This window comes from Janthinobacterium sp. FW305-128 (assembly GCF_020858135.1).
Classification (GTDB): Bacteria; Pseudomonadota; Gammaproteobacteria; order Burkholderiales; family Burkholderiaceae_D; genus Janthinobacterium.
In genome coordinates this window covers 1-111990 of record NZ_JACYMK010000007.1, presented here as the reverse complement: position 1 = coordinate 111990, position 111990 = coordinate 1, and the positions used below count along the sequence as shown (strand labels likewise).

Below are 111990 nucleotides of genomic sequence, written 5' to 3'. Positions count from 1 at the left end.
CAACATGGAATACGACTGCATCGTGGTGCCCTCGCCCGTGGGCGAGCTGACCCTGGTGGCGCGCGGGGAAGCCCTGGCCGCCATCCTGTGGGAAAACGACAAGCCGAACCGTGTGCGCCTGGGCGACATGCGCGTCGATGACGGTTGCGCCGTGCTGCAGGAAACGGCGCGCCAGCTGGATGAATATTTTGCCGGCACGCGCCAGCATTTTGAGGTGCCGCTCGATTTTGCCGGCACGCCATTTCAGCAGGAAGTCTGGCGTGCGCTGCTGACGATACCGTATGGCCAGACGCGCAGCTATGGCGAGATCGCGCGCCAGATCGGCCGCCCCGCCGCCGTGCGCGCCGTGGGCGCCGCCAACGGCAAGAATCCCATTTCCATCATCGCCCCCTGCCACCGCGTCATCGGTGCCACGGGCGAGCTGACGGGCTTTGCGGGCGGTCTGCATGCCAAGGAAACCCTGTTGGCGCTGGAAGGCATTTCCCTGTCCAGCGACCGCGAAGCGCTGAAAACGGGCCACGCCCGCCGCCGCGCCGTGCACATCGATACGGCGCAAGGCTGTTTATTTTAGGCGGCGCCATCGCTCCCCATGTGGGATACTCACGCCCTCCGTTCAAGCCAAAACATCCTATGCCTTACCTTGTCATCGCGTTCTTTGTCGTACTGTACTTACTCGCCACCTTCTTTTTCCACATCCCCGCCCTGGTTGCCCTCGTGTATGGCGTGCTGAGCCTGGGATGCTTCGTTGCCTATGCGATCGACAAGTCGGCCGCCAAGGAGGGCCGCTGGCGCACCCCGGAGCGCACCTTGCTGCTGCTGGGACTGCTGTGCGGCTGGCCGGGCGCCGTGCTGGCCCAGCAATGGCTGCGCCACAAGTCCAGCAAGCGCTCGTTCCGCATCGTGTTCTGGATCACGATCGCCCTCAATATCGGCGCTTTCGTGTATTTCAGCATGCATTACGCGGCGCCCGATATCGGCACGGACGTCGCCCCCATCGAGTTATAAGGTCACTCGCCCAGCAGGCGCAGCGATTCCAGCCAGTCCGCCTTCCACTCGCGCAGCAACGGTTGCGTGGCAAACGCCTTCTTCAGGTGCGCCATCGGCACGCGGTGCACGTCATGCAAGCCGAACGCCAGGGTGACCGGATGCCACAAATGGCTGTTCTTGCCGCCGCGCGAATTCTTGCGCACGCGCGCGCCATCGTCGCCAAAGATGCCCACGCCGCTGGCCAGTCCCTGGTCCAGGTCGACCTTGCCCACGCCGGCAAAGACGGTCAAAATCTGTTCGCGGCCCAGGCCTTTCAAGGCGCTGGGCAAGACCACGGGCGCCTTGTCCGCTGCCGTGTCGGCCGGCTGCGGATGCTGCAACTCCTTGAGCAAACGCAACAGGTCGCGCTCCTGGAAGTGCAAGCCATCGAGCGGCACGCGCAAGCCCTGCCCCTTGAGTTCAATGGGGAGATTGCCCGAGTCGCGCGTAAAACGCAGCCAGACATCACCGGCGCCCGCAGCCAGGTGCTGCTTGTCCTCGATGAACACGACAGGCGCCGCATAGCGCGTCACGCCGTCATGGAACAGCTCGGCCCAGGCTGCGCTGTAGTCGAGCCAGATAAACGGCAAGCCGCCCTGCTCGAGCAGGCGCGCCAGGGTCCACGGGGTGCCCGTCTGTTGCGCCAGCCAGGCACAGGCTTCGGTTGCGGTGGCGCGGTACGGCAGGGATGGGGAAGTCATGGCAATTCCGTCGGTCAAAGTGGAGCGCAGTGTAGCAGACGCCGCCCTGCTCTATTGCGGCAAGCGCGGCGGGCGCGCTTTTTTCGCGCGATGTGCTAGGCTGGATGCATCAGTCCGCGCCAAGACCACCCCGGTCCCTGGCGCACCACCGCGAGGGGAATATCATGCATTCCAGCACCAACGCCGCCACCACGCCCGCCCCGCCACCGGAGCGCGATTCGCCCACGCCGGCGGGCGAAAGCCACGCCGAGGAAGCGCTCGATGAAGCGCTGAAGGAAAGTTTTCCGGCCAGCGATCCGATCGCCATTGCCACCCCAAAACCGGTCAGCAAGTCGCCGGCCTGAGTCCCGCCTTTCCTGGCCGGCCAGGCGCGGCCCCGGGTGCACAAGGCCGGTCACCAAGGTCACGCCAGCAATTTGAACACGCGCATGTCCTGCATCATGCTGTCCGCCTGCTCCTGCATGCTGGCCGCTGCCGCCGCCGACTGCTCGACCAGGGCGGCATTCTGCTGGGTCACCGCATCCATCTGACTGATGGCCTGATTCACCTGTTTGATGCCATCGTTTTGTTCCTGGCTGGCGACGGCGATTTCCCCCATGATGCCCGCGACTTGCTGGACAGAGGAGACGATTTGCTTCATCGTGCCGCCCGCTTCATCGGCCAGATTGCTGCCAAGCTCGACTTTTTCGACCGACTCGGCAATCAGCTGCTTGATCTCTTTGGCGGCCGTGGCGGAACGTTGCGCCAGGGCGCGCACCTCCGATGCGACGACAGCAAAACCGCGCCCCAACTCACCGGCGCGCGCCGCTTCGACAGCCGCGTTCAGGGCCAGAATATTCGTTTGAAACGCGATGCCGTCGATCACGGAAATAATCTCGACGATACGGTTCGAGCTGTCCTTGATGGATACCATGGTCGCGACGACACGTTCGACCACCTGCCCGCCCTGCACCGCTACCGCTGAAGCCGACAAGACCAGTTGATTGGCTTGCTGAGCGCTTTCGGCATTCTGCTGCACATTGCTGGTTAACTGCTGCATCGCCGACGATGTTTGCTCCAGTGCACCGGCCTGAGCCTCGGTTCTGGCCGAGAGGTCCAAATTGCCAGCAGCAATTTCCTGCGAGGCAGTCGAGATGGTTTCAGTACCGCCACGCACACGGCCCACCGTATGACGCAGGCTCTCCGTCATGCTTTTCAGAGCACGCATCAATTCGCCCGGCTCGTCGCGATAGTCGGTCGCGATATGGCTGCGCAGGTCACCGGAAGCGACAATGCGGGCAACGTGCACGGCGTCCTGCAGTGGCTTGGTAATACTCTTGCTAATGAGCACAGCCACCCCAATCGCCGTGCCCAGCGAGACCAGCAGTATCGCCAACAGCAAGCTGCCCGCCACCGTGATGCGCGCGCTCGAATCCGCCTCTATCGCCGACGCGCGTTGGCTGGTCATCTCGACCAGTTGCTTGATGGCCTGCAGATGCTGGGCGTAGCTGATCGTCATTTTTTTCATCGCAACGGTGGCGCCGGCCTTGTCCTGTGCCTCTATTGCGGGGATGAACTGTTGCAGTGCAACCGTGTAGAAGGCCAGCGCCGGCGCATGCGCCTTGTTCAGCAGCAGCCCGGCGATATCGGCATCCAGTGTCGCGCCCTTCCAGAATGCATGGCGCTCATCGTAATCACGTTTGAGCGTGTTAAATCGTGCGATTAACTGCGCCTGTTCGGCACGATCCTCGGTCGCCAGCAGCTGAAAACTGACCAGATAGGATTCCAGTATGTACTCCGGCGGTGGCAACACGTCCGCAATCAGATCCTTGCTTTGCACTATTTTCTGATAAACAGGGCCGTTCACTTTCCATTCTTGCAGAGTCTTGAACGACCACAGGCCATAGAGGATGAAACCGACCGAAAAGATCACAATCAGTACAGCCAGACGGTGCGTTAGCTTGAGTCCCCTTATCATGCTCATAATATTTTCCTTGAATTAACTATGCTTGCCACTGGTTCAGCTACCGAGATGACATTGCTCTCGCATGAGTGAGAGGCGATCATTCGAAGTCAAATTCATTGCCAAATAATCACTCTATATTTATAAGAAGCAACTTATTTTACAGCTAAATTTTGGCGATTTAAAGCAAATTTAATAAAAATAAATGAAAACAACAAAAACAAAACAAAAATCACAAATTTATTATCAAATGATGTGAAGTGTGCAAGGGCAAGTGTTAGCGAATTTCCGCCTGTGCAGACCGGCCCGATCCGCGGACGTACGTCGCGTCAATGACAATGCAGGGAGCGGGCAATGAAAAAGCCGTGCGTTCGGCAAGGCTCAGTGAAGTTCTGCCGGTACGGCGGCGAATACCGTGTTGGCCGTACAACAAATCTTTCCTCTTTCACGGCATGGCGGGATTTGCTTGACTGAAATCCGCGAAAACCATAAAAATGCCCCGCCGGGCGGCAATGGCAAAACCATTGCACCGGGCGGGGCAGATCAAATTCAGGCGCGACTAGTTCGGCGTGTCGCGGTACTGCTCGGGCGTCGTGTCGCCATCGGCGACTTCATACCACATCGCATTGAGCACGGCGAACGTCGCCGCCAGCGGAAGACCCAGTATCCAGGCGAAGTACCACATGATTATTTCCTTTCTTCAATTCCAGCTTGATCGTTTTTACTATCAAACTAACGACACCTAACAAAACCGTAGCGAGCGGCAGCGATTTGTGGTCGAGAAGCGCAACCGTACTCCAGTACGGTGAGCATCGCCGGCCGCAAAGGGCGACGCGCAGTAGGTTTAGTTAGGTATTCTCAATAAGCGTGACCGGTGTCGTCTTCGATGGCTTTGCCGTCAACCTTACCCCACAGCACTTTATACACCCACGTCGTGTACGCCACGATGAGGGGAATGAAGACGGCCGTGACGACCAGCATGATGAACAGGGTCATGTGGCTGGACGAAGAATCCCACACCGTCAGGCTGGCGCGCGGGTCGATCGACGATGGCAGGATGAACGGGAACATGGCCGCGCCCACGCTGAGGATGATGCCGGCGATGCTGGCCGCGCTGGCCAGCAAGGCGGGCACTTCGCGGCGCGCGCGCAGCAAAGCGAACGCCAGCAAGGGACCCAGCAAGCCGGCCGCAGGGGCGATCCAGGTCCACGGGTGGGCGGCAAAGTTGAGGAACCAGGCGCCCACGTGCACTTGCGCCGTTTTCAGCATCGGGTTCGACGGGCCATCGACGACGACGGCGCTAGTGACGCGGTAGCCATCGACCCACAGCCACAGGGCCGCGCCGGCTGCCGCATACAGCACGACCGTGGCGATTGCCGCCACGCTGCCGTAGCGGCGCGAACGTTCCGCCACGGCACCGTCCGTTTTCACTTGCAGCCAGGTGGCGCCATGCATCACCAGCATGGCGACCGAGACGAGGCCGCACAGCAAGGCGAACGGGTTGAGCAGCGCAAAGAAGCTGCCGTCATAGAAGATGTGCATGTCCGGCGAAAAACGGAACGGCACGCCCTGCAGCACGTTGCCGATGGCCACGCCGCAGATCAGGGCCGGCACGAAGCCGCCCACGAACAGGGCCGCGTCCCAGCGGGCGCGCCAGCGCGGGTCTTCGCGCTTGCTGCGGAACTTGAAGGCGACGGGACGCACGATCAGCGCCACGAGGATGACGAACATGGCCAGGTAAAAGCCCGAGAACGAGACGGCGTACAACTGCGGCCAGGCGGCAAAGATGGCGCCGCCGCCGAGGATCAGCCACACCTGGTTGCCTTCCCACACGGGTCCGATGCTGTTGATGATGACACGGCGCTCGAGGTCCGTCTTGCCGGCGAACGGCAGCAGGATACCCGTGCCCAGGTCGAAGCCGTCCGTGATGGCAAAGCCCACCAGCAATATGCCGATCAGCAGCCACCAGATCAGGCGCAGGGTTTCATACGAAATCATTTCATGCAAAATCATGGTCTGGCCCTCCTCAGGCGTGTTGAGTATGAATGGCTGCGGCCGCTGGCACGGGAGCCCGCGGCGTCTCTTCCGGCCCCTTGCGGATGGCCTTGAGCATGAGCTTCATTTCGATAATCAACAGCACGGTGTAGATGGCGGCAAAGCCGGCGATGGTAATCAGGAGCGTCGACGCTCCCAGGTTGGAGACGGCCACGGCCGTCGGCAGCACGCCTTCGATGACCCACGGCTGGCGGCCCACTTCGGCCACGATCCAGCCCGCCTCGATGGCCACCCACGGCAGCGGGATGGCGAACACGGCCACTTTCAGCAGCCAGCGGTGCTTGTCCAGGGTGCGGCGCGTCGACAGAATGAAGAAGGTGCCGGTCAACAAGATAAAGAACATGCCCAGGCCCACCATCACGCGGAAGGACCAGAACAAGGGCCCCACGGGCGGCACGGTGTCGAGCGCGGCCTGGCGGATCTGCTCGGGCGTGGCCTGGCGCGGATCGTCGACATAGCGTTTTAATAACAAGGCATAGCCCATGGACTGGCCTTTCGACTCGAACATGTCTTTCGCCTCTTGCGGCACAGGCGCACCTGGCGCCACGCTGCGGATGGTTTGCAGCGCGTCGTACGCCTTGATGCCATCCTGGATCAGCAGCTCGCCGCGGTCGACCAATTGCTCGATGCCGGGGATTTCCGTCGTCAGCGAACGCGTGCCGATCAAGCCCATCACCATCGGGATGTGCACGGCGTAATGCGTCTCGCGCGCTTTCGCGTCGGGAAAGCCGATGGCCGTGAAGGCGGCGGGCGCCGGCTCCGTGGTCCACATGGCTTCGATCGCGGCCAGCTTCATTTTTTGATGTTCGGACGACAGGTAGCCGCTTTCATCGCCGAGCACCACGACCGACAAGGTGGCGGCCAGGCCGAACGAGGCGGCCACCGTCATCGAGCGCTTGGCCAGCTGCACGTGGCGGCCCTTCAGCAGATACCAGGCGGAAATACCCAGCACGAAGATGGCCGCCGCCGTATAGCCGGCCGACACCGTGTGCACGAATTTCGCCTGTGCCACGGGGTTCGTCAGCACGGCGCCGAAATCCGTCACTTCCATGCGCATGGTCTGCGGATTGAAGGCCGCGCCGACGGGATTTTGCATCCAGCCGTTGGCGATCAAAATCCACAGGGCCGAGAAGTTCGAGCCGATGGCCACCAGCCAGGTGGTGACCAGGTGGCCCCGCTTCGACAGCTTGTCCCAGCCGAAGAAGAACAGGCCGACGAAGGTCGCTTCCAGGAAGAAAGCCATCAAGCCCTCGATGGCCAGCGGCGCGCCAAAAATGTCGCCCACATAATGGCTGTAATAGCTCCAGTTCATGCCGAACTGGAATTCCATGACGACGCCCGTCGCCACGCCCATGGCGAAGTTGATGCCGAACAAGACACCCCAGAACTTGGTCATGTCGCGCCAGATGGGGCGGTTCGTCATCACATAGACCGTCTCCATGATGGCGAGGATCACTGACAGCCCTATCGTCAGCGGAACGAATATAAAGTGGTACAGAGCTGTCAGCGCGAACTGCAGTCTGGATAAAGCGACAATATCGAAGTCCATATGATTTCCTTGGTATTTCCCTACTGTGTGTAAACTTGGTATCTATCTGATGCGATTCGATTGGTCCGCCGCCCTCACGCTGGCATACGGACCGCCTGTGTCTCCAGTCTTCCCTTCACTCCTTAATCTGCGCGCAGGCCCGCCAGCGCCGCCTCGAAGGCTGGCGTGCCACGGCGCGCGTCGCCGACGATACGGCCATCGCGCAGGCTGACCAGCCGGTCCGCCAGCGCTGCTTCGCGCCGCAAGTGGGTGGCGATCAGCAAGCTGCGCCCTTCGCAGCGCGCGCCCAGGCGCTGCAGGACATCAATCGCCGTCTGCGCATTGAGCGCTTCCGTCGCCTCGTCCAGCAGCCACAAGGTCGATGCGTGCAGGAACAGCCGCGCCAGCGCCAAGCGGCGCGCCTGGCCGCCGGACAAGCCCAGGCCGCCCTCGCCCAGCATGGTATCGAGGCCGTCCGCGAAGGCCCGCACCTCGTCGTCCAGGCCGGCCGCCTGCAGCGCCGCCCACAGCTGCGCATCGCTGGCGGACGGGTCGGCCAGGCGCAGGTTGTCGCGCAAGCTGTCCTGGAACAGTTCCGTCTTCTGGGTAAATAAACAGGCGCGGCCCGCGTGCACCGTGCCCGACAGCGGCGCCAGCTCGCGCGCGGCGATGGCCAGCAAGGTCGACTTGCCCGCGCCGCTGGGGCCGATCAAGGCCACGCGTTCGCCCTCGCCGATGTGCAGCGATACGTCGTGCAAGATGGCGACATCACTGCCCGCATGTGCGCCGCTGACATGTTCCAGGCGCAAGCCCGGTGCGCCGTCAGCCGGCGGCACTGCGATCTCCTGAGCATCGAGGCGCGGCGCCAGGCGGCGCATGGCCAGCAGCATGCGCCCCGCTTCCAGCGCGCCGCGGCGCAGTCCCGCAAACGGTTCCACGGCCGTCAGGGCGATCAGCAGGGCCAGGGCCGCCAGCGATACACTCAACGTTTGCTGTTCCACCAGCGCGGCCACGGCCAGCAGCACCCCTGCCAGGGTCGCGCTGCCGGCCACGCCATACGCGGCGCCGGCCGCCGTCTCCAGGCGCAGCAGGGCAACATCGGCTTGCGCCAGCGAGCGGTCGATCTGTCCCAGCGCGGCGCACTGGGCGTCGATGCGGCCCGCCATCACCAGGTCCGTCTGGCCCGCCACCAGGTCGATGGTGGCGGAACGCAGTTTTTCGATGGCGCGTGTACGCACGATGGCGGGACGGTGGGCGCCGCGCGCCAGAAGCCAGCTGATGCCGCCGCCGGCGGCCAGCAGCCACGCGGCCAGGCCCAGGCCCAGCTGCCACTGCATCACGCCCAACGCCACGCCGGCCAGCATGGCCACGCACAGTGCCGTGAAGGCGGGCACCAGCAGGCGCAGATACAGCGATTCGAGCGCGTCGATATCGGCCGTCAGGCGGAACAGCAGCCTGGCGGGCTGGCGCAGCAAGCGGCTGGCCGCTTCCGGGCGCGACCAGCCGCGAAACAGCTGCACGCGGATACTGGCCAGCGCGGCGAACGTGGCGTCGTGCGTGACGAGGCGCTCCGCATAGCGCGAGCCCGTGCGGCCGATGGCCAGCAGGCGGATGCCGGCCGACGGGCCGAACACGTCGAAGACGATGGCCGTCGAGGCATGCAAGCCGGCAATCGAGGTGGCCGTGATGAACCAGCCGGACAAGCCCAGCAAGGCCATGCCGGCCACGGCCGTCAGGGCCGCCAGCACGGCGCCCCCGATCAGCTTGCGGGGCTGGGCCAGCAGCAATTGCCGCAGCACGGGGTGCGATATCAGTGATGTTTTCATGCGCGCGCCTCTGCCTTCTGCGTCTGCGCATGCGCCTGGGCATCAACTTGCACCGTGCGCTGCAGCCGGCCAGCCAGCACGGGGTCGTGCGTGGCGACAAGCAAGGTCTTGCCTTTTGCCAGGGCCAGCAAGGCGTCCGTGACGCGCGCCGCCGTTTCGCTGTCCAGGTGGGCCGTCGGCTCATCGACCAGCAGCAAGTCCGCATGCGGATGCAGGGCCACGCGGGCCAGGGCCAGGCGCACGGCTTCGCCGCCGGACAAGCCCTGGCCGCCATCGCTGAGCATGACGGCCGGCTGCGCCTGCGCCACGCTGGCCAGGTCGGCCAGGTGCAGCGCCTGCGTCACGTGCGCGGCGTTCGCACCTGCCCGGCCCAGTGTCACGTTCTGGCTGACGGACGCGGCAAACACGTGCGGACGCTGGCCCATCCAGGCCATGCGCTGGCGCACGGTATTGACGGTACCGTCATTCAGGCGCACGCCGCCGATGCGGATGTCGCCGCCGCCGGCGGGCAGCAAGCCGGCCAGCAAGGACAGCAAGGTGGTCTTGCCCGCGCCGCTGGCGCCCAGCAGGGCCACGTGTTCGCCGGCGCGCACGCTCAAGTCCAAGCCGTCGAACACGGGCGCTTCGCCGGGATGGGCAAAGCGCAGTTGATGGATGTCAATGGCGGGCGGCGGCGCCACCGCCATGGCGGCGGCGGAGACGGCAGCCACTTCCGCACCAAAGCCAGGCAAAGGCACGCCCTCGGCGGCCAGGTCGTGCAATCCGGCCAGGCCCGCCTCGCCGGCCGCCTTGTCGTGCCAGACGGCGGCCAGCTCGCGCAGCGGCTCGAAGAACGCGGGCGCCAGCAGCAGGATGAACAAGCCCTGCCCCAACGTCAGTTCGCGGCCCCAGGTGCCGAAATCGAGGCTGCCCAGCAGCGAGAAGCCGATGAACGCTGCCACCATGGCCACGCCCAGCGCGGAAAACAGTTCCAGCACGGCGGACGACAAAAAGGCGATGCGCAGCACCACCATCGTGCGCCGGCGCACGGATTGCGACGAGGCGTCCAGCCGCGCGGCCGTGGCATCGACGGCATCGAGCGCGCGCAAGGTGGCCAGGCCGCGCAGGCGGTCCAGCAGAAAGGCGTTCATGCTGCCCATTTCCACCATCTGCGCGCGGCTGGCCGCCTGCGCACCCATGCCCACGAGGGCCATGAAGACGGGAATCAGAGGCGCGGCGATGAGCAGGATCAGCGCGGCGATCCACGACAGCGGCGTCACCACGGCGAGGATCACGAGCGGCACGAGCATGACTTTCCAGCACGCCGGCTTGTAGCGCACCAGATACGGCACGATGGCTTCGGCCTGCTCGGCAATGACGCTGGCCGCCTGGCCCGACTGCGCGCGCCGGCGGTCCAGCGGCGAACGGCGCGCCAGCGCCTGCGCCACTTGCCCGCGCAACGTGGACAGGTGCGCGCGCGCCGCCGCATACATGCGCCGCGCGCCCCACGCTTCGCAGCCGGCGCGCAGCACGCCCAGCAGCAGCACGCCGGCGGACGGCAACAGGGCCGCGCGCCACGGCGCGCCATCGAGCATGGCTTGCACGGCCCAGGCCAGCAAGGCCGCTTGCGGCAGCCACAGCAAGGCGGCGCCGCCTTGCGCCAGGCTGGCGGCACGGGGAAGAATAAAGCGGGGCAAGGACAGTGGCGAGGTCGTCATCTTATACTTTTTGAGTTTTCAGAATTTTCTGTAAATTCGATTTTTTGTATAATACTGCGAAACATGACATATATCAATTGACCCTGGCGGTTTGGCGTGAAAAAATTCAGATAATTATGAAAACTCAAAATATCCAAATGACGCCGCTGATCCTGACCTTCGTCAGCCATTTCGGCGAGATGGGCAGCCGCTGGGGCTTTAACCGCACGGTGGGGCAAGTGTACGCCTTGTTGTTTGTCGCGGAGCATCCTTTGCACGCGGATGAAATCGCGGAGCACCTGAGTTTTTCGCGCTCGAACGTGAGCATCGGCCTGAAGGAATTGCAGGGCTGGGGCTTGATCCGCCAGTCGCGCATCCCCGGCGACCGGCGCGAGTATTTTTCCTCGCTGGGCGACGTGTGGCAAATCTTCCGCGTGGTGGCCGCCGAACGCCGCCGCCGCGAGGTGGCCCCGACCCTGACGGTGCTGCGCGAAGCGCTGCTGGCCCCGGCCACGGAACCCGTGGATCAATATGCGCAGGAGCGCATGCGCGAAATGTATGAACTGGTCGACCTGGCCAACACCTGGTTCGACGACTTGCAGCGCCTGTCGCCCGAATCGATGGCGCAACTGATGAAAATGGGCGCCAAGGTACAAAAGCTGCTCAACGCCAAGGATCGCCTGTTTGGCGTCAGCAACAACAGCGACTGAAGCACCCGCCTCCCCTTTTTCCAAGCCCGAACGCCGCTAGCACAAGCTGGCGCGCCTTGTCACGCTATTTCCTCACGTCATGTTGGCCATCGCTAGCACATCCATACATAGCCGTATGCGATGTTGTCAAGCAAACCAATAGAATTATTAAAATTGTATTAATTTACATCAAGAGTAAGCTTGCATTTGCGTACTCAGTACGCGCAGGAAATAGCAGCTAAAAACGGGCAATGGGATGACTTCCCCGGCAGGCAGGGGCGTATCCCTACACGATGTAGCAACTGTCTCAAGCACAAGGGGATTTTCATGAAAAGCATAAAAAGCATTGCCGTCAAGGCATCCATGCTGGCCGCAATGACCGTACTGGCAAGTGCAGCGCAAGCGGCCACCTGGGTTGATGTGGGGCCGGCCAGCGGTTTCGTCATTGCCGGCAGCACCGTCACCTACTCGCCATCACCGGCATTGGAGGTGAAATATTATGACGATAATCTGGTGCCGCAGAGCCCCTCGGACATCCAGGGCTACATCAATGGCGTGTTCGGCAGCAGCCTGGGCGCCGCCGTTTCGTATTGCGACAGCGCCACTTCGGGCTGCACTGCCGGCACCACGGCAGGCCTGAGCGGCGGGGTCAATTCCTATACGAGCGCGGCCGCCTATGACTATCTGGCCATCCACTTCGGCCAAGGCGAACTGGTGTTCCACTGGGCCGCGCCAGTGGCTGCCGGCACCACGTTCACGGTGGCGGGCCTGCCCAAGGACCTGAGCAACTACAGGGCCTTCATTTCCGCCGTGCCGGAACCTGAAACCTATGCCATGCTGCTCGCCGGCCTGGGCCTGCTGGGCTTCCTGGCACGCCGCCGCCAGGGAAAGTAAGCATCACCAGCGGCAGCGGCGCAACATCGCCCGCTGCCGCCTCCATGCCAGCCGCATCTTTACACCGCGCTTGCGGCGCCAGGCACGCTTTTTACACCATTTTTAGATCCCCCTCGCTATGCTCGACGGCATCCACTGCTGATCGACGAGGGAGATCTCATGCACGAACAACCGTTTCAGCCACGCGCGCGCAGCGTGATCCGCCAGCACTTGCCCGCGCGGGAACGGCTGCGCCTGGCCTGGCTGGCCAGCAAGAAAATGGGGTCGCTACTATCCGCGCTGCTGTGCGCGGCGCCGCTGTTATATTTGCTGAGCGTGGTACTGTTTGCGCAGCCGTGACACGGCAGGCAGGCAAAAGATGAAGAGTGATGGCAATGCGACAGGCTGTCGCGTGCATGACCAGCATGAACTGGTCCGCCCAGAGGGAATCGAACCCCCATTCACGGTTTAGAAGACCGTTGTCCTATCCGTTGAACGATGGGCGGAAAGGTGCAGCATTTTAGTCTATGCGCGCCAGCAATGCCAAGGCGTCGCACAATAGAAAACGGGCTGTCATTTCTGACAGCCCGCTTATGACTTTGGTCGGAGTACAAGGATTCGAACCTTGGACCCCCTGGTCCCAAACCAGGTGCGCTACCGGGCTGCGCCACACTCCGAAGACAAGATAATAACGCCCCTGCCCAATTTCGTCAATTGCCCCAGGCGAATTAGATGGAAATAACTATCGCGCCTGCTTGAAGAGGCTTGCTGAAAACGTTCAGGGCAAGGCAGTGCAACGCCGCCTTGGGCGTTTTCAGCTGCCGACCTTGTCGGCGATGCGGCGCGCCATGCTCTCGGCCTTCTCCTTGTCCTTCGCCTCCACCATCACGCGGATCAGCGGTTCGGTGCCCGAAGCGCGGATCAGCACGCGGCCCGTGTCGCCCAGTTCGGCCTCGACCAGCTCTTTCTCGGCCACCATGGCGGCATTCTTCTGCCAGTCGAAACCGGGCGCCACGCGCAGATTGATCAGGGTTTGCGGGAACAGCACCAGTTCGGCCAGGCATTGCTGCAGGCTTTGGCCGCTGCGCTTGAGCGCGGACAATACTTGCAGCGCAGAGACGATGCCGTCGCCCGTCGTGTGGCGGTCCAGACACAGCAAATGGCCCGAGCCCTCGCCGCCCAGTATCCAGCCCTTTTCCTTCATGACTTCCAGCACGTAGCGGTCGCCCACCTTGGCGCGCGCAAAGCCGATGCCCTGCTGCTTGAACAGCACTTCCAGCGCCATATTCGTCATCAACGTGCCGACGGCGCCGGCCACGGGACCCGTCGCCAGACGGTCCTTGACCATGACGTACAACAATTCGTCGCCGTTGTACAAGCGGCCCGTGGCGTCGCACATGATCAGGCGGTCGGCGTCGCCGTCAAGGGCGATGCCCAGGTCCGCGCCGTGCTCGACGACGGCTTCGGCCATGGCCTTGGTTGCCGTGGCGCCAAAGCCCGCATTGATGTTGAAGCCATCGGGCTTGTTGCCGATGGCGATGACTTCCGCGCCCAGTTCATGGAAGACGTGCGGCGCGATATGGTAGGCGGCGCCATGCGCGCAATCGACGACGATCTTCAGGCCGCGCAAGTCCAGCTCGTTCGGGAAGGTGCTCTTGCAAAATTCGATGTAGCGGCCCTGGGCATCGTCGAGGCGCTTGGCGCGGCCCAGCTTGTCCGACGCCACGCAAGCCATGGGCTCGTCGAGCGCCGCTTCGATTTCCAGTTCCACGCTGTCGGGCAGCTTGGTGCCCTGGCCGGAAAAGAACTTGATGCCATTGTCGTGATACGGATTGTGCGAGGCGGAAATGACCACACCAGCCGACAGGCGCAGCGCCCGCGTCAGGTAAGCGATCGCCGGCGTCGGCATGGGGCCGGCCAGCATCACGTCCACGCCGGCGGCCGACAGGCCCGCTTCCAGCGCCGCTTCCAGCATGTAGCCGGAAATGCGCGTGTCCTTGCCGATCAGTACCGTCGGGCGCGCCTTGCCGCCCTGCGACTTGGCCAGCACCTTGCCGGCCGCATAGCCGAGGCGCATGACGAAGTCGGGGGTGATCGGAGCGGTGCCCACCAGGCCGCGAATGCCATCGGTGCCAAAATATTTACGCGTCATAAATTTCTCTTTTTGTTGTTTATAATGAATCTTACAGCTTCAATGCGCCATGCGCCAGACCTTCAGGGCATCGACGGTTTCTGCTACATCATGCACACGAATAATTTCCGCGCCTTGCGCTACCGCCGCAAGCGCACCGGCAACACTGCCGGCCAGGCGCTGCTCGACGGGACGTCCCGTCACGGCGCCGATCATCGACTTGCGCGACAGGCCCGCCAGCACAGGCAGGTCCAGCTCGCTGCGCAGCTGGCGCGTGGCGCGCAATAAAGCGTAGTTCTGCTCCACCGTTTTGCCAAAGCCGAAGCCGGGATCGACGCACAGGCGTTCGCGGGCGATGCCGGCGGCCGTCATGGTGTCGATGCGTTCGCGCAGGAAGTCGATGACTTCGCGCACCACGTCGTCGTACTGCGGCTGGGCTTGCATGGTTTCTGGCACGTTTTGCATGTGCATGATGCACAGCGCGCAATCGCTGTCCCGCACGGCCTCGATGGCGCCCGGCGCGCGAAAACCGTTGATGTCGTTGATCATGTCGGCGCCTGCCAGGATGGCTTCGCGCATGACTTCCGGCTTGTACGTGTCGACGGACAAGGGCTTGCCGCAGTCGCGCAAGGCGTACAGCACCGGCATGACGCGCTGCAACTCATCGTGCAGCGGCAGCGGCGGCGCGCCGGGGCGGCTCGATTCGCCGCCGATATCGATGATGTCGGCGCCATCAAGCATCATCTGCTCGGCGCGCGACAGGGCAAATTCCAGGTGCTGGTATTGGCCCGCATCGGAAAACGAGTCGGGCGTGATGTTCAGGATGCCCATCACCAGCGCCTGCGCGCCGGACAGGTTGAAGCCGAAACGGCCGAATTGCAAATAGTGTCGCATGTGAATCTTTGTAGTCGTCAGGAAAAAACTGCTGCGGCAACGAAAAAGGGCAAGGATTGCTCCTTACCCTCGTTCTTGCCATCCCCTTGCGTGCCGCCCGTCAGGGCGTCACTAATCAGGCTGGTGCCGTCACGTTTGGCGAGATGCCGCCCGTGCCGCTGTCGCCCGCATTGCGGCGTGGCGGAATGACTTTCGGTGGACGCGGCTCCAGGCCGGCCATGATGTCATTGATTTGCTCTGCATCAATGGTTTCCCATTCCAGCAACGCTTTCGTCATCATTTCGACCTTGTCGCGGTTACCTTCCAGCAAGGTGCGCGCCAAAGCATATTGCTTGTCGAGAATGTTGCGGATTTCAGCATCGACCTTTTGCTGGGTCGCTTCCGAGATCGTCTTGGTGGCGCCACCGAAGAAACCTTCGTTTTCGCTGTCTTCGTAGACCATCACGCCCATGCTGTCGGACATGCCGAAGCGGGTCACCATGGAACGGGCCAGCTTGGTGGCACGCGAGAAGTCGTTCGACGCGCCCGTGGACATCTGTCCGACGAAGATCTCTTCGGCGATACGGCCGCCGAACAGGATGGAAATTTCTTCCAGCATCTTGTCCTTGTAGGCCGACAAGTTGTCGTGTTCCGGCAACTGCCAGGTCAGGCCCAGGGCCCAGCCGCGCGGCATGATCGTCACTTTATGCACGGGATCGGCTTTCGGCAGCAACTTGGCGACGACGGCGTGACCGGACTCATGGTAAGCCGTATTGCGACGCTCTTCCTCGCGGATGATCATCGATTTACGCTCGGGACCCATGTAGATCTTGTCTTTCGCATCTTCGAAGTCAGCCATTTCCACCAGGCGCTTGCTGCGGCGGGCAGCGAACAAGGCTGCCTCGTTGACCAGATTGGCCAGGTCGGCACCGGAGAAACCAGGCGTACCGCGGGCCAGGATATCGGCTTTCACGTCGGTACCGATAGGTACCTTGCGCATGTGCACGTTCAAGATCTGTTCGCGGCCGCGGATATCGGGCAAGCCGACGGAAACCTGGCGGTCGAAGCGGCCCGGACGCAGCAAGGCTTTGTCAAGCACGTCGGCGCGGTTGGTGGCGGCCACGACGATGACGCCGGAGTTCGCTTCAAAACCGTCCATCTCGACCAGCAACTGGTTCAGGGTCTGTTCGCGCTCGTCATTGCCGCCGCCCATGCCGGCACCGCGGTGACGGCCGACAGCGTCGATCTCATCGATGAAGATGATGCACGGCGAATGCTTTTTCGCGTTTTCGAACATGTCGCGCACGCGGCTGGCACCCACGCCGACGAACATTTCCACGAAGTCGGAACCGGAAATCGAGAAGAACGGCACCTTGGCTTCGCCGGCGATGGCGCGCGCCAGCAGGGTTTTACCCGTGCCCGGAGGACCGACCATCAGCACGCCGCGGGGAATGCGGCCGCCCAGTTTCTGGAATTTGCTCGGATCCTTGAGGAAATCGACCACTTCGTTGACTTCTTCTTTCGCTTCGTCGCAACCGGCGACATCGGCGAAGGTGACGGTGTTGCTGGCTTCATCCATCATGCGTGCCTTCGACTTGCCGAACGAGAATGCCCCGCCCTTGCCGCCGCCTTGCATCTGACGCATGAAGAAGACCCAGACGCCGATCAACAGCAGCATGGGGAACCAGGAAACAAAAATAGTTTGCAGGAAAGACGCTTCCTCAGGCGGACGCACATCGAAATGCACGCCATTGTCGCGCAAGTCGCCGATCAGGCCCTTGTCGAGGCTGGTGGCAGTGGTACGCACCTTGGTGTCGTCCATCAGCTTGGCGGTGATCGACGAACCTTCGATCACGACATCCTTGACGCGCTTGGCTTTGACTTCATCCAGCAAATCGGAATAAGCGATGGCCTTGCTGCCGCCTGTGGCGCCATGACTGTCGAATTGCTTGAACAGCATGAACAACAGCAGCAATACGACTACCCAGATGGCAGATTTGGAAAACATGTTATTCACGAAGACTCCTTGGATGCAGTGCGCATCTCTTTACCTATAGCTAGAAACACGATTTTACTCGCAATAAGCGGGCCGTGCCAAAGCCCGCCGATCCGTGCGCGCGAAAAAACCGCGTTCACGCAAAAAAATGCAGTATAAACAATTTAGGCTTTTATGCCATCAGACGCTACTGCACTTCTCGTTCCCATGTGCGGATTCCCGCTTAAATATCAAGGGCGGGATCATCTTCTTCTACGGCATTTTTCAGCGGATTCTTGATTCCACGGCCCATCAGGAAGATTTCCGACGATTTATCGCGGCTGGCCTTCGGCTTTTTCTGTACCACGACCTTGAATTCAGCGCGGAATTTCTCCACGATCTGGCTGAAACCCATGTCTTTAAAGCATTTCACCAGCAATACGCCAGACGGCTTCAGGTGCAATTGCGAAAATTCGATAGCCAGGTCGATCAGATGTTCCATGCGCGCGGCATCCGCCGTGGCAATGCCCGACAGGTTGGGCGCCATGTCCGACAGCACCAGATCGACCTTGCGGCCTTGCAACACCACTTCCAGCTGGCGCAATACGCGCGCTTCTCGGAAGTCGCCCTGGATGAAGTGGAAATCGGCGATCGGCTCCATTTCCAGCATGTCCAGGCCAATCAGGGTACCATTGACCCCGCCGCCATCCTTGCCGGCCAGCTTGCGCCGCGTGTACTGGGCCCAGCTGCCGGGAGTACAACCAAGGTCGACAATCACCTGGCCAGGTTTGATCAGTTTCTCGTCTTCATCGATTTCTTTGAGCTTGTATGCTGCCCGGGCGCGGTAGCCCTCTTTTTGCGCCAACTTCACATAAGGATCATTTATGTGGTCGTGCAACCAGTTTTTGTTTAATTTCTTCTTTGCCATTCGCGTAGAATACTGCTTTTAAGGGAATTACTAAATATTATTATGCTAAAACTTACACCCGTAGAGCGCAGCGCACTGCGCGCCGAAGCACACGCGCTGAAGCCTATCGTCATCATTGGCGAAGCGGGCTTGACACCTGCTGTCCTCAAAGAGATCGACCTTGGCCTGGATTCGCACGGCCTGATTAAAGTCCGCGTGTTCGGCGACGACCGCGAAGCCCGCGTCGGAATGTACGATACGATTTGCGGCAATCTCGGCGCCGCCCCGGTACAACATATTGGCAAACTGCTGGTAATCTACCGTCCGAAAAAAGAAGTGGTTAAGGAGAAGGTCAGCGCCGGCAAAGGCATGCGCGAAGTGACCATCGTCAAGGCCAGCGCCAGCGGCACCAAGCGCCCCAGCGTGACGAAAGTCATGATCAAGGGCAATGAGCGCGTTACCGAAGGCGGTTCCATCAAGCGTGCCAAGCCACGTCAGAAAAGCGCCAAGAAAAGCGCACTGGGCAGCAAGTAAGCCTGTTCACCCGGCCACCGCAAGGCGGCCGGGCTTGAAACAAGAAGCGGAGCACGGGATATTCCCTGCTCCGCTTTTTTATTGCAATTGCGCTTGTCGGATTACACGGCGCCAAGGCGCCGCTAATCCGACCTACGATATCGACCATCAGTCATGTAGGTCGGATTAGCGCGCAGCGCGTAATCCGACAAACACCAGCAATTACTGCTGCTTCCAGATCAGCACGCCCGCCAGCAGGCTCTGCACGGCAAAGATCACGGTCGACACGCCATGCAGCATGCCGAAGCGGCTGCGCATGGCCTCGCCCATGATGCCCGACGGCGCTTGCGCCTTGAGTTCGGCCATCAGCGGCGAAATGCCGAAATGGCTGAGCAGCGCGCACACCAGCATGGACAGCACCAGCGCGCCCAGCAGGCGGCGGCGCTTGAGCTCCAGCGCACCGGGCGCCCATTGCAGCAAGGCCAGCAGTACCAGCGCACAGACGATGGACAGCCACGCCTCGGCGCGGAACATGCTGCCGGCGATGTTTCCTGCCAGCACGCGGTCGCTCAGGGTGCCGAACAGGGTGGGCGCCACGACGAAGCCGATGGTCCACAGGCTGCCGGCCCACAGGGTGGCAACGAGGAGGCGCACGCGGCCCAGCATCAGATGTACAGCACTTCCAGGATTTCGTATTCGCGCGGGCCCGACGGCGCCTGCACTTCCACCACGTCGCCGGCGTACTTGCCGATCAGCGCGCGGGCGATCGGGGACGTCACGGACACCTTGTTCATTTTCAGGTCGGCTTCATCGAGGCCCACGATCTGGTACGTGACTTTCTGGCCCGATTCCAGGTCTTCCAGGTTCACGGTCGAGGCAAACACCACGCGGCCTTCCGCGTCGAGCGCGGTCGGGTCGATGATTTGCGCTGCGCCCAGCTTGCCTTCGAGCTCGGCGATGCGGCCTTCGACGAAGGCCTGGCGTTCCTTGGCGGCATCGTACTCGGCGTTTTCCGACAAATCTCCGTGCGAACGCGCTTCGGCGATCGCATCGATGACGATGCGGCGTTCCTTGGTCTTCAAATGATGCAGCTCTTCCTTCAGAAGTTCTGCGCCGTATTTGGTCAATGGGACTGAGGTCATGTTATCTCTACTATCTGCTAGTTATCGGCGCCGTTGTCCGTGTTTTGCCACGGTTAACGGACTTACCAAGTGAAAACCACAGAGGCCGCGCGCTGCTCTGCACGGAACTCTGTGGTTGATAAGCATGCAGTGTACCGCCTAACGGCGGTCACTGCAAACGCACTTAGTTCAAGGTCTTGTGCAGACCTTGCAAATCATACACACGCAACTCATCCAGATGGCGGATGCCTTCGACGGCCGCTTCCGCGCCCGCGATGGTCGTGTAGGTCGTCACGCGCGAGGCCAGGGCCGACGTGCGGATGGCCCGCGAATCGACGATGGCGCTGCGCTTTTCTTCCACGGTGTTAATCACCAGCACGATTTCATGGTTCTTGATCATGTCGACCACGTGCGGACGGCCTTCGATCACCTTGTTCACTGGCGTGACGGCGATGCCGGCAGCAGCGATCACGGCGGCGGTGCCCTTGGTGGCGACCACGGTGAAACCGGACTCGACCAGGTCGCGCGCCACTTGCACGGCGCGCGGCTTGTCCGACGCTTTCACGCTGATGAAGACCTTGCCCGATTTTGGCAGGTTGACGCCGGCGCCCAGTTGCGATTTCACAAACGCTTCGCCGAACGTCAGGCCTACGCCCATGACTTCGCCCGTCGATTTCATTTCAGGGCCGAGGATGGTGTCCACGCCCGGGAACTTGACGAACGGGAACACAGCTTCCTTGACGCTGAAATATGGCGGCACGACTTCCTGCGTGATGCCCTGCGACGCCAGCGATTGGCCGACCATGCAGCGCGCGGCGATCTTCGCCAGTTGCAGACCCGTGGCTTTCGAGACGAAAGGCACGGTGCGCGACGCACGCGGATTGACTTCCAGCACGAAGACGACGTCTTTCATTGCGCCATCGATCTCCTGTTTCTGGATAGCAAATTGCACATTCATCAGGCCGACCACGTTCAAGCCCTTGGCCATCAGCGCCGTCTGGCGTTTCAGTTCCTCAATGGTTTCCGGTGCCAGCGAGTATGGCGGCAAGGAGCAAGCCGAGTCGCCCGAGTGGACGCCAGCCTGTTCGATGTGTTCCATTACGCCGCCAATGAACGTCGTTTCGCCGTCGGAGATGCAATCGACGTCGCACTCGATGGCGTCGTTCAGGAAGCGGTCCAGCAGCACCGGCGAATCGTGCGAGACCTTGACGGCTTCGCGCATGTAGCGCTCGAGGTCGCGTTGCTCGTGGACGATTTCCATGGCGCGCCCGCCCAGCACGTACGATGGACGCACGACCAGCGGGTAGCCGATTTCCTGCGCCAGCGCCAGGGCGTCGGCTTCCGTGCGCGCGGTGCGGTTAGGCGGCTGGCGCAGTTCCAGCTTGTGCAGCATCTGCTGGAAACGTTCGCGGTCTTCGGCCGCATCGATCATGTCGGGCGAGGTGCCGATGATAGGCACGCCATTCGCTTCCAGGTCCAGCGCCAGTTTCAATGGCGTCTGGCCGCCGTACTGCACGATCACGCCGACCGGTTTTTCGATGGCGACGATTTCCAGCACGTCTTCCAGCGTCAGCGATTCAAAGTACAGGCGGTCCGAAGTATCATAGTCGGTGGAAACCGTTTCCGGGTTGCAATTGACCATGATGGTTTCGTAGCCGTCTTCGCGCATGGCGAGGGCCGCGTGGACGCAGCAATAGTCAAACTCGATACCCTGGCCGATACGGTTCGGGCCACCGCCCAGCACCATGATCTTTTTCTTGTCGGTCGGATTCGATTCGCACTCTTCGTCGTACGTGGAATACATGTACGCCGTGTCGGTCGAGAACTCGGCCGCGCACGTGTCGACGCGCTTGTAGACGGGACGGATGTTCAGCGCATGGCGCTGCTGGCGCACGGCCGTGTCGGTCGTCTGTAGCAGGAAGCCCAGGCGGCGGTCCGAGAAGCCCTTCTGCTTCAACTTGTACAGGGTGTTCTTGTCCAGGTTTTCCAGCTTCTGCGTATCGAGCCACAGTTCCAGGTCGACGATTTCCTTGATCTGGATCAGGAACCATGGGTCGATCTTGGTCAGCTGGTGCACTTCTTCCAGGGTAAAACCTTGGGCAAACGCGTCGCCCACGTACCAGATGCGCTCAGGACCAGGCTCGCCCAGTTCTTCTTCGATCTTTTCGCGGTCCTTGGTCTTTTCGTTCATGCCGTCCACGCCCACTTCCAGGCCGCGCAAGGCTTTCTGGAACGATTCCTGGAAGGTACGGCCGATCGCCATCACTTCGCCGACGGATTTCATCTGCGTCGTCAGGTGGTGGTCGGCGGTCGGGAATTTCTCGAACGTGAAACGGGGAATCTTGGTGACGACGTAATCGATCGACGGTTCGAACGATGCCGGCGTGGCGCCGCCCGTGATTTCATTGCGCAGCTCGTCCAGGGTGAAACCGACGGCCAGCTTGGCGGCGATCTTGGCGATCGGAAAACCCGTCGCTTTCGATGCCAGGGCCGACGAACGCGATACGCGCGGGTTCATCTCGATGACGATCATGCGGCCATCGACAGGGTTGATCGAGAATTGCACGTTCGAGCCGCCCGTGTCGACGCCGATCTCGCGCAGCACTGCCAGACTGGCATTGCGCATGATCTGGTATTCCTTGTCCGTCAGCGTTTGCGCAGGAGCGACGGTAATCGAGTCGCCCGTGTGCACGCCCATCGGGTCGAGGTTTTCGATCGAGCAGATGATGATGCAGTTGTCCGCCTTGTCGCGCACCACTTCCATCTCGTACTCTTTCCAGCCCAGCAACGATTCTTCGATCAGCAGCTCTTTCGTCGGCGATGCTTCCAGGCCGCGCTTGCAGATGGTTTCGAATTCTTCTTCGTTGTAGGCGATGCCGCCGCCGGAACCGCCCATGGTGAACGATGGACGGATGATGGTCGGGAAGCCCAGGGTGCGCTGCACGGCCCACGATTCTTCCATCGAGTGCGCCACGCCGGAACGGGCCGAACCGAGGCCGATCTTGGTCATCGCATCCTTGAACTTGGAGCGGTCTTCGGCCTTGTCGATGGCTTCCGGCGATGCGCCGATCAGCTCGACGTTGTATTTCGCCAGCACGCCATTGTTGAACAGGTCCAGCGCGCAGTTCAGCGCCGTCTGGCCGCCCATCGTCGGCAGGATGGCGTCAGGACGCTCCTTGGCGATGATGCGCTCAACGACCGACCAGGTGATCGGTTCGATATAGGTCACGTCGGCCATTTCCGGATCTGTCATGATGGTCGCAGGATTGCTGTTGACCAGGATGACTTTGTAGCCCTCTTCGCGCAGGGCCTTGCACGCTTGCGCGCCGGAATAATCGAATTCGCAGGCCTGGCCGATCACGATCGGGCCAGCGCCAATAATCAGAATACTTTTGATATCTAAACGTTTAGGCATTTTTCTTTTTCTCCTCCGCAGCCATCAAGTTGATGAAGCGGTCAAACAGGTAAGCAACATCCATCGGGCCCGGCGACGCTTCAGGGTGGCCCTGGAAGCAGAAGGCCGGCTTGTCCGTGCGGGCAAAGCCTTGCAGGGAGCCGTCGAACAGCGATTCATGGGTCACGCGGCAATTCGCGGGCAAGGTTGCCGCGTCGACTGCGAAACCGTGGTTTTGCGAGGTAATCAAGACCTGCTTCGTTTCCAGGTCTTGCACCGGGTGGTTGGCGCCGTGGTGGCCGAACTTCATCTTCAAGGTTTTCGCGCCGGAAGCGAGCGCCATGATCTGGTGGCCAAGGCAGATGCCGAAGGTCGGGATACCCTTCTCGATCAACTCGCGGGTCGCCGCGATGGCGTAGTCGCACGGTTCCGGGTCGCCGGGGCCGTTCGACAGGAAGATGCCGTCCGGATTCAGCGCCAGGGCGTCGGCCGCCGTCGCTTGCGCGGGCAGCACGGTGACTTTGCAGCCGCGCGCCGTCAGCATGCGCAGGATGTTGCGCTTGACGCCGTAGTCGAAGGCGACCACGTGGTATTTCGCGTCCGCGTCAGCCAGCTGGCCGTAGCCTTCGCCCAGGGTCCATTCCGTTTCGCGGTATTCATAAGCAGCCGGGGCCGACACTACTTTGGCCAGGTCCATGCCGGCCAGGCCGGGGAAGGAGCGGGCCAGTTCCAGCGCTTGCGCGGCGGATGGCTCATTGCCTTGCGTACCGACGAGGATGGCGCCGCCCTGCGCACCTTTTTCACGCAGGATGCGCGTGAGCTTGCGTGTATCGATGCCGGCGATGGCGACGATATTTTCAGCTTTCAGGTAATCGGACAGGGAGAGCGTGGAACGGAAATTGGATGCCAGCAATGGCAGATCGCGGATGATGAGGCCAGCGGCGTGTACCTTGGAAGACTCGACGTCTTCGGGATTGACGCCCGTATTGCCGATATGCGGATAGGTCAGGGTGACCATCTGGCGGCAATAGCTTGGGTCGGTAAGGATTTCCTGATACCCGGTCATCGAGGTGTTGAAAACAACCTCGCCCGTGGTATGACCGGCGGCACCGATCGAAAAACCTTTAAAGATCGTTCCATCAGCAAGCGCTAATATGGCTGGAACGGCAGGGCCAGAAAAAAATGGCGGCAAGGGCAACTCCTGATAAAGTTACCGTAGCTGCGCCACGTCAGACCGACCGCCTAGATACCCGAGCCAGATGCACTCAGGGTGTTTCAACGGTCATTTTGAATGAGGGGATGGGTAGTCGCTACGGTATATGTGTGATTGGCTAAACCTTTGAATTATAACCAAAAGGAAGCTTTTCCACAAGGAAGAAAATTCAGAAAGCCCGGCATTTTTTTGCGCAGCAACATAAATCCTGCGCCCCATGAAAAAAGCCGCCCGGCTTGCGCGGAGCGGCTAGTTCTGCAGCTACGGGTAGTACTTAGGCCGTCAGAGCTGCAATACCCGCTTTGGCGATTTGCGCATCCTCGGCTGATTTCACGCCCGAGACGCCGACGGCGCCCACGTAGTGGCCGTCGTACACGATGGGCACGCCGCCTTCGAGCAAGCCGTCGATTTCCGGGGCGCTCAGGAACGACACGCGGCCGCCGTTGATCATCTCTTCATAGATGCGCGATTCGCGGCGGCCCAGCGCGGCCGTCTTGGCTTTCGATGGGGCGATGTGCGACGAGATCGGCGCCACGCCATCCATGCGCTGCAGCCATACCAGATGGCCGCCGTCGTCGACGATGGCGATCGTGACCGCCCAGTTATTCTTGACCGCTTCCGCTTCGGCGGCGGCAGCGATTTTCTTTACGTCGTCCAGGGTCAAAATCGGTTTCGATTGCATGAGACATCCTTGTTATGTTAAAGCAAAATTGTATACGAAATGCGCAGCGGCGCGATCGCGTCATGATCGCCTACTGCTCGCGTTTGGCTTTCAGCTTTTGCTTGAGCTGCGCCATGACGGCAAACGTCGCCTGCTCGCCCGCCAGGATGGCCTGGTTGCGGCTGTTGAAATCGTTGCCCTTCATGGTGCCCAGGCTGGGCTGGATCACCACGTCCGCATCTTTCAATTCAAACTGATTGATGCGCTGACCCATGATGGCGAAGGTTTGCATGATGACTTCCATCGAACTGATGGCCTTTTGCGTATCCGTTTGCGACGAAATATTCACGGCGATGATGAAGTCGGCGCCCATGTCGCGCGCAAAGCGCACGGGCACGGGAGCGACGAGGCCGCCATCGACATAGGTATGGCCGGCGATCGTCACGGGCTGGAACACGCCGGGCACGGCCGACGAGGCGCGCACGGCCATGCCGGTGTTACCGCGCTGGAACAGGATCGGCTGGCCATTTTTGAGGTCGGTCGCCACCACGCCAAACGGAATCTTCAGCTTTTCCAGCGACACGCCGCCGACCGCCTTGTTGACATAGCTTTGCAGCGCTTCGCCTTTCAGCACGCCGGACGACTTGCCGAACAGGGGCAAGGCCCAGTCGGAAATGGCCGCCTCGTCCATGTCGAAGGCCATCTTTTGCAAGGTGAAGCCCGAGTTGCCTGCCGCATACAGGGCGCCCACCACGCTGCCGGCGCTGGTGCCGGTGACGATGTCGGCATGGATGCCCTGCGATTCGAGCGCCTTGATCACGCCGATGTGCGCAAAACCGCGCGCCGCGCCGCCGCCCAGCGCCAGGCCGATCTTGATCTTGCGGGGAGCGACGACGGGTTCGGGCGGCGTCAATACTTGTACGGGTTTCGGGGCGGTGGTATCGCAACCGGCCAGCACGAAGGCGGCCAGGGCAAGCAGGGTCAGGCGTTTAGGGAACATGGTGGCAGAAGAGAACCGCGCGCGGCAGTGGCAATAAAGGAGAGCCGATTGTAGCGCAAGCGGAGCCGGCAGCACTGAAGGCGGTCTTAAATGTTTATAGTGACAAGATTGCGAACCGTGCGCGCCACGCCGGCTGCTAGACTGGCGCCTGGTTTCCCACCTCACCACCTCCTGGCTTATGAAAACAGACCTGTTCCGCTTCATCGCGCACCCATGCTTGCTCGTTGCCACCCTACTCGGTGCAGCCTGCGCCAACGCCACCCCCGCCGGGGCGCAGCGCTCAGATAGCATCGCGGAAAGGATGGCGGGCTTCACCTGCACGGGTAACATACAGATTCCCAATGATCAGGGGGAGCACACGATTGAACTCAGCTTCGACGCCCCCGACCGGCACGGCGCGCAAGGCACCCACATCATTGACGGGCGCGGCAAAGCGAGTAATTTCTACGATTGCCGGCAAAGCGGCGACAGCTTGTCTTGCACATATGACGCAGGGCCAAGCAGCGGCCCGCTGACCATGCGCTTTAGCGGCAACTTGACGCAAGTAAAGGGCGAATTCAATTCTCCGTTTGAAAACAGCACCGCCTTGCCATTTTCCGCTCGCTGCCAAAAATCGGAGCAATAGCAGCGTCCGGGCCATGGGCCAAGCGAAGAGCACCCGCCGGGTAGCTGGCTCGCATGCAGAATCGTCCCAACCGCCTATCACTCGCCGAATCAGTCAACATGTCCAACGAATATCAATTTTCCGACAGCCGCGTCCTGAGCGCCCCATTTGCACAACAGTTATCGCGGCAGCCGCCCGACGGCGCCCTCGCCTGGCTGAGCGCCATCCTCGCCACGCAGGCACCCATGCTGCGCTCGTCGAACGCCATCCTGCTGGCCTACACGGGCAATCCGGCCGCAATCGCCTGGATCGACGCCAATATCGACTCGCCCGTGGCGGGACAATGGGGCGTGGCGGCGGCCCTGCTGGACACGCCGTGGCCGCAAATCGTTGACTGGCTGCAACGGGGCGGCGCGCACCGGCTGATGGCGCTCGATGCCTTGCTCGCGTACCGCAAGCCCGCCGTCAACATGTCGCCGCTGGAACAGATCGCCGCCCCCGTGCTGCCGCAGGCGCCAGCGCGCGCCGAACTCGACGCCGCGCTGGCCGCCTGCCTGGCGGCATCTTCCACGCCGCGCATCCAGGCTGCCATCGACGCGATCAACAAGCATGTGGACGAGATCCTGCGCGGCGGCCCGCGCGGCGTGGCCGTGGCCGACTTGCCGCGCCTGTACCTGGACCCGGCACCATTCAAGGATGCGCCCGCCATCCTGGAGCAGCACGAGGCGGTGGTGGGCGGCATGCGGCAAAACCTGCAGAACTTGCTCAAGGGCATATTGTGAATCGACCGGCGCTGGTGACAATCGACTTGAGCGAAATCAACACCGCGCGCCAGTTGCACGCGGCGCTGGCGGCCGCACTGGATTTCCCTTCCTTCTACGGCATGAACTGGGATGCGTTATGGGATGCCATCACGGGCCTGGTGGACATGCCGCAACAGCTGGAGCTGCTGGGCTGGCAGGAGCTCGCGTCGCGGCTGCCCCGCGATGCGGCCCTGTTGCGGCGCTGCCTGGAACGCGCGCGGCAGGAAATGCCGAACGGGGCATCACACGTGCACTACATGTAAAACGGAAACGCTTGACAGCCCCGCCCGACATCCCTTACATTGAGTGCATGTCCTCCTTCAAACATTCCTCCCCTTCCCTGCTGTCGCTATCGCGACTACTACTAGCACGCGCATAAGTTTGCCGCATTGCTTCGCCTGGCCACACGCCGGCGTGTTTCAAAAACCCTGGAAGGTTTGATGATGTTTGCACCATCCCCATACGTACACGTAATCCCCGCTGCGACCGCCCCTGCCGGCATCGCGGCCGCACTGCTACCGCTACCGATCGCTTGCCTGGCCTAGTGTTGCGTGGCCGCCCGGCAAGCTTGCGCCACAACCATTGATTTCCCCCCCTATCTTCAGGAGTACCCGATCATGATGTTGCAAAACCCAGCTTCCAAATACCGCGCCTTTCCTCCAGTTAAATTGACCGACCGTCAATGGCCGAACCAGATCATCAGCAAACCGCCGATCTGGATGAGCACCGACTTGCGCGACGGCAATCAGTCCTTGATCGAGCCGATGAGCGCGGAAAAGAAGCTGCGGTTCTTCGAGATGCTGATCGCCATCGGCCTGAAGGAAATCGAAGTGGGTTTCCCATCGGCATCGCAGACGGATTTCGATTTCGTGCGCAAGCTTGTCGATGAAGGCCGCATTCCGGACGACGTCACCATCATCGTGCTGACCCAGTCGCGCGAAGAATTGATCCGCCGCACGGTGGAATCCGTCGTCGGCGCCAAACGCGCCATCGTCCACCTGTACAACTCCGTGGCGCCCGTGTTCCGCAAGGTCGTGTTCGGCATGTCGCGCGAAGAAATCACGACTATCGCCACCACCGGCACTACCCTGGTAAAACAGCTGGTGGCCCAGCATCCGGAAACGGAATGGGGCTTTGAATACACGCCGGAATCGTTCTCCACCACGGAACTCGATTTCTCCAAGCATATCTGCGACGCCGTCAGCGCCATCTGGAAGCCGACGCCGGCCAACAAGATGATCATCAACCTGCCATCAACCGTGGAATGCAGCACGCCCAACGTGTATGCGGACCAGATCGAATGGATGTCGCGCAAACTGGCGCGCCGCGATTCCATCATCATCAGCGTGCACCCGCATAACGACCGCGGCACGGCCGTCGCGTCGGCCGAGCTGGCCGTAATGGCGGGCGCCGACCGCGTGGAAGGCTGCTTGTTCGGCAATGGCGAGCGCACGGGCAACGTCGACCTGGTGACGTTGGCGATGAACTTGTACACGCAAGGCGTGCACCCTGGCCTCGATTTCTCCGATATCGATACCGTGCGCAAGTGCGTGGAAGAATGCAACCAGTTGCCCGTCCACCCGCGCCACCCGTATGCGGGCGACCTGGTGTTTACGGCCTTCTCCGGCTCGCACCAGGATGCGATCAAGAAAGGTTTCGCCAAGCAACAACCGGACAGCATCTGGGAAGTGCCGTACTTGCCGATCGACCCGGCCGACCTGGGCCGCAGCTACGACGCCGTGATCCGCGTCAACAGCCAGTCCGGCAAGGGCGGCATGGCGTACCTGCTGGAACAGGAATACGGCCTGGTCTTGCCGCGCCGCCTGCAGATCGAATTCTCGCGCGCCGTGCAAGCCGTGGCCGACGCCACGGGCCGCGAAATCGCCGCGCAGGATATCCATGAAATCTTCCAGAAGGAATACTTGGAGCAAACGGCGCCGTACGCCTACGCTTCGCACCGCATGGTGGAAGACACGAGCAGCGACGAGTCCGTGCAGATCGACATCAGCCTGTCGCACCGCCAGACGCCATTGGCCCTGCAAGGCGGTGGCAACGGCCCCATCGACGCCTTCGTCAATGCGCTCGGTCTCGACATCAAGCTGATGGATTACCACGAACACTCGATCGGCTCCGGCGCCAACGCGCAAGCGGCGTGCTACGTGGAATTGCGCCTCGATAACGGCCCGACCCTGTTCGGCGCCGCCATCGACAGCAACATCGTCACCGCCTCGTTCAAGGCCGTGCTGTCGGCCGTGAACCGCCGCATCGGGCAGACGGAAGCCGAAAAAACAACAACGGCCAACGTGGCGGCGAGCGCCGTCTAAGGACTGCATTCCCTCTCGCACAGGGAAAAAAAGCGGTACGGCTTGATCGCCGTGCCGCTTTTTCATTTCCGCAAGGCAATTGTTGCTGCAAAAGAAGTATCACGCGCCGTATAATCGACTCATAATAAGACCACCGGGGACAGATTTAAAAGTAACCCCCAATAAATTCTTGTCATTTCTAGCTTCCATAAACAGCGTGCTGCTTTGTTGCCCTCCGCTAGCAGTGCTTGCACTGCGTCGCAGAGCGCGCCTAGCATCACATCTGTTTCTGTTCGCTATAAATTGCCAATAATTTCTTGAGGATTACTTTCGCTACCGAGGGAATGAGTGAATGAGTATGAAATTGACGGATATGAAGATAGGCGCGCGCCTGGGTGCCGGCTTTGGCGTGGTGCTGCTGCTGATGGCAGTGCTGGTGGGAACGGGCCTGTTCCGGCTGGACAAGATCGGCGCGCTCAGCGAGTCCATCATCGAGAAAGACTGGGCCAAGGCGGACGCCATCGCCACCATCCGCAGCACGACGCGTTCGAACGCGGCATTGGTGCTGGAACTGTTCATCCATGAAGATCCAGCCCGCGCCAACGCCATCCATGGCGAAATCGATGCCAACAAGGCCACCATCACCGATGCGCTGGCCATCCTCGACCGCCTGATCGTGCTGCCGGAAGGCAAGGAACTGCTGGCCACCCTGAAGCAGCAGCGCAAGGCCTATGTCGTCTCGTTCAGCCAGGCAGACAAGCTGCTGGTGGCGGGGCAGCGCGCGGAAGCGGCCAAGCACGTGCGCGACGATACCCTGCCCGCCCTGAACCAACTGCAAAAGACGGTGAACCGCCTGAATGAAATTCAGCGCGGCGTGGTCGTGCATGGCGGCCAGCAAATCCAGCAGAATATTTCCGCGGCGAATGTGCTGATGGCCAGCCTGGGCACGGCCGCCCTGCTGCTGGGCGTGCTCTTTGCCTGGCGGGTCACGCGCTCGATCACCACGCCGATCGCGTATGCACTGCGCGTGGCGCAAGCCGTGGCTGGAGGCGACTTGAGCAGCAAGATCGCGGCCGACGGCAAGGATGAAGCGGGCCAGCTGCTGCAGGCCTTGCGCGACATGAACACCAACCTGGCCACCCTCGTGGGGCAAGTGCGCGGCGGCACGGGTACGATCGCCGTGGCGTCGAGCCAGATCGCCAGCGGCAATGCCGACCTGTCGGCCCGCACCGAGGCGCAGGCCAGCGCGCTGGAAGAGACGGCCTCGTCGATGATCGAACTGACGGGCACCGTGCGCAGCAACAGCGACAATGCGCGCCAGGCCGACAGTCTGGCCCGCTCGGCGTCGGCCATTGCGCAGCGCGGCGGCTCGGCCATGGCGGAAGTGATCGGCACCATGGACGCCATCAATGCCTCGTCGCGCAAGATCGTCGACATCATCGCCGTCATCGACGGCATCGCTTTCCAGACGAATATCCTGGCACTGAATGCGGCCGTGGAAGCGGCGCGTGCCGGCGAGCAAGGCCGCGGCTTTGCCGTCGTGGCATCCGAAGTGCGCAACCTGGCGCAACGCTCGGCGGCGGCGGCAAAAGAGATCAAGGAACTCATTGCCGACTCCGTCACGCGGGTCGGCCAGGGCGCGCAGCTGGTCAGCCAGGCGGGCGCCACGATGGATGAAGTAGTGGCCAGCGTGGGCCGGGTCAGCGCCATCGTCGGTGAAATCAGCGTCGCCAACCACGAGCAGAGCGAAGGCATCGAGCAGATCAATGCGGCCATCATGCAGATGGACCAGACGACGCAACAGAACGCGGCCCTGGTCGAGGAAGCGGCCGCGGCGGCGGCGGCCATGCATGAACAGGCGGGCGACTTGGAAACCCTCGTCAGCCAGTTCAAGCTCGAGCAGAACGCCAGCGCCAAGGCACCGCCCCGCCCTGACGCGCCCGCCGTCCCGCGCCTGCACTAAGTTATTCCACCTTTGCTTATTCCACCTGGCGCGCCAGGCGGATGCCCGTAAATTGCCAGCGCGCGCCGGCCGGGAAGAAATTGCGGTAGCTGGCGCGCGCATGGCCGGCAGGGGTCGCGCACGACGAGCCGCGCAGCACATACTGGTTCAGCATGAACTTGCCGTTGTATTCGCCCAGCGCCCCGGGCGCCGTGCGGTAGCCCGGGTAAGGCGCATAGCTGCTGCTGGTCCATTGCCAGCAATGACCGAACATCTGCCGCAGTCCCGTTCCCGGCGCGCCGGCCGCCGGATGCAGCTGGCCCACCTGCATGTCGACGCCCTGCGCCGCCACTTCCCACTCCGCTTCCGTCGGCAGGCGCGCACCGGCCCAGTGCGCATACGCATCGGCCTCGAACAGCGACAAGTGCGTGGCCGGCGCCTGCGGGTCCAGCGGGCGCAAGCCGGATAAAGTGAATTCCTGCCAGCGGCCCGCCTCGTCGCACTGCCAGTACAGCGGGCAGGACAGCTGTTGCGTGCGGACCCAGTCCCAGCCTTCAGCCAGCCACCAATGCGCCGTGCGGTAGCCGCCCGCCTCGATAAAGGCGAGAAATTCCCCATTCGTCACCAGCGCGCTGGCCAGTTCGAACGGCGCCACGTATTGCGGGTGGCGCGGCAATTCATTGTCAAAACAAAAGCCGTCGCCCGCATGGCCGATCTGCGCCAGGCCGCCGTCGAAGGCGAGCCAGGCCGTGGGCTGCGCGGCTTGCCGCGCCGGCGCCACCGCGCCGTCTAGATAGGCAGGAAACAGGGCGCTCTGCGCCAGCAGGTGTTTGACGTCCGTCAACAGCAATTCCTGGTGCTGCTGCTCGTGTTCCAGGCCCAGCGCCAGCAGCATGGTCAGCCGTTCGCGTTCGTCGCGCGCCAGTTCGCCCGCCAGCAGGCGCGCGATGCGCGCATCGACGTCGGCCCGGTAAGCGCGCACCTGCGCCATGCCGGGGCGCGTCAGCAAGCCCCGCTGGGCGCGCGGGTGCTTCTCGCCCACGCCGTTGTAATACGAGTTGAACAGCACGCGGAAAGCCGGGTGGAATGGCGCGAACGCCGCTTCCATGCTTTCCAGGATAAACGTTTCGAAAAACCAGGTGGTATGCGCGAGGTGCCATTTGACGGGACTGGCGTCCGGCATCGACTGGGCGCCGCAATCTTCGTCGGACAGGGGTTCGGCCAGCCGCAGCGAGTGCTGACGCACTGTATTGTAATGATCGATCAGCATCTTTTTCTTAGTCCCTGATGATGCGCGCATAAATGACGGCAAACCACTGCTGCGGGTCCGTCCAGACTTGCACGGTGGAAAACCCCGCCTGCTCCAGCAAGCCGACGAAGGCCGGGCGCGTATATTTATAGCTGTCCTCTGTATGGATGCGTTCGCCTTTCGCGAAACGGCGCTGGCCACCTTTCCAATGGACAACTTGTTCGCTGCGCGCTTCCAGGTGCATTTCGACGCGGTGCTCGTCGGCGTTGAAAAAGCCGTGGTGCCGCCACGCGCGCACGTCGAAGTCGGCGCCGATCAGGCCGTTCACGTGGCGCAGCATGTTCAGATTAAAAGCGGCCGTGACGCCCAGCGCATCGTCATAGGCGGCGTCGAGGATGGCGTCTTCTTTGATCAGGTCGACGCCGATCAGCAGGCCGCCATCGCCGTCCGCGTTCGCGCGCAGGCGGCGCAAAAAAGCGGTCGCTTGCTCAGGCGCAAAATTGCCGATGGACGAGCCGGGATAGAAGAACAGGCGCCGCGCGTCGCGCACGCTGTCGGGCAAGTCCAGGCGGCTGGAGAAATCCAGGCCCAGACCCGTCATCTCGATATGCGGAAAGCGCTGCTGCAGCCGGCTCAGCGATTCACTGAGAAAATCGTAGGAAATATCCACGGCCACATATTGCGCCGGATGCAGCAGCGGAAACAGACTGGCGGCCTTGGCGCAATTGCCAGCGCCCAGGTCGATCAAGGTGCTGCCCGGCCCCACGGCGTGCGCGATCTCGGCGCCGTGGCGCGCGAAGATGGCCGCCTCGGTGCGCGTCGGATAGTACTCGGGCAAGGCGCAGATGGCTTCGAACAGTTTCGAGCCGAGCGCGTCGTACAGGTACTTGGGCGACGTCCACGCATCGCGCGCCAACAGGCCTGCGCTGATCTCGGCTATCGTGACAGGAGTGGCGCTGGCCGCGCTGGCGTTGCTGGCGGGATACAAATCGGACTGCTGTTGCGCGAGTGGCATGGTCATGGGCTGGCGTCGTCAATATGAGGTTCACGAAGGGCTTGCACGGTCAGCCACCGGGCGCGCCGCCCCTGCCGCAGCGGTGTGCGGGCGCCTTGCCGATGACTTTTTTCCATCATAGCGGAATCCGCGCAAGCCAGCCGTGCGGCAGGTAACTTAAGGTCGAACAGCCGGCATGCACATAAAATTGGTATTACCCAGCAAAAATGATAAGGCTGTCGTATACTACACATTGCCGGCCAAACAATCCGCGCCCCTTGCAGTTCCCAGGCCCCCCTCTCCCCCGCGTGCCTCCCTTTACGATAGCCGTTATTAATCAAGATCACCATGCTCGAATTGCGCCATCTGTCGAAGTCCTATGCCAATGCCCGTCCCGTGCTGGCCAACCTTTCCTGCCGCTTCAAGGCGGGGGAATTCATCGCCATCATGGGCGATTCGGGCGTGGGCAAGTCGACCTTGCTGAACCTGATCGCCGGCCTCGATACGCCCGATGCGGGTGCCGAAGCGCACCCTATCCTGGTGGACGGCATTGCCATGTCCAGCCTCGATGACGCCGCCGCCACCCGGCTGCGTCGCGCCCGCATGGGCTTTATCTTCCAGGCTTTCCACGTCTTGCCGCACCTGACCCTGCTGCAAAACGTGGCCCTGCCGCTGCTGCTCAACGGACTGCCCCAGGAGCGTGCCGCCAGCATGCTCGAGGCCGTCGGCCTGGGCGGACGCGGCGGCGACTTTCCGCAGCAATTGTCGGGCGGCGAAATGCAGCGCGTGGCCATCGCCCGCGCACTCGTGCACAAGCCGGCGCTGGTGCTGGCAGATGAGCCCACCGGCAACCTCGACCCGGACACGGCGCACAACATCCTGCAATTGCTGCGCGCCGAAATCAAGGCCAACGGCAGTTGCGCGATCATGGTCACGCACTCGCTGGCCGCCGCCGAAATGGCGGACCGGACCATGATTCTGACGAAAAGCGGCTTACAAAATACAACAACCGTCAACCAAATTGATCAAACAATCAGTTAATTTAACTGACCATCTGTCACAAGTTTTGTTATCGTAGTATTATTGAAAACACTTGCCTGGTTATCAATGTTGTAACGCAAATGTTGTCACGTCACCCAGACAGCCGTACTGCGATGACGAACTATAGCCGGGACCATATAAAAAGTGGTCTCGTCCCTTGCATAACCTGAAGGAGGAGTAAATGAACGTTCGACAAAAGAAGCTGGAAATGATTGAAGCGATGAACCGGGCGCGTGCGCTCGAACCATCGAGTTTTGTGCCGAACAAGCTGCTCGATACCCTGATCGAGAAGCTGAACTTGAAAAATGATGCGGAACTGTGCCGCGTCCTGGAAGTTCAGCCTCCCATCATCAGCAAGATTCGGCACGGCAAACTGTCGGTCGGTGCAACGATTTTATTGCGCATGCATGAAAAATCGGACATCACCATCCGCGAACTGAAGGAACTGTCCGCCACACCAGTCCATTGAACCACCCGCTGTTGTAATGCCATGCCAGGCACCCAGGTCCCCGGCGCCATGAACTTTTGCCATACAATTCGCGTAGTTCGCTCACCGCACAACATCCGAGCACGATAGCGAAGAGACCCAGCCCAAACCATGCTGACCGTTTCTCTGCCCTGCCGCGCCAGCCCTCCCAGCTTCTCCCCCTGCATTTCCACACATACTTGATCTGAAACAACACGCATAGTCCGCGCAGGCATCAAGGTCAGCTTTTAACCAGTGATCCCAACCGCATGTCCAGCAATCCCCTTGCGCCGCCCGTGCTGCGCCTGACGCTCACGCGCGATCCCCTCGCCAGCGCCGGCGATTGCCCCGCCGCGCCCGGCTGGCACAGCGAAACCCACGTGCTGTCGAGCGCGCGCGGCATCGGCAGCTGCCGCATCGCCCTCGATATCGGCCCGGCCGACGTGGTGCAGCTGCTGCTGTGCGACGGCAGTTCGCTGCTGGCAGGCAGCCTGGACCTGCCACGCTACCTGGGGCCGGCCACGCTGGCGCGCGACGGCGCGCCCGCCAGCATCGAAGTGGGGCTGGCCCTGCGCCCGCAGGCGGCGCGCCCGCCGCCCGGCGCCAGCCGCGACGGCCTGGGCGCCTGGATGCTGCGGGCCGTGCGCGTGTACCGCTGCGGCGCCGCCGCCATGACGGCGCTGGCGGCGGCCGGCGCCTTCCAGGACCGCCAGCTGGAACAACGGCTGGGCCTGTACCGCTGCGGCATCGAGGCGGGCGGCATGACGGCCGTCGCCAGCCTGCCCGCCGGGCCGGAACCGGTGCTGCTGCTGTTGCACGGCACGGCCTCGTCGACCCAGCGCAGCTTTGCCGGCCTGTGGCGCAACGGCCTGGCGCCGCAACTGGCGGCGCAGTACGGCAACCGCATCTACGGCTATGAGCACCGCAGCCTCAGCGACAGTCCCATCGAGAACGCGCTGGCCCTCGTGCGCCAGTTGCAGCACGGCGCCGTGCTGCACCTGCTGACCCATTCGCGCGGCGGCCTGGTGGGCGAATTGCTGGCCCGGGCGCAGCGCATCGACAGCCGCGGCGCCGTCGACCTGGCCGGCGACGGCCTGGAGCGGTTGAGCGAAAACACGGTGGGCGGCGAAGCGTTCAACAGCCACGATATCGAGCATTTCACGGCGCAGGCGCGGCTGGGCGGACGCAGCGGCCACGACGCGGATGCGGTGCGCCTGCGCGAATTGAGCGTGGAACTGAAAACACGTGCCATCCGCATCGCCCGTTTCGTGCGCGTGGCTTGCCCGTCGCGTGGCACCACCCTGATGTCGGGCCGCCTCGACCGCTGGGCCAGCGTGATGTTCAACCTGCTGCTGCACGGCGGCGTTCCCGACGGCGCCATGGCTTTCCTGCTGGCCGTGGTGCAGCAGCGCTGCGACGCGCGCATCCTGCCGGGACTGGAAGCGATGATGCCCGACTCGCCCCTGGTGGCGCTGCTCAACGCGCCCGACGTGCGCGTGGCCAGTCCGCTGCACGTGCTGGCCGGCGCGTGCAGCGGCGACGGCCTGCTGGGCTGGCTGGGCGACTGCCTCGACGACCAGCTGTACGGCGGGCAGAACGACCTGGTGGTCAATTGCGCCTCGATGGCCGGCGGCGCCACGCGCAGCACACCCGTGCGGCAACTGCTGCTGCGCGGGCCGCACACGCACCACCTGAACTACTTCGAGCGCGCGCCATCGAGCCAGGCCGCCGTGCAGGCGCTCGCCGGCGACGAGACCGCCTACCAGCCGCTGCCGGGCATCGAGCACGGCCCGCTGGCGCGCGGCGGCGAAGTGCCGAAAAGGCGCGCGCACGCGCCCATCGTGCTGCTGCTGCCCGACATCATGGGCAGCCACCTGCAAGTGGGCAGCAACCGCATCTGGTTCGACCCCGTCAACCTGGTCGAAGGGCGCATCGAACGCCTGGCCGTGGGCCAGCCGCACATCGTCAGCGCCGGCTGGCTCGAGTCCTGCTATGAACCGTTCGCCCGCTTTCTCGCGCAAAGCCAGGAAGTGCGGCCCTTTACCTATGACTGGCGCTTGTCGCTGCAGGAGTCGTGCCGCGCCTTCCTGCCCGTGCTCGACGACGCCATGCGCGACGCCGAGCAGCGCGGCCAACCGTTGCGCATCGTCGCCCATGGCATGGGTGGACTGGTAGCGCGTCTGGCCCTGAAGGACCGCTGGCAGCGCTTCGGCGCCCTGCCCGGCAGCCGATTGCTGCAGGTGGGCACGGCCAACCGTGGCACGCAGGCGATGGTGCAAGTGCTGCTGGGGCGCGACCGGCTGGTGCAGATGCTGGCCTGCTGGATCGGCTGGAAGCACACTCGGCGCCAGTTTCTCGGCTTCGTGCGCGCCTTTCCCGGCGTGCTCGACATGCTGCCGTGGCCACAGGCGGGCGGCATCGATTATTTCGACGCCGGCGCCTGGGCGCAGCTGGCCGCCGGCGACGCGCAAGCGGGCCTGCCCGGCGGCTGGCAGGCGCCCGAGGCGCCGGCGCTGGCCGCGGCGCGCGCCACCGTGGCCCTGCTGGAAGCGGCCCCGCTCGACGCGCGCCATTGCAGCTACCTGGCCGGCTGCGCCGACACGCCGGTGGCGCTGCGCCTGCGCGACGGCGCCATCGAAACGGCCTGGTCGCCGGACGGCGATGGCCGCACGGCCTGGCAAGGCGCGGTGCCGGACGGCGTGGCGGCCTGCTACCTGCCGGTGGCGCATGGCGACCTGCTGCTGCAAAAAGAATACTACCCAGCCATCGCGCAGCTGCTCGACGGCGGCCAGGGCGCCGCCCTGCCCCGGCACCCGCCGCACTCGCCGGGCGGCGCCCCGCCCCGCTTCCATCCCTACGTGCCCGACGCCACGCCGCTGTACCCGCAGCCGCAGGAATTGCTCGATGCGGCCATCGGCGCCGCCGGGCCCGCCAGCGCGCCGGAAAGCCGCGCGCCGCAGCTGAGCTTATCCGTCATCCACGGCAGCATGGCCTCGGCCGATGCGCCCGTCATGAGCGGCTGCTACGCGTCCGAATCGCTGCGCGGCAGCATGAGCTTTCTCGACCGTCTGCTGGCCGGCAAGCTGCAGGAAATCCATGCGCTCGGGCGTTTTCCGCAGCGCCCCGACTCCGCCCTCGTGGTGCTGCAGCCCGATGCGGCGCGCCGGCCCGGCGGCGCCATCGTCATCGGCCTGGGCGCGCTGGGCGAGCTGACGCCGGGCGAACTGGCGCGCGCCTTTGCCGGCGGCCTGCTCGAATACGCGTGCGTCTGCCTGCAGGTGCGCGCCGCCGGCCATGTGGCCGCGCCGCCGATGGGCGAGCACGGCTTGCGCGTGGCCAGCCTGCTGTCCGGTTCCGGCTACGGCGGCTTGAGCATCGCCCTGTGCGCGCGGGCCCTGATCGACGGCGCGCGCAGCGCCAACCGGCGCCTCGAAGACGCGGGCATGACCTGCCGCATCGGCCATATCGCCATCTACGAACAGTCCGAGGCGCGCGCCATCGCCGCCGCCGTGGCCATCGAACAGATCATGGCCGAAGCGCGCTACCAGGGCAGCTTCACGTTCGAGCGGCGCATCCGCCACAGCCCGGGCGGCTACCGGCGCATCCTGCCCAGCCTGAGCGGCGACAACGGCTGGCGCCGCGTGCAGATCGTCGCCGCCGATCTGTCGGGCGCCCTGCGCTTCACCGTGCTGACGGACCGCGCCCACAACAGCGTCGACGAGGAGCCGAACCAGCGGCAAGCCGTCGATGGCCTGATCATGGACGCCACCGACAACACTACCGACCAGCCGGGCCTGTCGCGCGCGCTGTACGAACTGATGCTGCCCAATGGCCTGAAGGCGGCCATCCCCGAGATGCGCGGCCTGATCCTGGCCGTCGACCAGAGCGCCGCCATCTATCCGTGGGAACTCATGCGCGACGAGGCGGGCAGCGAGGAAAGCCCCCTGTCGACGCGCATCGGCATGGTGCGCCAGCTGGCCAGCCTGCGCGAGCAGCCGCCGGCCGTCAGCCCGCCCAGCAACAGCGTGCTGGTGATCGGCGACACCGATTCCGGCCTGCCCGAGCTGCCCGCCGCGCAGGCCGAAGCGCAGGACGTGGCGCGCATGTTCGGCGCGTACGGCTACCAGGTGCGCGAGCTGCTGCGCCCGCAGGCGCAGCGCGTGCTGGTGCACCTGTTCGACGAGCGCTATTTCGCCATCCACCTGGCCGGCCATGGCGAAGTGGCCGGCCCCGGCATCGCCCATACGGGCCTGGTGCTGGGACCGAAGACGCGGCTGACGGCGGCGCAGGTGGGGAAATTGAAGCGCGTGCCGCAATTCGTCTTCATCAATTGCTGCCACCTGGGCGACATGCGCCCGGACGCCATCGCGCCGTGGTCGAAACTGGCCGCCAGCCTGGCCACGGCCTTCATTGAAATGGGCTCGCAGGCGGTGATCGCGGCCGGCTGGCGCATCGACGACCAGGCGGCCAGCATCTTCGCGCACAGCTTTTATCACGCCATGCTGAGCGGCGAATACTTCGGCGACGCCGTGCGCCTGGCGCGCGAGGCGGCGTATCTGCAATTTCCCGCCTCGAACACCTGGGGCGCCTACCAGGCGTACGGCGACGACCGCTACCGCTTTCCGAACACGCAGAGCCGGCCCTGGCAAGCGCCCGATTACCACTACCACGGCCATTTGCTGGCCGACCTGGAAACCCTGCACGCGCGCCTGGCGGGCGCCGATCCTGCGCGCCGCGCGGCCATCGAGGAAAAGCTGGGCAGCATCGAGGAAGCCGTGCGCGCGCGCTTCTTCGGCTGCGCCGACATCCGCGAAAACATGGCCGCCACGCGCGCCGGTCTCGGTGGACTGGAGAACACCCTGCGCGCCATCGAACATTACCGGGCGGCGCACAGCGCGGCCGACGGCAAGGTGGGCTTGCGCGCGCTCGCGCACTGGGCGGAACTGGAGATACGCCAGGGCGCGGCCCTGTGCGGCCTCGATGCGGGTGCCGGCATCGAAGTGCCCGCCGTGCCCGACCCGGCCCCGGGACGCCAGCTGCTGCAGGATGGAAAACAGCATATCGACCTGCTGGTGGCGCTGGCGCCCACGGCGCAGCGCCTGGCCCTGCTGGGACGCTACTGGGCCTTGCAGGCGCGCCTGGCCTGCCGCGAAGGAAACTCCGGCGCATCGGCCCTGCGCGCCATGACGGACGCCTGCCTGGCCGCGCTGGAAGAAGCGCGGCGGCGCAGCGGCGCGGCCGACTGCGACCTGATTTTCCAGGCGCTGGCGGGCGCCCTGCTGCTGAAAGCCCATGGCGACGGCGGCGCCTGGCGCGCGCTCGATCCGCAGCTGGGCGACTTGCTGCACGACGCCATCGCCTATGCGCGCCAGCGCCACGCGGATGAACACCGCGCCATCGACGCCGGCGCCCCCGTGCGCGCCGCCCTGCTGGCGGCCCTGTGGCAGGCGCCGGACGGCCAGTCCTTCGACTCTTCCGCGCGCGCCGCCTTCCTGGCCCTGTACCACGACGCCGTGCGGCGCCACGGCAGCATCGGCGAACCCGAAACGATCACGGCGCCGCTGCGCTTCCTGCTCGAACTGCTGCCGCCCGACAGCCCGGACACCGGCTTGCGCAGCGCCGTGCAGGCGCTGGCCAGCCAGCTGCAGGCCTCACTGCCCGGCGCGAGCCCTGGCAGCCTTAGCCAGGCACCACCCCGTAATGACGCGCATAGCGCTCGTCCAGATTCGCCAGCGGCATCATCATGAACATGTCGGCGCTTTCGAAATCAGGATCCCAGGCCGGCTCGCCGCAAATCCAGGCGCCCGAACGCAGATAGCCCTTGATCAGCGGCGGCACTTGCGGCTTGTGCGCCGCTTCCACCTGGTGGATGGGGAAAGGCAGGTGCGGCGTGACGCGGTACTCGCTTGGGGCCATGTGCTTTTCCGCCAGCGCCTGGTACACGGCGACGGCGTTGTGGCCGCCATCGGCCAGGCTGATGCTGGCGCAGCCGACCAGGTAGTCGCAGCGCTCGCGGCGCATGTACTCGGCCAGGCCCGACCACAGCAGCATGATCACGCTGCCGCCCCGGTATTTCGGGTGGATGCAGGCGCGGCCCGCTTCGACCATGCGCCCGCGCAGGTTCTTCAGGCGGCTCAGGTCGAACTCGTTTTCCGCATACAGGCGGCCGATCTTGGCCGCCTTGGCCGCGCTCAGCACGCGGTAGGTGCCCACCACTTTCAGGGTGTCGGCGTCGCGTACGATCAGGTGATCGCAGTGCGCGTCGAATTCATCGCTGTCGAGGCCATCGGCGTTGGCCAGCGACGTCAATCCCATCGTCTCGATAAACACCTTGTAACGCAAACGCTGGACTTCGCGCAATTCCGCCGCCGTGGAGGCCTGGCTCAGCACCAGCTGGACCGGCCGGGCCTTGGCTTCGTTTGATGCGATTATGTTTTGCATGGTTTCATCCCCCTGTGATCAAGACGACTCCAGCGTACTTGCCTAATATGTCAGGAAAATGACAGCCGAATGTCATTTCCATGACGCAAGGCAATGCCATGCGGGGATCGTGCATAATTACCACACTCGCCCGGCCGAAAGAGCCCATGACAGACACCGACGCCGTCCACATCACGCCCTACACCAAGCCTGCCGCCGGCTGGGACGCCTTGAAACACGCGGCCATCAGCCTGCGCCAGGAGCGCGTCGCGCCCGGGAATCTGAAGGCGCTGCTGGCGCAAAACCAGCCGGACGGTTTCGATTGCCCCGGCTGCGCCTGGCCCGACCGCCACCACGCGTCCACGTTCGCCATTTGCGAAAACGGCGCCAAGGCCGTCGCCGCCAATGCGGCCGATATCGCCATGCTGGATTTTACGGATGGCGACATGGTCGATTTGATAGGCGGCTGGGACGATGGCGTGGCACGCCGGGCCGACGGTTTCCGGCTGGTCGCCTATGACATCCCGCGCGGCTGCCTGGGCGCCTACTACCCGGAGACGAATGCGCTGGTGCCGCCGGCCAGCACGGCCGACGGCGCCGGCACGCCGACGTCGAAGTCCGTGCCGGTGCTGCTGCAAGCTGCGAATGTTCAGATGCCGATATCCGGCGTGTAGTCCACGTACGCGTCCTGACGGCAGAAACCCACCAGCTTCATGCCGGCCTGCGTGGCGATGGAAATGGCCAGCGAACTGGGGGCGGAAATCGTCGCCAGCACGGGTATCTGCATGCGCGCCGCCTTGCGCGCCAGCTCGTAGCTGCCACGGCTGGACAGGAAGACGAAGCCGCGCCGCATGTCGATATCGTGCAGCGCCAGGTAGCCAATCAGCTTGTCGAGACCATTGTGCCGGCCGACATCCTCGAACACGTGCACGATGTCGCCGTCGGGCGTGCACCACGCGGCCGCGTGCACGCCGCCCGTTTCCCGCATCAGCGCCTGGTGCTCGCGCAAGCCGGCCGATGCGCGCGCCAGCGCGGCGGGCAAGTCGACGCGGATCAGGGACGGCGGCAGCGCCGCGGGCCGCAAATCGAGCATGTCGATGCTGTCGATGCCGCACACGCCGCAGCCCGTGCGGCCCGTCAGCTGGCGGCGCCGGTCCTTCAGGCGCACGAAATCCTCCTGCGCGATGCTCAAGGACACTTCGGCGGAATCGGGACGCAGCAACACTTCGCAATCGAAGATGGCGGCAGCCGATGCCACCACGCCTTCCGTCAGCGCAAAACCGTAGGCAAACGCTTCCAGGTCGCGCGGGGTGGCCATCATGACGACGTGGGAAATGCCATTGAAGACCAGCGCGACGGGGATTTCCTCGGCGACGTGGTCGATGGCATCGGTGGACTGGCCCGCGCGATGGCGGACGATGGCGCGCTCGACGAAGCCGGCGCGTTCGATCTCTGTTTCTTCTGACATGGCAACCATGGGGAACTATCACAGGCCCCATGGTAAACCAGAACGGCCAGGCAGGGGGCGGCCCCTGCCCGCGCCATCAATCCTTCTTCGGACGGCCCGTTTTCAGCTGCGGCAAACCGGCCAGCACGTTTTGCAGCGTGGCCAGGTCGATCTGACTGATCAGCGCCACGCCGATGCGCAGCAATTCGCTTTTCTTGATCTCGAATCCGGCCTTCAGGCAGGCTTTCTTGACCTGGCCCAGGACTTCGTATTCCGCTTCCGGCATGGTAAAGCTGTCGCGCACCAGTTTCGGCTTGCGGGCTTTTTCCTTGACGGCGGCGACCTTGGCGACCGGCGTTTTTTTCGCTGGCGCAGGCTTGGCGGCGGCCTTGGCAGCCGGTTTGACGGCGGTTTTCGCTGCCGGCTTGGCGGCGGGCTTTGCAGCAACCTTGGCCGCTGGCTTGGCAACGGTTTTTACTGCCGTCTTGGCGGCCGGCTTGGCAGCGGCCTTGGCGACAGGTTTGGCCACGACGGCCTTGGCCGCCGGCTTGGCGGCAGGCGCCTTGGCGGCGGCGGGCTTGGCGGCCACAGGTTTCGCAGCGGCCGGTTTGGCGGCCACTGGCTTGACGGCGGCCTTGGCCACCGGCTTGGCTGCCGGCTTCGCGGCGGGCTTCACTGCAGGCTTGGCGGCCGGTGCGGCCTTGGCCGCTGCCGCGTTGATCGATGCGCTGGTCGGGAACATCGATACGGGCGCGCTGTCGGCCTTTTTCGCTGGGGTGGTTTTGGTCATGAATTCTCCAATCTAGTAAATAATATAAACAATATATACTGTTTTTTGAAATCTTGCTTGCTGCACATCAAGTCATGCGCATGCCATGACCTTCTAGGCGCTGGCGCGGATGGTGAAATCGACCCCGACCTCATCCCAGAATTCCTGCTCCTTCTCGATCCAGAACGACACGGTGGGATGGTGCGCCACCCAGCCGCGCTTGATGTCGAGTTCGATGCGGCTCTTCATGCGCAGGCGCAGTTCGCTGAAATCGGCCTCGATGCGCGCATGCATGAGCAGAATCGACAGGCGCAGCGCCAGCACGGCCTTGGCAAAATCGGGGTCGGACAGCACCTCGCCGATCTTGCGCAAGTTGCCCTTCTGCGCCAGGATCAGCCGGCTCATGGTCTTCTGTTCGCGCGTGGTAAAACCGGGCAAGTCCGCATTTTCCACGATGTAGGATGCGTGCTTGTGATAGCCCGTCTGCGACACGGCCAGACCCACCTCGTGCAGCAGGCTGCTCCAGCGCAGGCATTTCACCAGGGCATCGGACGTGGGCTTGAGCTGCGCGTACATGGCCAGCGCCTGCTCGGCCACCCGGCCGGCGCGCTGCTGGTCGATATGGAATTTCTCCATGCAGCCCTGCACCGACTGTTCGCGGCGGTCGCGCTTGGTCGAACGCAGGTACAGGTCCCACATCACGCCCATGCGCAAACCCGCCTCGATCGGCGTCATGGCGGGAATGGCCAATTCGCGGAACAGGCCGATCAAGATGGCCAGGCCGCCGACGATGGTGCTGGCGCGGTCGGGGCGCAAGCCCGGCATGTCGATGCGGCTGGTGTGACCGAGTTCGATGAAGCGGCGCGCCAGCGCATCGAGGCTGACGCTGGTGAGCAAGCCGTCACCAAGCTTGTTGCGGGCGATGATGTCGGCGATCGTGCGGATGGTGCCGGAAGAGCCGTAGGCCGTCTTCCAGTGCTGCGGATGGTATGGCGGCGCGGCATCCTCGAAATGGCTGCGCGCCGACAGGATGGCCGCCTCGAACGACGGCGCGTCGATGCGTCCGCCGATGAAGAACGACAGGCTTTGCTTGACCGTGCCCAGGCTGAAGGATTCCACGCGTTCGATATCGTTGCCGCGCCCCAGTATCAGTTCGGTCGAACCGCCGCCGATATCCATCACCAGCCGGCGTTCGCCGGGAATGGCCAGCGCATTGGCCACGCCCATGTAGATCAAACGCCCCTCTTCCTCGCCCGAGATGATCTCGATCGGGTAGCCGATGGCTTGCTCGGCCAGCGGCAGGAAGACGGCGCCGTTGCGTGCCACGCGCATGGCCGACGTGGCCACCACGCGCACGGCATCGAGTTCGAAGCCGGCGAGAATGGCGCGAAAGCGCTGCAGGCAGGCCAGTGCGCCCTGCATGGCCGCTTCGGTCAGGTCGCCATTGGCGTCCAGACCGGCGGCCAGGCGTATCGGATCGCGCACGCTCTTGACCACGCGGATGGTGTCGCCATCATGCTTGCCGACGTGTAAACGAAAACTGTTGGACCCCAGGTCCACCGCTGCATACATACTGGCCTCTTGTCTTGTCATGACTGTGCCAACTGAAAAAGTTGGCAAATTCAGTTGCTAAACTATATAAATCATTTAAACGATTTAAAAATCCTACCACACTACCCTCATCGTATGACAGCGGCGTGACAGGATTGTGACAAAACGGCAGCCGTGCGGCAGCTTATGGAACGATGGTGGTAAAGAGATACACGGCGAAAATCACCAGGTGCACCGTGCCCTGCATGACCGTGGTGCGGCCCGTGCCCAGCGACAGGGTGGCCACCATCAGCGACAGCAGCAACAGCACCGTCGACTTGATATCGAGTCCCAGCGTAATCGTCAGGCCCGTGGCCAGCGACACCACCACCACGGCCGGTATTGTCAGGCCGATGCTGGCCAGCGCGGAGCCGAGCGCCAGGTTCAAGCTCGTTTGCAGGCGGTTCGCGCGCGCGGCGCGCACGGCGGCCAGGCCTTCGGGCAGCAGCACGATGGCGGCGATGACGATGCCGACCAGGGTTTTCGGCGCGCCCATGGCGGCAATGGCCGTCTCCAGCGCGGGCGCCAGCGACTTGGCCAGCAGCACCACGGCGCCCAGGCACACCAGCAGCGCACCGGCGCTGACCCAGGCGACGGTGGGCGTGGGCGGCGCCGCATGCACCTCTTCATCGCCGACGGCTTCCTTGGGCAGGAAGTAATCGCGGTGACGCACCGTCTGCACCAGCACGAAAGTGCCGTACAGGACCAGCGAGATCACGGCGATGAAAATGAGCTGGCTGGAATTGTAGTAAGGGCCGGCGGCGCTCGACGTGTAGTTCGGCAGCACCAGCGTCAAAATGGCGATGGCCGCCAGGGTGGCCAGCGACGCGCTCACGCCCAGCAGGCCGAAGGTCTGCTCGCGGTGGCGCCCCGCGCCCAGCAGCAGGCAGATGCCGACGATGCCGTTCAAAATGATCATGATGGCGGCAAACACGGTGTCGCGCGCCAGCCCCGTCGTTTCCGGTCCGCCAGCCAGCATCAGCGAGACGATCAGCGCCACCTCGATCAGCGTCACGGCCAGCGCCAGCACGAGGGTGCCATACGGTTCGCCGATGCGGTGCGCGACCACTTCCGCGTGGTACACGGCGGCCAGCACGCTGCCGATCAGGCCAGCCACCAGCAGGATCTGATAGGCGCCGCCGAGATTGAGGGTGGAACCGAACAGGAACAGCCAGCCGGCAAGCGGGGCGGCAAGCGGCCATACAGGCAGGGATTTGAGCATTTTCATTATGGGCCTGGCAAGAGTAAAAAAAGAGGGGCGCGGTGCGGACGGCAAAGGACAGCCTGGCGTGCATGCCACAGCATAACTTGCCTAGCTTAAATGCAAGTTAGGGAATACACATCTCGAGTGACGGCGACCCGCGCCTGACCCGCCTTTCAATCACCTTGCCACAGTGCACCTGCTTGCTACCAGTAACTATAGTCCCTTTGGTAACATGCCGTTGCAATTTTCTTGTCTTTTTGCTTGCTGCCGCCGTCATAATGCAGGGTCCGCCTTCCGGGCACCGACCAAGGACAAACCATGATTTCCATAAACAGCACAGCCATGCGCGCGTTCTTCTTCGCGGGCAGCCTGCTGTGCGCCGCCGCGCACGCGGACACACCGCCGGCGCAGGCAGCGCAGATTGACGCCAACTGGGCCACCGCGCCCGCGCCTGCCCCGGAGGCACGCTGGCAAGACAGCCTGCCGCCCGCGCCGCCCGTGGCGCCACGCGAAGAAAAGATACTGCCCAAGAGCGAATGGCTCAGCGTCGAGCCGATGAAGGCGCCTGACCGGCGCTGCGATCCGGGCCTCGATGCGCTGTTCTTGCCCAAAGAATGCGGCAAGGAACCCAGCTGGCTGGGCTCGCACAAGAAATAAGCCGGTTTAGATATGGCTATGTCACCGTCAAATGTGGGAACTCGCCCAGTGTTGCCTTCAATAATGTTTCTGGGGAGCGGATGCGCCCGGCGTCGAGTATCCAGCGCCACCCCAGGTAATTCGGCAGATAACGGCTGGCCACGCCATGGAAGATGCGCAGCCAGCCGCGCAAGCGGCTGTGATACGCGTTGACGTTCTGCACGTGGGCGGCGCCCTGCACGCGGATGCCGGCACGCACATTGACGGCCTGGTGACTGATGCCCGCTTCACGCGCGAAGGCGCGATAGGCAGCGTGGCCGTCGGTCATCAGCAAGATGTCCTTGTCGATCACCGGCGGCAGGCAGGCATGCAGCTGCGCCTTGGTCAGCGCCCCTTTTCCCGCGACGAAATCGCGGGTTTGTCCCGTGCGGTCGCGCGCCACCAGGATGCAGACTTGTTCACTGGAAATGCCGCGCTTGTGGGCATGGCCGCCTCGGCGGCGCGCCGGACGCGTCAGATGCCGCGCGCCCTTTTCCGATTCCAGCACATACAGCTCGTTCGCTTCGGCGATGCCATGCAGGCAATGGGGCCGGTCCGTCTTGGCCAGGCTTAAAAACCGGTGGCGCCAGCGAAAGGCGGTGTTGCGGTGCACGCCCAGCTGGCTTGCCGCCTTGCGCACGGAAGCCGACTCGAGCAGGCAGTCGGCGTAGTCGAGCCACAAGGTCTTGTGGCGCAAGCGCGCCAGCGGCGTGCCGGTGAGCGCATTGAAGGTGCGCCCGCACGGCACGCAGCGGTAGCGCTGCAGTCCGTGCGCATGACCGTGCCGGTGCGCATGGCTGCTGTTGCAGGCTGGACAGTGTAACCGCTGCCGGGCCACGCTTTCGACCAGTGCCACGGTGGCGTTCTGCGATCCTGCCCCGCGCAGCAGAGCAGTGCTCGCCTGACGCTGGCGACGGCTCAGTGCGGCAAACTGGGTGATGAAGGTTTTCCATTCGGCTGACTGCATGAAAGGCTCCCGTTTGTCTGATATATACAGTCAGACAGCCGGGGCTGGGGAAGATTCCTGAACTTCCCCTACTTAGCGGGAACAGAGCCTTAGATATCGAGGGTGCTGGCGCCCTGCGCCTCCACCACCCTGTTGCGGCCCGCCTGCTTGGCCGCCTGCAGCGCCTCGTCGGCCCGCTTGAACAGGCTGACGGTGCTGTCTTCGGCGCGGATGGTGGTCACGCCCAGGCTGGCCGTCAGCTGCAGCACGGCACGCTCCGTCTTGACGGGCAGCGCTTCGACGGCGGCGCGGATGCGTTCGGCCACCATCAGCGCATCGGCCAGGGTCGTGCGCGGCAGCTGGATGGCGAATTCGGCGCCGCCCAGGCGGCCCATCAGGTCGCTGTCGCGCAGCTGCTGGCGGCAGGTGTCGACGATGGTTTTGAGCACCGCGTCGCCAACCGGATGGCCATAGCTGTCGTTGACTCTTTTGAAGTGGTCGATATTGAGCACCACCAGCGCCGTCGGCAAGCCGGGCCGGCGCGCCAGCGCCATCCACGGCGCCAGCGCCTGGTAAAAGCCGCGCCGGTTCGGCACGCCCGTGGCCGCGTCGAGCACTTCCAGGCGCGCCAGCTCGCCGCCCAGTTTTTCACGCGACAGCAGCAGATAGCCGAAGGCGTTCGTCAGCATCATCAGGTACAGGGCGCCGAAGCCGGCCAGCTGCATCAGCTCCGCATCGAAACCGGGAACGGTGGCGGCAAGCACGCCGCGCGCGGCGATCAGCAAGGACAGCACGCCCATGCTGACGACGAGGAAGCGGCGCAGCATGCTCGCCTCGCGCCATTTCAGGCACAGGGCGGCCACGCCGGCGAGGAAAAAGCCGGCCACGATGAGCGAGCCGCCGGCGCTGCGCAGCAGCGGCGCCACGTCGAACAGGTAGCAGGCGGCAAACAGGGCCACCGACAGGCCCAGCGCCGGCAAGACATAACGTCGCCAGCCGCCGCGCCCGGCCGCCTGCCACAGCGCGCCCGCATCGAGCGCCATGCCGGCAAACAGCAGGCTGTTGCCGAGCAGGATGGAGAGGAAATCGGGCAGCACGCCGCGGAAATACAGCAGGCACCAGGCGATGGCCTGGCATTGCTTGGCCACCGCCCAGGTGGACATGCTGAGCGACTTTTTGCGCTCGTATTCGAAGAAAAACAGGGCCGCGCACAGGCTCAGGTTGCCGAGCGCCAGGGCCAGTACCAGGGTCTTGATATCCATGGGCTACGCCATCGCCGCGCCGCCGCGGCACGCTGTGTCAGATTTCGTGTTCGACATTGGTGCTGCCGTCGCCGATCTTGCTGGCCCACGCCTGCACGAAATACTGCTTTTCCACGTCGCTGGGCGCTTCGTGCCAGAACACGATGAGGGTGCCCTTGTGGTCGTGGATCTGCGCCACTTTTTCAATGAAGCCGACATTGCCGGCCTGGTCCGCCAGCGCCGCCGCGTAGCCGTACACGCGCGTCAGCCGCTCGATGCGGTCAGGCTCCGTAAAACTGTTCGTCGCCGTAATGATGGGGTGATCCAAAAACATGCTTGTCTCCATGGTGCCCGACTGCGCGGCCGTGCCGCCGCGCGCCGTATATCTGCATATACGCATGCTCGGCGCGGATTAATCGGGTATGCTCACGGGAGCTTATCAGATTTCTCTGAATGCAACAAAGCATCTTCCCCAGTCCACTCAGCGAAGTCGTCCCATGCCGGAACACAGAAGCACCACCCCACTTGCCCCGCAGGTGCATACCTGTGGCGACCGGCGCCGCCTGGAATTCCAGCCCGGCATGATCCAGAGCGAAATGCTGCTGTCGCGCCCCGACCATCTGCTGCTGCGCTATGCGCGCGCCATGATGTGCTTTACCCTGTTCGTGCCGCGCCCGCGGCACATCCTGATGGTGGGCCTGGGCGGCGGTTCGCTGCTGAAATTCTGCCACCGCCACCTGCCTGACACGCGCATCACGGTACTGGAATTGCGCGCCGACGTGATCGCCCTGCGCGAGCAGTTCATGCTGCCGCCCGACGACGCGCGCCTGCGCATCATCGAGACGGATGCCGTCAGCTATATCCGCCAGCATCCGGGCTGCGCCGACGTGCTGCTGCTCGACGGCTACGACGAAACGGGCTTGCCGCCCGCCCTCGGCAGCGCGCGCTTCTATGCGGACTGCCTGCGCGCCCTGCTGCCCGGCGGCGTGCTGGCGGCCAACCTGTTCAGTTATGACGAGCACTATCCCGCCATGCTGGCGCGCCTGATGCTCACCTTCCGCGGCGCCGTCTGTCACTTCGACGGCATCGCCGGCAACAACCGCATCATCTTCGCCGCCAAGCCTGAGCAAGGCCAAGGCGCCGACGGCCGCGCCGTGCGCGTCGTGCGCCTGGTGCGCTGGCGCCGGGTATGCGGCCTGGCTTTCCTGAACCGGCTGCTGCCGGCATGGCAACTGTGGCGTTTGCGCCGGCAATCAGGCGCACGCGACAACTGATAGTCGTCCGCCATGGCCATCTATATTGTTGCTTATTAGCAGCGATCTGGTACAAAATTCGCATGATGGATGTGGTTTATGACAAACTACGGCCTGCGCGGGCCGGCAGGTGCTGCCGAGCAATTGTGTCCATGAAGTGAGATAGGAAAAACCATGCTGCGTGGCCGCCTGCCATTGTCGATTTCCGCCGCGGCCGCGCTGACCTTCGCCTGCGGCGTCAGCGTGACGGCCGTGCTGTTCGCCGCCATCAGCCAGCTCGAATACGACAAGATGAGCCTGAGCCTGCAGCAACGCGCCGGCGCCAGGGTGGCCGCCATCGAGCAGGGACTCGACGACGCGGTCGAGGTACTGACCACGACGAACCAGCTGTTTGCCGCCGTCGTGCCCGTCACGCGCGAACAGTTCCACGACTTCACCACGCCGCTGCTGCAGCGCCACCCGTTCATCCAGGCCTTTAATTTCCACCGCATCGTGCCGCATGCGCAGCGCGCGGCATTCGAAGCCGAGCTGCGGCGTATCGTGCCCGACTACGCCATGATGGAAATGCGCGACGGCGTCATCGTGCCCGCGACGACGCGGGCCAGCTACATGGTGGTCGACTATCTCGAACCCTTGCAGGGCAACCGCCCCGCCTTCGGCCTGAACGTCAGCCCGAGCGGCATGCTGGCGCGCGCGCTGGAACAATCGATCATCAGCGGCCAGACCACCGCCACAGGCCTGCTGACCCTGGCGCAGGGACCGCAGCAGGGCTTCGTCATCGTACGGCCCGTGTACCGCCACGGCGTGCCCCTGCAAACGGTGCAGCAGCGGCGCGCGGCGCTGATCGGCGATACGGCGGCCATCGTGCGCGCTGGCGAACTGGTGCAGAAAATCCTCGCCGGCGCCGACCTGCTGGGCGACCCGCAGCTCGAACTGAGCGTCTATGCCGACGCCGGCGCCGACCCGCGCCAGTTGATCTTCCGGCACGGCCAGGCGCCTGCCGACGAAGCGGGCGTCACCTGGGAGGTGCTGCCGCGCTGGCTGCACTTTGCCTACCACAGCCATTATGACCGTGCTTTTTTTTCCGCCGGCCGGCCCTGGCACGTGCGCGTGGTGGCCCATCCGCGGCCCTTCCTGGCCGACCACCTGGGCTCGCTGTTCACCGTGATCATGGGCTTGCTGTTCAGCTTGCTGACGGCCGCCTTCGTGCAATCGCTGACGCAGCGCTCGCGCCGCGTGCAGCTGCTGGTGGAGCAGCGCACTGCCGACCTCAAGCGCAGCAACGAGCTGCTCAGCGCCGACGTGCGCGCGCGCCAGCGCACGGAACGCGCCCTGCAGGAAAGCGAAAAGCGCTTCCGCCGCCTGCTGGCCTTGTCCTCGGACTGGTACTGGGAGCAGGACGCCAACTTCTGCTTCACCCACATCACCAGCGGCTTCACGGACAAGTCGAACATGCCGCTGGAACGCTTCATCGGCATGACGCGCTGGGACAACAACCCGGAGATGCGCAATTCGCGCTGGGGCAAGCAGCATATCGCCAACCTGGAAGCCCACCTGCCCTTTTCCAACCTCGAATATGCGATGCACGACCGCAATGGCCAGCTGCGCTGGTTCAGCGTCAATGGCGAACCGCTGTTCAACGAGTTCGGCGAATTTCGCGGCTACCGGGGCACGGGTTCCGAAATCACGGAACGCAAGCTGGCCGAGCAGCAAATCCAGCACATCGCCCACCACGACGTGCTGACGGGCTTGCCCAACCGCGCCCTGCTGCGCGACCGCCTGGCGCAAGCGATGGCCCTGTCGCGCCGCAAGAACCGCGCGCTGTGGGTGCTGTTGATCGACCTCGACCGCTTCAAGTTCGTCAACGACAGCCTGGGCCACAAGGCCGGCGACCTGCTGCTGAAAACCATCGCCACGCGGCTGCAGGCCAGCCTGCGCGAAACCGATACGGTGGCGCGCCTGTCGGGCGACGAATTCGTCGCCATCCTGTGCGAACAGGCCGACGAAGTGCTCAGCGCCGCCATCGTGCAGCGCGTGATGGATGCCGTGGCCCAGCCGGTACTGTTGGATGGCAAGGAATTCTTCGTCACCTGCAGCATCGGCGTGGCCGTCTACGACATGTCGCGCTACGACGCTCCCGGCGACGTGACCCTGAATGGCGAGACGCAGAACCTGATCGAGCAGGCAGACATCGCCATGTACTGCGCCAAGAAACAAGGCCGCAACAACATCAAGTTCTACACGACGGCCATGAACCAGGCGACCCTGGAGCGCCTGCGCATCGAGACGGCGCTGCGCAACGCGCTCGAACGCGAGCAGTTCGTGCTGCATTACCAGCCGCAGGTGGACCTGGCCAGCGGGCGTATCGTCGGCGTGGAAGCGCTGCTGCGCTGGCAACACCCGGACCTGGGCATGGTGGCGCCGCAGCGCTTCATCGCGCTGGCCGAGGATACGGGCCTGATCGTGCCGATCGGCGCCTGGGTCATGCGCGAGGCGTGCGCGCAGGTGAAACGCTGGCATGCGGCGGGACTGGACACCTTGCGCCTGGCCGTGAACCTGTCGGCGCGCCAGTTCAACGAACCGAACCTGGTCGCCTCGATCGCCGCAGTGCTGCTGGAAACGGGCTTGCCGCCCGCCTGCCTGGAACTGGAACTGACGGAAAGCCTGTTCATGCACGACGTGGCGCTGGCCGTCAGCCAGCTGCACGACATGAAGGCGCTGGGGGTGCAGCTGTCGATCGACGACTTCGGCACCGGCTATTCCAGCTTCGCCTACCTGCGCACCTTCCCCATCGACGTGCTGAAGATCGACCGCAGTTTCGTCGGCGACGTGGCGCGCGACGCGGACGACGCGGCCATCGTCGTCTCCATCATCGCCCTGGCGCACAATCTGAAACTGCGCGTGGTGGCCGAAGGCGTGGAAACGGCCGAGCAGCTCGATTACCTGCGACGCCATGGCTGCGACGAGGCACAAGGCTATTATTTCAGTCACCCGCTACCCGCGCACGAGGTGGAACTGCTGCTGCGGGCCGAAACGAAGGAAACGAACGCCATAGCCTGACGCGGCGTGCGCGCAGCGCCTGTTCCTCCCGGTCGTCAGCGAGGCCGGCTGCCGCCAGAAACTGCTACACGCGCTCGCTGGCGTCGATGTCGGGCGCGCTGCCCGGCTCGGCCCACAGATTGTCGCATTCGGCGCAGACGATCACCCGCTGCCCCGTTTTCTTGACCGTGGCATGCACCAGGTCGCCATATTCGCCACAGGTCGGACACTGCATGCCCTTTTCCTTCATGCCCGGCCTACAGCTTGTGCTGCAGGAATTCGAGGAAGCAGCTGATGCGCTGCGCCAGCTGCGTGTTGCGGTAGTAGACGGCGTGGATCTGCTGGCGGTAGCCCGTGTAGAACGGCTGCAGCACTTTCACCAGGCGTCCGGCGGCGATATCGTCCTTCGTCATGAAGTCGGACAGGCAGACGATGCCCTGGTCGTGCAGGGCCAGCTGGCGCAGGGTTTCGCCACTGGAGGCGGCCAGCGCGGGCACGATCTGCAGGCTGTTGCCCGCTTCGTGGCGCAGCGGCCAGTTGTTCCCCAGGTCGTACTGGGCAAAACCCAGCAGCGCATGGCCCGACAGCGCTTCCGGCGTGGCCGGTTCGCCGTGGCGCGCCAGGTAGGCGGGCGTGGCCAGCACGTGCAGCGGGCTGGCAGTCAGCGCGCGCGCATGCAGGGTCGAGTCGACCAGGGCGCCGATGCGGATGGCGATATCGGTGCGGTGCTCGAGCAGGTCGGCGATCTGGTCGTTGCTGGTCAGCTCCAGGCGGATGTCCGGGTACATGGCGCGAAATTCGGCCACGTGCGGCACCACGCAGTGGAGCATGAAGGGAGAAGCGGCATCGACGGACAGCCGCCCGGCCGGCTTCTGGCGGCGGATGCGGATCGACTCTTCCACGTCTTCCATCGAGGCGAGGATGGCGCGCGCCTTGTCGAGGAACAGCTGTCCCTCTTCCGTCAGCTCCATGCGCCGCGTGGTGCGCGTCAGCAGCGAGGTGGCCAGCTTGTCTTCCAGGCGCGACAGGGCCCGGCTGACGCCCGAGGTGGTTTGTCCCAGATGCACGGCGGCCGCGCTCAGGGTGCCGTTGTCGATGACGGTGACGAAGATTTTCAGGTCGTCCGAGTTGATATCCATTATTGCCTTAATTTCACATATCGCATCATTATAATGGAATCGCGGCAACAGTGATGGCCACAGGCAACGTCAGGCAACGTAGAACAAAATGGCGATAAAATGGCAGCTGCTGCCAGCCAGCACGAACAGGTGCCAGATGCCGTGGCCATGGCGCAGCTTGTGATCGGTGGCATAGAAGACGATGCCGCCCGTGTAGCACAGCCCGCCCGCCACCAGCCACAGGAAGCCGTTCCACTCGAGCGCCGCCAGCAGCGGCTTGATGCCGATGACGATCAGCCAGCCCATGGCCACGTAAATCACCAGCGACAGGATGCGCGCGCCTTTCGCGTACACATATTCCTGCACGATGCCAAACAGCGCGAGCCCCCAGACGACGCCGAACAGCGACCAGCCCCACGGCCCGCGCAGGGTCACCAGCATGAAGGGCGTATAGGTGCCCGCGATGAGCAGGTAGATGGCGCAATGGTCGAGCCGCTGCAGCACGGCCTTGGCCTTGCCGCGCACGCTGTGGTACAGGGTGGAAGTGAGGTACAGGGTCAGCAGCATGGCCGCATACACGCTGCAGCTGACGATTTTCCAGGGATCGCCCGTGCGGGCCGCCGCGACGATCAGGATGACGCCGCCGATGGCCGCCAGCGCGGCGCCCACCGTATGGGAAATGCTGTTGAACCGTTCACCGTGGTACATGCTTAACACCGCTTTGCTAAGACGCAACAGACACCCGGGGTCAGACCCGTCGGGTCTGACCCCAGCCTTACGTTGCGGGTGTCAATCAAGCAACTTCCGCCTTCTTGCGCGCGGGACGGCGTGCCGGGGCCTTGCGCGGGGCCTTGGCCGGCTTGTCTTCCGCCACGACAGCCACGTCCACCGGCGCCAGCTCAATCACCGGCGCCGCTTCCGCCACGGCTTCAGCCGCCTTTTTGGCCGGCTTCTTCGCCGCTGCCGTCTTGCGCGCCGGCGTGCGCGGCTTGGCCTTCGGCTTCGCTTCGGCGGCCGCTTCCACGATCGCTTCGGCTACCGGTTCAGGCACGGGCGCAGGCATGGCTTCCGCCACCGCCACCTCGACCACCTCGGCACGCGCTTCACGGCCGCCATCGCCGTTCTTGCGGCCGCCACGGCCATTGCGGCGCGAACCGCGCTTGGCGTTGCCCTCTTCCGCCACGACCTCGACTGCGGCTTCGGCCACTTCATGCACGATCTCCGGCTGCGGCGCGGGCGCATACTGCTCGACGGCCGTTTCCACGTCGGCCACCGGCACAAAAGCCTGTGGCGCGGACTCGCCGCGGCGCTGCTCGTTCTGCTTGCGGCCGCCACGGCCATTGCGGCGCGAATCGCGGCGGCTGCCGCCATCGCGGTGATTGCCCTCTTCCGTCGTCGCGCCGGCTTCGCCGCTGGCGATGACGTCACTGGCGACTTCCCCGCTCACGGGCGCAGCGACAGGCACCAGGCCGCTGCTGCGGTAGACATAGGCGCCCGATTTCTCGTCGCGGCCGAATTCCAGCAAGCCGCGCGTCTGCGCTTCTTCCAGCAGGTTGCCGAAGGTGCGGAAACCGTAATACGATTCGCTGAAGTCCGGCTTGCGGCGCTTGATCGCTTCCTTCAGCATCGAGGCCCAGATCTTGCCGCTGTCGCCGCGCTCCGAGACCAGCGCGTCGAAGGTGGCGACGGCCATTTCGATCGCTTCCGTCTTGCGCGACTCGTATTTTTCCTTGCGGCGCACTTCCTCGTCGGGCGAGCGCTTGGCCGCCGGAGTTTCGCGCGCGTCGCGCTTGGCGGCCGTGCGGCGGCTCTCGCGCACCAGGTCATCGTAGAAAATGAATTCGTCGCAGTTGGCCACCAGCAGGTCGGAGGTCGACTGCTTGACGCCCACGCCGATCACCTGCTTGGCGTTTTCGCGCAGTTTCGACACGAGCGGAGAAAAATCGGAATCGCCGCTGATGATGACGAAGGTGTTCACGTGGGCCTTGGTGTAGCACAGGTCCAGTGCATCGACGACAAGGCGGATGTCGGCCGAATTCTTGCCGGACTGGCGCACGTGGGGAATTTCGATCAGTTCGAAGTTCGCCTCATGCATGGTGCCCTTGAAACTTTTATAACGGTCCCAGTCGCAATATGCCTTCTTGACAACGATGCTGCCCTTGAGCAGCAAGCGTTCGAGGATGGGCTTGATATCGAATTTTTCGTAATTTGCATCTCGCACGCCGAGCGCGACGTTCTCGAAGTCGCAAAACACGGCCATGCTGAGGTTTTCTGGGGATGACGCCATAAGGGTGAATTCTCGCTGATGATAAGGGCGGACGGGAAGCGCAACGCCTCCCTTTTCGACTAGTATATTCGCCCATCCCCCGTTTCGGCGACAACTATCGTGCGCGGCAGCCTATTGCGCGCCGCCGGCGGCGCTCGCGCTGGCGCCGGCGACGGGCCAAACAACGCTTTCATCGACCGAATACAGCTGGCATGGCAGGCTGCTGCGGCGCTGGCACGAAGCGAGCGCGCGCACATCGGGGCTTTCGCCCTCCTCGGCCCAGCCCCAGGCGCCGCTGGCCGACAAGGCAAAGGCGCGTGGCGCGGTTTTTTCCAGGAAGACGCGGTAGGCGGCGCGGCCCTGCTCTTCCAGGTAGGGCACGGCGGCGATATCGTCCTGCGGCGCGAAATGCGTGGCGGGCGGCGACGGCGCCTCGGCCACGCGGTAGACCTGGCGCACCGGCATGCCGATTTTCTGCAAGAAGCGCTCGGTGGCGGGCAGCCACACGGCCACCCCGTCGCGGCTGCCCAGGGTCAGGTGGGCGTCGCGCTTGAACGGGCCATAGGCCAGCAGCTGCGCCCGGCCGCCTGAACCGGTAAAGGAATTGAACAGCCGCTGCGCCAGCGCCGGCGAAAAGTACGCGTCATTCGCGCCATACAGCCACAGGCTGGGAATGTGGTTGTAGGCGCCCAGGGTGGCGAAGGTCTTGGTCAGCGCCCCTTGCCAGTCGCAGCCGGGCATGTCGACGCGCAAGCCGCCCGCAAAATTGAGCACGCCGCGCACGCCGGGCACCATCCGTGTGGCCAGCGCCAGCGCCGCCATGCCGCCGTACGACTGCCCCGCGACGACGATGCGCTGCGGGTCGACCCAGCTCTGGCGGCGCGCATACGCGAGTGCGGCGAGCATGTCGCGCGCCTGGCCCTGGGCGTTGCCCAGCATGTCGCAGCCGAAATCGCGGTAGGCGCCCGTGGAGCGCGCAAAGCCGGCGCGCATCGGCAGCATCACGGCATAGCCGCGGCGCACGAACTCGGTCGCCATATAGATGAAGCGCTCGCGCTGCTGCAGCCGGGCCGCGCCGGCCTGCTTGCCGTGGTTCATCAGCAGCAAGGGAAACGGGCCGGAGCCGGGGGGACGGAACACCGTCGTCTCCAGCGTCTCGCGCAAGCCGTCGCCGGCCGGCACCATGATGACTTGCTCGTTCAGGCGCGCATCGAGCGGTAGCTGGGAGGGAACAAGCTGGGCTTTCAGGGGCAAGCAAGGCAGGCTGAGCAGCAAACCCAGAAAAATGGGGCGTAACAGGTGGAAAATGACGGACTCCGTGGATGACTTCCCTGCCAGTCTAGGCAGTGAAATGCCACAGAACAATATAAAAAAATTACGTGACGCACATATTTTTTGCGGCAAGCACCTGCGGGAAAAATTGTTGCCTTGCGCCACCACACTTTTTCCGCTGACGGGAGTAAACTGGGCGTATTCTGAAGGAGTCGCCATGTCCATATCCGCCCTCACCACCGGTACCTCGGGGCTGACCGCCAACCAGCGCGCGCTGGATGTGGCCGCCAACAATATCGCCAATGCGAATACGCCGGGCTTCCAGCCGCAGCAAGCCGAATTCCAGGAAGCCAGCCCGGCCGGCACGGGCGTCACCCTCTCCGTCGAGGGGCGCAAGCTGGCCGCCAGCGAAAGCGTCAGCGGCGCCAATGCCAATGCGGCCAAGGCGGCCGAAAGCCGGCCGAACGGCGTGGGCCTCGCTTCCGAACTGACCGATAACCTCGTCTACAAGGCCGGTTTCAACCTGTCGGCGAATGTCGTCAAGGCGGCCGACCAGGCCCTGGGCAGCCTGATCGACGTCAAGACTTAAGCACAGTCACTAGCGCTTAGATAGCTTGCTTTTGCATTTCCAGCGCCAATGGCGCCATCGCCGGCGTGATCAGCGCCAGCAGCCGTTCGGCCGGAATGCCGTCGCGCGCCTGCACCGACAAGCCATGCAGCAAGGCCGCATAGTAGTCGCCCAGCGCCTGCACGTCCGCCTCCGCTTTTAACTCTCCCGCCAGCTGCGCCGCGCGCAGCCGCTCGATGACGGCTTGCGTGCGCGCGCGGCGGTGCTGCGCCAGCCAGTCGGCGATGCCCGCGTTTTCCGCGCTCGTGTTCGTGGCGGCCGTGACCACCATGCAGCCTTGCGGCTGGCCGCTGCGCGTATACAGCAGCACGGCTTCTTCCAGCATGCGCGCCACCGCGTCGCGCACGTTCAGGCTGGCCGCCAGCGCGTGCACCGCAAACGCGCCCTCTCCCGTTTCATACAGCTCCACGGCTTCGCGGAACAGCTGCTCCTTCGAGCCGAACGCCGCATAGATGCGCGCCGAGGCGATGCCCAGCGCCGCCACCAGGTCGGCCATCGACACCCCCTCGTAGCCGCGCGTCCAGAACGCGTCGCGCGCTTTTGCCAGCGCGAGCGCGCGGTCAAATTCCCTCGGTCTTCCTGCCATCTTGATCCTCTGCTTGCGAAGTGGCGGCCAGTATAACGCCTGGCGCCCGCGCCGCGTTCGCCATTTATTTTGCATCACGGGCTTGACCGCGCCAACAATTTCGCCTATTCTTTGTCGATCGACAAACAATAGGAGCCGATATGAAAACCATCCAAGGACCAAGCCTGCACCTGGCACAATTCGCCGCCGATACGGCGCCCTTCAACACCCTGCCCGCCATCGCCGAGTGGGCGGCCGGCATGGGCTTCAAGGCCCTGCAGATTCCCGCCTGGGATGCGCGCCTGTTCGACGTGGCGCAAGCGGCGCACAGCCAGCAATATTGCGACGACCTCGTTGCCATGCTGGCCAGCCATGGCCTCGTCATCAGCGAACTGACGACGCACATCCTCGGCCAGCTGGTGGCCGTGCACCCGGCCTACGACGCGCTGTGCGACAGCTTCGCCCCGGCACACCTGCACGGCCAGCCGGCGGCGCGCACCGAGTGGGCCATCGAGCAAGTGAAACTGGCGGCCATGGCGTCGAAACGCCTGGGCCTGACCGACATGGGCACGTTCTCCGGCTCGTTCGCCTGGCCCTACCTGTTCCCTTTCCCGCAGCGCCCGCCCGGCCTGATCGAAACGGCCTTCGACGAACTGGCAAGCCGCTGGCTGCCCATCCTCGACGTGTGCGAGGAACAGGGCGTCAACCTGTGCTACGAAATCCACCCGAGCGAAGACCTGCATGACGGCATCAGCTTCGAGATGTTTTACGAGCGCGTAGGCCGCCACCCGCGCTGCAAGATGCTGTTCGACCCCAGCCACTTCGTGCTGCAGCAGCTGAACTACCTGGAATTCATCGATATCTACAAGGACCATATCCGCATGTTCCATGTGAAGGATGCGGAGTTCAATCCGACGGGGCGGCAAGGCATTTACGGCGGCTACCAGTCGTGGGAAAACCGCGCCGGGCGCTTCCGCTCGCTGGGCGACGGCCAGGTCGATTTCAAGGCCATCTTCTCGAAGATGGCGCAAAACGATTACGCGGGCTGGGCCACGCTGGAATGGGAATGCTGCCTGAAGGACCAGGAGGTGGGCGCGCGCGAAGGCGTGGCCTTCATCAATGCCCACATCATTCCCGTCACCGACAAGATCTTCGACGACTTCGCCGGCGCACCCGTCAGCGCACAACAGATCAATACCCTGCTCGGCATCGAGCATCACTAATCAAGGAAACATATGAACGACTTCATTCACGACTACGTCCGCATCGACGGCCAGCGCCTGCATTGCGTCATCGCCGGTCCCGGCACCGGCAAACCCGTGCTGCTGATCCCCGGCTGGCCGCAAACCTGGTATGCGTGGCGCCACGTGATGGCGGCGCTGGCCGCCAGCGGCTACCAGGCCATCGCCATCGATCCACCGGGCAGCGGCCACTCGGAACGTCCGGCCGGCGGCTACGACACGGGCGCCGTTGCCGCCACCCTGCACCGCGCCATGCTGGCCCTGGGCCACGCGCAATACGACGTGGTCGGTCACGACATCGGCATGTGGGTCGGCTATGCGCTGGCCAGCGATTTCCCGCAGGCCGTGACGAAACTGGCGCTGACGGAAGCCGTGATTCCCGGTCTGGCACCCGCGCCGCCGATTTTCGTCGCGCCGTCCGACAACATCTTCCTGTGGCATTTCATGTTCAACCAGGTGCTCGATTTGCCGGAGATGCTCACGGCGGGCAAGGAACGCGAATACATCCGCTTCATCCTGGACCGCTGGTCCTACCGCCGCGACAAGGTCGCCGTCGACGTGTATGCGGACGCGTATGCCACGCCGGGCGCCTTGCGCGCCGGCTTCGCCTACTACCGCGCCATACCCGAAACCATCCGTCAAAATCTGGAACGGGCAAAACGCAGCCTGACCATGCCGGTGCTGGCCATCGGCGCCGACCATGCGACCAACGACGCGCCGCTGCTGACCATGCAGGGCAAGGCGGACAATTTGAAAGGCGCCATCGTCGCCGAATGCGGCCACTTCATCATGGAAGAACAGCCGGAAGCGTTCATCGCCCACCTGCTGCCCTTCCTGGCCGGAGCAAAATCAGCATGAGCCTCGATCCGCTGATCGCCGCCTGGCTGGAAGAGATAAAAGATGCGCCGCCGCCCGCCTCGCTGGCGGACCTGCGCGCGGCCACGGAAACGGGGTTGCGCCAGCTGCATGGCCCCCTGGAAGACGTCGCATCCATCACGGATCACGTGCTGCCGGGCGAGCATGCGCTGACCGTGCGCGCCTACGTGCCCGCCGGCGCGGACACAAGCAAGCCCCTGCCGGCCATCGTCTTTGCGCATGGCGGAGGATGGTGTCTGTGCTCGCTGGACCTGTACGACAATCCCTGCCGCGCGCTGGCCAACGCCACCGGCTGCGTGATCTTTTCCGTCGACTACCGGCTGGCGCCCGAGCACAAGTTCCCCGTGCCATTGAACGACTTTTACCGCGCGTTATGCTGGGTCGCCGAACATACGGCGGCGCTGGGCATCGATGCGAAACGGCTGGCCGTGGGCGGCGACAGCGCGGGCGGCAACCTGGCGGCGGCCGCCGCGCTGATGGCGCGCGACCAGGCCGGTCCCGCGCTGGCGCATCAGCTGCTGCTGTACCCGGCGCTCGATTTTGCCTTCGACACGCCGTCCTACCAGCGCTATGCGGAAGGCCATTCGCTGACGCGGGAAGCCATGCGCTTTTGCTGGTCGGCCTACCTGAACGAGCCGGCCGACGGCGCAAACCCCTATGCGGCGCCCCTGCGGGCAACGTCGCTCAAGGACTTGCCGCCGGCGACGGTGCTGATATGCGAGTACGACCCGCTGCATGACGAGGGCGAAGCCTATGCGCGGTATTTGCGCGACGACGGCGTGGCGGCGCAATGCGTGCAGCTCGACGGCATGATCCATGCATCGATACACATGCCGGGCTTGGCACCAAAGGCGCGGGGATTGTTCGACGTGGCGGGCCAAGCAATGAAAAGTGCCATGTTTGCGTAAATAGTCCACTAGAAAAATGCTGGGGTCTGACCCGGCGGGTCAGACCCCAGCATGCCTCTATTCCACCAATTTGCGCACCTCGATGGCGTTCAGCCACTTCACATGGCGCGGACCCGTGCGGATATCCTTCGCCGAGATGAGGGCGATCTCGCCATCGCTGTCGTCGAGCGCCTTGCCGTTCTTTTCGTAGTAAACGATCACGCCCTCGCCGGCCGGCGAGTTATACAGCTCGCCCCAGGAAAACACCACCGCATAGCCATCGGTGGCCGTGGCGATGATGGCGAGCTTCTTGACGTCGTTGTGGCCGGGCGCATCGAGCGCCGCCTTGTCGAGGATGTCGCGCAGGCGCACGCCCTTGTAACTGGTGATGGTTTCGGCCTTGTCGCCGTTGTGGCGCGTGACGGCGATGTCCCCGCCATTGGCTTGCGGCAGCTTGCGCAGGTCGGCTACCGTCAGGGTCAACGGCGTTGCCACCTTGCCCGTGACGGCAAGCGCGCGGCTCATGTTCTCGCGCGCCGGCGCCGGGTCGGCCCATGCGGGGGCCGCCGCCAGCAGTGCGGCCGAAGCCAAACCAAGGAATATTTTCTTCAACATGCTGTGTCCTTTCATGACAGTAAAAACTCAGAACTGGTATTGCGCATTGGCCAGCCAGGTGCGGCCCGCGCCGGGAAAACCGTCGGCCAGCGCATAGTTGCGGTCAGCCAGGTTGTTCACGCCCGCTTCCAGGCTCAAGGCCGGCAAGGGCCGGTACACGGCTTTCAGGTTCACTGTCGTAAAACCGCCAAGCTCCAGCGTGTTCGAAACCCAGCGCCCGCTATTCGCTTCCGCGATGGCCACCACGTCGACCTGGCGCGCCGCGTGCAGCACGGCGTGCGCCGTCAGCTTGTGGCGCGGCACGTCCGTCAGGCGGATGGCGCGGTCGCTGACATTTTTCATGTCCGTGTACGTGTAGTTGCCGCCAAAATCGAGCCAGGCGCCGGCGCGGCCGCGCACGCCCAGTTCCACGCCGCTGATGTGCGCCCTGCCCGCGTTGCGCATCTGCGCACGCACGCCCGCCACATTCGCCACGCTCTGGATCTTGTCCTTCACGTCGCTGTAGAACAGGGCGGCATCGAGCGCCATCCCGCGCACGGTTGCCTGGTAGCCCAGCTCATAATTCATTGCCTCTTCCGCGCGCAAGGCCGGGTTTTCAATATATGTGCCCAGGCGCTGCGAGTAGCGGTCCTTCAGGGTCGGCAGGCGCGACTTGCGCGCCACGGTGGCGTACACGCGCGATGCAAGACCGGTCTTGTGGAACAGGCCCGCCTGCAGGTCGGTGGCCGATTGATTCTCGGGCAAGGTATACGCATTGCCGGCGCTGTAGACGGTGTCCGGGCGCAGTGCATTGCGCGACACGCCCAGCGACAGTTCCGTCGCCGCATTGAGGGCGATGCTGTCTTCCGCGCCCAGAGTCCACAGGGCATCCTTGTACCAGGTGGTGCGCACGCCCCTGGCGTCGAGTTCCTGGTGCTCGTCGGCCTTGTAGCTGGCTACAAAACGCAGGCTGTGCGCGGCCAGGCGGAACGATTCGAGTTCCACCGCGCCGCCGTTCGTGCGGTCGTTATAAATGCTGCGCCCGCCGCTGACACTGCCCTGGCCGCTGGTCTTCAGGGTCACGTAGCTGCCGTTTGTATAGGACGTGATTTCATTGTCGTAGCTGTCGTGGTACAGGCGCAGTTTCAGGCGTTCCTGCTGGCCCAGACGCGTCTGCGAGACGAGATACACGCTTTCCTTGTTCCAGTACGGCCACTGCCAGTAGCGCGCGCCGACGGGATTGGTCGATGGCGGCTGGCCCTTTTCGCCATGCTGCTTGTAGTAGCTGAGCGCATATTCATCGCCCGCATGCGCGCCATCGGGCGTGTAGCCCACCTTGAACGACACCTTATGGTCCTTGCGATAGGCGTTATTGCGCATGCCGCCGTCTTCCGTGGCCGTGGGGCGGAAGTCGGACGACAGGGGAAAGCCGTCGCTGTCGATGTAGGACACGCCGGCCTGCAGATACCACAGGCCCTGATTCGTGCCCACGTTGGCCGACACCTGGCGCTCGCTGCCCGAACCGAATCCCACTGACGCATCGCCTTCCATCAAAGCCGTCGGTTTGCGCGACACCAGGTTGATGGCGCCGCCCAGGGTATTGGCGCCGTAGGCCACGGAACTGAAGCCCTTGGCCACCTGGATCGCGGCCAGGTCGCTGGTCGTGAAGCGGTTGAAATCGACGTAGCCGTCATACGGCACGTAGACGGGAATGCCGTCGATGTACAGCGGCACCTGGCGCGCATCGAAGCCGCGGATGGCGACGGTTTTCTCGTTGCGCGCATTGGTCGACAGCGACACGCCGGACAGCAAATTGAGGGCGTCGCCCACGTTGTCGCGGTTAAAGCGGCGCATCCCGGCACGGCTCACTTGCGTGCCCACTTGCTGTTCCACCTGGCCGGCCTGCTCGCGCGGGCCGATCACCGTCACCGTGCCCAGCACGAACGGCGCAGCCTCATCTTTGCCTGCTGTCTGCTGCGCCTGCACCGTCTGCGCCAGCGCCAGCATCACGGCGCCTGCCATTACCTGTTTCACCATCGTCATCTTGTTCTCTTCCGTTATATATCGTTTTATATAGCGATATGCAAAAAAGCGGCCACTCGTGCGGCGGCCGTCATCCAACAGCGCAATATACAGACGTATATAGCGATGCTCAAGCGGGGAGAGGCAAAACGGGCGCGCAAGTCAATTTCCCGGCGATTTTTCATGCACCGCACCATTTCGCTGTGCGAACGAATGTTTCACAAAACGGTTGACATGCGGGAGCCGGCTAGGCAAACTGACTTCCAGGGAGCCAGCAAATGAATGCAAATATGACAAATATTCAGGCCGCAGCAGATCCGGAAATCATCGTCTTCAGCGATGACGAGGAAGGCAAGGACCGCCAGTTCGTCAACGCGCTGGCGCGCGGCCTCGAAGTGCTGCGGTGCTTTCGCCCCGGCGAAGTGTTCCTGTCGAATGCGGACATGGCCAAGCGCACGGGCATCCCCAAACCCACCATTTCGCGCCTCACCTACACCCTCACCAAACTCGGCTACCTCAATTACTCGGACAACCTGGGCAAGTACCAGCTGGGCGCCGGCGTGCTGGCCCTCGGCTACCGCATGCTGTCGAACCTGGACGTGCGCAAGATGGCGCGTCCGCTGATGGAAGAACTGGCCGAACATGCGCAGGCGTCCGTGTCGCTGGGCACGCGCGACCGCCTCAGCATGGTGTACGTGGAAACCTGCCGCAGCAGCGCCAACGTCACGCTGCGCCTCGACGTCGGTTCGCGCATTCCCCTGATGACGACGGCCATGGGCAAGGCCCTGCTGTGCATCCTGCCGCAGGCCGAGCGCGACTATCTGATGGACCATGCGCGCGTGCACGAGACGGAGCGCTGGCCGCGCATCAAGGCCGGCATCGAGCAAGGCTTCAAGGATTACCAGGACCGGGGCTTTTGCATCTCGGCCGGCGAATGGCAGAACGACGTGCATGCCGTGGGCGTGCCCATGCTGGGCGCCGACGGCGAACAGGTGATGGCCTTCAATTGCGGCGGCCCCGCCTTTTTGCTGTCGCGCGAAAAACTCGAATCGGACCTGGGACCGCGCCTGGTCGCCCTGGTCAAGACAGTGGAAAAAAACCTGGGCCGCGGTTAGACTGCGCGCCCCCTCTCAACAACAGATCAAATCACAGCGCCGAGGAACCCGATGATACGCGACGAAGAAACCCTGAACATCCTGCTCGACAGCATCGCCCGTTTCGTGCGCGAAGTGCTGGTGCCGAACGAGGCGCTGGTGGCTGAAACGGACACGATCCCGCCCGCCATCGTGGCGCAGATGCGCGAACTGGGCCTGTTCGGCCTGTCCATTCCGGAAGCCTACGGCGGCCTGGAACTGAGCATGGAAGAGGAAGTGCGCGTCGCCTTTGAAATCGCCCGCACCTCGCCCGCCTTCCGCTCGCTGATCGGCACGAACAACGGCATCGGTTCGCAAGGCATCGTGATCGACGGCACGGAAGCGCAAAAACAATACTATCTGCCCAAGCTGGCGGCCGGCGAGATCATCGGCTCCTTCGCGCTGACGGAAGCGGGATCGGGCTCCGATGCGGCCTCGCTGCGCACCTCGGCCGTGCGCGATGGCGACTTCTATATCCTCAACGGCAGCAAGCGCTACATCACCAACGCGCCCGAAGCGAGCATCTTTACCGTCATGGCCCGCACGGACCCCGTCAAGCGGGGCGCCTCGGCCATTTCCGCCTTCATCGTGGAAAAGGATACGCCGGGCCTCTCGCTGGGCAAAATAGATAAGAAAATGGGCCAGCAAGGCGCGCATACCTGCGACGTCATCTTTGAAAATTGCCGCGTGCCGGCCGCGAACGTCATCGGCGGCAAGGAAGGCGTGGGTTTCAAGACGGCCATGAAGGTGCTCGACAAGGGCCGGCTGCACATCGCCGCCGTCTGCGTGGGCGCGGCCGAACGCATGCTGGCCGACGCTCTCGCCTACGCGATGGAACGCCAGCAGTTCGGCCAGCCCATCGCGGAATTCCAGCTGATCCAGGCCATGCTGGCCGACAGCAAGGCGGAAATCTACGCGGCGCGCAGCATGGTGCTGGACGCTGCGCGCCGGCGCGACAACAAGGAAGACATTTCGACGGAAGCGTCGTGCTGCAAGCTGTTCGCCTCCGAAATGTGCGGCAGAGTCGCTGACCGCTCCGTGCAGATCCACGGCGGCGCCGGCTACATCAGCGAATACGCGGCCGAGCGTTTCTACCGCGACGTGCGCCTGTTCCGCATCTACGAAGGCACGACGCAGATCCAGCAGATCGTCATCGCCCGCAACATGATCAAGGCGGCGCAAAAGTGAAGGAGGCCGCGATGGATATTCCCGCCCTGCTGGCCCACTTGCCGGCGCGCCTGTCGGCCATCTCCATCTATTGGGCGACGCGCGCGCCCGACGCGCCCGCGCTGCATGAAGCTGGCCTCAGCTGGACCTACGCCCAGCTGCAGCACGGTGTGGAAAGCGCCGCGCAGCTGCTGCGCCAGCTGAACGTGCGCGCCGGCGACCGCCTGATGGTGGTGGGCGAGAACTGCGCGCTGCAGGTGGCGCTGATTTTTGCTGCCGCCAGCATCGACGCGTGGATCGTCAACGTCAATGCGCGCCTGTCGGCGCGCGAGATCGACACCATCGCCGCGCACAGTTCGGCGCGGCGGATGCTGTTCCTGGCCGGCGCTTCGCCGGAGGCGGCCGCGCATGCGGCGCGTCTGGGCGCGGCCAGCGCCACGGTCGACGGCATGGGCGAGCTGCTGGCGGGCGACTTGAACGAGGCGGCCATCGCGGAAGACACGGTGCCCGGCAACGAACAGGTTGCCGCGCTGATCTACACGACGGGCACCACCGGGCAGTCGAAGGGCGTGATGCTCACGCACCGCAACCTGCTGTTCATCGCCGCCGTCTCCAGCACCCTGCGCGGCCTGACCAGCAGCGACCGCGCCTACGGCGTGCTGCCGATTTCGCACGTGTACGGCCTGGCCTCGGTGGCCCTGGGCACCCTGTATGCGGGCGCCGCACTGTACCTGGTGCCGCGCTTTTCCGTCGACGGCCTGCTCTCGGCACTGAAGGACGACGGTCTGACCATCGTGCAGGGCGTGCCCGCCATGTACGCCAAGCTGCTGCAAACCCTGGGCGGCGCCGATACGCCGCTGCCCACGCGGCTGCGCTTCGCGTATGCGGGCGGCTCGCCGCTGGCGCCGTCGCTCAAGCACGAGGTGGAAAAGCTGCTGGGCACCGCGCTGCACAATGGCTACGGCATGACGGAAAGCGCCCCCACCATCAGCCAGACGCGCCTGGAAACGCCGCGCCGCGACGATTCCGTGGGCATGCCGATCCCCGGCGTGGAAGTGCGCGTGGTCGACGTGGCCGGCCAGGACGTGACGCCGGGCCAGCCGGGGGAATTATGGATACGCGGGCCGAACATCATGGCCGGCTATTACCGCGAACCGGCCATGACGGCGGCCACCATGCGCGACGGCGGCTGGCTCAATACGGGCGACATGGCGCGCCAGGACACGGACGGCGCCCTGTTCATCGTGGGCCGCACCAAGGAACTGATCATCCGCTCCGGCTTCAATGTGTATCCGCTGGAAGTGGAAACGGCCCTGAACGCCCACGCTTCCGTGGTGCAGTCGGCCGTGGTCGGGCGCACCCTGGCCGATGGCAACGAGGACGTCATCGCCTACGTGGAACTGGACCCGCGCCAGCCCGCGAGCGTGGCAGAATTGCAGGCCTGGCTGGCGCAGACCCTGTCGCCGTACAAGTGCCCGTCCGCCATCATCGTCATGGAAGCGCTGCCGGCAGCCGCCACGGGCAAGATTTTAAAGGGGCAGCTGCGGCAAATGGCGCAGAATGCACGATAAGTTGACCATGTAGTAGCAGACCCGACAATAAAACCAAGCCACATCACCGGAGGAGACACGATGAAACGCACCTACACACGCATCGCCATGGCAGCGCTGGTTGCCAGCGCCTGGATGGCACAGGCCAGCGCCGACGAATTCCTGGTCGGCGCAGAAATCCCGCTGACGGGCAACCTGGCGCGGGTCGGCGCCGGCATGCAGGAAGGGATCATGGTCGCGGCCGAGGTATTCAACAAGACCAACGGCAAGCACACCATCAAGATCATCACCGTCGACGACGAATCGGCGCCCGCCAAGGCCATCGCCGCCGTGGAAAAGCTGGCCAGTCAGGGCGTGGTGGCCATCACGGGCGGCTACGGCTCGAACAATATTTCGCCCGCCTCGGACACGGCCAATAAACTGGGTCTGGTCTACATCACCTCGGGCGGCGTGGACGACAGCCTGGTGGCCAGCGGACGCAAGAATTTTTTCCGCATCAATAACACGGCCGGCTACGAAAAAGCCATGCTGGGACTGCTGCAGGATGTGGGCGCCAAGTCCGTCTCCATCGTGTATTCGACCAAGGATGCCACCACGGGCCTGGCCAAGGACGTGGAAAAGGCCCTGGCGGCCAAGGGCGTGAAGGTGACGACGCACTCGTTCGACCCGGCCATTACCGACTTCAAGCCCATCATCAACAAGATCAAGCTGCAGGACAAATCGGAAGTGGTGGCCATGGTCGGCTACGAAAACGATTACGTGGGCATCATCCGCGCCGCCCGCGTGCTGAAACCGAAGATCAAGGCCATGGTGGGCGTGTGGTCGCTGGCCACGCCGAAGATGGCGGCCGACTTCCCCGACCTGATGCCGAACGTCTTCGGCACGGCCCTGCTGCCCTTCCCGACGGAATTCAAGACGGCCGACGGCAAGGCTTTCAGCGACGCCTACAAGCAGCTGTACAAGAAGGAGCCGGACTACCTGGGCCAGTTCGGCTATGTGCAGTCGATGCTGCTGTTCGAAGCGATCGCGCGCGCAGCCGACAAGGGCACGCTCAAGAAAGGCGGCGTGGCCGACGAGATGCGCAAGACGGACCGCGAAACCCTGATCGGCCGCGTGCAGTTCGCCGCCAACGGCGACAACCAGAACTTCGTGCACCGCATGGCGCAGCACCAGGACAAGAAAGTGGTGATCGTCTGGCCGAAGGAACACGCGACGGGCAAGCTGAACTATCCTGCCCTGCCCTGGTAAGCAGCCTCCCGCTGCACACGCGCGCGCCCGCCGGGCGTGCACCGATGAACGGCGGTCCTGGTGCCTCTTCGCGATGCGCCTGGGCCGCCTGACGGGATGACGATATGACAGAATTAATCTTGCAAGCCCTGTATTCGGGCTTGCTGCAGGGCGGCTCCTACGCCCTGATCGCACTGGGACTGGCGCTGGTCTTCGGCACCATGAAAGTGATCAACCTGGCGCACGGCGAACTGGTGCTGCTGGCCGCCTACATCGCCTACAGCGTGGAGTCCGGCCTGGGCCTGGGGCCGATGTTCGCCATTCCCATCGCGCTGGTGATCGTCAGCCTGACGTCCGTGGGCGTCTACCTGATCGTCAGCCGCATCAAGAAGGACCGCGAAATCAATTCGCTGATCCTTACCTACGGCATCGGCGTGATACTCACCAATTTCATTTTGCTGGTATGGAAGGCCGACATCCGCTCGACCTCATCGAGCTGGCTGCAGGAAGGCTTCGAGATCGGCCCGTTTTTCAGCATGCGCAGTGAAGTGATTTTCTTTGGCGTCAGCCTGGTGCTGATGGCGGCCCTGTGGCGCTGGCTGTCGACCAGCTGGTATGGCCGCGCCGTGCGCGCCGTGTCCAGCAACCGCGACGCGGCCAAGCTGATGGGCATCGATCCGGGCCGCACGGAACTGGTGTCGTTTCTGGTCGCCGGCATCCTGGCCGCCTTCGCCGGCGTCGCCTTGTTCAGCTATGGCGTGATCCAGCCGGCCTACGGCGGCGCGCTGACGGTGAAAGCCTTCATCATCACGGTACTGGCCGGCATCGGCTCGATTCCCGGCGTGCTGCTGGCCGCCGTGCTGCTGGGCGTGGCAGAAGCCTTGACCGTCACCCTGGCCAGCTCCGCGCTGCAGGAATTGTCGGGCATGGTGCTGTTCCTGCTGGTGCTGTTCATCATGCCGAACGGCCTGTTCGGCGCACAACGGAGGCGCGGATGAAGCGCTCGACACTGATTTCAACGGCCGGCCTGCTGCTGGCAGCGTATGTCGCCGTGCCGCTGGCCCTGGGCGCCAACCAGTATGTGATGAGCATGGTGGTGGCGGCCCTGATCATCGGCGGCGTGGCCATGTCCTGGGCCCTGCTGGGCAACCTGGGCGGCATGGTCAGCTTCGGCCACGCCGCATTCTTCGGCGTGGGCGCGTATGTCTCCGCGCTGGCCACCGTGAAACTGGGCGTGCCCGTGTTTGCCGCCATGCTGCTGGGCGGCGCGGGCGCGGCCATCGCCGCCGTCATCATGCTGCCCGTGCTGCGGCTGCGCGGGCCGTATTTTGCGCTGGCCATCCTCGCCTACGCCCACATCTTCCGCATCCTGGCCACGGAATGGAGTGCCGTGACGGGCGGCGCCGGCGGCATCAACAATATCCCGGCTTTACCCACCGTCTTCGGCTTCGACCTGGCCAGCAAGACGGGCGCCTACCTGGTGGTGCTGACCCTGGTGGTGGCGTGCGCCTTTGCCTACAGCCGCATCCGCGCCAGCCACTACGGCATCGCCCTGCGCGCCATGCACGACAGCGAAGACGCCACGCGCGTCGTCGGCGTCAACAGCACCTTGCTGAAAGGCGCGATGCTGCTCGTGTCGGCCTTCATGGCGGGCCTGTTCGGCGCCTTCAACGCCCACTACATCAACTTCCTCGAGCCCGACTACGCCTTCAACAGCCTGTGGGTGACCTTGCCGATCGTGGCGGCCATCTTCGGCGGCTACCGCACGATACTCGGCCCCGTGCTGGGCGCCGTCGTGGTCTACCTGGTCGACCAGCTCATTTTCAAGTCGCTGATCCCCACCGGCCACCAGCTGGTGCTGGGCATGCTGCTGGTGGCGATGATCGTCTTCAGCCCGAACGGCTTGCTGCCGCTGCTGCAAAAATGGCTGAAAAACACCTTCAAAGCGAAGGAGAAACAACATGCTTGAACTCGATAATGTGTCCGTGCGCTTCGGCGGCCTGACGGCCGTCGATTCTGTCACGTTAAAAGTGGGCAGCCACGACGTGATCGGCCTGGTGGGCGCGAACGGCGCCGGCAAGACCACCCTGTTCAACGCCATTTCCGGCCTGGTGCGCCCCACCGGCGGCAGCATCCGCTTCGAGGGACGCGACATCATGGCCACGCCCATGTACCAGCGCGCGCGCCTGGGGCTGGGCCGCACCTTCCAGATCCCGCAACCGATGCATGAATTGACGGTGCGCGAAAACCTCGTCGTGGCGCAGCGCTTCGGCACGGGCAAGGTGGACATGCGCAAGATCGATGAAATCCTCGATTTCACGAGCCTGGCGGACAAGGCGCAGCGCGACGCGGCCAGCGAACTGGCGCTGACGGAATTGAAAGCGCTGGAAGTGGCCAAGGCACTGGCCACCAATCCGAAACTGCTGCTGTTAGACGAAGTGCTGGCGGGCCTGGAAACGAACGGCAAGCGCCGCTTCATGGGCATGCTCAAGGACTTGCACGCCGCCTTTGGCGTGGGCATCGTCATGATCGAGCACGACATCGAGACCATCAGCAATCTGTGCCAGCGCGTGGCCGTGCTCAATTTTGGCCAGCTGATCGCCGACGGCACGCCCGATTGCGTCTTCCGCGATCAGGCCGTCATCGAAAGCTATACGGGAGCCGCTCATGCCTGAAACGATGCTTGAAACGATGCTTGAAGTAAATAATCTGCGCGCCGGCTATGGCGCCATCAATGTGCTGTGGGATGTGTCGCTCTCGATCCGGAAGGGCAAGCTGACCACCATCATCGGCCCGAACGGGGCCGGCAAGACGACCCTGCTGCGCGCCATCATGGGCCTGCTGCCCGTGGACGCGGGCAGCATCGCGCTCGACGGCACGCCCATCAACGGCACGCCCACCTGGAAGATGAGCGATGCACGCGTGACGATGATCCCCGAGGGGCGCATGACGTTCCGCGACATGAGCGTGGAAGAAAACCTGATCATGGGCGCGTTTCCGAAGGAGCACCGCAGCCACATGCCGGCGCGCCTGGCCGAAGCCTACGCCATGTTCCCGCGCCTGCACGAGCGCCGCAGGCAGCTGGCCGGTTCATTGTCCGGCGGCGAGGCGCAGATGCTGGCGATGGCGCGGGGATTGATGTCGGATCCGTCGTTATTGATCATCGACGAGCCGTCGCTGGGCCTGGCGCCGCTGGTGGTCAACGAGCTGTTCGAGATCCTCGCGCGCCTGAACGACGGCAAGCGCACCATCATTTTAGTGGAGCAGAACACGGCGCGCGCCGTCGGCGTGGCCGATCACGTCTACCTGATGCAAAGCGGTAAGGTGGCGCTGTCGCAGGCGGCGGTTGATGTCGACCTCGAACATCTGCATGCGCTGTATTTTGCACGCTGAGCGGCATGGCCGCCGCCGAGGTTGAGCGGCCTGCGGCCATCACTCCTCATCGTCGTCCTCGTCGTCGTCGTCGGCCAGCTTGTCAAACACCTGCAGCTCGGCCTTGCTCAGTCCCGTCATCACGAAGGGATCATCGGCAGGAAAGCGGCCCGTATCGAGCAGCATGCGCAGCTTGCTCAAGCGCTCGCCCAGCGCCAGCGCCTGCGCCTGCGGATCGGCATCGGCTTGCCCCACCTGAGCGATCGCGCGGGTGACGGACACGGGAAACTCCCATAATTCCGCGATCCGTACCGACAAGATGCGCGCTTGCGCAAACACCTGGGCAATGAAGGCGTCCGATTGCGGAAAGGCATCGGGCGCATGCATCTGGTCGATCAGCCGGAAGGCCACCACCAGGCCGACATTGGCCATCAGTCCCGCCAGATAGGCGTCGAAGGCGTTGGCCTGCATGGCCGGCGCGACCAGGTTGGCCGCCAGTGCACATTTCTCGGACTGGCGCCAGATCAGCGGCGCCGTGCGTATGGTCAGGCCGCCGCTTTGCATGCTGACGACGGGACGGAAGGCGACGCGGGCGAGCAGCATGCGCATGCCGTTTTGCCCGAGCAGCATGATGGCGCCTTCCATGTTGTTGATCGACGGGCTGGCGTTGTAGCGCGAATGGTAGCGGGGGCGGTTCGCTTCGCGGTAGACCTCGGCGACCAGCAGTACGTCCTGGGCCAGCTGGGCCGACAGCTTGGCCGCACTCATGTTTTCATCTTGCAAGGTACGCATCAGCTGGGGAATGATGGCCGGAATGCGCGGTATCAGCGCAGCGCCAGCGACCGGTTCACGGACCAGGCGCGCCAATTCGTCCAGAATCTGCTGTTCCGCCTCCGCCGGCGCCTGCGCCGAACCGGCGGCCGCCAGCCAGCGGTAGTAAATGGCATCGATTTCGGTGATGGTGGCCGGCTGCCGTGCCGCCTCGGGCGCCGCCGCTGCCGTGAGGTGCGCAGCCTTGTCGCCGCCGCTCAGTAATTTTCCTATCCAACCCATTTTATTCTTCCAGCCCTATGTGCATCACTATCGCGAAATCCGCCCCGCGATTTTACTTGATGACAGCGGCGCCGGTGCGGCGGGCGTGAGCGCTTTGTCCACCTGCCGCAACATGCTAAAGTAGCATGACATGCCCCCTGTCCTGCCTAACCAGCGATCCATCATGAACAATCCACTTGCGCACTACATCACCAGCCAGGCGTACAACAACGCCTGGGCCAACCACCGCCTGCTGAAAGCTTGCGGGCAGCTGACCCGGGCCGAGTTTCAGGCCACGCGCGTCAGTTTTTTTCCCACCATCCAGTTCACCTTGAACCACATCCTCACATGCGACTGGTTTTATCTCGACGCGCTCGAGCGCGAGATGCGCGGCGAAGCGCCCCATCCCGACTGCTACGTCTTCTTTGCACAGGATGAACCGTTCACCGATTGCGCGGCCCTGCACGCGGCGCAGCGCGCATCGGACCTGCGCCTGATCGCCCATTGCCGCAGTCTGTGCGACCTTGACCTGGCGCGGCCCGTGACGATCTTGCGCGACACGCCGCAAGTCGACACGCGCCAACGCCTGCTGGCGCATGTGTTCCAGCACCAGATCCACCACCGGGGGCAAGTGCACGCCATGCTGGCCGGCACGCGCATCGCGCCGCCGCAGCTCGACGAATTCTATTGCGCCGGCGAAGCGGACGAGCGGGCGCAAGATTTTCTGGAACTGGGCTGGACGGAAGACGAGGTGTGGGCAGAACGCTGAGTTACTCCTCGCCGTGGCAGCAGACGCACAGCTTGTTGCCATCGAGGTCGCGGAAGTAGGCGCCATAGTAATTATCGTGGTAATGGGGGCGCAAGCCAGGCGGCCCCTCGCACACGGCGCCCAGCGCCAGCACGGCCTGGTGGCAGCGGTCCACCTGCGCGCGGCTGGCCGCCAGCAAGGCCGTCATCTGGCCATTGCCGGACGTAGCCGGCAAGCCGTCGTGCGGCGCCGTCAGCACGAACAGGGGACGCGGCGCCTGCCGCGCCATCCAGCCCGCCCAGGGCTTGGCCGGATCATGAAATTTTTCGATCAGGTCGAGTTCTCCCAGCAAGGCCGTATAGAAGGCGTAGGCGCGGGGAAAGTCGTTGGTGCCGAGGCAGAGATGGGACAGCATGCTGCTCCTTCATGGTTAGAAACGGGTGTGCGGCGGAATGCGCCAGCTGATTATAATGGCGCATCTCTTTCGGACCAGATCCCATGCCAGACATCGACCGCCTCCAATTGTCCCCTCCGACCAGCGCCGACCTCTCCGCCTTGCTCGCCTTCGAGCTGGACAACCGCGCCTATTTTGAATCCTGGGTCACGGCCCGGGCGCCGTCCTACTATAGCGAGGAAGCCATCGCCGCCGCCATCGAGCAGGCGCAGCGCGAGCGCGAGCAGGACCGCGCCTACCAGTATCTGGCCAGGCTGGACGGACAAATCATCGGCAGGGTCAACCTGACGGCCGTCACGCGCCCGTATTTCAACAAGGCAGCTCTCGGTTACCGCATCGGCGAACGATTCGGCGGACGCGGCTATGCCACGCGCGTCGTGGCCCTGCTGCTGGAAGAAGCGTTCGGTCCACTGGAACTGTGGCGCCTGGAAGCGACGGCGCGGCCGCAAAACCTGGGCTCGGTCGCGGTCATGCAGCGCAACGGCTTTCACCAGTATGGGCGCTCGGAAAAAGCCATGCATTTCCAGGGCGCTTGGTCGGACTTGCTGTATTTTGAACGGCGCAACGAGCACGCCAACATGGAATAAACCGAGCAGTTGCTCTATTGTGAGGCCGCTTCTGCCCTGATGTTATAAAATAGGCAAATATCACATTCAGGGAACAATATGCACAATACAGATAAAAAAGCCTACCTCGTCGGCGGCGGCATCGGCTCGCTGGCCGCGGCCGCCTTCATGATACGCGACGGCGGCATGCAAGGCAGCAACATCACCATCTTCGAAGCGGCGCCCGTGACGGGCGGCAGCCTCGATGGCGGCGGCAATGCCGAGGATGGCTACACCTTGCGCGGCGGGCGCATGCTGACCACCGACAATTACGAATGCACGTGGGACTTGTTCAAGAGCATCCCCTCGCTCGAGCATGCGGGCCAGAGCGTCTACGACGAAACCATCGCCTTCAACGAACGGCATATTCCCCACTCGCGCGCGCGCCTCGTTGACCGCAACCGTTTCAAGGTCGACGTCAGCAGCATGGGCTTTTCCATGCAGGACAGGCTGGAACTGCTGAAGCTGACGGAAGCCGATGAAGACGTCCTGGGCAGCAGCGCCATCACGGACTGGCTCTCGCCCGCATTTTTCGACACCAAGTTCTGGACCATGTGGGCCACCACGTTCGCCTTCCAGCCCTGGCACAGCGCCGTCGAGTTCAAGCGCTATCTGCACCGTTTCATGATGGAGTTTTCGCGCATCGAGACGCTGGCCGGCGTCAAGCGCACCGTCTACAACCAGTACGATTCGCTGGTGCGTCCGCTGGTCGCGTGGCTGCAGGAGCAAGGCGTGAACGTCATCATGGATTGCGCGGTAACCGATATCGAAGTGCAGGAATCCGAAGGCCGCCTGAGCGCCACCGCCATTGCCTGCCAGCGCCGCGGCATGGCCGACGTGATTCCTGTCGCTGCCGGCGACCTGGTCTTTTTCCAGAATGCCTCGATGACGGATGCATCGAGCTATGGCAGCATGCACAGCGCGCCGGCCAAGCGCACGAAGAACGACAGCCACGGCTGGCGCCTGTGGGAAAAGCTGGCCGAGGGCCGCCCGCAACTGGGTCGCCCCGCCGCCTTCAACAGCAGCATTCCCGAATCGTACTGGGCCTCGTACACGGTCACCCTGAAAGACAGCGCCTTCTTCGACAGGATGGAACAATTCACGGGCAACAGCGCGGGCACGGGCGGCCTCGTCACCTTCAAGGACAGCAACTGGTTCATGTCCATCGTGCTGGCGCACCAGCCCCATTTCGCGGGCCAGCCCGAGGGCGTGCAAGTGTTCTGGGGCTATGCGCTGCACCCCGACCGCATCGGCAACTTCGTCGCCAAGCCCATGTCCGACTGCAGCGGCGAGGAAATCCTGCGCGAGCTGTGCGGCCATCTGAATTTCGACCTCGACATGATGGCCACGGCCAACTGCATTCCCTGCCGCATGCCCTACATCACCAGCATGTTCATGCCCCGCGCAAAAAGCGACCGCCCGCTGCCCGTGCCGGCCGGCTCCGTCAACCTGGCCTTCGTGAGCCAGTTCGTGGAAATCGCCGACGATGTCGTGTTTACCGTGGAATACTCGGTGCGCGCGGCGCAGACGGCCGTCTACCAGCTGCTCGGCGTGCAGCGCGACGTGCCGGCCATCCACGCGCACGACAAGTCGCTGAAGGTCAAGCTCGATGCCGTCATCAAGGCCTTCACATAAGCCATTTTCCCGCGCCAACGTCGTTTTCATCCTATCGGGCGCGCCTTTGTGACAGCGCAAAGCACGGCGATATCGGACTGATAACGTCAAGGTCCGGGAATCTTCCCTACCTTGCCAAGTCCAACATGAAACTGCGGCTACGCCTGTTCGAACATGTGCTGCTGGTGCTGGCCTTGGCCCTCGTCATCTTTGCCGCCGCCATCGTGCTGGCACGCATGACGCAATGGGCGGAAGCGCAGGAATTGCCCGCCTACCTGATACAGGGCATGCACCTGGTGGGCAAGGTGCTGTTTTTCCTGGACGGTTGCATCGTCATCGCCGTCAGCAGCATCCTGGCCGCCCGGCTGTTCCGCATGCTCACCAAGGAGGATGTATGAAGCACCTTCATTACCTGTTCACGCTCCGGCATCCGCGCCGTTTCTGGTGCAGCGCCCTCGTCATCGCCGTGGCCTCGGCCATCGTGCTGGGTCCCTGGCTCGACAGCATTCCATGGCTGGTGGCGATCCCCCTCGTGGCCGGCGGCCTGCTGGTGGCGCTGGGCGAACTGTGGGATGAAATGCATGGCAAGCGCCTGCCGAACGGCAACGACGACACGCAAGCGCCGTGCCGCCATCCCTGATGGCTGACACGGTGATGCGTGCACGCAACAGCGGTCACGCCATCGGCCCCGCATGCGCTGGATTTAAGACTGGCTTCAGCCTCGCCGTGCATCGTGCATAGGACGCCAGCAGCAATGGCGCCTCCCTACACCATCACGGGCACAGCCCAGCGAAAGAGCCGACATGAGCACATGGATGCGCGCCAACAAAGGTTTTTTGATGTTTCTCCTGCTGTTCGGCGTGTTCCGCACGGCCGTGGCGGACTGGAATCCCATCCCGTCGGCGTCCATGCGCCCCAATCTGCTCGAGGGCGACGTGGTCTTCGTCAACCGCCTCGCCTTCAACCTGAAAGTGCCGCTCACCGACATCGTGCTGCAGCGCCTGGGCGAACCGCAGCGGGGCGACATCGTTACGTTTTCCTCGCCGAAAGACGGCACGCGCTTGATCAAGCGCATCATCGCCCTGCCCGGCGACACGGTGGAAATGCGCAATGAACAGCTGGTCATCAATGGCCAGTCGGCCCAGTACACGGCGCTCGACACGGCGCCCGAAACCATCGCCCACGTGGGCCAGCTGACGGCGCAGCGCATCAGCGAGCGCAACGCGACCGAGCAGCACCGCATCCAGGTCTTGCCGCAAATCGCCGGTGCGGCGCGCAGCTTTGCCCCCGTGACGGTGCCGGCTGACCATTTCCTCATGCTGGGCGATAACCGCGACAACAGCGCCGACTCGCGCTACTTCGGTTTCGTGCCCCGCGCATTGCTGATCGGCAAAGCCGAACGCATCCTCGTCTCGGCTAATATCCAGGAGCATTGGCAGCCACGGCTGCAGCGTTTCGGCATGAAGCTCGAGTAAACCTCGCCCTCGCAACGGCGCCGCGCTTTTCGGTTAGCATGGCGCATCATGCACAACTTTCCTTCATCCAGCCAGCAGTGCGCCAGCGACGATGCCGCCCTCGAGCAGCTGGCGCAGTTCCTGCAGCGCCATCCCGACGTGCTGCTGCTGACGGGCGCCGGCATCAGCACGGCGTCCGGCATCCCCGCTTACCGCGACACGGAAGGCGTGCGGCGCGGCAATGCCCCCGTGCAAGGCCCCGATTTTCGCCGCCAGGAAGCCGTGCGCCGCCGCTACTGGGCGCGCAGCATGGTGGGCTGGCCGACCCTGGCGCGCGCCACGCCGAACCCGGGCCACCTGGCCATCGCGCAACTGGCGCAGCGCCAGTGCATCGGCGGCCTGGTCACGCAAAACGTGGATGGCCTGCATCAGCAGGCAGGCAGCGCCGCCGTCACGGAGTTGCACGGCAGCATACATGGCGTGATCTGCCTCGATTGCCGGACCCGCCATACGCGCCGCCTGATCCAGGATCAGCTCGAACGCGACAATCCCCGGATGCTGGGTGCCACGGCCACGCCGGCGCCCGACGGCGACGCCTTGCTGGAGCCGTCCCAGCTGGCCACCTTCCACGTGCCGGTGTGCCCCCGCTGCGGCGGCACCCTGCAGCCCGACGTGGTGTTTTTCGGCGATGGCGTACCCGCCGCCTGCGCGGCCGAAGCCGAAAGCAAGATGCACGCGGCCAGCGCCCTGCTGGTGGTGGGCTCGTCCGTCATGGTGTATTCGAGCTTTCGCCTATGCCGCATGGCGGCCGAAACGGGCAAGCCCGTGGCCGCCATCAACATGGGCAAGACGCGCGCCGACCATTTGCTGGCATTCAAGACCGATGCCCCGGCACAAGACATCTTGCCTGCATTAGCGGCCATGCTGGAGTGATCCCGTGCCGGCCCCGCGCCGCTCTGGCTATACTGTGCAATTAACGAGGAGAATTCATGCTGGAACTGTTGAGTGAACACGCCTGTTTTGGCGGCGTACAACGCTTTTATCGCCACGACGCGCAAGCCATCGGCTTGCCTATGCGTTTCTCGGCCTTCATTCCGGACACGGCGCCAGGCAGCGCCGTCAGCACCAAACGCCCCGCCCTGTTTTACCTGGCGGGCCTGACCTGCACGGAAGAAACGTTCATGATCAAGGGCGGCGCGCAGCGCGTGGCGGCCGAGGAAGGCTTGATCCTGATCGCGCCCGATACCAGCCCCCGTGGCGCCAACATCGCGGGCGAGAGCGAATCCTGGGATTTCGGCGCGGGCGCCGGCTTTTACGTGGACGCCACCGAGGCGCCCTGGAGCCGCCACTACCGCATGTACAGCTACATCCTGGAATTGCGCGCCTTGCTGGAACAGGAACTGGCGATCGATGCGCAACGCACGGGCATTTTCGGCCACTCGATGGGCGGCCACGGCGCGCTGGTGCTGGCCCTGCGCAACCCGGACCTGTTCCGCTCCGTCTCCGCCTTCGCCCCCATCGCCGCGCCGAGCCAATGTCCGTGGGGCAAAAAGGCATTCACGGGCTACCTGGGCAGCAACGAAGCCAACTGGCAGCCGTACGATGCCAGCGCGCTGATGCGCGGGCTGCAGGGCCGGCCGACACTGTTCCCCGAAGGCATCTTGATCGACCAGGGCCTGGCCGACAAATTCCTGCCCGAGCAACTGTTCCCCGAGGTGTTCGAAGCGGCATGCCGCGATGCCGGCCAGCCCTTGCGGCTGCGCCGTCATGCCGGCTACGACCACGGCTATTACTTCATCGCCAGTTTCATGGAAGAGCACGTGCGCTTCCATGCGCGCACGCTGCGCGCCGCCTGATCTGCCGCCTTACTGCGCCGTGCTGGTATGCCCGTTGAAATGGCGCGTGTACCAGTCCGTGGCCAGCAGGGCCGCCTGGTGGCGCGTGTCGGGGCCGCCAGGCGCGGCGATCTGTTCCAGCTGCTTGTCGCAGCGCAAGGTGGCAAACGCCATGCGGTTCAGTCCGGCCACGTCGGGGTCGCGCCCGCCCACGATCAGCAACGATGGCACGCGCACGTTTTCCAGCGCCGCCTTGCCCGCCATTTCCACCTGGCCATCGCACACGGCCAGCGCGGCGATCTCCGCGCTGCGCCAGGCCGCCAGCTGCATCACGACGGCGGCGCTGGTGCCATAGCCATACAGGCCGCAGGGCAAGCGTCGGGTGGACGGGTCGATTTGCAGCCAGCTCAGGGCTTTTTCCAGCTGGCGCGCCAGCAGCACGATATCGCTGCGCACGAAGTAGGCGTGGCCATTGCTGCCGCCGCCAGGCTCGATACCGCCCTGATCGAAGCGCAAGGTGGCGATGCCCGCTCGCAAAAAATCCTGGGAAGTGGCGTGGCTGGAGGCGCCCAGATAGTCGCTATCGGCGCCCGCGCCGTGGGCAAACAGGACGATGCCCACGGGCCGCTCGGGCATTTCAAGCACGCCGTCCATTTGAAGTTCATCGGCCGTGATGCTGACAAATTGTTCTTGCATGGCTGCCTCCGCTATCGAGCTGAAATCAAGCTGCTATTGCACAGATTTTGCGCTGATCTTGCCGGAACGGGCACCGCCTGCGCGCCCTGAGCGGCAAGCCCCAGTGTACCAGCCTGCGTCCGTTCGCGCGCGGCGCACGTCAAATTCGCCCTGCGCCCGCATCAGACGGCGCCGTGCCGGTCCAATCCCTTCAGCACGGCTTCCGGACGGATCGGCAAATGCCGCACGCGCGAGGCCACGGCGGCGAAGATGGCGTTGCCGATCGCGGGCGCCACGGCCGTCGTGGGCGGCTCGCCCATGCCCGTCGACGTTGCCGTGCTGGCCACGAATTCAATGTCGAGCTCGGGCACGTCGGCCATGCGCAACGGCGTGTAAGTGTTCAGGTTGGTATCCTTCACTTCGCCATTGAGAAAAGCCGTGCCTTCGTGCAAGGCCATGCTCACGCCCCACAAAGCGCCCCCTTCCGCCTGCGCCAGCGCGCCATCGGGATCGACGATGCTGCCCGCGTCGATCACCATGAACAGCTTTTCGACTTTCACCATGCAAGTGCTGCGGTCCACTTTCACCCGGGCAACGCAGGCCGTCCAGGTGGGCATGTCGCGTTCCTGGCCGAACGTGGCGGCGATGCCCAGGCCCGTGTCGGGCGGCATGGCCGTGCCCCAGCCCGCCTTGTCCGCCACCCGCCGCAGCACGTGGGCCAGGCGCGCGGCGCCGCCGACGGCATTCGGCGCGCTGCCCGCATTGCGCCCCGTGGCCTGCAGCAAGGACAAACGAAACGCCAGCGGGTCGACCTTGGCCGCCTGCGCCGCCTCGTCCATGAAGCTTTCCACTGCCCAATTCGTCCAGCCCGGCCCCACGGAGCGCAGCCAGCCGGGGCGGAAACTGCTGTTGGCCAGGTCGTTCGACACGGCCCGCACGCGCTGCGCGCCCACCGCATACCAGTGGTCGGCGCCGGCGATGGCGAACGGGTCGTATGGATGGCCCTGCTTATCCTTGGCCAGCAAGGCGGGGATCATCGCTTGCGTGGGCCAGCCCGCGCTGGCCTCGTGCACCATCGCCGACACCTTGCCGGCGTCGTCGAACGCCATGCGCACATGCTGCACGGACGGCGAACGGGGCGAATCGAAACGGGCATCGTCGGACCGCGTGCAGATCATCTTGACGGGGCGCCCCACGGCTTGCGCCGCCAGCGCGGCCGGCACGCAATAATCGCCGTTCAGGCGCCGCCCGAAGCCGCCGCCAAGCAGATAGGTATGCAGCATGACCTTGCTCTCCGGCACCTTCAACGCCTGCGCCAGCACGGGCAGGATCAACGATTGCCATTGATTGCCCGCATGGATATGCCAGACGCCGTCGACTTCCTGGGCCAGCGCGTTCACGGGTTCCAGCTGGAAATGCAGCACGGTGCTGGTCGTGTAATGGCGTTCCAGCTGCAGGCTGGCATCCTTGAACGCTTGCTCCACGCCATCATCGTCGACCACGCGGGCGCCCAGGCTCGCGTCGGCCAGCTGCTTGCCCGCATAGCTGACGATATCCTGCTCCGACACGTGGGCGGCCGCGCCGGCCCGCCATTTCACCTGCACCAGATCGGCCGCGCGCATGGCGGCCGCATACGTTTCGGCCACCACCATGACCCAGCCGGGCACCGTGCCGCTGGGGTCCTGCAGCGCCACGCTGCGCAGATAGCCGTTCACTTTCTTTGCCGCCGAGTCGTCGATGGAGACCACCCTGGCACCGTAGCGCGTGGGCGGGATCTTCGGACGCGCGTACAGCATGCCCTCCACCTGCGCATCGATGCCGTACACGGCCGTGCCATTGATTTTCGCGGGGATATCGAGCGCCTGCACCTGCTGGCCGATCAGCCTGCGCTGCTGCGGCGTTTTCAGCACGATGGCTTTCAGTTGCTCGGGCGTGTACTGGCGCGCCAGCTTGCCACGGCGCACGATGTCGCCATAGCTGATCGAGCGTCCCCGGCCATGCACGACGCCCAGCCGGGCGTGGCAGGCGGACACGGGCACGCGCAGCAGGCGCGCGCCCTCCTCGACCAGCGCGAGGCGCCCGGCCGCGCCGGCTCGGCTGAGCGGATCGAAGTTCTGCCAGACGGACCAGCTTCCGCCCGTCACCATCAAGCCCCATTTCGGGTCCGTGTCCACGTAATGCAGGCGTACCTTGCTCCAGTCCGCTTCCAGCTCTTCGGCAACGATGCGCGCCAGGGCCGTGCCGATGTGCTGGCCCATTTCCGCCTTGGCGATATTGACGGTGACGATGCCGTCCCGGCCGATCTGGAACCAGATGCTGGGATCGAACTCGGGCGCGGTGGACTTTGTCGGCGGCGCGGGCGCCGCCTTGCCTGCGGCCGATGAGCTGTCCGCGCGCAGGAAGGCCAGGGTAAACCCCGTGCCGGCGGCGGCGATCAGGAAGCCGCGTCGGCCCGGCGAGGGAGCGCGGGTCCCTGAATTTTCTTTCGGCAACTTAAACACCGGGCGCCTCCTGCATGCCGGCCGCCAGCTTGATCGCCTTGCGGATGCGCACATACGCCATGCAGCGGCACAGGTTGCCGCTCATGACGGCATCGATATTCGCATCGGTCGGCTGCGGATAGTCTTTCAACAAGGTAGCCGCCTGCATGATCTGGCCCGACTGGCAATAGCCGCACTGGGGCGCCTGCGTGGCAAGCCACGCCCGCTGCAGCGGATGCGTGCCGTCCGGCGAAAGGCCTTCGATGGTGGTGATGGCACAACCGGCCACGGCGGCAATCGGCGTGATGCACGAGCGCATGGCGCGCCCATCGACGTGCACGGTGCAGGCGCCGCACATGCCGATGCCGCAGCCAAACTTGGTGCCTTTTAAATGGGCTTCGTCGCGCAGTACCCACAGCAGCGGTGTTTCGGCGTCGGCCTCGGTGCCGAAGGGCTGGCCATTGACGGTAATGTTATACATAAATATTTAAGACACTTTCAAGTATCACTTGCCGGCGCGTGCGCGTGCCACGGCCGCTTCCAGGTTCGTCCAGGCCGGCTGGTGGCTGCGGCTGCGGCGCAGATAGGCGGCCAGGTTGGCCACGTCGTTGTCCGTCAGCGAGGCGGCAAAGCCCGGCATCAGCACGCCGGACATGGCTTCGTCCTTGCCGATGCCATGCAATATCACCTGGATCAGGTTGGCGGGATCGGGCGCGCTGACGGCGCTGTTCAGGCTCAGTTCCGGGCGCAAGGCCGCGGGTTTTCCATCGCTGTTCGAATGGCACGACGCGCAGGCGGCCACGTACAGGCTGGCGCCACGGTCATTGTCGACCAGGCTGACGCGCTGCGAGCGTTCGATGCCGGCTTTCACCACGGCATCCGCATCCACCTTGCGCTGCTCGGCCCCGGCCACGCCGGCAAAATACACGGACAAGGCACGGATATCGCTATCGGGCGACGCGCCCATGCCTTCGTGCACGACGGCCGACATGGGCCCTGCCGCCACGCCGTGCAGGGCCGTCGCCCCCGTGCGCAAAAACGCGTACAGCTCGTCCTGCGTCCACGGCAGGGGCGCCGTGTTGGCGCCGGTCAAGGCCGGCGCATACCAGTGGTCGATGGACGCGCCCAGATAGGCCGAACCGGCAAGCTCGGCACCCAGCGCATTGCGCGGCGTGTGACAGGCGGCGCAATGGGCCAGACCCTCGGCCAGATAGCGGCCCCTGTTCCAGTCCAGCCCTTGCGCGGGATCCAGTCGATAGCTGGCCGGCTTGAAAAACAGCAGCTTCCAGCCAGCCTGTAGCGGCCGCAAGTTCAGGGGGAACGGCACGCTGTTGGCGGGCGCGGCCGCATACACGGGCGGGCGCGTCATGAAATACGCGTACAGGGCCGTCAGGTCGGCGTCCGAGACCAGGTTGAAATGGGTGTACGGAAAGACGGGATACAAATGCGCGCCATCGCGGCCCACTCCTTCGCGCATGGCCCGCTGGAAGGCGGCCAGCGACCAGCGGCCGATGCCCGTCTGCCTGTCGGGCGTGATATTCGTCGCATAGATCGTGCCGAACGGCGTGGCCAGGCCGTGGCCGCCCGCGTACTCGGCGCCGCCCCTGGCCGTATGGCAGGCGGCGCAATTGCCCATGCCAGCCAGGATACGGCCCCGCTCCACCACTTGCGGGGAAAAAGCCGTGGCGGCGGGCGGATCGATGGGCGCCAGCGCGGGGCGCCAGTAATACAGGTAGGCGGCCAGCGCCGCGACGATGAGCAATGCCAGCGACAGCAGCAGGCCGGTGAGGATTTTCTTGAGCAAAACAGGAACCAATGAAAAGTAAAGGCCAGGGTAAAAGCAAGGCGCACGGACCGCCAGCCAATGGCGGCCGCAACAAGGCCACAGTGACAATCTTACCGCGATTGTGACTTGTTGTATGTACGCAATGACACGGAGGTCGTGCCGCAGGCGGGCTGCGCCTTATAATCAGCGTTTCAGCACGCCGCCGCTTCTTCATGCATACCGTTACCATCATCCTCATCCTCGTGTTGACCGTCGTCCTGTGCGGCTTTCTCGCCCGCTCGCGCTGGGTCAAGCTGCCGCTGCCGCTGATCCAGATCGCCGGCGGTACGGGATTAGCCCTGTTTGGCGTGCAAGTGCCGCTCGATCCCGACATCTTCTTCCTGCTCTTCATTCCGCCGCTGCTGTTTCTCGATGGCTGGCGCATTCCCAAGGGCGCCTTCTTTTCCGACGCGCGCTCGATCCTGATGCTGGCCATCGGCCTGGTGCTGTTTACCGTGCTGGGCATGGGTTTCTTCATCGACTGGCTGATCCCCAGCGTGCCGCTGGCCGTCGCCTTCGCGCTCGGCGCCATCCTGTCGCCGACGGACCCCGTGGCCGTCTCGGCCATCGCGGCAGGCAATCCCATCCCGCCGCGCCTGATGCACATCCTGGAAGGCGAATCCTTGCTCAATGACGCTTCGGGCCTCGTCTGCTTCACGTTTGCCGTGGGCGCCATGATGACGGGCGGCTTTTCCATCGGCGCCGCCTCGCTGAGTTTCCTGCAGGAAGCGGGCGGCGGCATCGTCATCGGCCTGGGCATCTCCTGGGGCGTGGGCCTGGCGAATAAATGGCTGGTGAGCAAGGTTGGCGAAGAGCCTGGCCTGCAAATCCTCATCAGCATCCTGATCCCGTTCGCCGCCTACCTGGGCGCCGAGCAAATCCACGGCTCCGGCATCCTGGCCGCCGCCACGGCGGGCGTGTCCATGCATTATGCCGACCTGATCGGCCGTCCGCTGGCCGCCACGCGCACCCAGCGCAAGGCCGTCTGGGATACCGTGCAACTGGTCTTGAATGGCGTGATCTTCGTCATGCTGGGCGCGCAACTGCCCGCCACCGTGGCCGGCTTGCCGGCCGCATCGGCCGAAATCGGCGCCGGCAGCGCCTGGAAATTGCCGCTGTTCGTCATCGCCATCACGGTAGGGCTGACCTTCATGCGCTTCCTCTGGGTCTTCATCTCGATGAAACTGACCCTGTTCAAGCACCACAAGAAGGTGGCGGGCGAGCCGAAGGACGCGGCGCTGCTGGCGCGCCCCAGCCTGCGATTGCTGCTGGTGGCATCGTTCGCGGGCGTGCGCGGCGCGCTGACCCTGGCCGGCATCCTGACCTTGCCGCTGTTCCTGCCCGACGGCAATCGTTTCCCCGCGCGCGACCTCGTCATCTTCCTGGCTATGGGCGTGATTTTGCTGTCGCTGCTGCTGGCCAGCGTCACCCTGCCCCTGCTGACCAAGGGCCTCGTATTCGCGCCGCCCGCGCGCCGTTCGACGGAAGAGCGCAATGCCCGCGCCGCCGCCGCTGAAGCGGCCATCGCGCGGCTGGAAAAAGTGTGCGAAGGCATCGACAAGAATGACAAGCAGCAAGTCGTCACGGAGGCGGCCAACCGCCTGATCGAAGCCTACCGGCGCCGCCTCGCCTATGGCGAAAGCAGCAACGACGAGGCGATGCGCTTGCAGGAACTGGCCAAGGCCGAACGGGCGCTGCGCCTGGAAGCGCTCAATGCCGAGCGCGATGAACTGTTCCGCCGCCGCATCTCGGGCGAACTGGACGACACCATCCATTTGCGCCTGCTGCGCGAAATCGACTTGCTGGAAGCGACACTGGAAGAATAGCAACACTTTAGCGCGCCACGGCAGTGTTGATAAGTAATTCTCATGGTAAAGAATGCAAGTTTTCACATTCGTGTTTATAATGCAAGGTTTATGGCGTCATGCCGTGATTTACTTTCAACACGGACTTCCGTACAGTCTGTGTTGCTGAGTAACTATTTGAATAGCCACCGACCTGCATAAAGACACCGACGCCGTGCCCTCCTCCCCCCGCCACCGGCAGCGCTCCACGCCGTCCGTCCTGCCCGCTGTCGTGCTGCTGGCCGCGCTGCTCGCCTGCGCTGCGCTGGCGCCGTGCGCGGCGTGGGCGCAAGCGGGCGCGGCGGCCGACGCCAGGCGTCCGGCCGAAGTGGCCCAGGTCCTGTTTGGCATCATCAGTTATGTGCGCTGGCCCGTGGCGCGCCAGGAAGTGCGCGTGTGCATGCTCGGTACGCCCCACTACGGCGCGGCCATCGTCGACACGCCCGCCTCCAGCCTGGGCCAGCGCATCCGCGTGAAAATCCCCGCGCTGGCAAGCGCCGCGAGCGAATGTGACGTCGTCTACCTGGGCAGCCTGCCCGAGGGCGAACGCGAGCATCTGCTGACGCAGATCATCGGCAAGCCGATTTTATCGGTCGCCGAACCGGGCACGGCCTGCACCGTGGGCACCATGTTCTGCCTGCGCCTGGCCGAGGGGCAGATCGGCTTTGACGTCAACCTCGACGCCATCGCCCGCAGCGGCCTGCGCGTGCATCCGAACGCCTTGCAAATTGCACGTCGCAAGGGACCGCCGCCATGAGCGCCCGCATGAGCAACAAGCCTGCCCGCAAGCCCCGCCCCACGCTCGACAGCGTGCTGCGGCGCGCCCACCTGAGCGTGTCGCTGATCGCCGTGCTGGCGGCCGGCCTGACCCTGACGGCCGTGGCGCTGCTGGCCCTGCGCGTGTATTCGGACCAGAACCTGCGCCTGGTGGCCCGTTCGATGAGCTACACGGTGGAAGGGGCCGTCGTCTTTGGCGACTCTCTGGCCGCCAGGGAAGCGCTGGCCCTGATCGGCGTCAATGAAGATATCGACCAGGCGCAGGTGAGCGACCAGGCCGGCAAGGTGCTGGCCCGCTGGGAACGGGGCCAGCACGGCACGCGCTACTACATCGAACGCGCGCTGACGGGCTGGATGCTGCCCGATTCGCTGACCTTCCCCATCACGCGCAACGAACAGGCGATCGGCAGCATCAGGCTGGTGCCGCACAGCCGCAGCCTGCTGCCCTTCCTGCTCAGCGGCCTGACCTGCCTGCTCGCTTGCCTGGTGCTGAGCCTGGTCGTCGCCGTGCGCCTGTCGCGCAGCATGGAAACGGAGATCACGTCGCCGCTGCGCCACCTGGCGGAAACGGCCCACCGCGTGCGGCGCGACCGCTCGTTCGAACTGCGCGTGCCGCCCGCCAATATTGCCGAGCTGAACCAGATCAATGACGACTTCAACGCCCTGCTCGACGAACTGGAAGCGTGGCAAAGCCACCTGCAGAAGGAACACGCTTCGCTGTCGCACCGCGCCAATCACGACAGCCTGACGGGCCTGTCGAACCGCGCCTTCATGGAAGCGGAACTGGAACGCGCCATCCTCGAAGCGCGGGTCGGCAATGGCAAGGTGGCCGTGCTGTTCCTCGACAGCGACCGGTTCAAGTACATCAACGACACCTTCGGCCATGCCTCGGGCGACCGCGTACTGGTGACGATCGCCGCGCGCATCAAGCAGCAATTGCGCGAGGGCGACCTGGTGGCGCGCCTGGGCGGCGACGAATTCGCCATCGTGCTCAAGCCGCTGCGCAACAGCAGCGACGCCATGCACATCGCCGACAACATCATCGCCGCCATGGCGCAAGCCATTGAACTGCCCACCGGCAACAGCATCGTCAGCTCGCTGACGATCGGCGTGGCCGTCTTCCCCGATCACGCCATCGACGCCATCTCGCTGGTCGGCGCGGCCGACGAAGCCATGTACCGCGCGAAGCAGGCGCAGCGCGGCACGCGCCAGGTGGCGCGCCTGCCGCAACCCCATATTCACCCCTGAACCAAGGAGCAACACCATGCAATTCATCTACAAGCAATTACGCCGCGGCTTACTCGGCCTGTTCATGCTGGGCCTGCTGGCCGCCTGCCAAAGCACGCCCGAGACCAAGCCGCTGTTCAGCCCCGAGCAAGTCGCCACCCTGAAAGAGCAAGGCTTCAACCAGACCGACGAAGGCTGGGAACTGAGCTTTACCGACAAGCTGCTGTTCGAATTCGACGCCGCCAAGCTGACGCCGCCGAGCCGCATGGCCATCCAGAAAATCAGCGCCGCCCTGCTGAAAGTGGGCATCACGCACATGCGCGTGGAAGGCCATACGGACAACGAAGGCACGGAAGCGTACAACAACAAGCTGTCGCTGGCGCGCGCCAACGTGGTGGCCGACGCCATGAGCGCATCGGGCATTCCACGCGATAACATCAGCGTCAAGGGCCTGGGCATGAGCAAACCGGTGGCCTCGAATGCCAGCAAGACGGGCAAGGCGGAAAACCGCCGCGTCACCGTCATCGTCTCGGCCCCTTGACCATGGGCGTGCCCGCCGTGCGCTGGGTCGTGATGGGTGTGTCCGGCTGCGGCAAGAGCGCCGTCGGCAGCCTGCTGGCCGAGGCCTTGCACGTGCCCTACGTGGAAGGCGACGACGTGCATTCTCCGGAAAACGTGGCCAAGATGGCCGCCGGCATCGCGCTCGACGATGCCGACCGGGCCGGCTGGCTGGCCGCCCTGCGCGACCGGATCGCCACGGCCCGCGCGCAAGGCAGCGGCCTCGTCGTCTCCTGCTCGGCCCTGAAGCGCGCCTACCGCGACGTGCTGCGCGAAGGCGATCCGGCCCTGCGCTTTGCCCACCTGGACGGCCCGCGCGCCGTGCTGGAAAACCGCTTGCAGCGCCCCGGCCATTTCATGCCGGCCAGCCTGCTCGACAGCCAGCTGGCCACCCTGCAGCCCCTGCAAGCGGACGAAGCCGGCATGGTGCTCGACGTCCGCCAGCCGCTGGCCGTGCTGGTCGCACAGATCCTGCAAGCGCCCTGACAGGCAGCCGCGCGGCTGGACAGCCCGCGCCCCCCTGTGTAGACTGGCGCGCACTTTCATGAGGGATTTCTATGAGCACACCAACGACAAAACCAGCACCGGGCCCGGAATTCTGGGAGCGCGCCGACCAGGTCATCGCCCTGGCCAATGAACAATGCATGCACAGCGGCGGCAATGAAGTGGCCACCTCGCTGCTGTACGCGGCCGCCCGTTTCAACGCCTTCCTCGTCGCCAGCAAGAGCAACGACGTGGCCAAGATGCAGGAAGAGAAGGAAGGCGCCGTGGCCTTCTTCACGGAACAGTACAAGCGCATGCTGACCGACAACTTCAACGACTACATCACCAACTTCGACAAGTACACGCAACCGTCGTCGGCCCCCAAGGGCTGATGTCCGCAGCCAGCCTGGACGGCCACCGCGCCCGCGCCACCCATGCCGGCAGCGTACTGGACGGCACGGTGCGCCATGCACCAGTGCAATCGCTGTGGCTGCTAGCCATGCTGGCCGGCGCCGTGACGGGCGCCCTGTGCTTCTTCAGCTGGGCCGGCTTGCTGCTGTTTGCGGCCGGCACGGCCGTCGTCCTGCTGTTCGGCCACTCGCTGGGCAGTCACCGCAAGCTGATCCACAACAGCTTTGCATGCCCGCCATGGCTGGAATATGTACTCGTCTACCTGGGCGTGCTGGTGGGCCTCAGCGGCCCGCTGGGCCTGCTGCGCCAGCACGAGCTGCGCGACTATGCGCAGCGCCTGCCCGCTTGCCATCCCTATCTGCGCCACGGCGCCGGCTTCTGGCGTGATGCCTGGTGGCAATTATTCTGCCGCCTGGAACTCGACCACCCGCCCCACATCACCATCGAGCCGCGCATCGCGCTCGGCCGCTTTTACCGTTTCCTGGAAAGAAGCTGGATGCTGCAGCAATTGCCATGGGCCGTGCTGTTCTATGCCTGGGGCGGCTGGGGCTTCGTCTGCTGGGGTGTCTGCGCGCGGGTCAGCGCCGGCGTGCTCGGCCATTGGCTGATCGGCTACTTCGCCCACAACCATGGGCAGATGCACTTCGAGGTCCATGGCGCCGCCGTACAAGGCAGGAATATCCGCCTGACGTCGCTGCTGACCATGGGCGAATGCTGGCACAACAACCATCATGCGTATCCGGGCTCGGCCAGGCTGGGCCTGCTGCCGGGCGAATGGGACCCGGGCTGGTGGATGCTGCTGCTCTTGCGGCGCCTGGGCCTCGTATCGGGCCTGCGCCTGCCGCAAGACCTGGCGCCGCGGCCGGAACTGCGCCGCCTTGATGGCGCTGGCGGTCAGGCGTCGTCGCCGCCGGCCAGGTAATTGTTCTTGACGCGCACATAATGCTCGGCCGAATAGCGCAGGTAGGCGATTTCCGCCTCGGTCAGTGCGCGCACCTTGGCGGCGGGCCGGCCCACGTACAGATGGCCGCTTTCCAGCACCTTGCCCGGCGATACTAGGCTGCCCGCGCCCAGCATCACGTGCTTTTCCACCACGACGTCATCCATGACGATGCTGCCCATGCCGATCAGGCATTCGTCGCCAATCGTGCAGCCGTGCAAGATCACGGAATGGCCGATGGTCACGTATTTGCCGATGGTCAAGGGCGAGCCATCGGGCTTGGCCGCATTCCTGTGCGACACATGGCCCATGGAAAAGTCCTGGATATTGCTGCCCTCGCCGATGACGATGCGGTTGACGTCGCCGCGCAGCACGCTGTTGCACCAGATGGAACAGTCGTCGCCGATCTGCACGTCGCCAATCACTTGCGCCGTATCATGCAGGTAGACTCTTTCGCCCAGCACGGGGCGGGTATTCAGGTAGGAACTGACAGGCATCGCTTTCTCGCTTTTCATTAATTAGTAGACATTCACACCCAGCCGGCCGCCAGCGCAAAAATCGCCAGGCCATGGGCCAGCGATGCGCCCAACAAGCCGGCACGGCAATATACCAGTCCCGCCACCACGCCTTCGATCACGGTGAACACGAGGATGGGCGCGCCCACCTGCGTGACGGTGGTGGCGAGAAAGGCGTGGCACAGGCCGAACAGCAGGCCCGACACCAGCGCCGCGCGCCAGGCGGGCAGCCAGGCGCGCAATTGCTGCTGCAGCAAGCCGCGGAACAGCAATTCCTCATAACAGTTGGCCGCCAGCGCAAAACCCAGCAGCAAGGGCAGCGTGGATGACGCGACGGGCGGCAAGGACGGCAAGCCGAACAGCGCTTTCAAGCCCGCCGCCAGCGCAACGATCACGCACGCGCCCGCCACGCCGAGCAGCACGGACAGGGCTGGCCGCATGCCCAGCCAGCGGATCTGGCCGCGCGCCTCGCTTTCCAGCCAACACGTGCTTGCCACCAGCCCCAGCGACATGGCGCCCAGCGCCAGCAAGACCGGTGGCGGCGCCGTGAAGCGCAAGCCACCCGCCGCCACTTGCCAGTAGCCGTGCGCCGTCATCGCGTCGCGCGCCAGCACGAAAAACAGAATATGCACGAGCACGCGCAGCAGCGGTACCGTCCGGGGAGCGGCCAGCAGCAAGGCGGCGCAGACGAGGAAGGCAGGCGTGATCGCCAGCAGATACTGCGCCAGGGAAGTCAGGTCGTCCATCGTTCACATCGGAGAAAGTACGGTGCCAACGGGCACGGGCGCAGCAATTGTATGCGCCGCCTGGCAACATGGGCAACCTGTCTTGCTATGCCGCCTTGCGCCAGCCATGCATCAGCCCATGCGCAGCCAGCCCCGCCGCCAGTCCCCACAGGGCGCCGCCCACGCCCAGCAGGGTCACGTTCGCGGCCGTGGCCAGGAAAGTAATCAGGGCCGTTTCGCGCATGCGCACGTCCGCCATCGCCTGCGCCAGGCTGTTGCCGATGGCGCCCAGCAGGGCCAGGCCCGCCAGCGCCGTGATGAAGGGGCGCGGCAAGACCATGAACAGGCTGGCCAGGGTCACGCCAAAGATGCCCACGAGGATGTACAGCACGCCGCACGCAAGGCCCGCCACATAGCGCTTCGACGGGTCCGCATGGGCATCCTTGCCCGTGCAGATGGCGGCCGTGATGGCAGCCACATTGAAGGCGTGCGCGCCGAACGGCGCCATGAGCAGCGAACCGAGGCCCGTCACCGTCAAAATCGGATTGGCGCTGACGGCGTAGCCGTCATTGCGCAGCACCAGCATGCCGGGCATGTATTGCCCCGTCAGCGTAATCAGGAACAGGGGCAGCGCCACGCCCAGCAGCGACGCCACGGAAAAGCGCGGCATCTCGAACACGGGTGCGGCCAGGGCCAGTTCGATGCCTTGCGCATCGATGCGCCCCTGCGCCAGCAGCAGGGCCAGACCGATCAGCATGATGCCCACCACGGCAAAACGTGCCGTAAAACGACGCAGCACGGCGTACGACAGCAGCAATACGACGACCAGCACGGGATCGGCGCTGGCGCCGCCAAACGCGTTGACGCCAAACTGCAGCAGGATGCCGGCCAGCAAACCGGCGGCGATGCCGCCAGGAATCAGCCGCACCAGGCGCTCGAAGGCGCCGGACATGCCCAGCACAATGAAGGCGATGGCGGAAATGATATACGCGCCGATCACCTCTGCATACGGCGTATGCGGCATGACGGTGGCCAGGAAAGCCACGCCGGGCGTGGACCAGGCCGTGATGATGGGAGCGCGGTAGCGGTAGCTGAGCCAGATGCCCGTCACGCCCACGCCGATGCTCAGCGACCAGACCCAGGACGCCGTCTGCGCAGCGCTCAGCTGGGCCAGCTGGGCCGCCTGGAACACCAGCACGAAGGTGCCGCCATAGTTGACGAGGACGGAGATGAAGGCCGCCATGATGGGGGACGCCAGGTCGCGCCAGCGCGGCTGCGCCATGTTATCGATCGAGGCCGATGGTGTGGAACTTGTCTGCATGCGTGTGCCCTTGCCATTGAAAGGGAGCATCTTAATGGTCACATGGACTGCTCAGGCAGGCCAATTTCTTCACATACGACAGACCACTTGCGCGCTCACCCCAGCGCTCACCCCAGCGCGCGGGCCAGGCGGACGATGCCGCTGTCGATCTCATGCGGGGTCAAGGCCGCAAAACCCAGCAGCCAGCCGCCGCGCGCCGGCGGCGTCGCGTACAGCCGGCTCAGGCCCGGCAGCACGATGCCCGCCTGCGCCGCCAGGCGCAGCGTGTCCAGCTCGTCCCTGCCTTCGTGCAGCAGACATGGCATCTGCAAGCCGCCCGGCGGCAGCTGCGCCGTGACGACGTGCGGCAAATGCCGCTGCACGGCCTGCGCCATCGCATCGCGGCGCACGGCGTAGACCTTGCGCATGGCGCGCACATGGGCCGCGAAATGGCCATCGGCGATGAAACGGGCCAGTGTCAGCTGGTCCAGCTGCGGCGTATGACCATCGAGAATGCTGCGCGCATACGTCATCGGTTTCACCAGCGCGGGCGGCAGCACCATGTAGCCGATGCGCAGACCGGGATACAGCGACTTGGCGAAGGTGCCCAGGTAAATCGTGCGCTGCTGTGCGTCGAGCCCCTGCACGCAAGCCGTCGGCAAGCCCGCGTAGTGAAACTGGCTGTCGTAATCGTCTTCGATGATCCAGCCCTGACACTCGGCGGCCCAGGCGGTCAGGGCCAGGCGGCGCTCGAGCGCCAGGGTGGCGCCCGTCGGGTATTGATGCGACGGCGTGACGTAAATCGTGCTGGCCCCGCTGCGGTCCGCGCGCAGGTGGTCGATGGACAAGCCATGCGCATCGACGGGCACGGGCACGATCTGCAATTGCGCCATCTCGAAGGCCTTGCGCGCGCCGAAATAGCCGGGATCTTCCATCAGTATCGGGCCATGCGCATCGGCCAGCACCTGCGCGCACAGGTACAGGGCCTGACGCGTGCTGCTCAGCACCAGCACCTGGCCGGCCGTGGCCCGCGCGCCCCGCTCCAGGTTCACATAGTCGGCGATGGCCTGGCGCAGCGGCTCGGCGCCTTGCGGGTCGCCGTGCAGCAGCATGCCCGCATGGTGTTCGCCGGCCGCCTGGCGCCGCAAGCGCTCCCACACGTCGAGCGGAAAGGCCCGCGTTTCCGGCAAGCCCGTGGCAAACGCCTTCACGCTTTGCTGGTCGGCCACGCCGCCGCTGGCGAGTATCTGCGCGCCGCGCGCGCTGAGCGCCACCGGCTGCGCGGACAAGGACGGCAGCGTCGTCGCAGGCTTGCCCAGCAAGCTCGCGCCTATCGTCGGCGAGACGAAACTGCCCGATCCCGCCTGGCGCCGCAGATAGCCATCGAGACGCAGCTGCGCATACGCCATTTCCACCGTGTCGCGCGACACGCCCAGCGATTGCGCCAGCGTGCGCGTGGCCGGCAGGCGCACGCCGGGCGCCAGCACGCCGTCGAGTATCAGCTGGCGTAGCGCGCGCTGCACGCGCACGCGCAGGTCGAGCGCCGACAGTCCGGGAGCGGCGAGGCGGATTTTCAGGGTGTCGAGTTCGAACTGCGCCGTCATATGGCCTTGGCGCGCGCCGCATCCACGGCCGCCATGCTGCTGGCCGGCGAAAAGCCGTGCTGCTGCAGCACCGCCACCAGCTGTTCGCCGGCGCAGCCCAGGCGCAGGTTTTCCGCCACCCAGTCCTGCCACTCGCGGCTGATGTCCGGCATCGGTTCATCGTCCAAGGTCAGACCGAGTATGCAGCTGGCCAGCAAGCCATTGATGCGCTTCGTGTCGATCAGGTGCTGCACCACCGCGTGGCCCGAGTGGGGGAACGGATGCAGGGTGCAGCGGCCAAATGGCGCCAGGCGCTGTGCGTGCATGGCGTCGAGGTTCACCGATTCGCTGGCGCCCGTGCCGGGATTGGCCACGTCAGGCCGGGTGCCGAACAGCAGGTGCATCCGCGTATATTCGGTGGCCCTGGCGCGGCACAGGGCCGCCAGGTCATAGTAACCAGAGAGCGGCGGGTCTTGCGCCAGCGATTCCATCACGGGCAGCCAGCGCAGTTCGTGGTACAAACGCGCCTGCTGCACGTCGAGAAAAGACAGCGGCCCGAAGGCGACGATTTGCTGCGCCTCGAGCAGCAAGCCATACATGACGGCCGCGTAACCGCCCATGGACTGGCCGACGGTGGTAACCTGACTTGGCGCGATGCGGCGCACGAGCTCGCGCAAGGCTTGCGCCGTTTCGTCGACATGATTGCCCAGCCCCGCGATGCGGCGGTGGTACCAGGCGTTGCCCGAATCGCGCACGAGTATCTTGTTCAGATGCTGGCCGCTGGCCTGCTCGAGCTTTCTCAGGCGCCCGTAAAAATCGAAGGCGGGACGCGTCGTCCACGAGACGAAGCCGAAGGCGATGACCAGCGGCGCGCCGGGCACGATGCGGTCGACCAGCACGTCGTCGCCAGTGGTGGCGACCAGTCGGTTATCCAGCGCTTGCGCTTGCAGCATCGGCCCGGCTCCCCGATCAAGGTTAAAACAATGGAAAGCATGAGTTTAATGCCAGGACTGGCAAAATGGAAACAATTGCCGCTGCCGTGCGCTGAACGGCACGGAAAACCTGCTAGTCTGCGGGCATTCCCCCCCTCCCAGGAGCCTTCCATGCTGCATCACCTCAAATACCTTTCCCTCGCCGCCGCCATCGCCATGGCCGGCGGCTGCGCCGCCACCTCCGACAGCGCCAGGCCGGACACGGGCCTGGCGCCCACGTACAGCCTGACGAATACCTACTGGAAGCTGACGGAACTCGATGGCGCCCCCGTGACGATGGCGCCCGGGCAGGAGCGCGAAGTGCGCATCACGCTCACCGACGATGGCAAGGTCCATGGTTTTACGGGCTGCAACCAGGTCATGGGCGGCTACACGCTGGCCGGCACGGCCCTGCGCTTCACGCAGCTGGCGGGCACGCGCATGGCCTGCCCGCCGCCGCTGATGCAGCTGGAAAGCGCCGTGCTGGCCAATTTGAACAGCGTGACGGGCTACCGTTTCGATGGCGAGTACCTGATCCTGCTCAAGGATGGCGCGCCCGTGGCCAGGTTTGAATCGGTCTACCTGTGAAATAAAAACCGGCTGCCGTTACAATGGCTTCCAGCCCATCAATTGGAAGGAAGCCATGTCCGCACTGCCCTCGCCGTCGTCATCCCCAACACCATCGGCCGCCGGCCGCTACCGGGCTTTTCTTTTTGACATGGACGGCACCGTCATCAATTCCATCGCCGCCGCCGAACGCATCTGGGGCACCTGGGCGCAGCGCCAGGGCCTCGACGTGGCTGCCTTTCTGCCCACGATCCATGGCGCGCGCTCGGTCGACACCATCGCCAAGCTGCGCTTGCCCGGCGTCGATGCGCAGCGCGAATCGCAGGGCATCACGGATGCGGAAATCATCGATGTGGAAGGGATTATTGAAATCGCCGGCGCGCTGCGTTTTTTGACGTCGCTGCCGCCTGCGCAATGGGCCATCGTCACCTCGGCGCCGCGCGCGCTGGCCACGGCGCGCCTGAAGGCGGCCGGCATGCCCATTCCCGCGATCATGGTGACGGCGGAAGACGTCAAGGCCGGTAAACCAAAACCCGATTGCTACCTGCTGGCGGCGCAAAAACTGGGCGTGGCGCCATTGGATTGCCTGGTGTTCGAGGATGCCTCGGTCGGCATCGAAGCGGGCGAGGCGGCCGGCGCGAAGGTCATCGTCGTCACTGCCACGCATGCGCACCCGCTGGCCACGCGCCATCCGGCCATCGCCAGCTATGAAGGCATCGTGGCGACCGTCGATGGCGACGGCTTCATCGTGCTGGCGCAGTCATCTGACCCTGCGGCTGCAGCACCCGCGACAAGATAGCCTGCTCGAGCGCGGCGAAATCCGCATGGCCGCGCTGACGGGGGCGCGGCAAGTCCACCCGCACATCCAGGGTGATCTGGCCATCCTCGATCAAGAGCACGCGGTCGGCCAGCGCCACCGCTTCGGCCACGTCGTGCGTCACCAGCACGGCCGTAAAGCCCCGCGCCAGCCACAGCGACTCGATCAGCTGCTGCATCTCGATGCGCGTCAAGGCGTCGAGCGCGCCCAATGGTTCGTCGAGCAGCAGCAGTTGCGGCTCGTGCACGAGCGCGCGCGCCAGCGCCACGCGCTGCTTCTGCCCGCCCGACAGGGCCGACGGCCAGTCGTCCGCCCGCTCGGCCAGGCCCACCGTCCACAGCGAGGCGGCGGCCGCGCCGACGGAACGGGGCAAGCCCAGGGCCACGTTGTCGAGCACCGTCTTCCACGGCAGCAGGCGCGACTCCTGGAACATGATGCGGATGTCGGGCGCGCCCAGGCCGGAACCGATGGCGAGCGTGCCTTCATCGATGCTTTCCAGGCCCGCGATCGCACGCAGCAAGGTGCTCTTGCCGCAGCCGCTGCGCCCCACGATGGCGACAAATTCGCCCGCTTCCAGCTGCAGGCCGACGTTTTTCAGCACGGGGCGGCTGGTGTAGGATTTGCTCAGCTTCGTCAGTTCCAGGGGAACGCCGCGCCGTTGCAAAGGGGTGGATGGCGCCGTCTTCGCCTGCGGCGGCGCACTGGCCGGGTCATATTGCACGAAGTGCGACAAAAAATCCGTTTCGATCTGGATGGGGGCAAGCAGCATGGTGTCCTCTTCAATCATTAGCGGTAAGCGGGATTCCAGCGCAGGCAGTGGCACTCCAGCCGGCGCGAGAACAGATCGGCCAGTTTGCCCAGCAAGGCGTACAGCAGTATCCCCACCAGCACCACGTCCGTTTGCAAGAATTCGCGCGCATTCATGGTCATGTAGCCGATGCCGGCCTGCGCCGAGATGGTTTCGGCGACGATCAGCAGCACCCACACGAGCCCCAGCGAAAAGCGCACGCCGACCAGGATGGAGGGCATGGCGGCCGGCAGGATGACGTCGCGGTACAAGGGCCAGCCGGACAAGCCATAGCTTTTCGCCATTTCGATCAAGCCTTGATCGGCCGAGCGGATGCCGTGGAAGGTATTCAGGTAGACGGGAAAAAACACGCCGACGGCCAGCAGAAAGAGTTTGGCCGTCTCGTCGATGCCGAACCACAGGATCACCAGCGGAATCAGGGCCAATGCCGGGATGTTGCGCACCATTTGCAATGTCGTGTCGAGCAGGGTTTCCGCGTGGCGGAAGCTGCCCGTCAATAGGCCCAGCAGCAAGCCCAGTCCCGCGCCGACGGCGAAACCGACCGTCGCGCGCCACAAGCTCGTCTTCAGGTGCAGCCACAATTCGCCCGACACGGCCAGATGCCAGAAGGCTTTCGCCACGGCCCACGGCTCGGGCAGGATGCGGCTCGACAGCCAGCCCCACTGCGCCGCCAGCTGCCAGGCCAGCAGCAGCGCCACGGGCAAGGCCCATGGCGCCAAGACATTCCGCCATGGCGTGCCGGGCAACCTCTTGACGGCGGCCGTCGCCATCTCAGGCCGCCTTTTTCTGCGGCGCGGCCGGCACGATATTGCTGGCCATGACTTCGCCGAAGGGGCCGCTCAAGGATTGCTCGCCCACGGCCTTGCCCTTGCCCAGCAGCGGGAACACCAGTTCGGCGAAGCGGTACGACTCTTCCAGGTGCGGATAACCGGAGAAAATGAAGGTGTCGATGCCCAGGTCCGCGTATTCCTGCATGCGCGCCACCACGGTCGGACCGTCACCGACCAGGGCCGTGCCCGCGCCGCCGCGTACCAGGCCCACGCCGGCCCACAGGTTCGGCGACACTTCGAGCTTGTCGCGCCGCCCGCCATGCAGGGCCGCCATCCGTTGCTGGCCCACGGAATCCATCTTGCCGAACGCCGCCTGCGCCTTGGCGATGATGTCGTCGTCCAGGTGGCTGATCAATTCATCGGCCGCGCGCCAGGCCGCCTCGTTGGTCTCGCGCACGATCACGTGCAATCGGATGCCAAAGCGTACCGTGCGGCCTTTTTTTGCGGCACGCGCGCGGATGTCGGCGATTTTCTCGGCGACTGCGGCGGGCGGCTCGCCCCACGTCAGGTACACGTCCATCTGCTCGGCCGCCAGTTCGTGCGCCGGCTCCGACGAGCCGCCGAAATACAGGGGCGGATACGGTTTCTGCACGGGCGGATACAGGGTTTTCGCGCCCTTCACCTGGATATGCTTGCCCTCGAAATCGTAGCCGGCCGCGCCGCCCTCGCCCGCCAGGGTGGCGCGCCAGACCTTGATGAATTCATCGGAAATTTCATAGCGCTTGGCGTGGTCGGCAAACAGGCCGTCCGCTTCCAGCTCGCCCTGGTCGCCGCCCGTGACAACATTGATCAGGAGCCGCCCGTTCGACAGGCGGTCGAACGTGGACGCCATGCGCACGGCCAGGCCGGGCGTGGACAGGCCGGGGCGCACGGCCACGAGGAACTTGAGCTTTTGCGTCACGCTGATCAGCGACGACGCCACCACCCACGCGTCTTCGCAGGAGCGGCCCGTGGGCAGCAGCACGCCATCGTAGCCCAGCGTGTCGGCGGCCACGGCCACCTGGCGCAAGTAATCGGCATCGACGGGGCGCGCGCCCTGCGACGTACCCAGGTAGCGGCTGTCGCCGTGGGTCGGAATAAACCAGAAGACATTCAATGACATGATATTTGTTCCTTATTTTGCGCTGGTGGCCAGCTGACGCGCCGGCAGCAGCGCATCCTTGACAAGGATGGGTTTCGGGATCAGCTTCAGGCTGGAAAAGGCATCGGCCACCCTTTGCTGCGAGGCGATGACGTCGGGCGACACGGGTTTGACGCCATACGCATAGCGCGAGGCGGCCAGCGCCACCACATCCTTGCCCAGCCCCGTCTGCGCCGACAGGATCGTCGCCACCTCGTCCGGGTTGTTGCGGCCCCAGTCATCGACCTTGGCCACTTCATCGAGCACGATGCGCAGGATCTCGGGATGCTTTTCCGCATACGTGCGCGAGGCGAGATAAAACTGGTAATTCGCCACCAGGCCCTTGCCATCGGCCAGCACGCGGGCGCCCAGCTGCTTTTCGGCGGCGGCCAGGAACGGGTCCCAGATGGCCCAGGCGTCCACGCTGCCCCGCTCGAAAGCGGCGCGCGCATCGGCCGGCGGCAGGAACACGGGCTGGATGTCGGCGTACGCGACGCCTGCCTTTTCCAATGCCTTCAACAGCAGGTAATGCACGTTCGAGCCCTTGTTCAGGGCGATTTTCTTGCCCTTCAAGTCGGCCAGGGTGCGCAAGCCCGAACCCTTGGGCACGACGATGGCTTCGCTGGCGGGCGACGCCGGCTCATTGCCGACATACACCAGGTTGGCGCCGGCCGCCTGGGCAAAGATCGGCGGCGCCTCGCCCACGGTGCCGAAATCGATGCTGCCCACGTTCAAGCCTTCCAGCAGCACGGGGCCGGCCGGGAACTCCGTCCATTTCACGCCCACGCCCTGTTCGGCCAGGCGTTTTTCCAGGGTGCCGCGTCCCTTCAACAAGGTCAGGGTGCCGTATTTCTGATAACCGATGCGGACCTCCCCCTTGGCCTGCGCCTGCGCCGTGGCCGGCATGCCGGCCGCCATCACGCCGGCAGCGGCGGCAAACAGCAAGCCCAGAGTGGTACGGCGCGAGAGGCGTTGTGCGTGGCGGTGTGTCATGGCGGTTCCTTGGTCGGTGAATAATCAGGCGGCTTGATACTGGGGGGCGTAAGGCTGGTCTTGCAGCGAACGCACGGGTAACGAGATATCGACTGGCGCGGGCGGACGCCGGCCCTGCAGCACGAACAGGCCGGTGGACAGCTCCTCGATGCCGGCCTGCACGCGCGCGGCGATCGGCGCGTCCAGGCTCAAGCCCCCCTCTTCGTGCCACGCCAGCTGCTGCGCATTCGCATAGATGCTGGTGAAGACCTGCTTGGCGCCCAGCGCATGGAGCACGGGACGCAGCGCATAGTCGAGCGCCAGGGTGTGGGCGTGGCCGCCGCCCGTGGCCAGCGGCAGCACCAGCTTGCCGGCCAGGCCATCTTGCGGCAGCAGGTCGAGGAAGGCTTTCAGCAATCCTGTATACGACGCCTTGTAGATGGGCGTGGCGATCACGATGGCGTCGGCGTCGGCCACGGCGCGCACGGCGCGGGCGATCGCCGCGTCGTCGTAGTCGGCCAGCAGCAGGGCGCGCGCCGGCAAGTCGCGCACATGCAGCTTGGCGTAGCTGTGGCCCTGCAGCGCCAGCTGTTCGCCGATATGCAGCAGCAAACGGCTGGAGCTCGATGGGAGTTGCGGGCTGCCGCCCAATAACAAGATGCTCATGTGATGCCCGTCCCTGTACGTGATGGTTTGATTTGGCTACTTGGATGCTTGCAGCCTATCGCCATCAGCGGCCCGATAAAACGAATGCTTTCGCGCTTCGATATGCGTTTTTTGTCTATCCGGGCCTGACGCCCCGCAAGCGAAGACGCTCCTCCCCGCATGGCTTTTTTCGCATATCCATGCGCGGTTTTCTTCGTGTACGGCGCGCGCCCGGCGGTGCAATATCGGTCTCATCGTCTTTCTGGAATGTCACCCATGTCTAGCGTTTTTCTCCATGCCGCCCGTCCTCAGCCGCCTGTGCCGGAACCCCTGCAGGACGCCATCAGCATCGCCACGTTGCTGGCCGCGCGCCTGGCCGAAACGGCCAATGCCCGCGACCAGGCCGGCGGCCATGCGGCGCAGGAACGCGAATGGCTGCGCGAGTCAGGCTTGCTGACCCTGTCGATTCCCGTGGAATTCGGCGGCCAGGGCGCGTCGTGGCCCCTCGTGTACCAGGTGATCCGCATCCTGGCCCGGGCCGACAGCGCGCTGGCGCATGTCTTCGGCTTCCACCATCTGCAACTGGCGGGCCTGCAGCTGTACGGCAGCGCGCAGCAGCAGCGCCGCCTGCTCACCCTGACCGTCGACGAGCGCCTGTTCTGGGGTAATGCCTTGAATCCCCTCGACAAGCGGGTCACGGCCAGCGACAGCGGTGACGGCTACGTCCTCGACGGCATCAAGAGCTTTTCTTCCGGTTCCGTGGGCTCCGACTGGCTGACCGTCTCCGCCTGGCACGCGCCCACGCAGACGGCGCTGATCGGCGCCCTGCCCACGCGCCAGGATGGCGTGACCGTGCAGGCGGACTGGGACGCCTTCGGCCAGCGCCAGACGGACAGCGGCAATGTGCATTTCCAGGCCGTCGCCCTGCCGCGCGAGCTGGTGCTGCAGGCGCCCGCGCAGGCCGCCACGCCGCAAGCCACCGTGCGCTCGCAGATCGCGCAGCTGATCATGGCGAATTTATACCTGGGCATCGCCGAAGGCGCGTTCGAGGCGGCGCGCCGCTACACGGGCGAGCAGGCGAAAGCCTGGTTTGCCTCGGGCGTGGCGCAAGCGACGGATGACCCTTTGCTCCAGCACCGCTACGGCCAGCTGTGGCTCTTGCTGCGCCCCGCGCAGGTGCTGGCCGATACGGCGGCGCAGGAACTGGAAGCCGTATTCCGCAAGGGCGCGCTGGTGACGGCGCGCGAACGGGGCTTGCTGGCCGTGGCCGTGGCCGAAGCCAAGTGTCTGGCGCACAAGGCGGGCCTGGAAATCAGCAGCCAGATGTTCGAACTGACGGGCGCCCGTTCCACCTCGGCCCAATACGGCTTCGACCGTTACTGGCGCAACGTGCGCGTGCATACCCTGCACGACCCCATCGACTACAAGCTGCGCGACCTGGGACGCTTTGCCTTGACCGGCACGGTACCTGAGCCAACCGCGTACTCGTAAAACCACGGCCTGGGCGAATCGATACATTTGCGCCGCAGGCAATTTAACGGACTTCCGGGGTCAGACCCGGCGGGTCTGACCCCAGTTCTTCACTAAGCAGGAGTTAACATGACCATCGCCCGCCGCAGCATCGTCCTCACCGCCCTGACCCTGGCCTTGACGGCCAGCTTCGCCCACGCCAAGGACCCGAAAGACATCACCATCGGCACCAGCGCCGGGCCGTATGCGGACCAGATCAAGCTGGGCATCAAGCCTATCCTGGAAAAACAGGGCTACAAGGTCAAGCTGGTCGAGTTCAACGACTACATCCAGCCAAACTTCGCGCTGGCCGAGGGTTCCTTGGACGCCAACGTGTTCCAGCACATCGTCTACCTGAAGAAATTCGCGCTCGAGCACAAGCTGGCCCTGACGGACCTGATCACGATCCCCACGGCGCCGATCGCCATCTACAGCAAGAAGCACAAGACGCTGGACGACGTGAAGGAAGGCACGACCGTGGGTTTGCCGAACGATCCGACCAACCAGGCGCGCGCGCTGGTGCTGCTCGACCAGCTGGGATGGATCAAGCTGCGCGCCAGCTTCGACCCCGTGCGCGCGTCGGAAAAGGATATCGCCGTCAACACGAAGAAAATCAGGCTGCTGCCGCTGGAAGCGGCGCAGCTGCCACGCTCGCTGGGCGACACCGATTACTCCTTCATCAACGGCAATTACGCGCTGGCCTCGGGACTGAAACTGACGGAGGCGCTGGTGGCCGAGAAGATCTCGCCCAACTACATCAACCTGGTGGCCATCCGCACGGCCGACAAGGACAAGCAGTTCGCCAAGGACCTGGCGGCCGCCTACCGCTCGCGCGAATTCCTCGACATCACGAACAAGCACTTTGCCGGCTACTCGAAACCCGATTACCAGCAAGCCTTGCAGACGGCAGCCAAATAAGCCATGGCCAAGACGATACGCTTCAACGCCTTCCAGATGAATACCGTCGGCCACCAGTCGCCGGGACTGTGGACGCATGCGCGCGACCGCAGCCACCGCTATACCGATCCTGCACACTGGACGGAACTGGCGCGGCTGCTGGAAGCGGGCCTGTTCGACGCGGTTTTTCTCGCCGACGTGCTGGGCGTGTATGACGTGTACCGGGGCAGCCTCGATGCGGCCCTGGAACACGGCGTGCAGGTGCCGCTGAACGACCCGCTGGCCCTCGTGCCCATCATGGCGCAAGCCACCACGCACCTGGGTTTCGGTGTCACCTGCGCCCTCACCTATGAACATCCGTACACGTTCGCGCGGCGCATTTCCACCCTCGACCACCTGACCGGCGGGCGCATCGGCTGGAATATCGTCACCGGCTACCTCGACAGCGCGGCGCGCAACCTGGGCTTGAACCAGCAGCTGGGCCACGACGAGCGCTACGACCTGGCCGACGAATATCTGGAAGTGGTCTACAAGCTGTGGGAAAAGAGCTGGGACGACGACGCCGTCGTCAACGACAAGGCGCGCGGCATCTACGCCGATCCGGCCAAGGTCCATCCGATCAACCATGCCGGGCGCCACTACCAGGTGCCCGGCATCCATTTGTGCGAGCCGTCGCCGCAGCGCACGCCGCTGCTGTACCAGGCGGGCACCTCGCCGCGCGGCACGCGCTTCGCGGCGCGCCATGCGGAAGCGACGTTTGTCAGTGGCCCCAGCAAGACGGTAGTGAAACGCTACGCCGACGACTTGCGCGCCGCCGTGCGGCAAAGCGGGCGCGATGGCGAGGCGCTGCTGATCTATGCGCAGGCGCTGGTCATCACGGGCGCCACGGAAGCAGAAGCGCGCGCCAAACACGCCGACTATCTGCGCCACGTCAACATCGAGGCGGCGCTGGTGCTGCTGTCGGGCTGGACGGGCGTCGATTTCAGCCGCTATCCGCTCGACGCCACCATCGACTACATCGATTCCCCGGCCGGCCGCTCGGCGCTGGCCTCGTTCAGCCAGGCCGACCCGGACCGCACGTGGACGGTGCGCGAGGCGGCCGAATACATCGGCCTCGGCGGGCGCGGCCCCGTGCTCGTGGGCGACGCGCGCCAGGTGGCCGACCAGCTGGAAAGCTGGCTGGACGAGACGGGCATCGACGGCTTCAATCTCGCCTTCGCCGTGGCCCATGACAGCATGGCCGACGTGGTGGAACACATCGTGCCGGAACTGCAGCGGCGCGGCCGCTACCGCACCCGCTACGAGCAAGGCAGCCTGCGCCACAAGGTCTTCGGCCAGGGTCCGCGCCTGCGGGCCGATCACCCGGGCCGCCAGGTCAGCATCGCGCCTTCGGTCCCGCCCTGCGCCACGCTGGCCGCCGCCTGAGGGCACGCTATCCGCAGCTACCCTGACCGGCATGACTGCCAGCGTTTGCATCGCGCCCCGTTCCGTGTCAGCATATGTCACACTGGCAACACGGATAAGGATCACAATGCCCCTCACACCACCACGCGCGCTGCTCCTGGCAATGCTGCTGGCCAGCCCCGCTACCCAGGCGCAAACACCTGCGCCAGCCACGCCGCAGACGCCGGACTGCGAAGTCTGCGCCGCCTGGAATGCCGACCAGACGCCGTTCCGCATCTTCGGCAATACTTATTATGTGGGCGTGAAAGGCCTCAGTTCCGTGCTCATCACGTCGCCGCAGGGCCATGTGCTGATCGACGGCGGCTTGCCGGAATCGGCGCCGAAGATCATCGCCAATATCGGCGCGCTGGGTTTTCGCATCGAGGACGTCAAGCTGATCCTCAATTCGCACGGCCATATCGACCACGCGGGCGGCCTGGCCGAGCTGCAGCGGCGCAGCAATGCGCTGGTGGCCGCCAGCCCGTCGGCAGCGCTGGACCTGGCGTCGGGCGAAGTGGGACCGGACGACCCCCAATACCACGCGCTGCCCAAGTACCCGCCCGTCAAGGACATGCGTCTGGCGCGCGACGGCGGCCAGTTCAATGTCGGCCCGATTCAACTGACGGCGCACGCCACGCCGGGCCACACGCCCGGGGGCCTGAGCTGGACGTGGCAATCGTGCGACGGCCCCCGCTGCCTGAACATGGTCTACGCGGACAGCCTCAACGCCGTCTCGCGCCCCGGCTTCAAGTTCAGCGCCAGCAGCGAGTATCCGAACGCGGTGGCGGACCTGCGCCACAGCTTCGAGACCCTGGAAAAGCTGCCTTGCGACGTGCTGATCTCGGCTCACCCGGAAGCGTCGCAGCTATGGGAACGCCTGGAAGCGAGCGCCACGGCCGGCAGCGAAGCGTTTGTCGACCCGCAGGCCTGCCGCGCCTACGTGGCGGCGGCGCGTACCTTGCTCGAGGCGCGGCTGGAGCAGGAGCGATAGGCTTGTCAACCGTGCACGCCGGCGCGGCGCGTATCTGCTAATCTGGCGCCATTCATTTGAAGAAGGAAATGCCATGTTCAAGATCGCCAGACTGATTCCCCTCGCCGCCATCGTCGCCATCACCGCCGGCTGCGCGCAAACGCCCGTGCGTTCCGATGCGGCCGCCGCCGCGCCCGGCGCCACCTCGCCCGCCCAGCCGGCGCCGAAGCTGGCGGGCACGCAGTGGAAGCTGAAGGAACTGAAGGGCAAGAAAGTCGTGCGCAAGGCGCCCGAGCAGCGCGAAGTGACCCTGCTGCTGGCCGAAGGCCGCGCCAGCGGCAACAGCGGCTGCAACCAGATGATGGGCGGCTATACCAGCGACGGCGTCAGCACCCTGGCCTTCTCGCAGCTGGCCGGCACCATGATGATGTGCCAGCCGCAGGACATGGACCTCGAGCGCGAACTCCTGACCACCCTGGGCGAAGTCAATGGCTACCGCTACGCGGACCAGGAATTGCTGCTGCTGAAGGATGGCGTGCCCGTGGCCCGCTATGAAGCGCTGACGGTGAAGTAAACCCAACCGCAAATACCGGGGTCGTACCCTGAGGGTACGACCCCAGTTTCTGCGCTGGGGTTCGTTTTTCCTTTCATTCTTCTCAATCGTTGCGCATCTGCGCCTGCGATACGTTACTCTCAGGCGGCACGCTCTGCGTCAGCCACACATTCCCCCCGATAGTCGATCCCGCGCCGATGGTGATGCGCCCCAGCACGGTCGCGCCCGCGTAAATCACCACGTCATCCTCGACGATGGGGTGGCGCGGCGTGCCCTTGATCAGCGCGCCGGAAGCATCGGCGGGAAAGCGCTTGGCACCCAAGGTGACGGCCTGGTACAGTCGCACGCGCTGGCCGATGATGGCCGTCTCGCCGATCACCACGCCCGTGCCATGGTCGATGAAGAACGATGCGCCGATGTGCGCGCCCGGGTGGATGTCGATGCCCGTCAGGGTGTGCGCGATGTCGGCGATCAGGCGCGCCAGGAACGGCGCACCGAGCGCGTGCAGCTGGTGGGCCAGGCGGTGGTACAAGATGGCGATGGTGCCCGGATAGCACAGCATGATCTCGGCCACCGAGGTGGCGGCCGGGTCGCCCGCATAGGCGGCCTGCACGTCCGACACCAGCAGGGCGCGGATGTCGGGCAGGCTGGCGGCGAAGGCGCGCGTGATGTCGCGCGCCTGCTGCGCCAGCGCCGCATCATCGCTGGCGCCGTTCTGTTCATCGCCAGCTGGTATGGAAAATAGCAAGCCGCGCCGCACCTGCTCGCTGAGTCGGTTCAGAGTCGTGTTCAGCGTGTCGCCGACAAAATAGTCGATGCTTTCATCGGTCAGATTCGGACGCCCGTAATGCGTGGGGAACAGGGCCGCCGACAGGCCGTTGACGATGGTGGTGAGCGCTTCGCGCGACGGCAGTTCACGCACCCTGCCGTTATGGCGGATCTTGTGCTTGTCTTCGCGCGAGCTGCGCAGGGCCTGGATCACGGGTCCCAGGTTCCACTGGGCCGTGTCGTCGGCGGGCGCCGCCGGATAAATACTGTGCATGGCGTATCACTTCCAAAAAGCGGCTAACAAGCCGGGTCGCCCCAGCTTAACGGTGACGGCAAGCGGTGCAAACGAAGAATTCCAAGGTTTCATATGCGAAAAACGCATATGGATGGCAAACCACCGCGGCGCCGGACCCGATTCCCGCCGCTAGCGTAAAATGACGGACTAACAAAAACACTCTTCCACATGACTAAATTATTAACCTGGATTTTGGCGGGCCTGGCGATGGTCGGACCGCTTGCAATTGACACCTATCTGCCGTCGTTCCCCGCCATCACGCAAGATTTCAATGCCAGCCCCCTGCTGGTGCAGCAGACCCTGAGCTTTTTCCTGTTCACGTTCGCCTTCATGATGCTGTTTTACGGCACCCTGTCCGATTCGTTCGGCCGCCGTCCCGTGATCCTCGTTTCGCTGGTGCTGTACGTGATCGCTTCCGTGGGCGCCGCGCTGGCGCCGTCGCTGGGCTGGCTGCTGGCCTGGCGCGTGCTGCAGGGCCTCTCGGCGGGCGCCGGTTCCGTGATCGGCCGCGCCATCGTGCAAGACCGCTATTCGGGCGCCGCCGCGCAGAAAATCCTCTCGCACATCATGATGGTGTTCGCACTGGCTCCGGCCATCGCGCCCGTGCTGGGCGGCTGGCTGCAGGTCAGCCTGGGCTGGCGCTGGATTTTCTGGTTCCTCACTGCTTTCGGCGTGCTGATGTTCGTCGTCGTCTGGCGCGCGCTGCCCGAAAGCCTGCCGAAGGAGCAGCGCCACGCCTTCCACCTGGGCGGCATCGCCGTCAATTACTGGAAAGTGCTGTGCCACCGCCAGTTCCTGCTGCTGTCGACGGCCATCGGCGCCGCCTTTGGCGGCTTCGCCCTGTACATCGGTTCGGCCGCCTACTTCATCATCAACATCCTGCATTTGCCGGAAACGGCCTTCGCCTGGCTGTTCATTCCCCTGATCAGCGGCATGGTGTTCGGTTCGGCCCTGTCGGCGAAAATCGCCCACCGCTACAGCCAGGGCCAGATGATCTGGGCCGGCTTCATCTTGATGCTGATCGCCGCGCTGGCCAACATCGGCTATAACTACTTCTTTGCCGCCGAAGTGCCATGGGCCGTGCTGCCGCTGTTCTTCTACTCGTTCGCCCTATCGATCGCCATGCCGCCGATGACCTTGATGGCCCTGAACCACTTCCCCAACAACAGCGGCCTGGCGTCGTCGATGCAGTCGTTCATCCAGATGCTGCTGTTCGCGCTGGTGTCTGGCCTGGTGGCGCCGCTGCTGTTCGACAGCGCGCTGAACCTGGCGTATGGCGTGATGGCGGGGCTGCTGGTGAGTTTGGTTTGCTGGGTGTTTGCGCAGGGTAAAGCAGAAGCGTAGGTCGGATTAGGCACTGAGGGCCGTAATCCGACAACATTGTTGGCGGGTGACGTCGGATTACGCGCAAGCGCTAATCCGACCTACGACCTAAGCCGACCTACGGCCTGTTCGCGCTGGTGTCGGGACTGGTGGCGCCGCTGCTGTTCGACAGCGCGCTGAACCTGGCGTATGGCGTAATGGCGGGCCTGCTGGTGAGTTTGGTTTGCTGGGTGTTTGCGCAAGGGAAGGCAGAAGCGTAGGTCGGATTAGCGCGCAAGCGCGTAATCCGACTGCATCTGCCAACCATGTTGTCGGATTACGGCCCTTCGGTCCTAATCCGACCTTGTATTATTCCCCTCATGCCGTTCGTGGTATTGCGAACGGTATCGACCGCTGTCAAAATCTTGGT

Annotated in this window: 106 protein-coding genes and 2 tRNA genes; 54 read left to right on the top strand and 54 right to left on the bottom strand. The window is 64.4% G+C overall.

Going from position 1 to position 111990, the window contains the following annotated elements:
- Positions 1-4 precede the first annotated feature (4 nt).
- Entirely contained in the window at positions 5-571 is a 567-nt protein-coding gene (locus IGS60_RS15985) for a methylated-DNA--[protein]-cysteine S-methyltransferase (protein WP_230505447.1), read from the top strand.
- A 59-nt stretch (positions 572-630) separates the two neighbouring features.
- Positions 631-1005 (top strand): DUF1294 domain-containing protein, encoded by a 375-nt coding sequence (locus IGS60_RS15980; protein WP_230505445.1) that lies wholly within the window; start codon positions 631-633, stop codon positions 1003-1005.
- A 2-nt stretch (positions 1006-1007) separates the two neighbouring features.
- On the opposite strand, the gene IGS60_RS15975 is transcribed toward IGS60_RS15980, so the two are convergent.
- Entirely contained in the window at positions 1008-1727 is a 720-nt protein-coding gene (locus tag IGS60_RS15975) for a hypothetical protein (protein WP_230505442.1), read from the bottom strand.
- 164 nt (positions 1728-1891) lie between these two features.
- Between IGS60_RS15975 and IGS60_RS15970 the strand changes: the two genes are divergently transcribed.
- Positions 1892-2071: a hypothetical protein gene (locus IGS60_RS15970; RefSeq protein WP_070222083.1), complete on the top strand. Its 180-nt coding sequence runs from the start codon at positions 1892-1894 to the stop codon at positions 2069-2071.
- Between the two features lie 59 nt (positions 2072-2130).
- Here IGS60_RS15970 and IGS60_RS28475 read toward each other — a convergent pair whose 3' ends face one another.
- The 6 genes from IGS60_RS28475 to cydD all read right to left on the bottom strand — a co-directional run bounded on the left by IGS60_RS28475 (position 2131) and on the right by cydD (position 10775).
- The gene (locus IGS60_RS28475) at positions 2131-3690 is read right to left on the bottom strand and encodes a methyl-accepting chemotaxis protein (RefSeq protein ID WP_275527856.1); all 1560 of its coding nucleotides are present in this window, start codon (positions 3688-3690) and stop codon (positions 2131-2133) included.
- 538 nt (positions 3691-4228) lie between these two features.
- On the bottom strand, positions 4229-4354 hold the full coding sequence (gene cydX, locus IGS60_RS15960; protein WP_070222085.1) for a cytochrome bd-I oxidase subunit CydX: 126 nt from the start codon (positions 4352-4354) through the stop codon (positions 4229-4231).
- A 173-nt stretch (positions 4355-4527) separates the two neighbouring features.
- A complete protein-coding gene (gene cydB, locus IGS60_RS15955) occupies positions 4528-5682 on the bottom strand; it encodes a cytochrome d ubiquinol oxidase subunit II (protein WP_230505440.1) in 1155 nt (384 codons plus the stop codon).
- Positions 5683-5695: 13 nt separating this feature from the next.
- On the bottom strand, positions 5696-7273 hold the full coding sequence (locus IGS60_RS15950) for a cytochrome ubiquinol oxidase subunit I (protein WP_230505438.1): 1578 nt from the start codon (positions 7271-7273) through the stop codon (positions 5696-5698).
- 122 nt (positions 7274-7395) lie between these two features.
- Positions 7396-9078, bottom strand: a complete 1683-nt coding sequence (locus tag IGS60_RS15945) for an amino acid ABC transporter ATP-binding/permease protein (RefSeq protein ID WP_230505435.1) — start codon at positions 9076-9078, stop codon at positions 7396-7398.
- Positions 9075-10775, bottom strand: coding sequence for a thiol reductant ABC exporter subunit CydD (cydD, locus tag IGS60_RS15940; protein WP_230505433.1), 1701 nt, complete (start codon positions 10773-10775; stop codon positions 9075-9077). Before cydD ends, IGS60_RS15945 begins: the two co-directional genes overlap by 4 nt.
- Positions 10776-10912: 137 nt before the next feature.
- Here cydD and IGS60_RS15935 point away from each other — a divergent pair, with 137 nt between their 5' ends.
- The 3 genes from IGS60_RS15935 to IGS60_RS15925 all read left to right on the top strand — a co-directional run bounded on the left by IGS60_RS15935 (position 10913) and on the right by IGS60_RS15925 (position 12676).
- Entirely contained in the window at positions 10913-11464 is a 552-nt protein-coding gene (locus IGS60_RS15935) for a GbsR/MarR family transcriptional regulator (RefSeq protein ID WP_175444744.1), read from the top strand.
- Positions 11465-11770: 306 nt separating this feature from the next.
- Positions 11771-12337 carry a PEP-CTERM sorting domain-containing protein gene (locus tag IGS60_RS15930; protein WP_230505431.1) on the top strand — a complete coding sequence of 189 codons (567 nt, stop codon included), beginning with the start codon at positions 11771-11773 and terminating at the stop codon, positions 12335-12337.
- Between the two features lie 159 nt (positions 12338-12496).
- Entirely contained in the window at positions 12497-12676 is a 180-nt protein-coding gene (locus IGS60_RS15925; RefSeq protein WP_230505429.1) for a hypothetical protein, read from the top strand.
- A 71-nt stretch (positions 12677-12747) separates the two neighbouring features.
- On the opposite strand, the gene IGS60_RS15920 is transcribed toward IGS60_RS15925, so the two are convergent.
- From IGS60_RS15920 to IGS60_RS15895, 6 genes are all read right to left on the bottom strand, one after another.
- Positions 12748-12822, bottom strand: a tRNA-Arg gene (locus IGS60_RS15920).
- 94 nt (positions 12823-12916) lie between these two features.
- Positions 12917-12993, bottom strand: a tRNA-Pro gene (locus IGS60_RS15915).
- Between the two features lie 137 nt (positions 12994-13130).
- On the bottom strand, positions 13131-14468 hold the full coding sequence (gene glmM, locus IGS60_RS15910; RefSeq protein WP_230505427.1) for a phosphoglucosamine mutase: 1338 nt from the start codon (positions 14466-14468) through the stop codon (positions 13131-13133).
- A 39-nt stretch (positions 14469-14507) separates the two neighbouring features.
- Positions 14508-15341 (bottom strand): dihydropteroate synthase, encoded by an 834-nt coding sequence (gene folP, locus IGS60_RS15905; protein WP_230505425.1) that lies wholly within the window; start codon positions 15339-15341, stop codon positions 14508-14510.
- 115 nt (positions 15342-15456) lie between these two features.
- Positions 15457-17337 (bottom strand): ATP-dependent zinc metalloprotease FtsH, encoded by a 1881-nt coding sequence (gene ftsH, locus IGS60_RS15900; RefSeq protein WP_035817778.1) that lies wholly within the window; start codon positions 17335-17337, stop codon positions 15457-15459.
- A gap of 202 nt (positions 17338-17539) precedes the next feature.
- Positions 17540-18223 carry an RlmE family RNA methyltransferase gene (locus IGS60_RS15895; protein ID WP_070219517.1) on the bottom strand — a complete coding sequence of 228 codons (684 nt, stop codon included), beginning with the start codon at positions 18221-18223 and terminating at the stop codon, positions 17540-17542.
- Positions 18224-18265: 42 nt separating this feature from the next.
- Between IGS60_RS15895 and IGS60_RS15890 the strand changes: the two genes are divergently transcribed.
- Positions 18266-18736: a YhbY family RNA-binding protein gene (locus IGS60_RS15890; protein WP_010397237.1), complete on the top strand. Its 471-nt coding sequence runs from the start codon at positions 18266-18268 to the stop codon at positions 18734-18736.
- Between the two features lie 201 nt (positions 18737-18937).
- Here IGS60_RS15890 and IGS60_RS15885 read toward each other — a convergent pair whose 3' ends face one another.
- The 6 genes from IGS60_RS15885 to IGS60_RS15860 form a co-directional block, all read right to left on the bottom strand.
- On the bottom strand, positions 18938-19381 hold the full coding sequence (locus tag IGS60_RS15885; protein WP_230505423.1) for a DUF4149 domain-containing protein: 444 nt from the start codon (positions 19379-19381) through the stop codon (positions 18938-18940).
- Positions 19381-19857: a transcription elongation factor GreA gene (greA, locus tag IGS60_RS15880; protein WP_034757428.1), complete on the bottom strand. Its 477-nt coding sequence runs from the start codon at positions 19855-19857 to the stop codon at positions 19381-19383. The genes IGS60_RS15885 and greA overlap by 1 nt, the downstream gene beginning before the upstream one ends.
- A gap of 163 nt (positions 19858-20020) precedes the next feature.
- Positions 20021-23251 carry a carbamoyl-phosphate synthase large subunit gene (carB, locus tag IGS60_RS15875; RefSeq protein ID WP_070219519.1) on the bottom strand — a complete coding sequence of 1077 codons (3231 nt, stop codon included), beginning with the start codon at positions 23249-23251 and terminating at the stop codon, positions 20021-20023.
- Positions 23244-24422 (bottom strand): glutamine-hydrolyzing carbamoyl-phosphate synthase small subunit, encoded by a 1179-nt coding sequence (gene carA, locus IGS60_RS15870; protein ID WP_070291680.1) that lies wholly within the window; start codon positions 24420-24422, stop codon positions 23244-23246. The genes carB and carA overlap by 8 nt, the downstream gene beginning before the upstream one ends.
- Positions 24423-24717: 295 nt before the next feature.
- A complete protein-coding gene (locus tag IGS60_RS15865) occupies positions 24718-25125 on the bottom strand; it encodes a heme-binding protein (RefSeq protein ID WP_070219521.1) in 408 nt (135 codons plus the stop codon).
- 70 nt (positions 25126-25195) lie between these two features.
- A complete protein-coding gene (locus tag IGS60_RS15860; protein ID WP_121669134.1) occupies positions 25196-26104 on the bottom strand; it encodes a patatin-like phospholipase family protein in 909 nt (302 codons plus the stop codon).
- A gap of 178 nt (positions 26105-26282) precedes the next feature.
- On the opposite strand from IGS60_RS15860, the gene IGS60_RS15855 reads away from it, so the two are divergent.
- The 5 genes from IGS60_RS15855 to IGS60_RS15835 all read left to right on the top strand — a co-directional run bounded on the left by IGS60_RS15855 (position 26283) and on the right by IGS60_RS15835 (position 31777).
- Positions 26283-26729, top strand: a complete 447-nt coding sequence (locus IGS60_RS15855; RefSeq protein ID WP_230505421.1) for a hypothetical protein — start codon at positions 26283-26285, stop codon at positions 26727-26729.
- Positions 26730-26827: 98 nt separating this feature from the next.
- Complete coding sequence (locus IGS60_RS15850; protein WP_230505420.1) at positions 26828-27490, top strand: hypothetical protein; 663 nt, start codon at positions 26828-26830, stop codon at positions 27488-27490.
- A gap of 14 nt (positions 27491-27504) precedes the next feature.
- Entirely contained in the window at positions 27505-27774 is a 270-nt protein-coding gene (locus tag IGS60_RS15845) for a barstar family protein (RefSeq protein WP_230505419.1), read from the top strand.
- A gap of 354 nt (positions 27775-28128) precedes the next feature.
- Positions 28129-29835, top strand: coding sequence for a 2-isopropylmalate synthase (gene leuA / locus IGS60_RS15840; RefSeq protein WP_070219528.1), 1707 nt, complete (start codon positions 28129-28131; stop codon positions 29833-29835).
- A 331-nt stretch (positions 29836-30166) separates the two neighbouring features.
- Entirely contained in the window at positions 30167-31777 is a 1611-nt protein-coding gene (locus IGS60_RS15835; RefSeq protein WP_306798492.1) for a methyl-accepting chemotaxis protein, read from the top strand.
- 16 nt (positions 31778-31793) lie between these two features.
- Here the strand turns inward: IGS60_RS15835 and egtB are convergent, their stop codons facing one another.
- On the bottom strand, positions 31794-33026 hold the full coding sequence (gene egtB / locus IGS60_RS15830; RefSeq protein ID WP_230505418.1) for an ergothioneine biosynthesis protein EgtB: 1233 nt from the start codon (positions 33024-33026) through the stop codon (positions 31794-31796).
- Between the two features lie 7 nt (positions 33027-33033).
- A complete protein-coding gene (egtD, locus tag IGS60_RS15825; protein WP_230505417.1) occupies positions 33034-34026 on the bottom strand; it encodes an L-histidine N(alpha)-methyltransferase in 993 nt (330 codons plus the stop codon).
- Between the two features lie 321 nt (positions 34027-34347).
- Between egtD and IGS60_RS15820 the strand changes: the two genes are divergently transcribed.
- From IGS60_RS15820 to IGS60_RS15810, 3 genes are all read left to right on the top strand, one after another.
- A complete protein-coding gene (locus tag IGS60_RS15820) occupies positions 34348-35040 on the top strand; it encodes an ABC transporter ATP-binding protein (protein WP_230505416.1) in 693 nt (230 codons plus the stop codon).
- A gap of 181 nt (positions 35041-35221) precedes the next feature.
- Positions 35222-35509 carry a hypothetical protein gene (locus IGS60_RS15815; RefSeq protein WP_034757399.1) on the top strand — a complete coding sequence of 96 codons (288 nt, stop codon included), beginning with the start codon at positions 35222-35224 and terminating at the stop codon, positions 35507-35509.
- A gap of 266 nt (positions 35510-35775) precedes the next feature.
- Complete coding sequence (locus tag IGS60_RS15810; RefSeq protein WP_230505415.1) at positions 35776-41253, top strand: CHAT domain-containing protein; 5478 nt, start codon at positions 35776-35778, stop codon at positions 41251-41253.
- Here the strand turns inward: IGS60_RS15810 and IGS60_RS15805 are convergent.
- A complete protein-coding gene (locus IGS60_RS15805) occupies positions 41186-41947 on the bottom strand; it encodes a GNAT family N-acetyltransferase (protein WP_070219538.1) in 762 nt (253 codons plus the stop codon). The genes IGS60_RS15810 and IGS60_RS15805 overlap by 68 nt on opposite strands.
- A gap of 146 nt (positions 41948-42093) precedes the next feature.
- Here IGS60_RS15805 and IGS60_RS28470 point away from each other — a divergent pair, with 146 nt between their 5' ends.
- Positions 42094-42600, top strand: coding sequence for a hypothetical protein (locus tag IGS60_RS28470; RefSeq protein WP_306798491.1), 507 nt, complete (start codon positions 42094-42096; stop codon positions 42598-42600).
- On the opposite strand, the gene fdhD is transcribed toward IGS60_RS28470, so the two are convergent.
- The 4 genes from fdhD to IGS60_RS15775 all read right to left on the bottom strand — a co-directional run bounded on the left by fdhD (position 42576) and on the right by IGS60_RS15775 (position 46960).
- The gene (gene fdhD / locus IGS60_RS15790) at positions 42576-43403 is read right to left on the bottom strand and encodes a formate dehydrogenase accessory sulfurtransferase FdhD (RefSeq protein ID WP_230505414.1); all 828 of its coding nucleotides are present in this window, start codon (positions 43401-43403) and stop codon (positions 42576-42578) included. The genes IGS60_RS28470 and fdhD overlap by 25 nt on opposite strands.
- Before the next feature lie 67 nt (positions 43404-43470).
- Complete coding sequence (locus IGS60_RS15785; RefSeq protein WP_230505413.1) at positions 43471-44163, bottom strand: hypothetical protein; 693 nt, start codon at positions 44161-44163, stop codon at positions 43471-43473.
- Positions 44164-44256: 93 nt separating this feature from the next.
- Positions 44257-45714 carry a Ppx/GppA phosphatase family protein gene (locus IGS60_RS15780; protein WP_070219545.1) on the bottom strand — a complete coding sequence of 486 codons (1458 nt, stop codon included), beginning with the start codon at positions 45712-45714 and terminating at the stop codon, positions 44257-44259.
- Between the two features lie 163 nt (positions 45715-45877).
- Complete coding sequence (locus tag IGS60_RS15775; protein WP_070219547.1) at positions 45878-46960, bottom strand: calcium:proton antiporter; 1083 nt, start codon at positions 46958-46960, stop codon at positions 45878-45880.
- Between the two features lie 294 nt (positions 46961-47254).
- Between IGS60_RS15775 and IGS60_RS15770 the strand changes: the two genes are divergently transcribed.
- Positions 47255-47593 (top strand): hypothetical protein, encoded by a 339-nt coding sequence (locus tag IGS60_RS15770; RefSeq protein WP_230505412.1) that lies wholly within the window; start codon positions 47255-47257, stop codon positions 47591-47593.
- A 16-nt stretch (positions 47594-47609) separates the two neighbouring features.
- On the opposite strand, the gene IGS60_RS15765 is transcribed toward IGS60_RS15770, so the two are convergent.
- The 3 genes from IGS60_RS15765 to IGS60_RS15755 all read right to left on the bottom strand — a co-directional run bounded on the left by IGS60_RS15765 (position 47610) and on the right by IGS60_RS15755 (position 50132).
- Positions 47610-48578: an IS1595 family transposase gene (locus tag IGS60_RS15765; protein WP_230505411.1), complete on the bottom strand. Its 969-nt coding sequence runs from the start codon at positions 48576-48578 to the stop codon at positions 47610-47612.
- Positions 48579-48667: 89 nt separating this feature from the next.
- A complete protein-coding gene (locus tag IGS60_RS15760; RefSeq protein ID WP_070222978.1) occupies positions 48668-49819 on the bottom strand; it encodes a diguanylate cyclase in 1152 nt (383 codons plus the stop codon).
- Between the two features lie 37 nt (positions 49820-49856).
- On the bottom strand, positions 49857-50132 hold the full coding sequence (locus IGS60_RS15755; protein WP_070222980.1) for a hypothetical protein: 276 nt from the start codon (positions 50130-50132) through the stop codon (positions 49857-49859).
- 163 nt (positions 50133-50295) lie between these two features.
- Between IGS60_RS15755 and IGS60_RS15750 the strand changes: the two genes are divergently transcribed.
- Both IGS60_RS15750 and IGS60_RS15745 read left to right on the top strand, forming a co-directional pair.
- On the top strand, positions 50296-51072 hold the full coding sequence (locus IGS60_RS15750) for a transferase spermidine synthase (RefSeq protein WP_070222982.1): 777 nt from the start codon (positions 50296-50298) through the stop codon (positions 51070-51072).
- Positions 51073-51225: 153 nt separating this feature from the next.
- Positions 51226-54111: an EAL domain-containing protein gene (locus IGS60_RS15745; RefSeq protein ID WP_230505410.1), complete on the top strand. Its 2886-nt coding sequence runs from the start codon at positions 51226-51228 to the stop codon at positions 54109-54111.
- A 64-nt stretch (positions 54112-54175) separates the two neighbouring features.
- Here IGS60_RS15745 and IGS60_RS15740 read toward each other — a convergent pair whose 3' ends face one another.
- The 5 genes from IGS60_RS15740 to IGS60_RS15720 all read right to left on the bottom strand — a co-directional run bounded on the left by IGS60_RS15740 (position 54176) and on the right by IGS60_RS15720 (position 58728).
- Positions 54176-54325 (bottom strand): hypothetical protein, encoded by a 150-nt coding sequence (locus tag IGS60_RS15740; protein WP_230505409.1) that lies wholly within the window; start codon positions 54323-54325, stop codon positions 54176-54178.
- A 22-nt stretch (positions 54326-54347) separates the two neighbouring features.
- Positions 54348-55229, bottom strand: coding sequence for a LysR family transcriptional regulator (locus IGS60_RS15735; protein WP_230505408.1), 882 nt, complete (start codon positions 55227-55229; stop codon positions 54348-54350).
- Between the two features lie 69 nt (positions 55230-55298).
- Positions 55299-55916, bottom strand: a complete 618-nt coding sequence (locus IGS60_RS15730; RefSeq protein WP_230505407.1) for a hemolysin III family protein — start codon at positions 55914-55916, stop codon at positions 55299-55301.
- A gap of 85 nt (positions 55917-56001) precedes the next feature.
- Positions 56002-57495: an NYN domain-containing protein gene (locus IGS60_RS15725; protein WP_230505406.1), complete on the bottom strand. Its 1494-nt coding sequence runs from the start codon at positions 57493-57495 to the stop codon at positions 56002-56004.
- 111 nt (positions 57496-57606) lie between these two features.
- On the bottom strand, positions 57607-58728 hold the full coding sequence (locus IGS60_RS15720) for a CocE/NonD family hydrolase (protein WP_230505405.1): 1122 nt from the start codon (positions 58726-58728) through the stop codon (positions 57607-57609).
- Positions 58729-58963: 235 nt separating this feature from the next.
- Between IGS60_RS15720 and IGS60_RS15715 the strand changes: the two genes are divergently transcribed.
- Positions 58964-59335, top strand: coding sequence for a flagellar basal body protein (locus IGS60_RS15715; protein ID WP_034782850.1), 372 nt, complete (start codon positions 58964-58966; stop codon positions 59333-59335).
- A 16-nt stretch (positions 59336-59351) separates the two neighbouring features.
- On the opposite strand, the gene IGS60_RS15710 is transcribed toward IGS60_RS15715, so the two are convergent.
- Positions 59352-59960: a TetR/AcrR family transcriptional regulator gene (locus IGS60_RS15710; RefSeq protein WP_230505404.1), complete on the bottom strand. Its 609-nt coding sequence runs from the start codon at positions 59958-59960 to the stop codon at positions 59352-59354.
- Positions 59961-60100: 140 nt separating this feature from the next.
- Between IGS60_RS15710 and IGS60_RS15705 the strand changes: the two genes are divergently transcribed.
- The 3 genes from IGS60_RS15705 to IGS60_RS15695 are packed head-to-tail and all read left to right on the top strand — an operon-like array spanning position 60101 to position 62964.
- The gene (locus IGS60_RS15705) at positions 60101-61162 is read left to right on the top strand and encodes a sugar phosphate isomerase/epimerase (RefSeq protein ID WP_230505403.1); all 1062 of its coding nucleotides are present in this window, start codon (positions 60101-60103) and stop codon (positions 61160-61162) included.
- Positions 61163-61174: 12 nt separating this feature from the next.
- A complete protein-coding gene (locus IGS60_RS15700; protein ID WP_230505402.1) occupies positions 61175-62038 on the top strand; it encodes an alpha/beta fold hydrolase in 864 nt (287 codons plus the stop codon).
- Positions 62035-62964: an alpha/beta hydrolase gene (locus IGS60_RS15695; RefSeq protein WP_230505401.1), complete on the top strand. Its 930-nt coding sequence runs from the start codon at positions 62035-62037 to the stop codon at positions 62962-62964. The genes IGS60_RS15700 and IGS60_RS15695 overlap by 4 nt, the downstream gene beginning before the upstream one ends.
- A gap of 57 nt (positions 62965-63021) precedes the next feature.
- Here the strand turns inward: IGS60_RS15695 and IGS60_RS15690 are convergent, their stop codons facing one another.
- Both IGS60_RS15690 and IGS60_RS15685 read right to left on the bottom strand, forming a co-directional pair.
- The gene (locus IGS60_RS15690; RefSeq protein WP_230505399.1) at positions 63022-63558 is read right to left on the bottom strand and encodes a molybdopterin-dependent oxidoreductase; all 537 of its coding nucleotides are present in this window, start codon (positions 63556-63558) and stop codon (positions 63022-63024) included.
- Positions 63559-63585: 27 nt separating this feature from the next.
- Positions 63586-65580: a TonB-dependent siderophore receptor gene (locus tag IGS60_RS15685; protein WP_230505397.1), complete on the bottom strand. Its 1995-nt coding sequence runs from the start codon at positions 65578-65580 to the stop codon at positions 63586-63588.
- Between the two features lie 269 nt (positions 65581-65849).
- Between IGS60_RS15685 and IGS60_RS15680 the strand changes: the two genes are divergently transcribed.
- The 8 genes from IGS60_RS15680 to IGS60_RS15645 all read left to right on the top strand — a co-directional run bounded on the left by IGS60_RS15680 (position 65850) and on the right by IGS60_RS15645 (position 74029).
- Positions 65850-66674, top strand: a complete 825-nt coding sequence (locus IGS60_RS15680) for an IclR family transcriptional regulator (RefSeq protein ID WP_121669118.1) — start codon at positions 65850-65852, stop codon at positions 66672-66674.
- A gap of 51 nt (positions 66675-66725) precedes the next feature.
- Positions 66726-67880: an acyl-CoA dehydrogenase family protein gene (locus IGS60_RS15675; RefSeq protein ID WP_070289686.1), complete on the top strand. Its 1155-nt coding sequence runs from the start codon at positions 66726-66728 to the stop codon at positions 67878-67880.
- A gap of 11 nt (positions 67881-67891) precedes the next feature.
- Entirely contained in the window at positions 67892-69430 is a 1539-nt protein-coding gene (locus IGS60_RS15670; protein ID WP_230505395.1) for a class I adenylate-forming enzyme family protein, read from the top strand.
- Between the two features lie 60 nt (positions 69431-69490).
- On the top strand, positions 69491-70657 hold the full coding sequence (locus tag IGS60_RS15665) for an ABC transporter substrate-binding protein (protein WP_070218214.1): 1167 nt from the start codon (positions 69491-69493) through the stop codon (positions 70655-70657).
- A 104-nt stretch (positions 70658-70761) separates the two neighbouring features.
- Complete coding sequence (locus IGS60_RS15660; RefSeq protein ID WP_035817692.1) at positions 70762-71634, top strand: branched-chain amino acid ABC transporter permease; 873 nt, start codon at positions 70762-70764, stop codon at positions 71632-71634.
- Positions 71631-72605 carry a branched-chain amino acid ABC transporter permease gene (locus IGS60_RS15655; RefSeq protein WP_230505393.1) on the top strand — a complete coding sequence of 325 codons (975 nt, stop codon included), beginning with the start codon at positions 71631-71633 and terminating at the stop codon, positions 72603-72605. Before IGS60_RS15660 ends, IGS60_RS15655 begins: the two co-directional genes overlap by 4 nt.
- Complete coding sequence (locus IGS60_RS15650) at positions 72598-73311, top strand: ABC transporter ATP-binding protein (protein WP_070218216.1); 714 nt, start codon at positions 72598-72600, stop codon at positions 73309-73311. Before IGS60_RS15655 ends, IGS60_RS15650 begins: the two co-directional genes overlap by 8 nt.
- Positions 73312-73327: 16 nt before the next feature.
- Positions 73328-74029: an ABC transporter ATP-binding protein gene (locus IGS60_RS15645; protein ID WP_230505611.1), complete on the top strand. Its 702-nt coding sequence runs from the start codon at positions 73328-73330 to the stop codon at positions 74027-74029.
- 39 nt (positions 74030-74068) lie between these two features.
- On the opposite strand, the gene IGS60_RS15640 is transcribed toward IGS60_RS15645, so the two are convergent.
- Positions 74069-75061: an HDOD domain-containing protein gene (locus IGS60_RS15640; protein WP_230505391.1), complete on the bottom strand. Its 993-nt coding sequence runs from the start codon at positions 75059-75061 to the stop codon at positions 74069-74071.
- 163 nt (positions 75062-75224) lie between these two features.
- On the opposite strand from IGS60_RS15640, the gene IGS60_RS15635 reads away from it, so the two are divergent.
- Positions 75225-75809, top strand: a complete 585-nt coding sequence (locus tag IGS60_RS15635; RefSeq protein ID WP_070289692.1) for a DinB family protein — start codon at positions 75225-75227, stop codon at positions 75807-75809.
- Position 75810: 1 nt separating this feature from the next.
- Here IGS60_RS15635 and IGS60_RS15630 read toward each other — a convergent pair whose 3' ends face one another.
- Complete coding sequence (locus tag IGS60_RS15630) at positions 75811-76203, bottom strand: VOC family protein (RefSeq protein ID WP_070218220.1); 393 nt, start codon at positions 76201-76203, stop codon at positions 75811-75813.
- An 83-nt stretch (positions 76204-76286) separates the two neighbouring features.
- Here IGS60_RS15630 and IGS60_RS15625 point away from each other — a divergent pair, with 83 nt between their 5' ends.
- The 7 genes from IGS60_RS15625 (at position 76287) to fghA (ending at position 81771) form a co-directional block, all read left to right on the top strand.
- The gene (locus IGS60_RS15625; RefSeq protein WP_230505389.1) at positions 76287-76829 is read left to right on the top strand and encodes a GNAT family N-acetyltransferase; all 543 of its coding nucleotides are present in this window, start codon (positions 76287-76289) and stop codon (positions 76827-76829) included.
- Positions 76830-76907: 78 nt separating this feature from the next.
- A complete protein-coding gene (locus IGS60_RS15620) occupies positions 76908-78482 on the top strand; it encodes an oleate hydratase (protein WP_070218222.1) in 1575 nt (524 codons plus the stop codon).
- A 125-nt stretch (positions 78483-78607) separates the two neighbouring features.
- Positions 78608-78859 (top strand): hypothetical protein, encoded by a 252-nt coding sequence (locus IGS60_RS15615; protein ID WP_070218223.1) that lies wholly within the window; start codon positions 78608-78610, stop codon positions 78857-78859.
- On the top strand, positions 78856-79101 hold the full coding sequence (locus tag IGS60_RS15610; RefSeq protein ID WP_070289693.1) for a hypothetical protein: 246 nt from the start codon (positions 78856-78858) through the stop codon (positions 79099-79101). The genes IGS60_RS15615 and IGS60_RS15610 overlap by 4 nt, the downstream gene beginning before the upstream one ends.
- Before the next feature lie 163 nt (positions 79102-79264).
- A complete protein-coding gene (gene lepB, locus IGS60_RS15605) occupies positions 79265-79936 on the top strand; it encodes a signal peptidase I (RefSeq protein WP_099408679.1) in 672 nt (223 codons plus the stop codon).
- A 48-nt stretch (positions 79937-79984) separates the two neighbouring features.
- Complete coding sequence (locus IGS60_RS15600; RefSeq protein WP_230505387.1) at positions 79985-80848, top strand: NAD-dependent protein deacetylase; 864 nt, start codon at positions 79985-79987, stop codon at positions 80846-80848.
- A 56-nt stretch (positions 80849-80904) separates the two neighbouring features.
- Complete coding sequence (gene fghA, locus IGS60_RS15595; RefSeq protein WP_306798490.1) at positions 80905-81771, top strand: S-formylglutathione hydrolase; 867 nt, start codon at positions 80905-80907, stop codon at positions 81769-81771.
- A 9-nt stretch (positions 81772-81780) separates the two neighbouring features.
- On the opposite strand, the gene IGS60_RS15590 is transcribed toward fghA, so the two are convergent.
- The 4 genes from IGS60_RS15590 to IGS60_RS15575 all read right to left on the bottom strand — a co-directional run bounded on the left by IGS60_RS15590 (position 81781) and on the right by IGS60_RS15575 (position 86709).
- Positions 81781-82446: a dienelactone hydrolase family protein gene (locus tag IGS60_RS15590; RefSeq protein ID WP_070218228.1), complete on the bottom strand. Its 666-nt coding sequence runs from the start codon at positions 82444-82446 to the stop codon at positions 81781-81783.
- A gap of 161 nt (positions 82447-82607) precedes the next feature.
- On the bottom strand, positions 82608-84926 hold the full coding sequence (locus IGS60_RS15585) for a molybdopterin cofactor-binding domain-containing protein (RefSeq protein ID WP_230505384.1): 2319 nt from the start codon (positions 84924-84926) through the stop codon (positions 82608-82610).
- On the bottom strand, positions 84919-85386 hold the full coding sequence (locus IGS60_RS15580; protein WP_070218230.1) for a (2Fe-2S)-binding protein: 468 nt from the start codon (positions 85384-85386) through the stop codon (positions 84919-84921). The genes IGS60_RS15585 and IGS60_RS15580 overlap by 8 nt, the downstream gene beginning before the upstream one ends.
- A 24-nt stretch (positions 85387-85410) precedes the next feature.
- On the bottom strand, positions 85411-86709 hold the full coding sequence (locus tag IGS60_RS15575; RefSeq protein ID WP_230505382.1) for a cytochrome c: 1299 nt from the start codon (positions 86707-86709) through the stop codon (positions 85411-85413).
- A gap of 194 nt (positions 86710-86903) precedes the next feature.
- On the opposite strand from IGS60_RS15575, the gene IGS60_RS15570 reads away from it, so the two are divergent.
- The 7 genes from IGS60_RS15570 to IGS60_RS15540 all read left to right on the top strand — a co-directional run bounded on the left by IGS60_RS15570 (position 86904) and on the right by IGS60_RS15540 (position 92952).
- Positions 86904-88556, top strand: a complete 1653-nt coding sequence (locus IGS60_RS15570) for a Na+/H+ antiporter (RefSeq protein WP_230505380.1) — start codon at positions 86904-86906, stop codon at positions 88554-88556.
- Positions 88557-88749: 193 nt separating this feature from the next.
- Positions 88750-89331 (top strand): YfiR family protein, encoded by a 582-nt coding sequence (locus IGS60_RS15565; RefSeq protein ID WP_230505378.1) that lies wholly within the window; start codon positions 88750-88752, stop codon positions 89329-89331.
- Positions 89328-90599 carry a diguanylate cyclase gene (locus IGS60_RS15560; RefSeq protein ID WP_230505376.1) on the top strand — a complete coding sequence of 424 codons (1272 nt, stop codon included), beginning with the start codon at positions 89328-89330 and terminating at the stop codon, positions 90597-90599. Before IGS60_RS15565 ends, IGS60_RS15560 begins: the two co-directional genes overlap by 4 nt.
- Positions 90600-90615: 16 nt before the next feature.
- Entirely contained in the window at positions 90616-91119 is a 504-nt protein-coding gene (locus IGS60_RS15555; protein ID WP_083287130.1) for an OmpA family protein, read from the top strand.
- Positions 91120-91121: 2 nt separating this feature from the next.
- Entirely contained in the window at positions 91122-91622 is a 501-nt protein-coding gene (locus IGS60_RS15550; protein WP_230505374.1) for a gluconokinase, read from the top strand.
- A 71-nt stretch (positions 91623-91693) separates the two neighbouring features.
- Positions 91694-92011 carry a DUF3144 domain-containing protein gene (locus tag IGS60_RS15545; RefSeq protein ID WP_034782889.1) on the top strand — a complete coding sequence of 106 codons (318 nt, stop codon included), beginning with the start codon at positions 91694-91696 and terminating at the stop codon, positions 92009-92011.
- Positions 92011-92952, top strand: coding sequence for an acyl-CoA desaturase (locus tag IGS60_RS15540; protein WP_230505372.1), 942 nt, complete (start codon positions 92011-92013; stop codon positions 92950-92952). The genes IGS60_RS15545 and IGS60_RS15540 overlap by 1 nt, the downstream gene beginning before the upstream one ends.
- On the opposite strand, the gene IGS60_RS15535 is transcribed toward IGS60_RS15540, so the two are convergent.
- From IGS60_RS15535 to IGS60_RS15515, 5 genes are all read right to left on the bottom strand, one after another.
- Positions 92925-93467, bottom strand: a complete 543-nt coding sequence (locus IGS60_RS15535; RefSeq protein WP_070311470.1) for a gamma carbonic anhydrase family protein — start codon at positions 93465-93467, stop codon at positions 92925-92927. The two genes, IGS60_RS15540 and IGS60_RS15535, sit on opposite strands and share 28 nt — an antisense overlap.
- A gap of 32 nt (positions 93468-93499) precedes the next feature.
- Positions 93500-94231 (bottom strand): CPBP family intramembrane glutamic endopeptidase, encoded by a 732-nt coding sequence (locus tag IGS60_RS15530; protein WP_230505370.1) that lies wholly within the window; start codon positions 94229-94231, stop codon positions 93500-93502.
- An 85-nt stretch (positions 94232-94316) separates the two neighbouring features.
- The gene (locus IGS60_RS15525; RefSeq protein WP_230505609.1) at positions 94317-95492 is read right to left on the bottom strand and encodes a benzoate/H(+) symporter BenE family transporter; all 1176 of its coding nucleotides are present in this window, start codon (positions 95490-95492) and stop codon (positions 94317-94319) included.
- Positions 95493-95638: 146 nt separating this feature from the next.
- Positions 95639-97114 (bottom strand): PLP-dependent aminotransferase family protein, encoded by a 1476-nt coding sequence (locus IGS60_RS15520; RefSeq protein ID WP_230505368.1) that lies wholly within the window; start codon positions 97112-97114, stop codon positions 95639-95641.
- Positions 97111-98046, bottom strand: a complete 936-nt coding sequence (locus IGS60_RS15515; protein WP_230505367.1) for a hypothetical protein — start codon at positions 98044-98046, stop codon at positions 97111-97113. The genes IGS60_RS15520 and IGS60_RS15515 overlap by 4 nt, the downstream gene beginning before the upstream one ends.
- 150 nt (positions 98047-98196) lie before the next feature.
- Between IGS60_RS15515 and IGS60_RS15510 the strand changes: the two genes are divergently transcribed.
- Both IGS60_RS15510 and IGS60_RS15505 read left to right on the top strand, forming a co-directional pair.
- Positions 98197-98652, top strand: a complete 456-nt coding sequence (locus IGS60_RS15510) for an META domain-containing protein (RefSeq protein WP_230505365.1) — start codon at positions 98197-98199, stop codon at positions 98650-98652.
- A 55-nt stretch (positions 98653-98707) separates the two neighbouring features.
- Positions 98708-99430 (top strand): HAD-IA family hydrolase, encoded by a 723-nt coding sequence (locus IGS60_RS15505; RefSeq protein ID WP_230505363.1) that lies wholly within the window; start codon positions 98708-98710, stop codon positions 99428-99430.
- Here the strand turns inward: IGS60_RS15505 and IGS60_RS15500 are convergent.
- The 5 genes from IGS60_RS15500 to ssuE are packed head-to-tail and all read right to left on the bottom strand — an operon-like array spanning position 99375 to position 103844.
- Complete coding sequence (locus IGS60_RS15500; RefSeq protein WP_230505361.1) at positions 99375-100217, bottom strand: ATP-binding cassette domain-containing protein; 843 nt, start codon at positions 100215-100217, stop codon at positions 99375-99377. The two genes, IGS60_RS15505 and IGS60_RS15500, sit on opposite strands and share 56 nt — an antisense overlap.
- 17 nt (positions 100218-100234) lie before the next feature.
- The gene (gene ssuC, locus IGS60_RS15495; protein ID WP_230505359.1) at positions 100235-101026 is read right to left on the bottom strand and encodes an aliphatic sulfonate ABC transporter permease SsuC; all 792 of its coding nucleotides are present in this window, start codon (positions 101024-101026) and stop codon (positions 100235-100237) included.
- A gap of 1 nt (position 101027) precedes the next feature.
- Positions 101028-102188 (bottom strand): FMNH2-dependent alkanesulfonate monooxygenase, encoded by a 1161-nt coding sequence (gene ssuD, locus IGS60_RS15490; RefSeq protein ID WP_070218242.1) that lies wholly within the window; start codon positions 102186-102188, stop codon positions 101028-101030.
- A 12-nt stretch (positions 102189-102200) separates the two neighbouring features.
- Positions 102201-103199, bottom strand: a complete 999-nt coding sequence (locus IGS60_RS15485; RefSeq protein WP_268994107.1) for a sulfonate ABC transporter substrate-binding protein — start codon at positions 103197-103199, stop codon at positions 102201-102203.
- Between the two features lie 24 nt (positions 103200-103223).
- Positions 103224-103844 carry an NADPH-dependent FMN reductase gene (gene ssuE, locus IGS60_RS15480; protein ID WP_230505357.1) on the bottom strand — a complete coding sequence of 207 codons (621 nt, stop codon included), beginning with the start codon at positions 103842-103844 and terminating at the stop codon, positions 103224-103226.
- Between the two features lie 255 nt (positions 103845-104099).
- Here ssuE and IGS60_RS15475 point away from each other — a divergent pair, with 255 nt between their 5' ends.
- The 5 genes from IGS60_RS15475 (at position 104100) to IGS60_RS15455 (ending at position 109216) form a co-directional block, all read left to right on the top strand.
- On the top strand, positions 104100-105314 hold the full coding sequence (locus IGS60_RS15475) for an acyl-CoA dehydrogenase family protein (RefSeq protein ID WP_230505356.1): 1215 nt from the start codon (positions 104100-104102) through the stop codon (positions 105312-105314).
- A gap of 108 nt (positions 105315-105422) precedes the next feature.
- Positions 105423-106250, top strand: a complete 828-nt coding sequence (locus tag IGS60_RS15470) for a MetQ/NlpA family ABC transporter substrate-binding protein (RefSeq protein WP_121669098.1) — start codon at positions 105423-105425, stop codon at positions 106248-106250.
- Between the two features lie 3 nt (positions 106251-106253).
- Positions 106254-107654 carry an LLM class flavin-dependent oxidoreductase gene (locus IGS60_RS15465; protein ID WP_230505354.1) on the top strand — a complete coding sequence of 467 codons (1401 nt, stop codon included), beginning with the start codon at positions 106254-106256 and terminating at the stop codon, positions 107652-107654.
- 106 nt (positions 107655-107760) lie between these two features.
- Positions 107761-108663 carry a subclass B3 metallo-beta-lactamase gene (bla, locus tag IGS60_RS15460; RefSeq protein ID WP_230505352.1) on the top strand — a complete coding sequence of 301 codons (903 nt, stop codon included), beginning with the start codon at positions 107761-107763 and terminating at the stop codon, positions 108661-108663.
- 73 nt (positions 108664-108736) lie between these two features.
- On the top strand, positions 108737-109216 hold the full coding sequence (locus IGS60_RS15455) for an META domain-containing protein (RefSeq protein ID WP_230505351.1): 480 nt from the start codon (positions 108737-108739) through the stop codon (positions 109214-109216).
- Positions 109217-109298: 82 nt separating this feature from the next.
- Here the strand turns inward: IGS60_RS15455 and epsC are convergent, their stop codons facing one another.
- Positions 109299-110237, bottom strand: coding sequence for a serine O-acetyltransferase EpsC (epsC, locus tag IGS60_RS15450; protein WP_230505348.1), 939 nt, complete (start codon positions 110235-110237; stop codon positions 109299-109301).
- 189 nt (positions 110238-110426) lie between these two features.
- Between epsC and IGS60_RS15445 the strand changes: the two genes are divergently transcribed.
- Positions 110427-111602, top strand: coding sequence for a multidrug effflux MFS transporter (locus IGS60_RS15445; RefSeq protein ID WP_230505346.1), 1176 nt, complete (start codon positions 110427-110429; stop codon positions 111600-111602).
- Positions 111603-111990: the final 388 nt, after the last annotated feature.

What these genes read in the sequence shown, in the direction of transcription:
- IGS60_RS15985 (WP_230505447.1), top strand. Translation starts at nt 5, where the DNA reads ATGGAATACGACTGCATCGTGGTGCCCTCGCCCGTGGGCGAGCTGACC.
- IGS60_RS15980 (WP_230505445.1), top strand. Translation starts at nt 631, where the DNA reads ATGCCTTACCTTGTCATCGCGTTCTTTGTCGTACTGTACTTACTCGCC.
- IGS60_RS15975 (WP_230505442.1), bottom strand. Translation starts at nt 1,727, where the DNA reads ATGACTTCCCCATCCCTGCCGTACCGCGCCACCGCAACCGAAGCCTGT.
- IGS60_RS15970 (WP_070222083.1), top strand. Translation starts at nt 1,892, where the DNA reads ATGCATTCCAGCACCAACGCCGCCACCACGCCCGCCCCGCCACCGGAG.
- IGS60_RS28475 (WP_275527856.1), bottom strand. Translation starts at nt 3,690, where the DNA reads ATGAGCATGATAAGGGGACTCAAGCTAACGCACCGTCTGGCTGTACTG.
- cydX (WP_070222085.1), bottom strand. Translation starts at nt 4,354, where the DNA reads ATGTGGTACTTCGCCTGGATACTGGGTCTTCCGCTGGCGGCGACGTTC.
- cydB (WP_230505440.1), bottom strand. Translation starts at nt 5,682, where the DNA reads ATGATTTTGCATGAAATGATTTCGTATGAAACCCTGCGCCTGATCTGG.
- IGS60_RS15950 (WP_230505438.1), bottom strand. Translation starts at nt 7,273, where the DNA reads ATGGACTTCGATATTGTCGCTTTATCCAGACTGCAGTTCGCGCTGACA.
- IGS60_RS15945 (WP_230505435.1), bottom strand. Translation starts at nt 9,078, where the DNA reads ATGAAAACATCACTGATATCGCACCCCGTGCTGCGGCAATTGCTGCTG.
- cydD (WP_230505433.1), bottom strand. Translation starts at nt 10,775, where the DNA reads ATGACGACCTCGCCACTGTCCTTGCCCCGCTTTATTCTTCCCCGTGCC.
- IGS60_RS15935 (WP_175444744.1), top strand. Translation starts at nt 10,913, where the DNA reads ATGACGCCGCTGATCCTGACCTTCGTCAGCCATTTCGGCGAGATGGGC.
- IGS60_RS15930 (WP_230505431.1), top strand. Translation starts at nt 11,771, where the DNA reads ATGAAAAGCATAAAAAGCATTGCCGTCAAGGCATCCATGCTGGCCGCA.
- IGS60_RS15925 (WP_230505429.1), top strand. Translation starts at nt 12,497, where the DNA reads ATGCACGAACAACCGTTTCAGCCACGCGCGCGCAGCGTGATCCGCCAG.
- glmM (WP_230505427.1), bottom strand. Translation starts at nt 14,468, where the DNA reads ATGACGCGTAAATATTTTGGCACCGATGGCATTCGCGGCCTGGTGGGC.
- folP (WP_230505425.1), bottom strand. Translation starts at nt 15,341, where the DNA reads ATGCGACACTATTTGCAATTCGGCCGTTTCGGCTTCAACCTGTCCGGC.
- IGS60_RS15895 (WP_070219517.1), bottom strand. Translation starts at nt 18,223, where the DNA reads ATGGCAAAGAAGAAATTAAACAAAAACTGGTTGCACGACCACATAAAT.
- IGS60_RS15890 (WP_010397237.1), top strand. Translation starts at nt 18,266, where the DNA reads ATGCTAAAACTTACACCCGTAGAGCGCAGCGCACTGCGCGCCGAAGCA.
- IGS60_RS15885 (WP_230505423.1), bottom strand. Translation starts at nt 19,381, where the DNA reads ATGCTGGGCCGCGTGCGCCTCCTCGTTGCCACCCTGTGGGCCGGCAGC.
- greA (WP_034757428.1), bottom strand. Translation starts at nt 19,857, where the DNA reads ATGACCTCAGTCCCATTGACCAAATACGGCGCAGAACTTCTGAAGGAA.
- carB (WP_070219519.1), bottom strand. Translation starts at nt 23,251, where the DNA reads ATGCCTAAACGTTTAGATATCAAAAGTATTCTGATTATTGGCGCTGGC.
- IGS60_RS15865 (WP_070219521.1), bottom strand. Translation starts at nt 25,125, where the DNA reads ATGCAATCGAAACCGATTTTGACCCTGGACGACGTAAAGAAAATCGCT.
- IGS60_RS15860 (WP_121669134.1), bottom strand. Translation starts at nt 26,104, where the DNA reads ATGTTCCCTAAACGCCTGACCCTGCTTGCCCTGGCCGCCTTCGTGCTG.
- IGS60_RS15855 (WP_230505421.1), top strand. Translation starts at nt 26,283, where the DNA reads ATGAAAACAGACCTGTTCCGCTTCATCGCGCACCCATGCTTGCTCGTT.
- IGS60_RS15850 (WP_230505420.1), top strand. Translation starts at nt 26,828, where the DNA reads ATGTCCAACGAATATCAATTTTCCGACAGCCGCGTCCTGAGCGCCCCA.
- leuA (WP_070219528.1), top strand. Translation starts at nt 28,129, where the DNA reads ATGATGTTGCAAAACCCAGCTTCCAAATACCGCGCCTTTCCTCCAGTT.
- IGS60_RS15835 (WP_306798492.1), top strand. Translation starts at nt 30,167, where the DNA reads ATGAGTATGAAATTGACGGATATGAAGATAGGCGCGCGCCTGGGTGCC.
- egtB (WP_230505418.1), bottom strand. Translation starts at nt 33,026, where the DNA reads ATGCTGATCGATCATTACAATACAGTGCGTCAGCACTCGCTGCGGCTG.
- egtD (WP_230505417.1), bottom strand. Translation starts at nt 34,026, where the DNA reads ATGACCATGCCACTCGCGCAACAGCAGTCCGATTTGTATCCCGCCAGC.
- IGS60_RS15820 (WP_230505416.1), top strand. Translation starts at nt 34,348, where the DNA reads ATGCTCGAATTGCGCCATCTGTCGAAGTCCTATGCCAATGCCCGTCCC.
- IGS60_RS15815 (WP_034757399.1), top strand. Translation starts at nt 35,222, where the DNA reads ATGAACGTTCGACAAAAGAAGCTGGAAATGATTGAAGCGATGAACCGG.
- IGS60_RS15810 (WP_230505415.1), top strand. Translation starts at nt 35,776, where the DNA reads ATGTCCAGCAATCCCCTTGCGCCGCCCGTGCTGCGCCTGACGCTCACG.
- IGS60_RS15805 (WP_070219538.1), bottom strand. Translation starts at nt 41,947, where the DNA reads ATGCAAAACATAATCGCATCAAACGAAGCCAAGGCCCGGCCGGTCCAG.
- IGS60_RS28470 (WP_306798491.1), top strand. Translation starts at nt 42,094, where the DNA reads ATGACAGACACCGACGCCGTCCACATCACGCCCTACACCAAGCCTGCC.
- fdhD (WP_230505414.1), bottom strand. Translation starts at nt 43,403, where the DNA reads ATGGTTGCCATGTCAGAAGAAACAGAGATCGAACGCGCCGGCTTCGTC.
- IGS60_RS15785 (WP_230505413.1), bottom strand. Translation starts at nt 44,163, where the DNA reads ATGACCAAAACCACCCCAGCGAAAAAGGCCGACAGCGCGCCCGTATCG.
- IGS60_RS15780 (WP_070219545.1), bottom strand. Translation starts at nt 45,714, where the DNA reads ATGTATGCAGCGGTGGACCTGGGGTCCAACAGTTTTCGTTTACACGTC.
- IGS60_RS15775 (WP_070219547.1), bottom strand. Translation starts at nt 46,960, where the DNA reads ATGAAAATGCTCAAATCCCTGCCTGTATGGCCGCTTGCCGCCCCGCTT.
- IGS60_RS15770 (WP_230505412.1), top strand. Translation starts at nt 47,255, where the DNA reads ATGATTTCCATAAACAGCACAGCCATGCGCGCGTTCTTCTTCGCGGGC.
- IGS60_RS15765 (WP_230505411.1), bottom strand. Translation starts at nt 48,578, where the DNA reads ATGCAGTCAGCCGAATGGAAAACCTTCATCACCCAGTTTGCCGCACTG.
- IGS60_RS15760 (WP_070222978.1), bottom strand. Translation starts at nt 49,819, where the DNA reads ATGGATATCAAGACCCTGGTACTGGCCCTGGCGCTCGGCAACCTGAGC.
- IGS60_RS15755 (WP_070222980.1), bottom strand. Translation starts at nt 50,132, where the DNA reads ATGTTTTTGGATCACCCCATCATTACGGCGACGAACAGTTTTACGGAG.
- IGS60_RS15750 (WP_070222982.1), top strand. Translation starts at nt 50,296, where the DNA reads ATGCCGGAACACAGAAGCACCACCCCACTTGCCCCGCAGGTGCATACC.
- IGS60_RS15745 (WP_230505410.1), top strand. Translation starts at nt 51,226, where the DNA reads ATGCTGCGTGGCCGCCTGCCATTGTCGATTTCCGCCGCGGCCGCGCTG.
- IGS60_RS15740 (WP_230505409.1), bottom strand. Translation starts at nt 54,325, where the DNA reads ATGCAGTGTCCGACCTGTGGCGAATATGGCGACCTGGTGCATGCCACG.
- IGS60_RS15735 (WP_230505408.1), bottom strand. Translation starts at nt 55,229, where the DNA reads ATGGATATCAACTCGGACGACCTGAAAATCTTCGTCACCGTCATCGAC.
- IGS60_RS15730 (WP_230505407.1), bottom strand. Translation starts at nt 55,916, where the DNA reads ATGTACCACGGTGAACGGTTCAACAGCATTTCCCATACGGTGGGCGCC.
- IGS60_RS15725 (WP_230505406.1), bottom strand. Translation starts at nt 57,495, where the DNA reads ATGGCGTCATCCCCAGAAAACCTCAGCATGGCCGTGTTTTGCGACTTC.
- IGS60_RS15715 (WP_034782850.1), top strand. Translation starts at nt 58,964, where the DNA reads ATGTCCATATCCGCCCTCACCACCGGTACCTCGGGGCTGACCGCCAAC.
- IGS60_RS15710 (WP_230505404.1), bottom strand. Translation starts at nt 59,960, where the DNA reads ATGGCAGGAAGACCGAGGGAATTTGACCGCGCGCTCGCGCTGGCAAAA.
- IGS60_RS15705 (WP_230505403.1), top strand. Translation starts at nt 60,101, where the DNA reads ATGAAAACCATCCAAGGACCAAGCCTGCACCTGGCACAATTCGCCGCC.
- IGS60_RS15700 (WP_230505402.1), top strand. Translation starts at nt 61,175, where the DNA reads ATGAACGACTTCATTCACGACTACGTCCGCATCGACGGCCAGCGCCTG.
- IGS60_RS15695 (WP_230505401.1), top strand. Translation starts at nt 62,035, where the DNA reads ATGAGCCTCGATCCGCTGATCGCCGCCTGGCTGGAAGAGATAAAAGAT.
- IGS60_RS15690 (WP_230505399.1), bottom strand. Translation starts at nt 63,558, where the DNA reads ATGTTGAAGAAAATATTCCTTGGTTTGGCTTCGGCCGCACTGCTGGCG.
- IGS60_RS15685 (WP_230505397.1), bottom strand. Translation starts at nt 65,580, where the DNA reads ATGACGATGGTGAAACAGGTAATGGCAGGCGCCGTGATGCTGGCGCTG.
- IGS60_RS15680 (WP_121669118.1), top strand. Translation starts at nt 65,850, where the DNA reads ATGACAAATATTCAGGCCGCAGCAGATCCGGAAATCATCGTCTTCAGC.
- IGS60_RS15675 (WP_070289686.1), top strand. Translation starts at nt 66,726, where the DNA reads ATGATACGCGACGAAGAAACCCTGAACATCCTGCTCGACAGCATCGCC.
- IGS60_RS15670 (WP_230505395.1), top strand. Translation starts at nt 67,892, where the DNA reads ATGGATATTCCCGCCCTGCTGGCCCACTTGCCGGCGCGCCTGTCGGCC.
- IGS60_RS15665 (WP_070218214.1), top strand. Translation starts at nt 69,491, where the DNA reads ATGAAACGCACCTACACACGCATCGCCATGGCAGCGCTGGTTGCCAGC.
- IGS60_RS15660 (WP_035817692.1), top strand. Translation starts at nt 70,762, where the DNA reads ATGACAGAATTAATCTTGCAAGCCCTGTATTCGGGCTTGCTGCAGGGC.
- IGS60_RS15655 (WP_230505393.1), top strand. Translation starts at nt 71,631, where the DNA reads ATGAAGCGCTCGACACTGATTTCAACGGCCGGCCTGCTGCTGGCAGCG.
- IGS60_RS15650 (WP_070218216.1), top strand. Translation starts at nt 72,598, where the DNA reads ATGCTTGAACTCGATAATGTGTCCGTGCGCTTCGGCGGCCTGACGGCC.
- IGS60_RS15645 (WP_230505611.1), top strand. Translation starts at nt 73,328, where the DNA reads ATGCTTGAAGTAAATAATCTGCGCGCCGGCTATGGCGCCATCAATGTG.
- IGS60_RS15640 (WP_230505391.1), bottom strand. Translation starts at nt 75,061, where the DNA reads ATGGGTTGGATAGGAAAATTACTGAGCGGCGGCGACAAGGCTGCGCAC.
- IGS60_RS15635 (WP_070289692.1), top strand. Translation starts at nt 75,225, where the DNA reads ATGAACAATCCACTTGCGCACTACATCACCAGCCAGGCGTACAACAAC.
- IGS60_RS15630 (WP_070218220.1), bottom strand. Translation starts at nt 76,203, where the DNA reads ATGCTGTCCCATCTCTGCCTCGGCACCAACGACTTTCCCCGCGCCTAC.
- IGS60_RS15625 (WP_230505389.1), top strand. Translation starts at nt 76,287, where the DNA reads ATGCCAGACATCGACCGCCTCCAATTGTCCCCTCCGACCAGCGCCGAC.
- IGS60_RS15620 (WP_070218222.1), top strand. Translation starts at nt 76,908, where the DNA reads ATGCACAATACAGATAAAAAAGCCTACCTCGTCGGCGGCGGCATCGGC.
- IGS60_RS15615 (WP_070218223.1), top strand. Translation starts at nt 78,608, where the DNA reads ATGAAACTGCGGCTACGCCTGTTCGAACATGTGCTGCTGGTGCTGGCC.
- IGS60_RS15610 (WP_070289693.1), top strand. Translation starts at nt 78,856, where the DNA reads ATGAAGCACCTTCATTACCTGTTCACGCTCCGGCATCCGCGCCGTTTC.
- lepB (WP_099408679.1), top strand. Translation starts at nt 79,265, where the DNA reads ATGAGCACATGGATGCGCGCCAACAAAGGTTTTTTGATGTTTCTCCTG.
- IGS60_RS15600 (WP_230505387.1), top strand. Translation starts at nt 79,985, where the DNA reads ATGCACAACTTTCCTTCATCCAGCCAGCAGTGCGCCAGCGACGATGCC.
- fghA (WP_306798490.1), top strand. Translation starts at nt 80,905, where the DNA reads ATGCTGGAACTGTTGAGTGAACACGCCTGTTTTGGCGGCGTACAACGC.
- IGS60_RS15590 (WP_070218228.1), bottom strand. Translation starts at nt 82,446, where the DNA reads ATGCAAGAACAATTTGTCAGCATCACGGCCGATGAACTTCAAATGGAC.
- IGS60_RS15580 (WP_070218230.1), bottom strand. Translation starts at nt 85,386, where the DNA reads ATGTATAACATTACCGTCAATGGCCAGCCCTTCGGCACCGAGGCCGAC.
- IGS60_RS15570 (WP_230505380.1), top strand. Translation starts at nt 86,904, where the DNA reads ATGCATACCGTTACCATCATCCTCATCCTCGTGTTGACCGTCGTCCTG.
- IGS60_RS15560 (WP_230505376.1), top strand. Translation starts at nt 89,328, where the DNA reads ATGAGCGCCCGCATGAGCAACAAGCCTGCCCGCAAGCCCCGCCCCACG.
- IGS60_RS15555 (WP_083287130.1), top strand. Translation starts at nt 90,616, where the DNA reads ATGCAATTCATCTACAAGCAATTACGCCGCGGCTTACTCGGCCTGTTC.
- IGS60_RS15550 (WP_230505374.1), top strand. Translation starts at nt 91,122, where the DNA reads ATGGGCGTGCCCGCCGTGCGCTGGGTCGTGATGGGTGTGTCCGGCTGC.
- IGS60_RS15545 (WP_034782889.1), top strand. Translation starts at nt 91,694, where the DNA reads ATGAGCACACCAACGACAAAACCAGCACCGGGCCCGGAATTCTGGGAG.
- IGS60_RS15540 (WP_230505372.1), top strand. Translation starts at nt 92,011, where the DNA reads ATGTCCGCAGCCAGCCTGGACGGCCACCGCGCCCGCGCCACCCATGCC.
- IGS60_RS15535 (WP_070311470.1), bottom strand. Translation starts at nt 93,467, where the DNA reads ATGCCTGTCAGTTCCTACCTGAATACCCGCCCCGTGCTGGGCGAAAGA.
- IGS60_RS15530 (WP_230505370.1), bottom strand. Translation starts at nt 94,231, where the DNA reads ATGGACGACCTGACTTCCCTGGCGCAGTATCTGCTGGCGATCACGCCT.
- IGS60_RS15525 (WP_230505609.1), bottom strand. Translation starts at nt 95,492, where the DNA reads ATGGCGCAGCCGCGCTGGCGCGACCTGGCGTCCCCCATCATGGCGGCC.
- IGS60_RS15520 (WP_230505368.1), bottom strand. Translation starts at nt 97,114, where the DNA reads ATGACGGCGCAGTTCGAACTCGACACCCTGAAAATCCGCCTCGCCGCT.
- IGS60_RS15515 (WP_230505367.1), bottom strand. Translation starts at nt 98,046, where the DNA reads ATGCTGCAAGCGCAAGCGCTGGATAACCGACTGGTCGCCACCACTGGC.
- IGS60_RS15510 (WP_230505365.1), top strand. Translation starts at nt 98,197, where the DNA reads ATGCTGCATCACCTCAAATACCTTTCCCTCGCCGCCGCCATCGCCATG.
- IGS60_RS15505 (WP_230505363.1), top strand. Translation starts at nt 98,708, where the DNA reads ATGTCCGCACTGCCCTCGCCGTCGTCATCCCCAACACCATCGGCCGCC.
- IGS60_RS15500 (WP_230505361.1), bottom strand. Translation starts at nt 100,217, where the DNA reads ATGCTGCTTGCCCCCATCCAGATCGAAACGGATTTTTTGTCGCACTTC.
- ssuC (WP_230505359.1), bottom strand. Translation starts at nt 101,026, where the DNA reads ATGGCGACGGCCGCCGTCAAGAGGTTGCCCGGCACGCCATGGCGGAAT.
- ssuD (WP_070218242.1), bottom strand. Translation starts at nt 102,188, where the DNA reads ATGTCATTGAATGTCTTCTGGTTTATTCCGACCCACGGCGACAGCCGC.
- IGS60_RS15485 (WP_268994107.1), bottom strand. Translation starts at nt 103,199, where the DNA reads ATGACACACCGCCACGCACAACGCCTCTCGCGCCGTACCACTCTGGGC.
- ssuE (WP_230505357.1), bottom strand. Translation starts at nt 103,844, where the DNA reads ATGAGCATCTTGTTATTGGGCGGCAGCCCGCAACTCCCATCGAGCTCC.
- IGS60_RS15475 (WP_230505356.1), top strand. Translation starts at nt 104,100, where the DNA reads ATGTCTAGCGTTTTTCTCCATGCCGCCCGTCCTCAGCCGCCTGTGCCG.
- IGS60_RS15470 (WP_121669098.1), top strand. Translation starts at nt 105,423, where the DNA reads ATGACCATCGCCCGCCGCAGCATCGTCCTCACCGCCCTGACCCTGGCC.
- IGS60_RS15465 (WP_230505354.1), top strand. Translation starts at nt 106,254, where the DNA reads ATGGCCAAGACGATACGCTTCAACGCCTTCCAGATGAATACCGTCGGC.
- bla (WP_230505352.1), top strand. Translation starts at nt 107,761, where the DNA reads ATGCCCCTCACACCACCACGCGCGCTGCTCCTGGCAATGCTGCTGGCC.
- IGS60_RS15455 (WP_230505351.1), top strand. Translation starts at nt 108,737, where the DNA reads ATGTTCAAGATCGCCAGACTGATTCCCCTCGCCGCCATCGTCGCCATC.
- epsC (WP_230505348.1), bottom strand. Translation starts at nt 110,237, where the DNA reads ATGCACAGTATTTATCCGGCGGCGCCCGCCGACGACACGGCCCAGTGG.
- IGS60_RS15445 (WP_230505346.1), top strand. Translation starts at nt 110,427, where the DNA reads ATGACTAAATTATTAACCTGGATTTTGGCGGGCCTGGCGATGGTCGGA.